At 39.1% G+C, this 115,343-nt stretch carries 112 protein-coding genes and 1 pseudogene; 72 read left to right on the top strand and 41 right to left on the bottom strand.

Going from position 1 to position 115,343, the window contains the following annotated elements:
• Positions 1-235: 235 nt before the first annotated feature.
• Positions 236-1,042 carry a 5'/3'-nucleotidase SurE gene (surE, locus tag PL9214_RS20410; protein WP_072720601.1) on the bottom strand — a complete coding sequence of 269 codons (807 nt, stop codon included), beginning with the start codon at positions 1,040-1,042 and terminating at the stop codon, positions 236-238.
• A gap of 303 nt (positions 1,043-1,345) precedes the next feature.
• On the opposite strand from surE, the gene PL9214_RS20405 reads away from it, so the two are divergent.
• The 3 genes from PL9214_RS20405 to PL9214_RS20395 all read left to right on the top strand — a co-directional run bounded on the left by PL9214_RS20405 (position 1,346) and on the right by PL9214_RS20395 (position 5,674).
• The gene (locus PL9214_RS20405) at positions 1,346-2,002 is read left to right on the top strand and encodes a calcium-binding protein (RefSeq protein ID WP_072720600.1); all 657 of its coding nucleotides are present in this window, start codon (positions 1,346-1,348) and stop codon (positions 2,000-2,002) included.
• Between the two features lie 236 nt (positions 2,003-2,238).
• On the top strand, positions 2,239-4,119 hold the full coding sequence (locus PL9214_RS20400; protein WP_072720599.1) for a calcium-binding protein: 1,881 nt from the start codon (positions 2,239-2,241) through the stop codon (positions 4,117-4,119).
• A 148-nt stretch (positions 4,120-4,267) separates the two neighbouring features.
• Entirely contained in the window at positions 4,268-5,674 is a 1,407-nt protein-coding gene (locus PL9214_RS20395; RefSeq protein ID WP_072720598.1) for a GUN4 domain-containing protein, read from the top strand.
• Between the two features lie 13 nt (positions 5,675-5,687).
• Here the strand turns inward: PL9214_RS20395 and PL9214_RS20390 are convergent, their stop codons facing one another.
• On the bottom strand, positions 5,688-7,154 hold the full coding sequence (locus PL9214_RS20390; protein WP_139295123.1) for a beta-barrel domain-containing protein: 1,467 nt from the start codon (positions 7,152-7,154) through the stop codon (positions 5,688-5,690).
• Positions 7,155-7,210: 56 nt separating this feature from the next.
• Positions 7,211-7,471 carry a hypothetical protein gene (locus PL9214_RS20385; protein ID WP_072720596.1) on the bottom strand — a complete coding sequence of 87 codons (261 nt, stop codon included), beginning with the start codon at positions 7,469-7,471 and terminating at the stop codon, positions 7,211-7,213.
• A 454-nt stretch (positions 7,472-7,925) separates the two neighbouring features.
• Here PL9214_RS20385 and PL9214_RS31465 point away from each other — a divergent pair, with 454 nt between their 5' ends.
• From PL9214_RS31465 to PL9214_RS20370, 8 genes are all read left to right on the top strand, one after another.
• On the top strand, positions 7,926-8,072 hold the full coding sequence (locus PL9214_RS31465; RefSeq protein ID WP_186440424.1) for a hypothetical protein: 147 nt from the start codon (positions 7,926-7,928) through the stop codon (positions 8,070-8,072).
• Between the two features lie 453 nt (positions 8,073-8,525).
• A complete protein-coding gene (locus PL9214_RS31460; RefSeq protein ID WP_186440423.1) occupies positions 8,526-8,678 on the top strand; it encodes a hypothetical protein in 153 nt (50 codons plus the stop codon).
• Between the two features lie 179 nt (positions 8,679-8,857).
• Positions 8,858-9,007 (top strand): hypothetical protein, encoded by a 150-nt coding sequence (locus PL9214_RS31455; protein WP_186440422.1) that lies wholly within the window; start codon positions 8,858-8,860, stop codon positions 9,005-9,007.
• A 122-nt stretch (positions 9,008-9,129) separates the two neighbouring features.
• Positions 9,130-9,303, top strand: coding sequence for a hypothetical protein (locus tag PL9214_RS31450; protein ID WP_186440421.1), 174 nt, complete (start codon positions 9,130-9,132; stop codon positions 9,301-9,303).
• Positions 9,304-9,359: 56 nt separating this feature from the next.
• Entirely contained in the window at positions 9,360-9,524 is a 165-nt protein-coding gene (locus PL9214_RS31445; protein ID WP_186440420.1) for a hypothetical protein, read from the top strand.
• A gap of 16 nt (positions 9,525-9,540) precedes the next feature.
• Positions 9,541-9,705 (top strand): hypothetical protein, encoded by a 165-nt coding sequence (locus tag PL9214_RS31440; RefSeq protein WP_186440419.1) that lies wholly within the window; start codon positions 9,541-9,543, stop codon positions 9,703-9,705.
• 209 nt (positions 9,706-9,914) lie between these two features.
• Positions 9,915-10,040 (top strand): BrnT family toxin, encoded by a 126-nt coding sequence (locus PL9214_RS33095; RefSeq protein WP_083580106.1) that lies wholly within the window; start codon positions 9,915-9,917, stop codon positions 10,038-10,040.
• A gap of 251 nt (positions 10,041-10,291) precedes the next feature.
• The gene (locus PL9214_RS20370; protein ID WP_072720594.1) at positions 10,292-12,442 is read left to right on the top strand and encodes a peptidase domain-containing ABC transporter; all 2,151 of its coding nucleotides are present in this window, start codon (positions 10,292-10,294) and stop codon (positions 12,440-12,442) included.
• A 182-nt stretch (positions 12,443-12,624) separates the two neighbouring features.
• On the opposite strand, the gene tsaD is transcribed toward PL9214_RS20370, so the two are convergent.
• Positions 12,625-13,668, bottom strand: coding sequence for a tRNA (adenosine(37)-N6)-threonylcarbamoyltransferase complex transferase subunit TsaD (gene tsaD, locus PL9214_RS20365; RefSeq protein ID WP_072720593.1), 1,044 nt, complete (start codon positions 13,666-13,668; stop codon positions 12,625-12,627).
• 239 nt (positions 13,669-13,907) lie between these two features.
• On the opposite strand from tsaD, the gene PL9214_RS20360 reads away from it, so the two are divergent.
• The 4 genes from PL9214_RS20360 (at position 13,908) to PL9214_RS20345 (ending at position 17,288) form a co-directional block, all read left to right on the top strand.
• A complete protein-coding gene (locus PL9214_RS20360) occupies positions 13,908-14,399 on the top strand; it encodes a Photosystem I reaction center subunit III (protein WP_072720592.1) in 492 nt (163 codons plus the stop codon).
• A 179-nt stretch (positions 14,400-14,578) separates the two neighbouring features.
• Positions 14,579-14,707 carry a photosystem I reaction center subunit IX gene (gene psaJ / locus PL9214_RS20355; protein ID WP_072720591.1) on the top strand — a complete coding sequence of 43 codons (129 nt, stop codon included), beginning with the start codon at positions 14,579-14,581 and terminating at the stop codon, positions 14,705-14,707.
• A 146-nt stretch (positions 14,708-14,853) separates the two neighbouring features.
• Positions 14,854-15,666, top strand: a complete 813-nt coding sequence (locus tag PL9214_RS20350; protein ID WP_072720590.1) for a carbon-nitrogen hydrolase family protein — start codon at positions 14,854-14,856, stop codon at positions 15,664-15,666.
• A gap of 245 nt (positions 15,667-15,911) precedes the next feature.
• On the top strand, positions 15,912-17,288 hold the full coding sequence (locus PL9214_RS20345) for a cation:proton antiporter (protein WP_072721147.1): 1,377 nt from the start codon (positions 15,912-15,914) through the stop codon (positions 17,286-17,288).
• Between the two features lie 30 nt (positions 17,289-17,318).
• On the opposite strand, the gene PL9214_RS33090 is transcribed toward PL9214_RS20345, so the two are convergent.
• Together PL9214_RS33090 and PL9214_RS20335 are read right to left on the bottom strand one after the other, a co-directional pair.
• Complete coding sequence (locus PL9214_RS33090; protein ID WP_369325856.1) at positions 17,319-17,681, bottom strand: sensor histidine kinase; 363 nt, start codon at positions 17,679-17,681, stop codon at positions 17,319-17,321.
• Between the two features lie 102 nt (positions 17,682-17,783).
• Complete coding sequence (locus PL9214_RS20335) at positions 17,784-19,010, bottom strand: RNA-guided endonuclease InsQ/TnpB family protein (RefSeq protein WP_222425192.1); 1,227 nt, start codon at positions 19,008-19,010, stop codon at positions 17,784-17,786.
• A gap of 35 nt (positions 19,011-19,045) precedes the next feature.
• Between PL9214_RS20335 and tnpA the strand changes: the two genes are divergently transcribed.
• Positions 19,046-19,444: an IS200/IS605 family transposase gene (gene tnpA / locus PL9214_RS20330; RefSeq protein WP_072717176.1), complete on the top strand. Its 399-nt coding sequence runs from the start codon at positions 19,046-19,048 to the stop codon at positions 19,442-19,444.
• Here tnpA and PL9214_RS20325 read toward each other — a convergent pair.
• The 3 genes from PL9214_RS20325 to recF all read right to left on the bottom strand — a co-directional run bounded on the left by PL9214_RS20325 (position 19,425) and on the right by recF (position 26,789).
• Complete coding sequence (locus PL9214_RS20325; protein ID WP_072720589.1) at positions 19,425-20,393, bottom strand: ATP-binding response regulator; 969 nt, start codon at positions 20,391-20,393, stop codon at positions 19,425-19,427. The two genes, tnpA and PL9214_RS20325, sit on opposite strands and share 20 nt — an antisense overlap.
• On the bottom strand, positions 20,390-25,477 hold the full coding sequence (locus tag PL9214_RS20320) for a PAS domain S-box protein (RefSeq protein WP_072720588.1): 5,088 nt from the start codon (positions 25,475-25,477) through the stop codon (positions 20,390-20,392). Before PL9214_RS20320 ends, PL9214_RS20325 begins: the two co-directional genes overlap by 4 nt.
• Positions 25,478-25,631: 154 nt before the next feature.
• Positions 25,632-26,789 (bottom strand): DNA replication/repair protein RecF, encoded by a 1,158-nt coding sequence (gene recF / locus PL9214_RS20315; RefSeq protein WP_072721146.1) that lies wholly within the window; start codon positions 26,787-26,789, stop codon positions 25,632-25,634.
• Positions 26,790-26,984: 195 nt separating this feature from the next.
• Between recF and PL9214_RS20310 the strand changes: the two genes are divergently transcribed.
• The 3 genes from PL9214_RS20310 (at position 26,985) to PL9214_RS33405 (ending at position 29,946) form a co-directional block, all read left to right on the top strand.
• A complete protein-coding gene (locus PL9214_RS20310) occupies positions 26,985-27,641 on the top strand; it encodes a HEAT repeat domain-containing protein (protein WP_072720587.1) in 657 nt (218 codons plus the stop codon).
• Between the two features lie 192 nt (positions 27,642-27,833).
• A complete protein-coding gene (locus tag PL9214_RS20305; RefSeq protein WP_367400277.1) occupies positions 27,834-29,456 on the top strand; it encodes an adenylate/guanylate cyclase domain-containing protein in 1,623 nt (540 codons plus the stop codon).
• Positions 29,457-29,649: 193 nt separating this feature from the next.
• Positions 29,650-29,946 carry a hypothetical protein gene (locus PL9214_RS33405; RefSeq protein ID WP_500690251.1) on the top strand — a complete coding sequence of 99 codons (297 nt, stop codon included), beginning with the start codon at positions 29,650-29,652 and terminating at the stop codon, positions 29,944-29,946.
• Between the two features lie 215 nt (positions 29,947-30,161).
• Here PL9214_RS33405 and PL9214_RS20300 read toward each other — a convergent pair whose 3' ends face one another.
• The gene (locus tag PL9214_RS20300; protein WP_072720585.1) at positions 30,162-31,253 is read right to left on the bottom strand and encodes a calcium/sodium antiporter; all 1,092 of its coding nucleotides are present in this window, start codon (positions 31,251-31,253) and stop codon (positions 30,162-30,164) included.
• 191 nt (positions 31,254-31,444) lie between these two features.
• Between PL9214_RS20300 and PL9214_RS20295 the strand changes: the two genes are divergently transcribed.
• Positions 31,445-31,996 (top strand): DUF1269 domain-containing protein, encoded by a 552-nt coding sequence (locus PL9214_RS20295; RefSeq protein ID WP_072720584.1) that lies wholly within the window; start codon positions 31,445-31,447, stop codon positions 31,994-31,996.
• A 76-nt stretch (positions 31,997-32,072) separates the two neighbouring features.
• Here PL9214_RS20295 and PL9214_RS20290 read toward each other — a convergent pair whose 3' ends face one another.
• On the bottom strand, positions 32,073-32,690 hold the full coding sequence (locus PL9214_RS20290; RefSeq protein WP_072720583.1) for a TVP38/TMEM64 family protein: 618 nt from the start codon (positions 32,688-32,690) through the stop codon (positions 32,073-32,075).
• A 119-nt stretch (positions 32,691-32,809) separates the two neighbouring features.
• On the bottom strand, positions 32,810-33,796 hold the full coding sequence (arsS, locus tag PL9214_RS20285) for an arsenosugar biosynthesis radical SAM (seleno)protein ArsS (RefSeq protein WP_072720582.1): 987 nt from the start codon (positions 33,794-33,796) through the stop codon (positions 32,810-32,812).
• A 198-nt stretch (positions 33,797-33,994) separates the two neighbouring features.
• On the opposite strand from arsS, the gene PL9214_RS20280 reads away from it, so the two are divergent.
• Positions 33,995-35,365, top strand: coding sequence for an ion transporter (locus PL9214_RS20280; RefSeq protein WP_072720581.1), 1,371 nt, complete (start codon positions 33,995-33,997; stop codon positions 35,363-35,365).
• Between the two features lie 20 nt (positions 35,366-35,385).
• Here PL9214_RS20280 and PL9214_RS20275 read toward each other — a convergent pair whose 3' ends face one another.
• A complete protein-coding gene (locus PL9214_RS20275; RefSeq protein ID WP_139295122.1) occupies positions 35,386-35,673 on the bottom strand; it encodes a hypothetical protein in 288 nt (95 codons plus the stop codon).
• 96 nt (positions 35,674-35,769) lie between these two features.
• Here PL9214_RS20275 and dusB point away from each other — a divergent pair, with 96 nt between their 5' ends.
• From dusB to PL9214_RS20255, 4 genes are all read left to right on the top strand, one after another.
• Complete coding sequence (gene dusB, locus PL9214_RS20270) at positions 35,770-36,795, top strand: tRNA dihydrouridine synthase DusB (protein WP_072720579.1); 1,026 nt, start codon at positions 35,770-35,772, stop codon at positions 36,793-36,795.
• Positions 36,796-36,961: 166 nt separating this feature from the next.
• Positions 36,962-37,885 (top strand): ornithine carbamoyltransferase, encoded by a 924-nt coding sequence (argF, locus tag PL9214_RS20265; RefSeq protein WP_072720578.1) that lies wholly within the window; start codon positions 36,962-36,964, stop codon positions 37,883-37,885.
• 205 nt (positions 37,886-38,090) lie between these two features.
• Positions 38,091-38,333 carry an AbrB/MazE/SpoVT family DNA-binding domain-containing protein gene (locus PL9214_RS20260; RefSeq protein WP_072720577.1) on the top strand — a complete coding sequence of 81 codons (243 nt, stop codon included), beginning with the start codon at positions 38,091-38,093 and terminating at the stop codon, positions 38,331-38,333.
• Entirely contained in the window at positions 38,327-38,668 is a 342-nt protein-coding gene (locus tag PL9214_RS20255) for a type II toxin-antitoxin system PemK/MazF family toxin (RefSeq protein ID WP_072720576.1), read from the top strand. The genes PL9214_RS20260 and PL9214_RS20255 overlap by 7 nt, the downstream gene beginning before the upstream one ends.
• Positions 38,669-38,728: 60 nt before the next feature.
• Here the strand turns inward: PL9214_RS20255 and PL9214_RS20250 are convergent, their stop codons facing one another.
• The 3 genes from PL9214_RS20250 to PL9214_RS20240 form a co-directional block, all read right to left on the bottom strand.
• Entirely contained in the window at positions 38,729-40,048 is a 1,320-nt protein-coding gene (locus PL9214_RS20250; RefSeq protein ID WP_072720575.1) for a flotillin family protein, read from the bottom strand.
• A 52-nt stretch (positions 40,049-40,100) separates the two neighbouring features.
• Positions 40,101-41,429: a flotillin family protein gene (locus tag PL9214_RS20245; protein ID WP_072720574.1), complete on the bottom strand. Its 1,329-nt coding sequence runs from the start codon at positions 41,427-41,429 to the stop codon at positions 40,101-40,103.
• Between the two features lie 88 nt (positions 41,430-41,517).
• Complete coding sequence (locus PL9214_RS20240) at positions 41,518-42,126, bottom strand: NfeD family protein (protein ID WP_245824318.1); 609 nt, start codon at positions 42,124-42,126, stop codon at positions 41,518-41,520.
• A 340-nt stretch (positions 42,127-42,466) separates the two neighbouring features.
• On the opposite strand from PL9214_RS20240, the gene PL9214_RS20235 reads away from it, so the two are divergent.
• A complete protein-coding gene (locus tag PL9214_RS20235; RefSeq protein WP_072720572.1) occupies positions 42,467-42,736 on the top strand; it encodes a hypothetical protein in 270 nt (89 codons plus the stop codon).
• A gap of 257 nt (positions 42,737-42,993) precedes the next feature.
• On the opposite strand, the gene PL9214_RS20230 is transcribed toward PL9214_RS20235, so the two are convergent.
• A complete protein-coding gene (locus tag PL9214_RS20230) occupies positions 42,994-43,923 on the bottom strand; it encodes a DHH family phosphoesterase (protein WP_072720571.1) in 930 nt (309 codons plus the stop codon).
• Between the two features lie 67 nt (positions 43,924-43,990).
• Positions 43,991-45,385: a DUF3370 domain-containing protein gene (locus PL9214_RS20225; RefSeq protein WP_072720570.1), complete on the bottom strand. Its 1,395-nt coding sequence runs from the start codon at positions 45,383-45,385 to the stop codon at positions 43,991-43,993.
• Between the two features lie 459 nt (positions 45,386-45,844).
• Between PL9214_RS20225 and PL9214_RS20220 the strand changes: the two genes are divergently transcribed.
• From PL9214_RS20220 to PL9214_RS20210, 3 genes are all read left to right on the top strand, one after another.
• The gene (locus PL9214_RS20220; RefSeq protein WP_072720569.1) at positions 45,845-46,210 is read left to right on the top strand and encodes a hypothetical protein; all 366 of its coding nucleotides are present in this window, start codon (positions 45,845-45,847) and stop codon (positions 46,208-46,210) included.
• A 72-nt stretch (positions 46,211-46,282) separates the two neighbouring features.
• Positions 46,283-46,519 carry a CsbD family protein gene (locus tag PL9214_RS20215; protein ID WP_072720568.1) on the top strand — a complete coding sequence of 79 codons (237 nt, stop codon included), beginning with the start codon at positions 46,283-46,285 and terminating at the stop codon, positions 46,517-46,519.
• Between the two features lie 116 nt (positions 46,520-46,635).
• Positions 46,636-47,223 (top strand): Uma2 family endonuclease, encoded by a 588-nt coding sequence (locus tag PL9214_RS20210; RefSeq protein WP_072720567.1) that lies wholly within the window; start codon positions 46,636-46,638, stop codon positions 47,221-47,223.
• 65 nt (positions 47,224-47,288) lie between these two features.
• Here the strand turns inward: PL9214_RS20210 and PL9214_RS20205 are convergent, their stop codons facing one another.
• A complete protein-coding gene (locus PL9214_RS20205; RefSeq protein WP_439331540.1) occupies positions 47,289-48,089 on the bottom strand; it encodes a calcium-binding protein in 801 nt (266 codons plus the stop codon).
• Between the two features lie 939 nt (positions 48,090-49,028).
• Entirely contained in the window at positions 49,029-50,450 is a 1,422-nt protein-coding gene (gene gnd / locus PL9214_RS20195) for a decarboxylating NADP(+)-dependent phosphogluconate dehydrogenase (RefSeq protein ID WP_072720564.1), read from the bottom strand.
• Positions 50,451-50,597: 147 nt separating this feature from the next.
• Between gnd and PL9214_RS20190 the strand changes: the two genes are divergently transcribed.
• From PL9214_RS20190 to PL9214_RS20175, 4 genes are all read left to right on the top strand, one after another.
• A complete protein-coding gene (locus PL9214_RS20190) occupies positions 50,598-51,818 on the top strand; it encodes an RNA-guided endonuclease TnpB family protein (protein WP_072720563.1) in 1,221 nt (406 codons plus the stop codon).
• Positions 51,819-51,927: 109 nt separating this feature from the next.
• Positions 51,928-52,353, top strand: coding sequence for a hypothetical protein (locus tag PL9214_RS20185; RefSeq protein ID WP_072721144.1), 426 nt, complete (start codon positions 51,928-51,930; stop codon positions 52,351-52,353).
• A gap of 57 nt (positions 52,354-52,410) precedes the next feature.
• Positions 52,411-52,980 (top strand): Uma2 family endonuclease, encoded by a 570-nt coding sequence (locus tag PL9214_RS20180; protein WP_072720562.1) that lies wholly within the window; start codon positions 52,411-52,413, stop codon positions 52,978-52,980.
• Positions 52,981-53,109: 129 nt separating this feature from the next.
• Positions 53,110-54,849, top strand: a complete 1,740-nt coding sequence (locus tag PL9214_RS20175) for a potassium channel family protein (RefSeq protein ID WP_072720561.1) — start codon at positions 53,110-53,112, stop codon at positions 54,847-54,849.
• Positions 54,850-54,912: 63 nt separating this feature from the next.
• Here PL9214_RS20175 and rpsU read toward each other — a convergent pair whose 3' ends face one another.
• The 3 genes from rpsU to lipB all read right to left on the bottom strand — a co-directional run bounded on the left by rpsU (position 54,913) and on the right by lipB (position 56,439).
• The gene (gene rpsU / locus PL9214_RS20170) at positions 54,913-55,128 is read right to left on the bottom strand and encodes a 30S ribosomal protein S21 (RefSeq protein WP_072720560.1); all 216 of its coding nucleotides are present in this window, start codon (positions 55,126-55,128) and stop codon (positions 54,913-54,915) included.
• Between the two features lie 136 nt (positions 55,129-55,264).
• Positions 55,265-55,576, bottom strand: a complete 312-nt coding sequence (gene rbp, locus PL9214_RS20165; RefSeq protein WP_072720559.1) for an RNA-binding regulator — start codon at positions 55,574-55,576, stop codon at positions 55,265-55,267.
• A 188-nt stretch (positions 55,577-55,764) separates the two neighbouring features.
• A complete protein-coding gene (gene lipB / locus PL9214_RS20160; protein ID WP_245824317.1) occupies positions 55,765-56,439 on the bottom strand; it encodes a lipoyl(octanoyl) transferase LipB in 675 nt (224 codons plus the stop codon).
• Between the two features lie 265 nt (positions 56,440-56,704).
• On the opposite strand from lipB, the gene hpf reads away from it, so the two are divergent.
• From hpf to PL9214_RS20140, 4 genes are all read left to right on the top strand, one after another.
• On the top strand, positions 56,705-57,352 hold the full coding sequence (hpf, locus tag PL9214_RS20155) for a ribosome hibernation-promoting factor, HPF/YfiA family (protein WP_072720557.1): 648 nt from the start codon (positions 56,705-56,707) through the stop codon (positions 57,350-57,352).
• 486 nt (positions 57,353-57,838) lie between these two features.
• Positions 57,839-60,481 (top strand): response regulator, encoded by a 2,643-nt coding sequence (locus tag PL9214_RS20150; protein WP_072720556.1) that lies wholly within the window; start codon positions 57,839-57,841, stop codon positions 60,479-60,481.
• The gene (locus PL9214_RS20145; protein ID WP_072720555.1) at positions 60,478-61,521 is read left to right on the top strand and encodes a GGDEF domain-containing response regulator; all 1,044 of its coding nucleotides are present in this window, start codon (positions 60,478-60,480) and stop codon (positions 61,519-61,521) included. Before PL9214_RS20150 ends, PL9214_RS20145 begins: the two co-directional genes overlap by 4 nt.
• A 114-nt stretch (positions 61,522-61,635) precedes the next feature.
• Positions 61,636-63,222, top strand: coding sequence for a mechanosensitive ion channel family protein (locus PL9214_RS20140; protein WP_245824316.1), 1,587 nt, complete (start codon positions 61,636-61,638; stop codon positions 63,220-63,222).
• Here PL9214_RS20140 and PL9214_RS20135 read toward each other — a convergent pair.
• A complete protein-coding gene (locus tag PL9214_RS20135) occupies positions 63,219-63,932 on the bottom strand; it encodes a DUF4079 domain-containing protein (RefSeq protein WP_072720553.1) in 714 nt (237 codons plus the stop codon). The genes PL9214_RS20140 and PL9214_RS20135 overlap by 4 nt on opposite strands.
• Positions 63,933-64,065: 133 nt before the next feature.
• Between PL9214_RS20135 and PL9214_RS20130 the strand changes: the two genes are divergently transcribed.
• The 3 genes from PL9214_RS20130 to PL9214_RS20120 all read left to right on the top strand — a co-directional run bounded on the left by PL9214_RS20130 (position 64,066) and on the right by PL9214_RS20120 (position 67,285).
• Positions 64,066-65,370, top strand: a complete 1,305-nt coding sequence (locus PL9214_RS20130; RefSeq protein WP_245824315.1) for an FAD-binding oxidoreductase — start codon at positions 64,066-64,068, stop codon at positions 65,368-65,370.
• A gap of 32 nt (positions 65,371-65,402) precedes the next feature.
• Positions 65,403-66,803, top strand: a complete 1,401-nt coding sequence (locus tag PL9214_RS20125) for a (Fe-S)-binding protein (RefSeq protein WP_072720551.1) — start codon at positions 65,403-65,405, stop codon at positions 66,801-66,803.
• A gap of 80 nt (positions 66,804-66,883) precedes the next feature.
• Entirely contained in the window at positions 66,884-67,285 is a 402-nt protein-coding gene (locus PL9214_RS20120) for a ribosomal maturation YjgA family protein (RefSeq protein WP_072720550.1), read from the top strand.
• A gap of 26 nt (positions 67,286-67,311) precedes the next feature.
• Here the strand turns inward: PL9214_RS20120 and nfi are convergent, their stop codons facing one another.
• The 4 genes from nfi to PL9214_RS20100 all read right to left on the bottom strand — a co-directional run bounded on the left by nfi (position 67,312) and on the right by PL9214_RS20100 (position 72,294).
• The gene (nfi, locus tag PL9214_RS20115) at positions 67,312-67,974 is read right to left on the bottom strand and encodes a deoxyribonuclease V (protein ID WP_072720549.1); all 663 of its coding nucleotides are present in this window, start codon (positions 67,972-67,974) and stop codon (positions 67,312-67,314) included.
• An 8-nt stretch (positions 67,975-67,982) separates the two neighbouring features.
• A complete protein-coding gene (locus PL9214_RS20110) occupies positions 67,983-68,630 on the bottom strand; it encodes a type I restriction endonuclease subunit R (protein WP_072720548.1) in 648 nt (215 codons plus the stop codon).
• Between the two features lie 106 nt (positions 68,631-68,736).
• Positions 68,737-70,461, bottom strand: a complete 1,725-nt coding sequence (locus tag PL9214_RS20105; protein WP_072720547.1) for a diflavin flavoprotein — start codon at positions 70,459-70,461, stop codon at positions 68,737-68,739.
• 102 nt (positions 70,462-70,563) lie between these two features.
• Positions 70,564-72,294 carry a diflavin flavoprotein gene (locus PL9214_RS20100; protein WP_072720546.1) on the bottom strand — a complete coding sequence of 577 codons (1,731 nt, stop codon included), beginning with the start codon at positions 72,292-72,294 and terminating at the stop codon, positions 70,564-70,566.
• A gap of 395 nt (positions 72,295-72,689) precedes the next feature.
• Here PL9214_RS20100 and crcB point away from each other — a divergent pair, with 395 nt between their 5' ends.
• Together crcB and PL9214_RS20090 are read left to right on the top strand one after the other, a co-directional pair.
• Positions 72,690-73,085: a fluoride efflux transporter CrcB gene (gene crcB / locus PL9214_RS20095; RefSeq protein ID WP_072720545.1), complete on the top strand. Its 396-nt coding sequence runs from the start codon at positions 72,690-72,692 to the stop codon at positions 73,083-73,085.
• 57 nt (positions 73,086-73,142) lie between these two features.
• Positions 73,143-73,589 carry a fluoride efflux transporter FluC gene (locus PL9214_RS20090; RefSeq protein ID WP_072720544.1) on the top strand — a complete coding sequence of 149 codons (447 nt, stop codon included), beginning with the start codon at positions 73,143-73,145 and terminating at the stop codon, positions 73,587-73,589.
• A gap of 52 nt (positions 73,590-73,641) precedes the next feature.
• Here PL9214_RS20090 and PL9214_RS20085 read toward each other — a convergent pair whose 3' ends face one another.
• From PL9214_RS20085 to PL9214_RS20065, 5 genes are all read right to left on the bottom strand, one after another.
• A complete protein-coding gene (locus PL9214_RS20085) occupies positions 73,642-74,115 on the bottom strand; it encodes a hypothetical protein (RefSeq protein ID WP_245824314.1) in 474 nt (157 codons plus the stop codon).
• 125 nt (positions 74,116-74,240) lie between these two features.
• Complete coding sequence (locus PL9214_RS20080; protein WP_072720543.1) at positions 74,241-75,047, bottom strand: phytanoyl-CoA dioxygenase family protein; 807 nt, start codon at positions 75,045-75,047, stop codon at positions 74,241-74,243.
• A gap of 47 nt (positions 75,048-75,094) precedes the next feature.
• Positions 75,095-76,834: a SulP family inorganic anion transporter gene (locus tag PL9214_RS20075; protein WP_245824313.1), complete on the bottom strand. Its 1,740-nt coding sequence runs from the start codon at positions 76,832-76,834 to the stop codon at positions 75,095-75,097.
• A complete protein-coding gene (locus tag PL9214_RS20070) occupies positions 76,827-77,423 on the bottom strand; it encodes a rhodanese-like domain-containing protein (RefSeq protein WP_306341365.1) in 597 nt (198 codons plus the stop codon). The genes PL9214_RS20075 and PL9214_RS20070 overlap by 8 nt, the downstream gene beginning before the upstream one ends.
• 6 nt (positions 77,424-77,429) lie before the next feature.
• Positions 77,430-78,119 (bottom strand): MBL fold metallo-hydrolase, encoded by a 690-nt coding sequence (locus PL9214_RS20065; RefSeq protein ID WP_072720542.1) that lies wholly within the window; start codon positions 78,117-78,119, stop codon positions 77,430-77,432.
• Between the two features lie 445 nt (positions 78,120-78,564).
• Between PL9214_RS20065 and petC the strand changes: the two genes are divergently transcribed.
• The 14 genes from petC to PL9214_RS19995 all read left to right on the top strand — a co-directional run bounded on the left by petC (position 78,565) and on the right by PL9214_RS19995 (position 92,858).
• Complete coding sequence (petC, locus tag PL9214_RS20060; RefSeq protein ID WP_072720541.1) at positions 78,565-79,098, top strand: cytochrome b6-f complex iron-sulfur subunit; 534 nt, start codon at positions 78,565-78,567, stop codon at positions 79,096-79,098.
• Positions 79,099-79,228: 130 nt separating this feature from the next.
• Positions 79,229-79,753, top strand: a complete 525-nt coding sequence (locus PL9214_RS20055; RefSeq protein WP_245824312.1) for a rhodanese-like domain-containing protein — start codon at positions 79,229-79,231, stop codon at positions 79,751-79,753.
• Between the two features lie 74 nt (positions 79,754-79,827).
• Positions 79,828-81,144, top strand: a complete 1,317-nt coding sequence (locus PL9214_RS20050; RefSeq protein WP_072720539.1) for an NAD(P)/FAD-dependent oxidoreductase — start codon at positions 79,828-79,830, stop codon at positions 81,142-81,144.
• Between the two features lie 445 nt (positions 81,145-81,589).
• The gene (locus PL9214_RS20045; protein WP_072720538.1) at positions 81,590-82,291 is read left to right on the top strand and encodes a 4Fe-4S dicluster domain-containing protein; all 702 of its coding nucleotides are present in this window, start codon (positions 81,590-81,592) and stop codon (positions 82,289-82,291) included.
• 15 nt (positions 82,292-82,306) lie between these two features.
• A complete protein-coding gene (locus PL9214_RS20040) occupies positions 82,307-83,149 on the top strand; it encodes a DUF2202 domain-containing protein (RefSeq protein ID WP_072720537.1) in 843 nt (280 codons plus the stop codon).
• An 83-nt stretch (positions 83,150-83,232) separates the two neighbouring features.
• Positions 83,233-84,279 carry a heterodisulfide reductase-related iron-sulfur binding cluster gene (locus PL9214_RS20035; RefSeq protein WP_072720536.1) on the top strand — a complete coding sequence of 349 codons (1,047 nt, stop codon included), beginning with the start codon at positions 83,233-83,235 and terminating at the stop codon, positions 84,277-84,279.
• Positions 84,280-84,394: 115 nt separating this feature from the next.
• Positions 84,395-85,465, top strand: a complete 1,071-nt coding sequence (locus PL9214_RS20030) for an FAD-dependent oxidoreductase (protein WP_072720535.1) — start codon at positions 84,395-84,397, stop codon at positions 85,463-85,465.
• 14 nt (positions 85,466-85,479) lie between these two features.
• Positions 85,480-86,067, top strand: a complete 588-nt coding sequence (locus PL9214_RS20025) for a 4Fe-4S dicluster domain-containing protein (protein ID WP_072720534.1) — start codon at positions 85,480-85,482, stop codon at positions 86,065-86,067.
• Positions 86,064-86,930: a CoB--CoM heterodisulfide reductase iron-sulfur subunit B family protein gene (locus PL9214_RS20020; RefSeq protein WP_072720533.1), complete on the top strand. Its 867-nt coding sequence runs from the start codon at positions 86,064-86,066 to the stop codon at positions 86,928-86,930. The genes PL9214_RS20025 and PL9214_RS20020 overlap by 4 nt, the downstream gene beginning before the upstream one ends.
• Before the next feature lie 56 nt (positions 86,931-86,986).
• Entirely contained in the window at positions 86,987-87,541 is a 555-nt protein-coding gene (locus PL9214_RS20015; RefSeq protein WP_186440418.1) for a ferritin-like domain-containing protein, read from the top strand.
• Positions 87,542-87,692: 151 nt separating this feature from the next.
• Positions 87,693-90,392 carry a cyclic nucleotide-binding domain-containing protein gene (locus tag PL9214_RS20010; RefSeq protein WP_072720532.1) on the top strand — a complete coding sequence of 900 codons (2,700 nt, stop codon included), beginning with the start codon at positions 87,693-87,695 and terminating at the stop codon, positions 90,390-90,392.
• A gap of 250 nt (positions 90,393-90,642) precedes the next feature.
• Positions 90,643-91,089 (top strand): DUF2214 family protein, encoded by a 447-nt coding sequence (locus PL9214_RS20005; protein ID WP_072720531.1) that lies wholly within the window; start codon positions 90,643-90,645, stop codon positions 91,087-91,089.
• 20 nt (positions 91,090-91,109) lie between these two features.
• Positions 91,110-92,099: an NAD(P)/FAD-dependent oxidoreductase gene (locus tag PL9214_RS20000; RefSeq protein WP_072720530.1), complete on the top strand. Its 990-nt coding sequence runs from the start codon at positions 91,110-91,112 to the stop codon at positions 92,097-92,099.
• Between the two features lie 66 nt (positions 92,100-92,165).
• On the top strand, positions 92,166-92,858 hold the full coding sequence (locus PL9214_RS19995) for an aldehyde oxygenase (deformylating) (protein WP_072720529.1): 693 nt from the start codon (positions 92,166-92,168) through the stop codon (positions 92,856-92,858).
• A 104-nt stretch (positions 92,859-92,962) separates the two neighbouring features.
• Here the strand turns inward: PL9214_RS19995 and PL9214_RS19990 are convergent, their stop codons facing one another.
• Positions 92,963-94,435 carry a polysaccharide deacetylase family protein gene (locus tag PL9214_RS19990; protein WP_072720528.1) on the bottom strand — a complete coding sequence of 491 codons (1,473 nt, stop codon included), beginning with the start codon at positions 94,433-94,435 and terminating at the stop codon, positions 92,963-92,965.
• A 169-nt stretch (positions 94,436-94,604) separates the two neighbouring features.
• Between PL9214_RS19990 and PL9214_RS19985 the strand changes: the two genes are divergently transcribed.
• Both PL9214_RS19985 and PL9214_RS19980 read left to right on the top strand, forming a co-directional pair.
• On the top strand, positions 94,605-95,183 hold the full coding sequence (locus PL9214_RS19985; RefSeq protein ID WP_072720527.1) for a Uma2 family endonuclease: 579 nt from the start codon (positions 94,605-94,607) through the stop codon (positions 95,181-95,183).
• A gap of 62 nt (positions 95,184-95,245) precedes the next feature.
• On the top strand, positions 95,246-95,710 hold the full coding sequence (locus PL9214_RS19980; protein ID WP_072721136.1) for a DUF29 domain-containing protein: 465 nt from the start codon (positions 95,246-95,248) through the stop codon (positions 95,708-95,710).
• A gap of 49 nt (positions 95,711-95,759) precedes the next feature.
• Here PL9214_RS19980 and PL9214_RS19975 read toward each other — a convergent pair whose 3' ends face one another.
• Positions 95,760-95,951 (bottom strand): hypothetical protein, encoded by a 192-nt coding sequence (locus PL9214_RS19975; RefSeq protein WP_072720526.1) that lies wholly within the window; start codon positions 95,949-95,951, stop codon positions 95,760-95,762.
• 220 nt (positions 95,952-96,171) lie between these two features.
• Between PL9214_RS19975 and PL9214_RS19970 the strand changes: the two genes are divergently transcribed.
• Positions 96,172-96,525 (top strand): transposase, encoded by a 354-nt coding sequence (locus PL9214_RS19970; RefSeq protein ID WP_245824311.1) that lies wholly within the window; start codon positions 96,172-96,174, stop codon positions 96,523-96,525.
• 36 nt (positions 96,526-96,561) lie between these two features.
• Complete coding sequence (locus PL9214_RS32395; protein WP_193372507.1) at positions 96,562-96,702, top strand: hypothetical protein; 141 nt, start codon at positions 96,562-96,564, stop codon at positions 96,700-96,702.
• Positions 96,703-96,786: 84 nt separating this feature from the next.
• Here PL9214_RS32395 and PL9214_RS19965 read toward each other — a convergent pair.
• Positions 96,787-97,047: pseudogene (locus PL9214_RS19965) on the bottom strand (transposase); the annotation flags it as partial.
• Here PL9214_RS19965 and PL9214_RS19960 point away from each other — a divergent pair.
• The 7 genes from PL9214_RS19960 to ffh all read left to right on the top strand — a co-directional run bounded on the left by PL9214_RS19960 (position 97,036) and on the right by ffh (position 104,901).
• The gene (locus PL9214_RS19960) at positions 97,036-97,209 is read left to right on the top strand and encodes a PIN domain-containing protein (RefSeq protein ID WP_222425260.1); all 174 of its coding nucleotides are present in this window, start codon (positions 97,036-97,038) and stop codon (positions 97,207-97,209) included. The pseudogene PL9214_RS19965 and the gene PL9214_RS19960 overlap by 12 nt on opposite strands.
• A 38-nt stretch (positions 97,210-97,247) precedes the next feature.
• Positions 97,248-97,877, top strand: coding sequence for a Uma2 family endonuclease (locus PL9214_RS19955; protein WP_072720525.1), 630 nt, complete (start codon positions 97,248-97,250; stop codon positions 97,875-97,877).
• Between the two features lie 194 nt (positions 97,878-98,071).
• Positions 98,072-100,108: a magnesium-protoporphyrin IX monomethyl ester anaerobic oxidative cyclase gene (gene bchE / locus PL9214_RS19950; protein ID WP_072720524.1), complete on the top strand. Its 2,037-nt coding sequence runs from the start codon at positions 98,072-98,074 to the stop codon at positions 100,106-100,108.
• A 198-nt stretch (positions 100,109-100,306) separates the two neighbouring features.
• The gene (locus tag PL9214_RS19945; protein WP_072720523.1) at positions 100,307-101,155 is read left to right on the top strand and encodes an acyl-CoA desaturase; all 849 of its coding nucleotides are present in this window, start codon (positions 100,307-100,309) and stop codon (positions 101,153-101,155) included.
• A gap of 111 nt (positions 101,156-101,266) precedes the next feature.
• Positions 101,267-102,448 carry a pentapeptide repeat-containing protein gene (locus PL9214_RS19940; RefSeq protein ID WP_245824310.1) on the top strand — a complete coding sequence of 394 codons (1,182 nt, stop codon included), beginning with the start codon at positions 101,267-101,269 and terminating at the stop codon, positions 102,446-102,448.
• A 92-nt stretch (positions 102,449-102,540) separates the two neighbouring features.
• Positions 102,541-103,332, top strand: a complete 792-nt coding sequence (locus PL9214_RS19935) for a pentapeptide repeat-containing protein (protein WP_072720521.1) — start codon at positions 102,541-102,543, stop codon at positions 103,330-103,332.
• A gap of 129 nt (positions 103,333-103,461) precedes the next feature.
• Positions 103,462-104,901 (top strand): signal recognition particle protein, encoded by a 1,440-nt coding sequence (ffh, locus tag PL9214_RS19930; RefSeq protein ID WP_072720520.1) that lies wholly within the window; start codon positions 103,462-103,464, stop codon positions 104,899-104,901.
• Positions 104,902-105,032: 131 nt separating this feature from the next.
• Here the strand turns inward: ffh and PL9214_RS19925 are convergent, their stop codons facing one another.
• The 3 genes from PL9214_RS19925 to PL9214_RS19915 all read right to left on the bottom strand — a co-directional run bounded on the left by PL9214_RS19925 (position 105,033) and on the right by PL9214_RS19915 (position 110,156).
• A complete protein-coding gene (locus PL9214_RS19925) occupies positions 105,033-105,866 on the bottom strand; it encodes a metallophosphoesterase (protein WP_072720519.1) in 834 nt (277 codons plus the stop codon).
• Between the two features lie 170 nt (positions 105,867-106,036).
• Positions 106,037-109,288 (bottom strand): CHAT domain-containing tetratricopeptide repeat protein, encoded by a 3,252-nt coding sequence (locus PL9214_RS19920; RefSeq protein WP_072720518.1) that lies wholly within the window; start codon positions 109,286-109,288, stop codon positions 106,037-106,039.
• A 25-nt stretch (positions 109,289-109,313) separates the two neighbouring features.
• On the bottom strand, positions 109,314-110,156 hold the full coding sequence (locus PL9214_RS19915; RefSeq protein WP_072720517.1) for a DUF4384 domain-containing protein: 843 nt from the start codon (positions 110,154-110,156) through the stop codon (positions 109,314-109,316).
• Positions 110,157-110,485: 329 nt separating this feature from the next.
• On the opposite strand from PL9214_RS19915, the gene PL9214_RS19910 reads away from it, so the two are divergent.
• Entirely contained in the window at positions 110,486-111,046 is a 561-nt protein-coding gene (locus tag PL9214_RS19910) for a GNAT family N-acetyltransferase (RefSeq protein WP_072720516.1), read from the top strand.
• Positions 111,047-111,114: 68 nt separating this feature from the next.
• Positions 111,115-111,360, top strand: coding sequence for a hypothetical protein (locus PL9214_RS19905; protein ID WP_139295120.1), 246 nt, complete (start codon positions 111,115-111,117; stop codon positions 111,358-111,360).
• Positions 111,361-111,489: 129 nt separating this feature from the next.
• Here PL9214_RS19905 and PL9214_RS19900 read toward each other — a convergent pair whose 3' ends face one another.
• Positions 111,490-112,008: a DinB family protein gene (locus tag PL9214_RS19900; RefSeq protein ID WP_072720514.1), complete on the bottom strand. Its 519-nt coding sequence runs from the start codon at positions 112,006-112,008 to the stop codon at positions 111,490-111,492.
• A 242-nt stretch (positions 112,009-112,250) separates the two neighbouring features.
• Between PL9214_RS19900 and PL9214_RS19895 the strand changes: the two genes are divergently transcribed.
• Positions 112,251-112,469 carry a hypothetical protein gene (locus PL9214_RS19895; RefSeq protein ID WP_072720513.1) on the top strand — a complete coding sequence of 73 codons (219 nt, stop codon included), beginning with the start codon at positions 112,251-112,253 and terminating at the stop codon, positions 112,467-112,469.
• On the opposite strand, the gene PL9214_RS19890 is transcribed toward PL9214_RS19895, so the two are convergent.
• The gene (locus tag PL9214_RS19890; RefSeq protein WP_083580103.1) at positions 112,470-113,018 is read right to left on the bottom strand and encodes a pentapeptide repeat-containing protein; all 549 of its coding nucleotides are present in this window, start codon (positions 113,016-113,018) and stop codon (positions 112,470-112,472) included.
• A 76-nt stretch (positions 113,019-113,094) separates the two neighbouring features.
• On the opposite strand from PL9214_RS19890, the gene bchD reads away from it, so the two are divergent.
• Together bchD and PL9214_RS31435 are read left to right on the top strand one after the other, a co-directional pair.
• The gene (gene bchD, locus PL9214_RS19885; RefSeq protein WP_072721132.1) at positions 113,095-115,068 is read left to right on the top strand and encodes a magnesium chelatase ATPase subunit D; all 1,974 of its coding nucleotides are present in this window, start codon (positions 113,095-113,097) and stop codon (positions 115,066-115,068) included.
• Between the two features lie 74 nt (positions 115,069-115,142).
• Complete coding sequence (locus tag PL9214_RS31435; RefSeq protein WP_186440417.1) at positions 115,143-115,316, top strand: hypothetical protein; 174 nt, start codon at positions 115,143-115,145, stop codon at positions 115,314-115,316.
• Positions 115,317-115,343 lie beyond the last annotated feature (27 nt).

The following is a 115,343-nucleotide window of genomic DNA, read 5'->3' as shown; positions in this document are numbered from 1 at the left end:
AGTGTATCGTTGAGAAACGTTAACATTTGTAGAGAAGAACTTCTCCAGCAAGAGGTTAGCATCGCTCAACCACTTCTGGGTGCTCATTCAGTCTTAGCTTAGATCAAGGATAGATAGGATTGACCTCATCGGGAGTCAGCATCCCCATCTCTATTTTCCCTTCTCAGAAACCAGGAAAATCCTCGAATATTCTAGCTTTTGACTGTGATTTTCTGTCTTCTAGTGCTGCCAATTCTTACCGATTAATCAGTAAGGTCTCTGACCAAATTTGTAATTTTTGTAATTCTGTAACATGGGTAAGATTATATTGCAATGGGGTAATGGTGATGAAACCTTGACGCAAGGCATGAACATCAGTGATAAACTCATCGAATTCAGAGGGTGTATTTAACAGTTCCACATCTTCCATTAATTCTCCGGTAAGCCAATAATAGGTTTTTCCTCTAGGGTCAAGGCGTTTTTCCAAAATATCCACATAACGACGAATCCCTTGACGAGTAATCATCACTCCTTGAATCTCTTGGGATGAAACACCCGGAACATTAACATTAAGTAACATTGGTTCTGGTAAAGGATTTTTTTCTAAAGCTTGAATTAACGTTTGAGCAAATTCAACGGCTCCTTGAAACTCGCGTGAAGTATAACTTCCTAAACTAAAAGCTATACTGGGAATACCCTGAATTAACCCTTCCATCGCTGCCGAAACGGTACCTGAGTAAAGAATATCTGTTGCGACATTAGGCCCATGATTAATTCCCGCTAACACCAAATCGGGAGGGCTCTCTAAAATACCAAATAGTCCCACTTTCACCGAGTCGGCGGGAGTTCCCGAACAAGCCCAAGCGGTCACAGAAGGTGCAAAAATATCCTTGACCTGTTCAACCCGAATCGGATGATGTAACGTTAAACCATGACCTGTTGCCGATCGTTCCTGATCAGGACAAACCACCGTCACTTCATGACCAATTTGGGCTAAACCATTGGCTAAACTACGGATTCCTTGGGCAAAAACCCCATCATCATTACTAATTAACAGTTTCATAAGACTTCAGGAAAAAGGGGAAACAAACATGAGGTTACTCAACAGAGGAAACGCAATTCTAGGGAATTGATTCCTCCGTGAAATCGGGGACTATAACCCAGAGGAATAACTATCTTTTGTATAATTATTATTTTGCATCTCAAACGTTAAACAATAGTTTGGGATAAACGGTAAAATTCTAATTGCTTCATCTCTAAAAGTCAGTTGAACGGATTTCCTATACACCTTGCACCCATCTAGGTTTACATGATTTTATACTAACCTATAGCTAATACAGTTCTCAAGATTGCTTGAGCTTAAAAAATGTCTGTGTTTTTTGTTAATGACAATGGCGCTGCGATTATCAATATTGGGGGATTAAACCCACCGAGTCGGGAATCTGTGACTCAAGGGATTATTGTACCTCCTATCATCGTTAATCCGATTTTGGGAGATGCCTATTTTGACTCGACAACACTGATGATTCCACCTTTAGTAACTTCCAGTGGAGAATTATTATCGGGGACATCGGGTCATGATGTGTTAACGGGAAAAGAGGGAAATGATACTTTGCAAGGATTACAAGGGAATGATCTTCTCCAGAGTCAAGGCGGGAATGATTTTCTATTCGGAGGACAGGGGAATGATAAATTGATAGGTGGCGAAGGGAATGATGTGTTAAGTGGCGACCTAGGACAAGATTTGCTAACGGGAAATTCAGGAAATGATATTTTTATTCTTCCGGTGAGTGCGGCGGTGAACAATATTAATACTGTCGATATTATTACAGATTTTATTGTCGGTGAAGATCAAATTGGTTTAACGGATGGGTTGAGTCAAACTAATATTATTCTCACTTCTACTATTCTCAGTGGAACCCCTGGAACTTTAATTACTGTGGCTCAGTCTAATCAATTGCTGGGATTTATTGCTCATGTATTCCCTGGGGGGTTAACTCATCAATTTATTCAAGTTGATTAGCAGGATAGAATCTATTTTTCAAAATCAGCTGTTTTTTAAACTTGATTCGGGCAACTATTTTCTCCCTAGCTCTGTAATAATCCTCTCGATTTCTTCCCTTTTACTGGTTTTCATTGTTTAAATCTTATCAGACTCATTTTATAATTAAAGTCCTGAATTCGCTTGACAGTTAAGGATATTTTAATTAGGTTTGAGTTAGATTTTGCATTTTCTACAAAAAAAGAGAGTAAAAATAAATGGCTACTTTTCAAGGAACAGATTTAGGCGACGTTCTTCAAATTGGTGCTTTCCCATTGGTTAGCATCACTAAAGATGGTCAAATTCTGAATCCCCTGATTATGGTTCAAGAATCTGATTTAGCCGGAAATGATACCATCTTGTTATTGAATGGGGCTGATAAAGCCGATGGTGGAGCCGGAAATGATACCATTGATGCCGGAGCCGGAGATGATAATCCCATTAATGGTGGAGATGGGAACGATAGTATTACCCTAGGAGATGGAAATGATAACGCCATTGGGGGTTTAGGAGATGATACTATCCTCGGTGGTAAAGGGAACGATATTGCTGATGGTGGAAAAGGAAACGATTATATCGATTTAGGAGAGGGAGATGATAACGCCATTGGTGGTGAAGGAAATGATATTTTTGTTGGCGGTTTAGGTACGAATAATCTTGATGGGGGAGATGGGAATGATACCCTTTCCTATTTAAACGTTACCCCCACTTCTCCGGCGGGAGCGGCTCGAATTACAGCTAATTTAACAACAAAAGGTGAAGTTTTAGATGCTGCTTTTGTTGCCATTGCTACTGATAATATTACTGGGCCGATTGAAAATATTATTGGTGCTCCAGGTATTCCTAATGATTTAACAGGAGCCGGAGGCGATAATATTTTAATTGGGGGGGCTGCCAGTGATAATTTAGTTGGAGCCGGGGGGAAAGATACCCTGCAAGGGGGTTTAGGCGATGATTTCTACACCGTTACAACGACAGGAAATGGCACTCAAATTCAAGATACTGGAGGCAGTGCAGACAGTCTTTTTATTCCGGGTGTCACCCTGTTACTTTCGGGGCCGAGTACAACCGGTTATGGTTTAGAACGACAAGGAAAAAACCTAGCTATTGACTTAAATATTGATGGCAAAATTGATTTGACTCAAGATTTATTAATTGTTGATTTTTATGCCGATACAACAGCAAAAACCGCAGGAATTGGGTTTATTGAAAATGTTGTTAATCTGAAAGGGGAAGATATTCTCAACGCCAATATTCCCAATACTGCACCCCCTCCAACCTCTAATGTTACCTGGACAACACCAACGGCCTCTGTGAGTGATCCTGGGCCAGATGTTCCAGCACCAGGGGGTGGGAATACCGTGTTTGTTGACCAAGGAATTACATCCTATGTGTTTACTAACGCCTCCGATAATGTTTTTGTCCCCGCAACGGCTGCTAACCTTTATATTCAAGCCTTGAATGGAAATGATTTCGTTGTAGGAAGCGCATCAGCCGACAATATTAATGGCAATTTAGGGGCTGATATTATTTTAGCCGGTGGCGGGAATGATGGCGATCGCACTGTAACCATTCCAGCCAATACCATTCGCACAGCCATTCGCGGTGGAAAAGGGTCGGATAACCTCGATGGTCAAGAGGGAGATGACTTACTCAATGGTAACTTGGACAATGACACCGTATTGGGAGGTGTGGGAAATGATATTGTCCGAGGGGGCAAAGGTGCAGACGTCTTAGATGGTGGTGCAGGTACAGATTACTTGATTGGCGATGCAGATCAAGATAAACTCACCGGAGGGGCAGATGCGGATATCTTCGTGTTACCCGGAGCGTCCGTCGCTGCAACCAGCTTAAATCAAGCTGATTTAATCACTGATTTTCTCACGGGAACCGATAAAATTATGTTACCCGCCGGGATAACCTTTGCCCAACTGACATTAACGGCTGTTACCGTACAAGTTGATGGAAGTACAGCACTACCCTCTACAGCCATTCAATCAGGAACCACCTATTATGGATTGGTACAAGGGATAACCCCGGTTCAACTCACCGCAGCTAACTTTATTGCGGATGATCCCAATATTACAGTTTTAGGATAGATATTAGATCACAAACCGGGTTTGTTAATTGCCCTGACTGTTAATAGCTTTTGCTATTGCAGAAACCCGGTTTCTTGAATTTCTTGATACCAGCAAAACCATTGACTGCTAGAATGAAGTCAGGAGCTCCTTATCCCCAGACTTAACTATGAGTCACTGTCTTAATCCCAATTGCTTACAACCTAATCCCAACACTACAATTTTTTGTCAAAAGTGCGGTTCTAAATTAGTGTTACAAGAACGATATTTTGCTTTAAAAATATTAGGACAAGGGAGTTTTGATCTAACGTTTCAAGCATTTGATACAGAAAAACCCTCTCAACCCTATTGTGTAATCAAACAATCTTTTTCGCAAGTTCAAGACCCGAATGCTCAAGAAAAATCTGAGGAACTCTTTAAACAAGAAGCAATTCGATTAAAGCACTTAGGAAAACATCAGCAAATTCCTGAATTATTAGATTATTTTATTCAAGATCATCATCAATATTTAGTTCAAGAATATATTGCCGGACAAAACTTAGCCCAAAACTTAGCGCGACATGGAGCATTTTCAGAAACTAAAATCATGAATTTGTTAGCGCATTTATTACCCCTTGTAGGATTTATTCATAAACATAATTGTATTCATCAAGATATTAAACCGGAAAATATTATTAAAAGACAGGGGGAGCATAAATTATTTTTAGTCGATTTTGGAGTTTCCAAAGCGATTACCCGCACGCCGTTATCAGTAACAGGAACTGTTATCGGTTCTTCAGGATATATCGCCCCAGAACAAGCGTTGGGAAAACCGACTTTTGCCAGTGATTTGTATAGTTTAGGAGTAACTTGTGTTCATTTATTAACCAATGTTGAAGCCTTTGATTTATTTGATGTTTTTAAAGGCAGATGGGTATGGCGAGATTATTTAACAGTTCCCGTCCATGATTCTTTGGGTCAGGTATTAGATAAACTCTTACAACAGGCAACGGATAACCGCTTTCAAACGGCTCAAGACGTCTTAAATCATCTACCCTTAAAAGCCAAACCGATATCACAACCGATATTACAACGGGTAGCAGAACCAGATATAGAATTAAAGTCAGCTAGAGGAATTAATTATTATCATTTAGAACAACTTTTAAAAGCCAAAAATTGGAAAGAAGCTGACGAAGAAACGGCTCATAAAATGTGTGAAGTGATGGGCAGAACAGAGGAAGGATGGTTAGAGGAAGAAGATATTGATAATTTTCCCTGTGAGGATTTACGCACCCTTGATCAACTGTGGTTAAAATATAGCAATGGACGCTTCGGCTTTTCAGTACAAAAGGAGATCTACCAAACTCTGGGAGGAACCCGGAATTATGATAGCAAAATTTGGCAAGCATTTGGTGATCAAGTCGGTTGGCGTGTTTCTGGAAATTGGTTACATTATCAAGATCTTAAATTCGATCTGAGAACTCCAAGGGGACACCTCCCGTTTTTATGGTGGGGTAGATGGTTATGGGGCGTTGGAAGTGGGGGGTGGAGGGGTATCTCTTCTCTGGCATCGAGACTTGTAGATTGTAATCTTTAACGCTGCTATGACTTTATAAATCAGTCAATAACCTCGCTTTGCGTAAAATAAAGGTTAACACGGTTTCATTTTTAGCAATAATATCCGCCTGAATTTCCATACCGGGCTGCAAAGTATTCTTCGGATCATCTTTTAAATAAATTTTATCGGGTTTAATGGTAACTTCATAATAAGGAAGAATAGAATTAGCACCTGTATTTTGGGGAATAATCGCATCAGGAGAAATCTCGATTACTTTTCCGGCTAAAATTCCATAATCTGGGTAAGGATAAGCACTCACCCGCATTTGTGATTTTTGCCCGATTTTAACTTTGCCAATATCCCCTGTAGCAACCTTGGCTTTAATGACTAGAGGAGTATTACTAGGGGCAATTTGGGCTATTTCTTCCCCGACACGAACGGTTTGATTAAGATTCCGCAAATTTAATTTGAGAATTACTCCTGATATCGGTGCAGAAACAATTGTTTTGTTAATTTCTTTTTGCACTTGTAATGACTCTTGCTGATCACTACTTAATTGTTTTTCTAGTTCACTTTGACGCTGTAATAAATTATTTTTTTCTTGACTTAAACGAGCTAAAATAGCTTCTCCTGTCGCTTTTTCCTGAGCTATTTTTTCTTGCGCCATGATCACCAATCCATCACTGGGATTGACCATAGCTAAGGTTGCTTGTAACTTGGCTTTTGCTGATTCTACGGCTTTTAATTGGCGGATAACAGATTGTTTTTGACTTTGTAATAATGCTTGCTTTTCTGCAATTAATTCCTGTTGTTGTTCAACAGCAAATTGAGCTTCTTCTAATCGATTTTTGCCTAAAGCAGATTCTCCAACTTGTTGATAGCGATCGCTTTTTTGTTGAGCTATTTTTAAGGCTGATTCACTGCCGCGTAAAGATGCTTCTGCGGCTTTAAGATCGCTTTTAGATTTTTGCCAGTCTTCTTCTGCCATTTGCAGATTTGCTCTGGCTTCATTGACTTGAGCTTCTACGGTTAAACCCCGTTCTTGATGTTCTTTTTCCATCCGCAAATAATCAGCCTTTGCGCCAGAAATAGCTCGATTCATTTTTTCGGTTTCTGCATCTATTTGTAGATTTAAGTTGTTTAATTGTTCTGAAATTTGTTGTAATTGTTGTAAATTTTGTCGCTCATTTCCTTGAAGTTGAGCTTCACGAGTGTTCAAGCGAGAAGCATCTAGGGTGACTAATGCTTGTCCTTGAGTTACTGTTTGATTTTCTTTAACTTCAATTTTGGTAATAGTCCCCTCGGTGGGTGCTTGTACTAATTTTACCTCTCCATTGGGGCGCACTATTGCGATCGCTTTTACTGTCACGGGTAAGGGGGTAAAAGCGGATATTGTTAAAGCGATCGCGACTGTTCCTACTAAAAATAAACCCCCAAAAATTGTCCAACCACTGACAGGGGGCAAAAATTCATCCTCTTGATGGATGGGAAGATAATCAGGGTTGGGGTTTCTCAGCATAATTACGGATCTTGGTCAATTCTATTATTTTAACCATTTGCATAAGATAAGAATTTTTAGCTTTGCCCATTATTAACCCACTGTTTTAATTCATCTTCATCAATTTCTGAGTTGGCTTCTATTATAGTTATCAATTGGCTAGGATTTTCTAACTGTGGCAATCTTTCCATAGCTAAAGTTTCGGCTGACCAAGTTTGAGAGTTATCTTCTAAAATAATAATTACCTCAACCTTTGCTCCTTGGGGAAATTGGGGAGTTTTAATAGTGATTGTGCCATCAGACTGAACAAAAGTAGTTTGACGAATTGCCTGAGCCATGTTTAGGATTTTTATAGCGAAATAAATAATTATTAGGATCAGTTATAACATATAGTAAACTACTCCATTGGGGCGCACTATTGCGATCGCTTTGACGGTCACGGGTAAGGGAGTAAAGGCAGATATTATTAAAGCGATCGCAACTGTTCCTACTAAAAATTAAGCCCCCAAAAATTGTCCAACCACTGACAGGGGGTAAAAATTCATCAAGATGATGGATGGGAAGATAATCAGGGTTGGGGTTTCTCAGCATAATTACGGATCTTGGTCAATTCTATTATTATCAAGGCTTTCGGACTTTTTTTTGACCCATTTCGCCCTAATATGAAGATTTTGTAATGTATTAATCCTAAAAAAAAGTTTAGTAAATTTACGAATTTACAGGGGGTTTTTAAAGGGTTATGTTGAGATTATACAAAAACCAGTACACTTCTACCTCAATAGAAAAGCACCCATGAAAACCATTAAAAATTCCGCTACCACCAACAAAACCGACAAAACCAGCAAAGATATTCGCAACAATGCTTTATTCACTGATATTACAGCCCAAGAAGAAGTGTTTGTACGCGGTGGAGCAGCCCGCATAGCAGGCGCACAGTAGTCAGACGTTAATAAACTACGATAGCTGACTCTAATCTCAAGCCAATTAACTAAAATTCTACGACACCAAGAGCCAGCTATCAATTCTTCCCCTGTGGAAAAAGCAATTAATAAATTACACCAGCAAAGTTCAACCCACATATAAATAGGAAAGCACCCATGAAAACCATTAAAAATTCCGTTACCACCAACAAAACCCAAAAACCCAGCCCAGATATTCGCAGCAATACTTTATTCNTTACTTTTGGAGAAGCCGTCACAGGAGTGCTAGAGATTCCAAAAGTAGCGATAGAGGGCATTTGGAGATTTTCGGAGATGTCTACTGATATTACAGCACAGGAAGAAGTATTTGTCCGGGGTGGTTTGGATACTGAGGCTGGATCGTGGTATCTTAAAAAAGAAAAAGGAGGCGCTTGTCTGTAGTAACAGAAATTATTAAATCGAGGACAAAATCATGGAAACTAATCACAAAAATTCTCACAACAACACCGAAAAAATCAGCAAAGACATTCACAATAATTCTTTATTCACTGATATCACTGCTGAAGAAGAAGTGTTTGTACGTGGGGGGAAAGTAGGGGTGCCGCCTTTCATGAGGCCGACATAACCTCAATTTCAATTTGGAGTCCCTCCCAAGGAGAGGACACTCCCAGAGTAACACTCACCTCAAATGATGAGTCAGGCCCAGGCATTGTACACCGGAAATGATTTTGATTAAATTGCTTCTCCTCAAAACTCATAAATTGCATCCATAAACATCAGCTAATTTGCCAAGAGGATAAAACCATGAGAACTAATCACAACAATTCTAAAAATAATACCGACAAAACCAGGAAAGATATTCGCAACAATGCTTTATTTACTCAGATAACGGCTGAAGAAGAAGTGTTTGTCCGGGGTGGTAAAATAAAAGTGGTCGCACCACCGGAACGATGATCAAACAATTTTATTAAATGTTAATAAGTAAAGCCATAACTTCCGAAATATTATAGTGAGGTTATGCTTTGCACAATCTTAAATTACATTCCCAAAAATCAACATATAAAGAGGATAAAACCATGAAAGTTAATTATAACAATTCTCAAAAAAACACCGACAAAACCAGCCCAGACATTCGCAACAATGCCTTATTTACTGATATTACAGCCCAAGAAGAAGTGTTTGTACGCGGTGGACGGGGTGAAACGAACTGGTTAAGCAAGATTATCATGGAGTTAGGTATGACATTCTGATAAAGATTAATTTTCCTTTCTGTACTGACAGGAATTATTAAATTGAGGGTAAAACTATGAAAACTAATCACAACAATTCTAAAAAAAACACCGACAAAACCAGCAAAAATATTCGCAACAATGCTTTATTCACTGATATTACAGCCCAAGAAGAAGTGTTTGTCCAGGGTGGACGCTTCCGTGCGCCAGAACTATTATTTAAACCCACTTTCATTAATTAACAAAAAGGTCAAAATCATGAAAGCTACTCAAAACAATTCCGCTACTACCACCAACAAAACCCAAAAACCCAGCCCAGATATTCGCAATAATTCTTTATTTACTGATATGACAGCACAAGAAGAAGTATTTGTACGCGGTGGATGGGGGGGAATGGTAGGTAGACCCAAAATGCCTGGATAATGTAAGTATTGATTAAATGTTGATCATTAAAGTCCTAACTTCCGAGATATTATAGTTTCGGAAGTTTAACTTATTTTTTAGCTATTTATGAAAATAGACGATTCTAACTTCTCCTCCTAAATCCTGAACTCTTACCCCTCACAGATCAATTATTCAGCAAACCCTCAAGAAATTTAGACATAATTCTCACGAATACATATAATATATGTATGCGAGTTGAATGGAATCCTGAAAAAGCTAAAAGCAATTTACAAAAACACGGAGTCAGTTTTTCTGATGCTGAGGCTGTGTTGTTCGATCCTTATGCACTTTCTTTTGAAGATCAATCGGAATGATTATTATTTCTAATACTTCGCCCATTAATTACTTGATTTTATCGGAAAGTTTGTTACAAAGATTGTTAGATAAACATAATTTGTCAAATAGATAATACCCACTCAACCTGCAATAATATAGCACTACGCGCGATGGTTAGGACAGGTGTAAATCCTGAAACCCTTTCACATCTTACTGTTCCCTGTTCCCTGTTCCCTGTTCCCTTTCATCGTAGCGCTATAGAGTTAAACTAATATAACATCTTTAACTTATGCCAAAATATCCTATTGTTTTACAACATAGTGAAGAAGATTGCGGAGCCGCTTGTTTAGCTACCATTGTTAAATATTATCACAAAAATTTTAGTATTAATCGCATTAGAGAAGCCGTAGGTACGGGTCAATTAGGAACAACATTAACAGGTTTAAGAAGGGGTGCAGAAAATTTGGGATTTGATGCGCGTTCCACCAGAGCACAACCGCAAATATTAGATCAGATGAAAAATGCACCTTTACCCGCCATTATTTACTGGAAAGGGTATCATTATGTGGTTTTATATGGACAAAAAGGTAAAAGATATATTATTGCAGATCCCGGTGTGGGGATGCGTTATGTGACCCGTCAAGAATTATCAGAAAGTTGGTCAGGATTTATTACTCTTTTATTACAACCTGATCCGATACGTTTTGCTCAACAACCTGACGATAAAATTGAGGGAATAGGGAGATTTTTTCAGCGTATTGCGCCTTATAAATTTATTATATTTGAAGTTTTATTAATTAATAGTGTTCTCGGTCTTTTAGCCTTAACCTCTCCCTTTCTGATTCAAATCTTAACCGATGATGTATTAATTAGAGGAGAAGAAAAAATCCTAAGAGGATTAGCCATAGCGATTATTATAATGAACTTAGTTAGTAGTGGATTACAAGTGATTCAAGCTAACTTAAGTATGCAATTTTCTAATCGGTTACAATTAGGATTAATTAAAGAATTTGGTCGCAAAATATTAAATTTACCTTTACAATATTATGAAACTCATCGCAGTGGGGAGGTGGTAAGCCGTTTAAAAGATATTCAAGAAATTAATTTCTTTATTTCTCAATCGTTTGTTAGAGTTTTGACTCAATCTTTTACCGCTATTATTTCGTTGAGTTTAATGCTATTTTATAGTTATAAATTAACTTTATTAATCATATTTATCACTTTATTGAGTGCGACATCATCTTTAGTTTTTTTGATGTCTTTAAGAAAAAAAATTAAAGATATTATGGTATTAGAAGGAGAAACTCATGGGGTTTTAATTGAAAGTTTCAAAGGCGCAATTACCTTAAAAACAACGACAGCCGAACCTCAATTCTGGGAAGATTTACAAACTCGTTTTGGCAGATTAGCCAATTTAGAATTTAAAATCGGACAAATTGGCGTAACAAATTTTAATTTCTCTGAGATTATTTCTAGTATTGGAGGGATAGTTTTATTGTGGTTTGGAAGTACCTTAGTTATTAATAAAGAATTAACCATCGGACAACTTTTAGCCTTTAACAGTATGAGTGTTAATTTTACTGTTTTTATTAAAACAGTAGTAGGTTTACTGACTGAACTTGTTAGAATAAGAATTATTATTCAACGAATTTTTTCAGTAATTGATTATCCTTCAGAAATTGATAATGATGTTCAAAAAGAATGGGTAACATTTAAAAATAATGATATAATTTACTGTGAAAATATATTATATCATCATGCAGGAAGATTAGATTTATTTCAAGATTTTAATGTCGATATTAAAGGAGGAAAAGTCACAGCAATTATTGGGGAATCCGGTTGTGGAAAAAGTACCTTGGTAAAACTTCTAGCGGGATTATATGAATTGCAGGGAGGAACAATTAGAGTCGGGGCTTATAATTTACAAAATTTAAGTTTAGAATGTATTAGAAAACAAGTGATTTTAGTGCCCCAAGAAGCTCAGTTTTGGAGTCGGAGTATTATTGAAAATTTTAGAATTGGATCACCTCATGTTACTTTTGAAGAAATTGTGAGAGCGTGTCAATTTGCCCAAGCCGATAATTTTATTGATCAACTTCCTGATAAATATTTTACAATCTTAGGGGAATTTGGGGCTAATTTATCCGGCGGTCAGCGTCAAAGATTAGCAATAGCTAGAGCGATTGTAAATGATCCCCCTATCTTAATTTTAGATGAATCAACATCAGGATTAGATCCGATTAGTGAAGAAAATTTATTAAATGAATTATTAACTTATCGTCAAGGGAAAACCACAATTTTAATTAGTCATCGTCCTAGCGTGAATCGGAGAGCAGATGAGATTATTTATTTAGAAGAAAGTCAATTAAAATTACAAGGAAACTTAAATAAGCTCCTACAACTTGATGGACAACACTTAAATTTTTTAAGATTAAAATAGATTGTAATCATTTAAAACTGATATGAAACAGCCAGAAGTATTATCCCTGTTCCCTGTTCCCTGTTTCCTGTTCCCTTATTGTGTATATTAATATTTTTAAATTGATTTGAGATTTAATTAACTATAAAATTTATTCTCCCCTCGCCTTGCAGGAGAGGGGTTAGGGGATGGGTAAAACAAATTTATTGCTGATATAACTGCATAACTTCCTCTAACGACATTCGGGACTGTGCCCCTAATGTTAAGGGTGAAAGATGACCTTGATTAAGATGGTCTGAAGCCGCACAAGCAATCATCGCGGCGTTATCGGTACAATATTTTAAAGGGGGAAATAAAACCCGCAAATTGTGAAGTTTAGCCGCCTCTTGCAGATAGTTTCTTAACCCACTATTCGCCGCCACACCACCCCCAACTGCAATCGTATCTAATCCAAAATCTACCGCACAAGCGATCGCCCGTTTTGTTAAACTTTTAGCAACAGTCTCTTGAAAACTTGCTGCAATATCGGCAACGGGTAACGGTTGATTGTCCTGTTTTAACGCTTGCACTAACCTTAACACCGCCGTTTTTAATCCGCTAAAACTCGAATGATAGGGATGATAACCCCCATTGGGTAGAGAAATTTTGCCTTCGGGTAATGTAAAGGCTTTGGGGTTGCCTTGGCTGGCTAATTGATCAATAATAGGCCCGCCAGGATATCCTAAATTTAATAACCGGGCAACTTTATCAAAGGCTTCTCCGGCCGCATCATCTACAGTGTGTCCCAAGGTGTGATAAACGCCACAGTCTTTAACGTGAATTAAACTGGTATGACCTCCCGATACTAATAAACATAAAAAGGGCGGTTGGAGAGTGGTTTCGGTTAAATAGCTGGCGTAGATATGTCCTTCGAGGTGATGAATGCCCAGAAAAGGTTTATTCTGTACCAAGGCTAAAGTTTTAGCAGCCGTAATTCCGGTTAATAGAGCCCCTACCAGTCCAGGGGCACAGGTTGCTGCAACGCCATCAATCGCTGACCAGTCTAACCCTGCGGTTTCTAAGGCTTGGTCAAGAACAGAATTAACCATTTCTAAATGATGGCGAGAGGCGACTTCGGGTACAACTCCCCCATAAGGGTGATGAATGGCAATTTGAGATGCCACAACATTACTCAAAACTTTACGATTCTTTACAATTGCGACCCCGGTTTCGTCACAACTTGTTTCAATTGCTAAAACTGTTGCCATTGACTGATAAATTTTATGAAATGATTGGAGCTTCTATTGAGTAGCTTAATCATTACAGATCTTTTTGGGTACAGTGAACAACTGAACCTAATAGTCCCCATTCTTCTGCGTGGGTTTTGACCTCGCTACGAGGGATAACAAACGCTTTGTCCTCCCTACGTCAAGGGGATGTTTTTTACAACCCCCCTGGACTCAAAGGATAAAAAACGTATTGTTTTGTAACAAAAGGAAACACTTCTATGCGTCGATTGTTGGCTGCTATTCTAGCCCTGGGCTTGTGGATGAGCGTTGTTCCCGCAGCTTCAGCTTATAATCTCGTTCCTTGTTCTGAATCTTCGGTGTTTCAGCAACGGGCCAAAACTGCTCTCTCTTCTTCTGCTGACCCTGCACGAGTGAAAGCACGCTTTGAGCGTTATTCACAAGAACTGTGTGGTAAAGAAGACGGCTTACCCCATTTAATCGCTGATGGAAGCCTAGCTCATGCGGGAGACTTCGTAATTCCGAGCATTCTGTTCCTGTATATTGCAGGGTGGATTGGTTGGGTTGGTCGGGCGTATTTACAATATGCTAAAAAGAGCGACAGTCCCACAGAAAAAGAAATTATCATCGATGTTCCTGTGGCCCTGACCTATATGCTCAGTGGCTTCCTGTGGCCTTTAGCAGCGTTGAAAGAATTCACTACAGGTGAAATGTTCGCTAAAGATGACGAAATCACCGTTTCACCTCGCTAATTGCAGAATTCTCATCCAAAGATTGGGGAAAATTTAGGTTAACTTTATTACCTGAAAATTTTCTATCTAATCGATTCATAAACAAGATTTGTTTATGTACCAATACTCTTTGTGAATTCTGCTTTCTTTTAACTGATTAATTCTTTTTCACACGGTTGCAAACTTAGGAGAAAAAACTCATGCAGTATTTCCTGAAATATCTTTCAACAGCCCCTGTTTTAGCCGCCGCTTGGATGGCCGTTACTGCGGGAATTTTAATCGAATTTAATCGCTTTTTCCCCGATTTACTTTTCCACCCTATGCCGTAATTTAACCTTGAGTTAAATGGGGTTTTGGTTGTCGGTTGTCAGTTGTCGGTTGTGAGTTAAGGGTCAACTTTCAACCGTCAACCCTCAACCCTCAACCGTCAACCCTTAAGGATTAACTGTATTTAATTTTCGATATATATTGTTCAATGAAATCCTATCTTGCTGCGGCTATTCAAATGACCAGTACGCCTTGGTTAGATAAAAATCTAGCAGAGGCAGAAGAATTGATTGATTTAGCAGTTCGTCAGGGGGCGGAGTTAGTCAGCTTACCTGAGAATTTTCCCTTTATGGGTGAAGAAGCCGAGAAACTGGCTCAAGCTGAAATCATTGCCCAAAAAACCGAAAAATTTCTCAAAACGATTACCCAACGGTTTCAAATTACGCTTTTAGCTGGGGGTTTTCCAGTTCCCACAACAGATGGCAAAGTCTACAATACGGCGGTGTTGATGGGGTCTAATGGTCAGGAATTAGCGCGTTATCAGAAAGTTCATCTCTTTGATGTTAATTTACCCGATGGCAATACTTATCGCGAATCTAATACGGTGATGGCCGGAAGTGTTTTACCTCCGGTTTATGATTCCCCAGAATTGGGAAATTTAGGATTATCGGTGTGTTATGATGTCCGATTTCCTGAACTTTATCGCCATTTATCCCAAAAGGGAGCAGAAATTTTATTTGTCCCGGCTGCTTTTACCGCCTATACCGGAAAGGATCACTGGGAAATTCTCCTCAAAGCCAGAGCGATCGAAAATACCTGTTATGTGATTGCACCTGCTCAAACTGGGTGTCATTATGGCCGTCGATATACTCATGGTCATGCCATGATTCTTGATCCTTGGGGGGCTGTCCTCGCTGATGGGGGAGATAAACCAGGGGTGGCGATCGCAGAAATTGATCCAGTCCGTCTTGAACAAGTCCGCCGCCAAATGCCCAGCCTCCAACATCGAGTCTTTAGTTAACAGTTATCAGCTATCAGTTATCAGTTATCAGTTATCAGTTATCAGTTATTAGACGGACTCGGACTCCACGATATCACTCCAGGTTTGGCGCGTCTGTACAGAAGTTAATAATTTCCCATCCCTCCCCTCATCCCCTCATCCCCTCATCCCCTTGTCCCCCTGTGTCTGTTTCCGCTAAAGTAATTGGGGTGAGTTAGATGGAGTTAACTGTGGATCTAGTTACAGGGGTTTTCCCGTTGGGTTCTATGTTCTCAAGGTTTGAATTGGGATTTTTCCCAATTTTGGGAACGGCGACGGAAGCTGGCCATCCAGGGGAAGCAGAATCAACAATGGTATTACTGGGGGTTCTGCTGAGTTTAGTGGCGATTTTTGTAGCCAGTAAAGCAGGGGGAGAGTTTGCCAACTGGTTAGGGTTTCCTCCGGTTTTGGGAGAATTGCTGGGAGGGGTAATTATTGGGGTTTCTGCCCTGCATTTAGTGGTTTTTCCAGAAGGGGGAATTGATAGTTCTCGTTCACTGATTATTAGTATTCTGGAAACGACCGCCGGCTTAAGCCCCGATGCAGCAGAAGCAACGTTTAAATCTCAAAGTGAAGTTTTAGAGATTTTATCCGAACTCGGTGTGATTATTCTGTTGTTTGAAATTGGTTTAGAATCCAATATTGAACAACTGCTGGCTGTAGGAATTCAAGCTTTTATTGTGGCTTGTTTGGGGGTTGTTGTTCCCTTTGTTGCAGGAACGGTGGGATTAATTGCCATCTTCCATGTTCCCGTCATTCCGGCAGTATTTGCGGGTGCTGCGTTGACGGCTACCAGTATCGGAATTACCTCTAGGGTTCTATCAGAAATTGGTTGTTTGTCTACCCAAGAAGGTCAAATTATCTTGGGTGCGGCGGTGATTGATGATGTGTTAGGAATTTTGATTTTAGCGGTTGTTGCCAGTTTGGCAAAAACAGGCGAAATTGATATTGCTAATATCATTTATTTGATTATTAGTGCTAGTGTTTTTATTATCGGTGCGATTGTTTTAGGCAAGTTTTTTAATGGAACTTTTGTTGCTCTTGCCTCACAATTTAAAACACGAGGTCGGGTTGTGGTTCCTGCCTTAATTTTAGCGTTTCTTTTAGCCTATATTGGGGGTGCAATTCACTTAGAAGCCATTCTAGGGGCATTTGCCGCCGGGTTAGTGTTAGATGAAACTGAACCAGGTAAGGAGTTAGAAGAGCTAATTAAACCGATTGCCGATGTAATTGTTCCGGTATTTTTTGTAGCGGTTGGGGCAAAAACGGATTTAAGTGTTTTAAACCCGGCTGTTCCTGAAAATCGGGAAGGATTAATTATTGCTGTGTTTTTAATTGTGGTGGCAATTGTTGGCAAAATCTCAGCAGGTTGGGGGGTATTTGGTTTGGATAAACCCAATCGTTTAGGAATTGGCGTTGGGATGATTCCACGAGGAGAAGTGGGATTAGTCTTCGCCGCCGTTGGTTCTGCCAGTGGTGCCTTATCTCCCGCTTTGGATGTGGCGATTATTTTGATGGTTATCCTCACTACATTTTTAGCGCCTCCGTTACTGCGAATTGTGTTTAAAACTGAAACTCCATCTCCGTCTACGGAAACAACTTAAGGGAGTTTGTTAAGGGTTGACGGTTGAGCGTCAACTCTTAACCTCTGAAACAGGTAAAGAAAGGGTAACGATTGTTCCTTGGTTGAGAATGCTTTCCAGAGTTATTGTTCCTTGATGGAGTTTTACAAGGCGTTTAACAACAGTTAATCCTAATCCAGCACCGGGAGTTCCTGAGATAGAATCCGCATTACTGCCACGATAAAAGGCATCAAATACTTGGTCTAGTTCAGATTCAGGAATGCCAATTCCCCGATCTCGAATTTTAAAGATAACTTCAGTGGGTTGATAAATCAGTTCCAGATTAATTGTCCCTCCCTCTGGAGAATAACGAATTGCATTGGTTAGTAAATTAATTAAAATTTGTTTAAGAAAATTGGGATCAGCTTTAAAGATTTCAGGATGATTCCCTTTAATAGATAATTTTATGGGATGGGATTGGTTTTCGAGAGATTTCCAATCTTCTAGGATCTGTTGATTGACACTCCCACCCCTGCGCTACGCTAAAGGGGTGGGATTCTCGTATCTAGTCCAGTCAAGCAGAGACAGTTGAATATACTCTTGTTTGACTGTATTCACCGAGTTCAGGGGTGTGCCAAGCACCCCATCAGTTAAACCGGATGAATCCATTACAGAAGCATCTCTCTGTAGGTCTAACTGACAAGAAAAACCGTCCCATTGAGCTAGGTTTTTCGCAGCATTCAAATCAGAGTTATGGTAGTGACCATTAGGGCAATTGAAATCATGTCGATTTCTTTTACCAATAAAACCACAGGTTGAACAGGATTTGGAAGTGTATGGCGCAGGTCTTTTAATTAATTTCAATCCTTTAAGAGCCAACTTATAATTAAGTTTCTGTTCCAAAGAATAATAAGACCAATTATGTCGAGATTCACCGGAATCAGAACGAGATTTTTGGCTCTGTTTCATTGTGCTTCGACATCCTTCTAAATCCTCAATAACAACATCAGCATTATGGTATTCGGCAAAACGAACAATTCGACGGCTGATTGTATGATTGATTGCATCCATCCATCGTCGTTCTTTTTTGTCCCATTTCTTTAATGCTCGAAACTTTTTAGCTTCTTGAAGTTGTTTTCTTCGTTGTTGAAAATAACGTCTCCGATGCTTAACGCTTTGACCATTAAAGAACTTACCAAAACCCTGTTTAGGTGCAACTACCGCTAAATTATTCTGTCCTCGGTCACATCCTAATCTTTTCTCCGTCTTAACTTCTGGAACATCCTCAGTAATTGACAGATAGGCATACCACTTATTTCGATGTTTAATTAATTTAAAAGAACCCCCTTGAATTGTTCCCTCTAACAATCCGTCTAAAACAGGTTGCCAATGGGGAGATGCAACTTCAATGGGAATTCTTTTTTCACCTTTAAGGGTTGGAAAACTAATTGAATAAGTATTCCCTTTTAGGGTTAACTTCCAGTTTTGGTTGTTAACTTCCACAGGAAGAACTTTATATTGTTTGGTTTTACGACCTGTGGGTGATGTGGTATGTCGGATTACTTGGTTAACAAGGGCAGATTTTAACTCGGACATAATTTTAGCTGTTGTCATTTTACGCCGTTCTTTAATCGGCAATGACAACAGCTTGTTGGCAACCCGTGTGTTTTCTGCCGTCATTTGCTCAAACACCTGAGCTTTACAACGGTTGAGATCCACGAATTTCAATTTAATCGTCCGAGTTATTTTTGTCATGTCATCCATGATAACATAAGGTTGATGAATCGTGTGTATCGACAATGACAGAAAATCAATATAGAAGAAAAAACACATCAGTTAGTCTGATCAACTATCATTTTGTCTTTTGCCCAAAAAGGAGGAAAAGGGTGTTGGTTAACGGAGTGAGCAGAAGATTAGAGGAAATTATCTACCAAAAAGCAAAAGAGCTAGAATGTGATGTCCTAGCTCTGGAGATAATGCCTGATCATGTGCATTTATTTATTAGTTGTCACCCTTTGATTGCTCCACATCAAATTATGTTCAGAATCAAAGGGGCATCATCAAGAATATTAAGAAAAGAATTTCCTCATTTACTTAAACTACCTTCTTTGTGGAGTCGAAGCTATTATTGTGGGACGGCTGGTTCTGTTTCTAGTGAAACTATCAAAAAGTATATTGCTAACCAAAACTCTCACTAGCCTTCACTCCGCCTAAAGGCGGGTATTCTACATCCCACGCTTGAAAGACGTGGGCTTTGAATACGGTTATTGTAAATAAATCTAAATTTAAAATTTGGGGTTCAAAATTAATTAAATTAGATTCGGCTTGTGCCAATACAATTGCACTATTCAAAATCTGTTCAATGCGTTTAACGCTTTCATTGACTCGGTTTAAATGTCGGTCTAAATTTTGAGTTTGTTGTTTTTCAATTTTATATTTAATTAACTCATTAGAAGTCATAATCACCGTTAAAGGAGTCCGAAATTCATGAGAAATCGTCGTAATTAATTGAGATTTCATTTCGCTTAAAGATTGTTCTTTTTTTAAAGAAATTTCTAATTTCTTTTGTAAACTAATTAACTCTTGATTTCTCAGTCTCAGTTCTTGAGTACGTTGTTCAACTTTAGTTTCTAACTCTTGATTTAAGTTTTGGAGTTCAGTTTGGGCGGTAATGCGATCGCTAATTTCCTGTTCGAGTTGTTGATTTTTTTGCTCTAACTGTTCTTTTTGTAATTGCAGTTCTTTTTGCAATCGACTGACTTTAAGTTGGGTGGCAACCCGAACCACAACTTCTTGAACATCAAAGGGTTTCGTAATATAATCTAATCCTCCCACTTCAAACCCCATGAGTTTACTTTCAATATCATCTCTGGCCGTAATAAAAATAATCGGAATATCCCGCGTGCGTTCATCTGCCTTGAGAAAACGACAAGCTTCATACCCGTCTAACTCTGGCATCATCACATCTAATAAAATTAAATCAGGGGGCATCAATTGGGCAGAATTTAAGGCAAATTGCCCATTAGTTGCTTTGCGAACTCGATAACCTTGCTGTAATAAAACTTGAGATAAAACCCGCAAGTTATCAGGCACATCATCAACAATTAAAATATTGGCTAAAGACGGGGTAGCTGAGTTAGATTTCATGAGAGCGCGAGTGTAACCCAATGGAGAATTAATTCAAACTCAAAGTTATTGATTAATTCCGTAAGTGTGTTAATTAAAAACGGTTGAGAATTAGGAATTTGTGTTAGCAAACTGAGAAGCTTTTCAGAATCCCCAATTTGAGTCTCGATAGCAAGCTGATTCAGTAATTCTGGAGGAAGAGTGGTTAAAGCTTCGACAATGACTGCATCCTGGATTTGATGATGTTCAGCTTGGTTTGGCTTCAACTCTTCAACTGTGTACTTTACGCCTAAATGTTTCTTTAGCATCTCCCAAATAGTAGTTTCGGTTAAAGGTTTACCAACGAAATCATCGCAACCTGCATCAATTACTTGTTGGCGTTCCTCTTCAAATACACTAGCAGAAACCGCAATAATTTTGGGAAACGGCTCAAAATCAGGGGGGGTCGATAACAAAATTTGAGCTTTTTTGGCTCTAATTTCTTGAGTAGCCTGATAGCCATTCATACCCGACATTCGCATATCCATCCATATTAGATGGGGGCTGTAGGATTCTACCAGAATCAAAGCCATTTCCCCATTTTCCGCTTCTTCAACATCAAACCCCACGGAACGTAATAATTTCGCTAACCAGTGACGGTTGGCTTCTAAATCATCAACCACTAAAATTCGGTATTCAGGTTGATCGGGTGCGAGTCCAATCACTTGATATTGGGTTTGTGATAACGCCAGGGTTGTAGCGTCAATTTCAGGAAGCTGAATTGTGAATTGAAAGCAAGTTCCTATTCCAACTTGACTCCTGACGGTGATTTTACCACCCAAAAGCTCTACAAATCGACGACTAATCGGCAGTCCCAGCCCGGTTCCTTGTTGAGATTGTCGTCCAGTTGTGGTTTGTACAAAAGCATCAAACATGGTATCTAATTCTTCTAATGCAATCCCATCCCCGGTGTCTTGTACTTCAAACCCAAGTGTGTATTCAGAAGAATTAGAGCAGTTAACAGTCGGGTCTAAAGGCTTAATTCGCAGGGTGACAGAACCCCGATAAGTAAATTTTATCGCATTATCTAATAAGTTGATCAGAACTTGTCGCAATTTGCGTTCATCGGTTTGTATATATCGAGGTAACTGGGGAGATTTCTCAATGATCAGTTGTATTCCTTTAGAGCTAGAACGCAGTTCAAAGGTATTTTTTAAATCTGCTAATAATTGATATAAATCAAATGATGTTATATCGAGGGTAACGTGATTAGCTTCAATTTTAGAAATGGATAAAATATCATTAATTAACTGTAATAAATAAGCTCCATTGCGGTTAATAATTTGTAATTTATCTCGATGATGGGATGCTAAGGTAGAATCCCGCACCATCAGTTGCGTAAACCCTAAAATAGCATTCAAAGGGGTACGAAGTTCATGACTCATATTAGTTAAAAAGTTACTTTTAGCCCGATTAGCGGCTTCCGCTTGTTCTTTGGCTTTTTGAAGCTCGATTTTGGTTTGTTTTTGTTGGCTCATATCTAACACAAAAGCAACACATTGATTTTGTTCTTCTAATAAAGTTGCTCCTAAAATAACCGGAATTCGAGTTCCATCTTTATGGAAATATTCTTTTTCATCGGGGGGTAAAACCTTATCGGTTAAAATTTTCCGAACCCTTTCTTGATCAGCCACTTTACCTTCAGGGGGGGTAATCGTATCCCAGCGTAATTGTCCCTTTTCTAACTCCTCTCGGCTATAGCCAATTATCTGTAAAAAGGCATCATTGGCTTCTAAAATTCTGCCTTCAAAATCAGCAAAAAGAATCCCCACAATATTAGCTTCAATTAAATGCCGCCATTTGGCTTCACTTTGGCGTAGGGCTAATTCTCCTAATTTTTGTTCGGTAATATCTGTTACGGAACCTGCCATACTCACTGGGTTTCCCTGTTCATCTCTAAGGGCTTCTCCCCTAGCTCGTACCCAAATATAATCACCTAATTTGTGCAACAACCGATATTCAATAAAGTAAGGACTATTAAACCGCAGATGATTTTCAATGGCTTGAAATACCAGTTGACGATCATCAGGATGAATAAAATTTCTGAACTGGGTTAAAGTGGGTTGAAATTCATTCGGTTGATACCCCATAATTTCAAAAAGTCGAGGAGAATACCAAATTTGTTCTTGATGGGTATCAAACCAATCCCAAATTCCATCATTTGATCCCTTAATGGCGCGCTCAAATCGTTGTTCACTTTCTTTTAAGGCTTGTTCTGCTTGTACTCGTTGAGTAATATCTTGAAATTGAGCGACAAAATAAAGGGGATGATTCTGACGATCTTGAACTAAACCAATACTGAGTAATCCTGAAACTAAATTTCCCTTTTTATGAATTAATCGTTTTTCTAACGTATAGGTTTTGATTTGACCTTCTAATATTTTTTTGACATAACTTAAATCTCTTTCTAAATTATCAGGATAAGTAATTTCATGAAACGTTAAATTTAAAAGTTCTGCCTCGGAATAGCCTAAAATTTGACAAATTGCATCATTAACTTGTAAAAATCTACAGTTTGTTGAAACAATAAACATTCCAATTGCGGTATTGGTAAATGCACTTCTAAACCGTTCTTCACTTTGACGTAAGGTTTCTTCCGCTTGTTGACGAGCAGTGATATCCTGAATAAAGGATAAAGTAGAGGTTAAATTTCCGCGTTGATCAAAAATACCTGACGAAAACCATTCACAAGTTATAATTTCTCCGGTTTTCGTATAATTGCGGTTTTGCATTTTTAAGGTACTGCTTTGACCGGATACCATTTTCTGAATTCCCTGATAAACCTTTTCTTTATCTTCTTCATGAAACATGGAAAAATCATCATTCGATAAACCGACAACTTCATCTGCTTTCCAGCCAAATATTTGTTCAGCTTGTTTTGACCAGCGTTTAATTTTACTTTGAGAATCCCATTCTATAATCGCTAAAGGTGAGTTTTCAAAATGTTCTTGAATTTGTTGTAAAGCGGATTGTAGCGATCGCTCCGTTTTTTTAATATAAGTGGTATCTATTGTGGTTCCAACAATCCGATAAATCTTAGATTGTAAATCTTTTAAGGGTGTAAGGCTTGTATACCAAAACATTTCTACACCATTTAAAATTACGACTTCTTCATAACAAATAGACGCTCCTGCATCAATACAGTCTTGATAATGTTGGACGACCTTTTCCCAGGAAGGAATCTTTAATTCTTGAGGGGTTTTTCCTAACAATGATTTACGCGAAAAACCTGTTATTCTCTCATGGGCGGGATTAGTTCCTACATAGTAAAACTCTCCATCATCTCCAACTTCTACCACAAAAATAGGTTCCTCTACTCCCTCATAAATACTTCGTAATAATTGTTCTTGATTTTTTAAGGTAATTTCCACTTGTCTTCGGTCTGTAACATCTCTGAGGGTTCCTAATAAGCGAATGACCTCTTTGTGTTGTTGATCAAAAATCGGTTCTCCCTGGATTTCTACATAGCCAATTGAACCATCACAACGCACAATTCGTAATTCTGCTGCGAAAGGTTTCTTCGCCCATAAAGGTTCAAGGATTTCCTGACGATAGATCCAGTGATCCTCAAAATAAATATACTGTAATATTTCATCTCCTTGAGGAGGTTTAACTGTAGGATCAAGACCATAAATTTGATAAACTTCTGGACTCCAAATTGTGGTTTGAGTTTGACAATAAAATTCCCAAATACTCAGTTTTGAAATTTGTTGAGCTTGGCGCAATTTTGCTTCGGTTTTTTTGTGTTTAAGAATTTCTATTTTAAGTTGAAGTAAAGTATTTTGTAATTGAGTATTCATTCCTTTAAAAGATTGAACTAATTCCCCAATTTCATCACTTCTTTCAAAATCTCTGAGGTGTTGAATTTCACCTTCTGCAATCCGTTTAGCCGCTTGATTAACTGCTAAAATGGGTTTAATAATCCAACGACTGGTCAAGCTCCCCACACCAATCGCCAATATAAAAATACCAGTACACAGAAAAAAGGTTTGTTTAAACTGAGCATAAACTTCAGCCATGAAATCGCTTCGAGGAATCACAATAATGGTCAGTAAATCTAAACCATATTGATCGTTTAAGGGAACAACTTGTAAATAATAATGGTTTGATAAACTTCCCCAAGTTGTCGATGGAATGGGAAAATCAAGATTTTGTACAGTTTGAAGTTTTTGTAAATCCCCATAATTTTTAATTAAAAACTTTCCGATATTATTTAAGAGCGAATCTTGGCTGGTGAACAGATTAATTAGTTTTAAATTTTGAGATTTGTGTTGATCAACTTTACCTTGAGAATCTGCTACTAAATTTCCCTGTCTATCAATCAGAATGATTTGTCCCCCATCTCCAACTTGAATCTGGCTCAGAAAATTACTGAGATCAGAAGAGACAATTCCAGCGGACAAGACCCCCAACAATTTCCCTGTTTTGGGTTCATAAATTGGCGTATTGAGATTTAATCCCCAATCTTCTTGATTTCCTAATACAAAAAAGGAACCCCAGCGTGTTTTTTGACTTTTTACGGCATCTTGATACCAAGGACGCAGGGTAACACTAGGTTTCCAAAAGGTTCTTAAAAGTTTAATCGGTTTTCCCGTTTGATCAATCGCATAATCATAAATTAGGGATGAATCTTGGGGACTAGAACGCCAGAGTCGCAGTCCATTAAAATGACTAACGGCTACAAACTGATGCTGTTCATTTCCCACTAATATTGTACTAATCAACTTAAAATTATGTAAATTTAAAAATAGCTGTCTTTCTAACAGATTCAGATTGTTTAAATCTAAGTTTTCAGATTTCCAATAATCGAGTGTCAAATTTGTAATTGTTTCTGTATCTTCTGTTAGGTGTTCAATATGAGCTTTCACACGCTGAGTTATCTCATCCATGAGTTCGCTACTCATTTTCTCAATGGCACGTTGTCCACTTAAAAAGGAGAGATAACCAATAATAGATACCGTTGCTGTAATCTGGATAACAAAGGGAATAATCAAGACAAACCGTAAGGGAATTTTTTTCCAGGTTTGACTGATCCATAGAGAACGGAAGAACTGGGAGAAATCCATGATGGAATTGTTTGATTAGCTCAAACGTAAAAACCAAGGTTGTACTTGTTTCTTTGGGGGAACCCTCAGAAAGCATTGAACCTGATTCCTGGAGTTACCACAATATAGCCGATCCTAATTTGATTATACGTTGAATTTAAAATTTGGCTAGGGTTTAGCTACAGGAGTTTAGCGGGTGAATTTGTCCAGCTTTAACGCTTAAAATTTGAGTGTTCTTTAACCATTGAGTATCAAAAGACCCTAAATGGGTGGTTGTAATTAATGTTTGAAAGCGATCTTGAATGGCTTCTAACAGTTGATTTTGTCGATGTAGATCTAACTCAGCTAAGACATCATCTAATAATAGTAAGGGAGGTTCTCCCACCACCGCTTCAATCAGTTGTAATTCCGCTAATTTTAAAGCTAAAACTAACGTGCGTTGTTGACCCGATGAAGCATAATTGCGGGCAAGGGTTTGATTAATGGTAAAGATCACATCATCTCGATGGGGGCCGACCAAAGAAATGCCTTGTTGTTTTTCTGCGATTAATCGAGTTGCAAGTTTCTCAAAAAAAGCCTGTTGAATTTTTTCCGGGGGTGTGGTTGATAAACTTTGATTCGGTAACTCTAAATTAACATTGGGTTGATAAATAATCTCTAATAATTCTGTATTTCCACTAATCGATTGATGCCAAGCTTTAGCTAAAGGAACTAAACGTTCTAAAACCCGATTCCGCCGTCGTAAAACCCGGGTTCCGGCGATCGCTAACTGCACATCCCAAAGCTTTAATTCTTCTGGTTGAGAATCGGAGATTTCCCCATTCTGTTTAATTTGTTTCAGAAGGGCATTCCGTTGACGTAGGACTTGATTATATTGTTGTAAAATATAAGCATAAATAGGCTCTAACTGCACCAATAACCGATCTAACCAACTGCGTCGATGTTCAGGGCCACCTCGAACTAATTCTAAATCTAAACTAGAAAACTGAACCACATTTAATACACTCAAAAAATCCAAGTGACGACGCAAAGATTGACCATTGAGAGCAACCGTTCGTCCGCCTTGGGAACGCAGGGTAATGGCTAAATCCAAAGTTCCCACGTCCCGTTCCACCGTAGCACTGACTTGTCCAGTGGGTTCAGGATCAAAAATCAAATCCCGATCTCGACTCACCCGATGACTTTTGAGGGTAGAAAGCAATTCCACCGCTTCTAATAAATTCGATTTTCCTTGAGCATTATTTCCTAATAAAATCGTTTTAGGGGCTTCAAATAAAACTTTTTGATCAACATAGTTGCGGAACTGTCGTAGATGTAACAATTTTAAATACATATCGATAGAATTAGGAATTGACACAGAGGTCAGTATATATACGCATTCACTCCTCTTTCTGGAGATAGTTTTGCGGAATTAAAATTTTGCAGTAAAGTAAATAAGTCTATCGGTCATCATTAATAAATCAAACGCCATTAAGACCCTTTTGTTGCAAACACAGACTTTAAATTTTAACGCTTCTGGAGGATTCTGATGCAGATCCAGCAAATCCAAACCTACCTGAATAGCCATGATTTTCAGGAGCGACTCCGGGGACTAACTGAGCTAAACGATCATGAGAGTCAAGTAGCGATTCCTCTATTAATCAGTAAACTCAGTGATCCTGAATTTATTATCCGGTCTTTTGTGGCGATGGGACTGGGACGTCAACAATCCCCCGAATCATTTCAAGCGTTGGTGGAACTCCTCGATCACGATCCCGATCCCAATGTTCGCGCTGAAGCGGCTAACTCCCTCTCCCAATATGGGGAAATGGCCATCCCTTACCTCGTGCGCTGTTTTGGTCAAGATTGTAACTGGCTCGTGCGACGTAGTATTTTAGAACCGTTGATCAGCCGTCGTCACCCCCAAGCGTTGTATGACATCTGTATTTGTGCGTTGAGTGCCCCAGAACAAGTCGCTCAAGAAGCCGCCATTGAAGGATTAGCCGGATTAGCCGGAACAGAGAAACAAACAGAAGCCTTAGAACAGCTTTTAGAATTAGTCGGAACTCCAGTTTGGCGAATTCGCACTCGTGTGGCTTTAGCCTTGAGAAAATTTAATCATCCCCAAGCCCAGGCTGCATTACACTATCTAAAAAAAGATGAAGATCATCGCGTCGTCGGGGCTGCTTTAGAAGGGGCAATCTAAAATTAGAATAAATCGGGTAATTGGAGTTAAATTGTAAACAGACAGTAATGCCAACCGCAGGAATCAACGGTTTATGACTGGGCTGTTCATTTTTGACCTTCTAATAAATGCCTTTAACATCACACAGAGATTTCATTGATTCGCACAATCCCGTCCATGTAACGCTTTTATAGGAATTAGGTTAAGAGGAAAGTGCCGTATATCATTTACAACCCCGATACGACCAGCGCCATGACGTTTAACTTACAGTTCGGTGAGAATACCATCGGACGGGGACGGGATAACACGATTTGTTTGGCAGATGTTAGTTTGTCTCGTCGTCATGCTTGCATTGATGTCCGTGAAGATAAAATCACGATTACCGATATGCAGAGTAGCAATCATACCTTTGTTAATGAGGTGATGATTGAACACTCAAATCTCAAGTCTGGGGATTTAATTCGTTGTGGTCGTGTGGTATTTAAGTTTATGAATGTTTCCCTCACACCCGCCTTAAAAGCCCATGCAGAGAATTCTCAAACCTCAGTGATTCAAGAATTTGCTACCGATGCGAGTTATACGATTATTCAAGATTTATTAGAACCCGCCCCAGCCGGAAGTTCAGTTTTAAATATTCGCCAACAAGATGCCCATTTACGAGTTGTTGATAAGTTAAAAATTTTATTAGAAGTCAGCAAAGAGTTATCTTCTCCCCATGAACTCAATAAACTGCTGGATAAAATTTTAGATCTGTTATTTCAGATTATGAATGTTGATCGGGCTGCAATTTTGCTCGTTAATCCCAAAACGAATAATTTAGAACGAAAAGCGGTTAAATTTCGGGAAGAACCCTTAGCGGATGAACATTTTTATAGTAAAAAAATTACCAATACCGTTCGAGAAACAGGGAAGGCATTGTTAATAGCCGATGCCCAATCGGATGAACGCTTTGAGGGTTCCGAGTCGATTTTGTGTCAAGCGATTCATGCGTCGATGTGTGCGCCCTTACAACTTCGAGAAAGTGTGATTGGGGTGTTGTATGTCGATAATTTATCTTTAACAGATATTTATTCTCCCGAAGATGTAGAGTTTTTAACGGCTTTAGCCAATCAATCAGCGATCGCTATTGATAACGCTGAATTATATAAAAAAATGCAGGAAGAGGCGGTCATTCGTAATAAACTTGAACGATTTTTTCCTCCGGCGGTGAGTCGAAAACTTCGAGAAGAAGGAAAATTAGGGATTGTAGAAAGTGAAGTCACCGCTTTATTTTCTGATATTACTCGCTTTACTGAAATGTCGTCTCGAATGCAGCCTCGACAAGTCATTTCTATGTTAAATGAATATTTTAAAATTATGGTGGAGGAAATTGTTTTTCCCTTTGAAGGAACCTTAGAAAAATATATTGGAGATGCCTTAGTTGCGGTTTGGGGAGCACCTTATTCCCGTCATGATGATGTTGATCGAGCGGTGCGGGCGGCGATTGAAATGCAATGGTCTGTTTATCGGATGAATGAGCAATGGAAACAACGTTATGGTGAACCCATTTATATTCATATTGGACTTAATACCGGACAGGTGGCGGCGGGAAATATTGGCTCTTCTAAACTGATTCAATATACCCATATTGGAGATACCATGAATGTAGCTAGTCGGATTTGTTCCGCCGCTCAAAAAAACGAAATTTTAATTTCTCAATCCACATTTGATCAACTCAAAGATCGCAGTATTCCCTTAGAAAAAATTCCCCCCGTTATTGTTAAAGGCAAAGCTGAACCGTTACAACTGTATCGGATTCACTGGCAAGAAGTTCAATCAACGGTTTTATCGTTTTAAATGGAATCATAGATTGGTGATCAGTTTGACATCCGTTTGCACCCTAATTGACTCATAACAACTCAAAAAAAATAAGCCACCCTGAACAAATTCCTAGTTTTATAGCGCTATATCAGTTATTATTAGCTGACAGTTGACACTTAAATTCAATGAGATTCAAATTGGTAATTTGACGAATTGTAATTGAACACCCATCTCCAAATTTTACCGCAGTCAAATAACAGCAACCTTCAGCCGGATCATTTCCCCAACAAACTTTTTCTTCGATTCTGCCGGACTTGGACAGGCTAATAGTTTAAGTTCTAATGTTACCGATATAAGCCAAGTTCCCACAGCAAATTATCATAGTTTGTGGTTTGGTCTTTCTCCAGTGATTAAACGTAATTTTGAAGATAGTGAAATTTTTTATCAGCCCACTGGCCCTCAATTTACCTTCGCCAATGGCGGTGGAGAAGCAGGGCTGTTTCATTTTCCAGGAAAAACTGTATGACCTCTCCCCCTAACCCCCTCTCCTGCAAGGAGAGGGGGGACTAATTATTACTATTAAATATCAAAAATTATTAATTACTCCCCCTTCCCTAATAGGGAAGGGGGTTGGGGGGTTAGGTCACAGAGGTTTATGGAAGAGAATGAAACAGCCCTGGTCTCTACACCCAGGGGGAATTTTTAGCAAACATTAAGGGATGGAATATAACTATTTTTAGATTAAGAATTTAACCGTTTTCGTTTCGCTTGATAGGTACGGACAGTAGTAACAATTAAGGTTAAGATTGTAATCGGAATGACAAAACTGATCATCACAAAATTAAACCAAGGAAGTTGAGAATGTTGAGAAGAGTCGAGGATTAAATAGGAACTATAAGCAACATAATAAGCGAGAAACAGTATTCCTTCCCAACGAGCAATAGATTTCCCACTATAAAAAATTGGAAAACAGGAAATCGCCACCGCAATCATTACCGGAATATCAAAATTTAAAGCAGCCGTTGCAACTGGAATTCCATCTGGGGAAATAGCGGAAGATAGTCCTAAAACAGCCAAGATATTAAAAATATTACTTCCGACTACATTACCAACCGCAATATCGCGTTCTCCCTTAATACTGGCTACCACAGAACTCGCTAATTCCGGGAGGGAAGTTCCGGCTGCGACAATGGTTAATCCGATGACTAAATCACTCACTCCCAGGGCTTTAGCAATAGTAATTGAGCTTTCAACTAACCAATTAGACCCTTGAATCAGTAACACTAACCCCAGGGCAATTAAGGCAATATTAATCAGCCAATTTTTGGGGCTGTTTTCAATGGAAGTATGAGAGGAATTCTCCGCAGATTCCTCATCTTTTTGTTTCTTGGCTTCGTAAATTAAAAACAAAGTATAGACAATTGCCCCAATAAATAAAATCGTTCCATCGACCGGACTAATAATGCCATCACTGCCAAATATTAAGGTTAAAATAGACACCCCAATCATAATCGGAACATCTAAACGAATCAATTGACTCGCGACCATTAAAGGGGCAATTAAAGCCGAAATTCCTAAAATAATTAAGACATTAAAAATATTACTTCCAACTACATTTCCTAATGCAACATTCGCTTGACCTGCAAAACTCGATTGAATACTGACCGCCATTTCAGGTGAACTGGTTCCATAAGCAACAATGGTAAGTCCCACCAGTAAGGAGGGAATTCTTAACATTGCAGCAATGTTTGAAGCGCCCCGAACTAAGAGTTCTGCACCCACAACCAGCAAGACTAAACCCCCTATCAGCAACAAAATCACGCTCAAGCTCATATCATAAAAATCCTTAACGGTTGGTTAAGATTACGCTTGTTTATTGGCTTTGAAAGCTCAAAATCCCTTTCGTTACTGTATCATGACTTGAATTGATGATGTTGATTGTAGATGTGCTAAAGTAAAGAAGATTAAAATTGTGATCAAAATTGACCCAATTTTTTTTAACAGTTCATCAGGATAAATATACCATGACTTATTCCGAAGAGTTAACCAATTTAGTTGTTGTTGCTTACCCAGAGCAAGAAAAGGCGAAAGAAGTTTTAAAACAACTTAAAGCACTGCAAGAACAAGGGATTATTTCAGTTGTCAATGCTGCGGTGATGGTCAAAAATGAAAAAGGCAAAGTTTCTATTAGTGAAACGGGAGATACGGATGCTAAAGGGGGAGCAATTATTGGTGGAATTACAGCCGGATTAATTGCTTTATTTAACCCCATTGGAGCATTAGGAGTCATTGCTTTAACCGCAGGTGGGGCAGGAGTTGGTGCTTTAATTACTCATTTTATGGATTTAGGATTTCCTCAAGAAGATCTCAAAGAATTGTCGGAATCTTTAACCCCTGGAAGTTCGGCTTTAATTGCGTTAGTTGAACATACTTGGGTTGATCAATTAACGGAAGCGTTAGAACAATATGCAGGAAGATTGTATAAGCGTTCGATTAAAGCAGATATTGCTTCTCAATTAGAAGTAACAGCAAAAACCGTTAATTCTGAAGTGGAATCAACTCCCCCAGAATCTTAATTAATTTAGAGTATAGACACGCCATGTAGAGACGCGCCATGGCGCGTCTCTACCCGATATAAATTGTGTTTTCCATCTATTTGATTTTTTGATTGAGAGCATTTTGAGCAATTTTAGTGATATAAATCGTAACAATAACGGTAGCAATTAAACCAATTCCATATAATAACCATTCTATCGGAGTACGCGATCGCTCTCCCATACCTAACTGAGCTAAACTTCCCACTAACGATCCCACATAAACATATAAAATTGTACCAGGTAACATTCCAATCCAAGACGCTAAAAAGTAATCTTTTAAGGAAACATTGGTTAATCCAAAGGCATAATTGAGTAAATTAAACGGAAAAATAGGAGAAAGACGAGTTAACCCGACAATTTTCCATCCCTCTTCACCGACCGCTTGATCAATTGCTTTAAAGTTTTCATAATTTTCTAGCTTTTTAGCTACCCAATTTCGGGCAAAGTATCGCCCAATTAAAAAGGCAAAAGTAGCCCCAATGACCGAACCAATAGACACATAAATTGAACCCCAAATCACCCCAAAAATAACCCCAGCACCCAAGGTTAGAAGGGAACCGGGAATAAATAATATCGTAGCTAAATTATAGACAATAATAAAAGCAATCGGCCCCCAAAATCCTAAATGCTCAACCCAATCCAAAAGATGAGTTATTAACTGTTGAATACCCATTTTATTTCCCTTTTTTTAATATAATCATCACAATTAAAGCCTAATTATTAACAGCAAAAACTGATAACTGATAACTGATAACTGATAACTGATAACTGATAACTGATAACTGATAACTGTTAAATTAATGCCCCCCCACAACTAGAACCACACCCGGCGGTACACCCATAACAATAGGAAGCGGTTTTTACGGTTTCAATTAAATCTAAATTGTTAGCAGCTAATAAATCACTCACCATTAAAGGTTTTCCAGAAGTTGTGCGGGCGGGAATATTTTCCATTTGGTTAAAATCACAATCATAAATATAACCTTGATAATCAATGGATAACTGATTACGACACATTAAATGGGACACCGTTTCAGGGTTATAGTTATATTCTAAAAATTCTAAATAGGAATCTTCAAGTTTTTTCTGCTGTAAGTAAGATTTCGTGCGTCCGATGGGTAAATTAGTAATGGTTAGTAACTGATTAAAGTCAATATCAAACTGTTGTTTTAGATACTCTTTATAAGCTTGTTCTAGTTTAGACTGTTCCCCAGGAAGAGTAAACTTTTCGGCGGTAGGTAAAGCCGGATTATAAACTAAATCTAAGATTAATTCCGGTGTACGACCATATCCCAAACGGTTTAACCATTGTAGGGCTTGGATGGAATTTTGATAGACTCCCTTTCCTCGCATTTGATCAACATTATTTTCTAAATAGCAAGGTAAAGAAGCGACAATTCTTAATTGATGATTCGCGCAATATTCAGGAATATCCTCATAACCGGGAACAAAATAAATCGTTAAATTTGATCGAACAATCACTTGCTTTCCGGTTGTGCGTGCGGCTTCAACTAAAAGTTTAAATCCATAATTCATTTCCGGTGCCCCTCCGGTTAAATCGACGGTTTGAATTTGGGGAAAGCAATGAATTAATTCAATTAATTGTAAACTAATATCTAGGTTCAATTCTTCACTCCGTTTTGGCCCTGCTTCTACATGACAATGGTTACAAGCGAGGTTACACCGTTTTCCTAAGTTAATTTGTAAAATTGTAATGGGTTGTTTAGTGAGGGGAAAACCCAGTTTTTGAGCAAACGGTGTCAGCGTTGTTTGAATCATGAGTTGAATCAGTGTTGAGTCTATAAATGAACATGAACTGATTTTAGCAGTAGATTCTCGATTTAGGTTTACCTTGACACATCCACAGATAAATTGACACCCACTTTCTTCACTCCAGAGGAAAGGAAGAGATGATAACGCCCAAAAATGGAATTAAATAATATACACTCTTATTTAAGACTTAATCCTTCCATTTGAATGCTATCTTTCTTCTCCCGAATACCGTCTTTTCACCCCGAATCAAGACTCCTGATTATCTGGGAAGCCTTGATTGTTTTAGTAACCCTCTATAACTGCTTTACTATTCCCTTTCGCATAGCGTTTAATGCCACAATTTATAAAAATTGGTTTCTTTTAGATAATTTAGCAGATTTAATTTTAATAATAGATATTTTTTTGCGGTTTCACATTAGTTATACTAAGGAGGGTGAACTGATTAAAGATAAAGCTGAAATTAGTATTCATTATCGAAAAACAGACTTTAAATCCAACTTAATTGCAAGTTTGCCCTTAGATATTTTCGTCTATTTATTTTTACCCCAGGCTTCTCTAATTTTAATGGGTTTATGCCGAATTCCGAGATTATTAAGATTTCCTCAATGTTTTTTGATTTTTAGAAAATGGGATAACAATGTTTATTTTAATTCGGGTGTTGTTCGGATGTTTGAACTATTCATTATTGTTTTTTTGATTGATCATTGGGTCGCTTGTTTATGGTTTTTTATTGGAAATTTAACGGGACAATCAGGAGAGTCTTGGCTTCAAGGTGATAATTTGCATTTAGAAAATACAACAACTCAATATTTATATTCCTTGTATTGGTCAATTACAACATTAACAACTGTAGGCTATGGGGATATTACTCCCCAAAACAATATTGAATTGATATTTACCTTTATGGTGATGTTCTTAGGAGTATCGCTGTATGCCTTTGTAATTGGAAATGTGGTGGCAGTGATTTCTAATTTAGATGCCAGTAAAAATCGATTTCGAGATAAATTGGGTCAAGTTCAAGCTTATATGTGGGAACGAAAAATTCCTCCTTCCTTACAAAAAAATATCTTAGATTATTATCAATATATGTGGGAATATAATCGAGATGTGACGCTGGATTTTTACTTTTTAGATGAACTTCCGCACTCGATTAAAACACGAGTCTATTGTTATCTTTATCAAGAACTATTAGAAAAAGTTCCCATCTTTCAAGACGCAGAACCCTGTTTTATTGAAGATTTAGTGATTAAATTAAAACCCCGAATTCTCCCACCCCATGACTATGTAATTCGAGAAGATCAAATGGGGCATGAAATGTATTTTGTGAAACGAGGACAATTGCAAGCCTTTTCTGAAAAAACGGGAAAAGTCTATAGTTTATTGGTAGCAGGTTCTTTTTTTGGTGAAATAGCTTTACTGTATGATAGTCGCCGGACTGCTTCAGTCAAAACCTTAACATACTGTGAGTTATTTGTTCTCTATAAAGAAGATTTTGATAAAGTCCTCAATAATTACCCTCAATTTTCCGAAAAAGTTAAAAAAATTGCAGACCAACGCCATCAAGTTCGAGAATAATTTTCTCATGTTTTGAGGGTTTATCGACGAATTTGTTGCTCTAATTGCGCTGGATTTGCCGTAATATTAAAGCGTTGCATTAAATACAACACCCCTGCCGCTACAAAGACACCAACCACTAAACCCACCACCGTTAAAAACCAAAAAGAACGTTGAATCGTTTTGAGGGTTTTGGGGTCATATTCCTGAACTTGGAAATCTTGAATTTCTTCGCTAAACTCATCCGATTCAACTTTAGGAAAATGTACATTGTTAGCATTGCCATTTTGTTGAAACGGTTCACGATTATTCGGGGGAAGGTTCATCATAAAATAAACGATGAGTTAAAGGGTTATATCCCAGAAAGGGTGGTTCTATTTTAATATAAAGAGAGTCTGACTTGCTACATTTGTTTCCCTTAAACCATGTCTGTTCTCTCACCTGAATTAAAACAACGTTTATCCACACCCTTAAAAATTGGCACGGTAGAAGTCAATAGTCGGGTGTTACAATCTCCCCTATCCGGTGTCACAGACTTGGTATTTCGGCGTTTAGTTCGTCGTTACGCCCCGGACTCGATGATGTATACCGAAATGGTGCACGCCAGCGAAGTTTGTCATGTTCGGGAACTCCCCAAAATGATGGAAGTTGACCCCAATGAACGCCCAATTAGTATTCAATTATTTGACTGTCGCCCCCATTTTTTAGCCGAAGCCGCGCAAAAAGCCGTTGAAGAAGGCGCTGATACCATTGATATTAATATGGGGTGTCCCGTCAATAAAATTACCAAAAATGGGGGCGGGTCTTCGTTGTTGCGTCAACCGGAAATTGCGGAAACCATTGTCCGGTCAGTGGTTGAGGCGGTGAATGTGCCTGTCACCGTAAAAACTCGGATAGGGTGGAGTGATGAAGAGATCACAATTTTGGATTTTGCCCGTAGAATGCAGGATGCGGGGGCAAAAATGATCACCATTCACGCTCGAACTCGTGCTCAAGGGTATAATGGTCAAGCCAAATGGGACTGGATTCGACAGGTTAAGGAACAGTTAAGCATTCCCGTTATTGCTAATGGCGATATTTTTTCCGTAGACGCCGCGATTCAATGTTTACAAGAAACGGGTGCTGATGGGGTGATGTGTTCGCGAGGAACCCTAGGTTATCCGTTTTTAGTGGGAGAAATTGACTATTTTCTGAAAACAGGAATATTAAAAACCCCGCCTTCAGTAATTGAACGGTTGCAATGTGCAAAAGAACACTTGCAAGCACTCTCGGAGTATAAAGGACAACGGGGAATTTATCAATCTCGAAAACATTTAACCTGGTATGCGAAAGGGTTTCCTGGGGCACAGGAATTACGCAATCATTTGGCCCAAATTGAAACCGTTGCTCAAGGATGGGAATTATTAGATAATGCAATAAATCAGTTATCTCAGAACAGTTTTGTTGCCTAGAAAACTTTAAAATTATAAGAGAACAGGGAACAGCTTAACTAGGAACAGGGAAGAAAGTCGCAAACTTTGATGTCCTAATTGCCTTGAATACTGTTATAAAACAACCCTGGTTTTGTAGAGGTGAGGTATCCTTGCCCCTATTGGACATAATTCGTGAGGAATGATGATGGAAAGTTTAAAAGGACGAGATTTTTTAAGTTTAGCGGATGTTAGTATTGATGAACTTTATTTTTTATTAGATTTAGCGACAAAATTAAAATCCGGCATGGTTAAATTACGTCGCAATAAAGTTTTAGGATTAATGTTTTCTAAAGCTTCAACCCGAACCCGTGTAAGTTTTACCGTAGCCATGTATCAATTAGGGGGTCAAGTCATTGATTTAAACCCGAATGTTACCCAGGTAAGTCGAGGAGAACCCTTAGTGGATACGGCTAGGGTATTAGACCGATATTTAGATATTATGGCAATTCGTACCTTTGAACAAAAGGATTTAGAAACCTTTGCCAATTATGCTGAAATTCCTGTAATTAATGCTTTAACAGATCGAGAACATCCTTGTCAAGTGTTAGCGGATTTAATGACGGTTCAAGAATGTTTTGGAACCTTAGAAGGATTGACCTTAAGTTATTTTGGCGATGGGGCTAATAATATGGCTCATTCGTTATTATTAGGCTGTGCAATGGTAGGCATGAATGTGAGAATTGCTACCCCGGCTAACTATTTACCCGATGCTGATATTGTTGAACAAGCGAAAAGTATTGCTCAAGGAAAAACAGCAGTTATTGTTACCGATGACCCCATTGAAGCGGCAAAAGATGCGAATGTTGTTTATACTGATGTTTGGGCAAGTATGGGACAGGAAGAAGAAGCCAGAGCCCGAATTCCTCTGTTTCAACCTTATCAAGTGAATGCTAAATTAATGGAAAAAACCGCCGAAAATTCCATTGTTTTACATTGTTTACCCGCCCATCGAGATGAAGAAATTACGGATGAAGTAATTGAAGGTTCAAAATCAAAAGTTTGGGATGAAGCAGAAAACCGAATGCACGTTCAAAAAGCATTATTAGCGGTATTGTTAGGAGATGATTAACAGGTTTTATCAAGCATTTCCTCACCCATTTTTCTAACCCTAGGGGGGCGACACTCATAGACTTTTAATCTTAACCCTAGTCATGGGTTGTCACCCACCCTACACCTTCTCACAATTTAAGTATTATTAACTTAATCGTGTTTTTCTCAAATATTTGGTATAGTGTATACATAGTATTTACATAGATTAAAAAGGATTAATAATAATGGTAACTAATGTAGCGAAGTGGGGGAATAGTCTAGCGGTTCGCATCCCTCAAAATATTGCTCAAGCGATTCAAATTTCCGAAGGTTCACAAGTTACTTTTAGTGTAGAAAATGGAACGATTGTGATTAAACCCAGTAATCGTAAACGTTATTCTCTTGAAGAACTTGTGAGCCAAATCACTCCTGAAAATTGCCACACTGAAACAGACACAGGACTCGCCGTGGGGAATGAAGTTTGGTAAATCAATCCTATATTCCTGATAGGGGACATATTGTCAAATTAAATTTTAATCCCACTCAAGGACATGAACAAAAGGGCTTAAGACCCGCTTTCGTTATTTCACCTTACGAATATAATGTTAAGAACTCCTTAGCTTTATTTATGCCAATTACAGCACAGGTAAAAGGCTATCCTTTTGAAGTGAGTCTTCCTTTAGACTTAAAAACTTATGGCGTTATTTTGGTAGACCATATCAAAAGTTTGGATTATAAAGTTCGTTTAATTCAGTTTATTGAAATAGTACCCGAAGATGTAATTCAAGAAGTTCAGGCAAAAATAGAGGTACTCATTTTCTAATATTTTTTGATATTAAAGGAGTAATAATTAATATTACTCCTTACACCCTATTTTAAGCACTTAACTGTCAGAATTAAGAGGTTCTAGGGAATGATTCGAGGCAGATTTTAACGGTTTAGAAACAACCGGAGTAATAACTTGAGGTTGAACACGATTTTGACTGAGAGTTTCAATGGTTTCTGCAACATCAATTCCCGTTGTTTGTTTTAATTCTGCTAAAAACGCCGCTAATTTTGTGGCACTTCCTCCCTGGGTACTATTGACAACGGTAACATTATCTACTTCCACTTCAGGAACCGTTGCTACCATTGTTTTTAATAACACTTCTAATTTTTGATAGAGGAAAATTTCTCTCGCATTTGAACCCGCTAATTTCCAAGATTCTGCTAATCGTTTGGCGGCTTCCGCTTGGGCTTTTCCTGCTTCTAATATTTGAGACGCATTACCTTTCGCTTCCGCCATTGCTCGTTTACATTGGGCTTCGGCAGGTGCAACAACATCCGCTTGTAACTGTTGTTCAACTTGCTTAAGTCGAGCTTGTTGAACTAACACTTCCGCTTGGGTTTTTGCCACTTGGGAAGCCGTTTCTGATTCCGATTCTGCAATGACCGCTTGTCGTTTTGTAATCGCATCTTTCACCCGACGTTCGGCTTCAGCTTTGGCAACTTCAATATCCGTTTCTAACTTTTTCAACGAAGTATTTTTCTGGTTTTCTGCGGTTTGAATAATAGATTCTGCATGGGCTTTGGCTTCGGCGATTCGAGCATCTCGGAATAAATCTGCCCGTTGTTTTCGGCCAATAGAATCTAAATATCCGACATCATCAGAAATATTTTGAATTTGCAGCGTATCTAACACTAATCCTAACTTCTCTAAATCATCTTCTGCTTCTTCTAATAAACTTTTCGCAAAAGCTAATTTATCCCCATTCACCTGTTCTGGCGTTAAACTCGCTAACACCCCCCGCAAATTTCCTTCTAAGGTTTCTTTGGCTAATTGTTCAATTTCCTTGCGACTTTTGCCTAATAACCGTTCAATTGCATTATGAATTGTCGGTTCTTCCCCGGCAATTTTAATATTAGCAACCCCTTCAACGGTTAACGGAATCCCCCCTTTAGAATAGGCATTCGACACTTTTAACTCAATAATCATATTGGTTAAATCCATACGAAAAGCGTGTTCTAATAAGGGAATTCTAATGCTACTCCCGCCTTTAACTAAACGATAGCCAACATCTTGTCCCCCTTCAACGGGACGACGACTTCCGGCAAAAATTAACACTTCACTGGGTTGACAAATATAATAAAGGTTACGAATCACTAAAAATCCCGCCCCAGTTCCTAATCCTAAAACTCCTAATAAAGCAATGATAATTTCCATCTGTAAAATCTCCTAAAGTGTAATTGGGAGGGTTAAAGCCCAACAATAAAGTTTACTTTCCGGCTAATTTAACCCCTAAAGTGTGTTCAACCGTCTCTAAAAATTGTCGGAAAATTTCAGGATAGGCATTGACAACTCCGGCAATAGATTTACCATCCCCACTATCAATGACATTAATATTTTGTAAGTGAACTCGGTTAGGAACTTTGGCTGCTTCAGTGAGGATCATTTCAATTTGTTGTAAATTAAATAATTGTGAAGCATCTGTCCCGGTTTCCTGCCAAACTTGATTTAATAAATCTGTTACCGTTGCCGCAGCTAAGGCATTTTCTGTTAAAGATGCCGCTTCTCCTCTTGCTCTTAATTCCTGGGCTTGGCGTTGAGCTTCCGCAGGTAAAACTTCATCCGATTCTAACCGTAACCGTTCTAATTCTGCTCTTACGGTTTGTAATAATTGTTCAGCTTTTGCTCTGGCTTCTTTGGCTGCTGCGATGGTTCTTTCTTCTTCTGAACGCGCTTGTTGTTCTAATTCCGCTTTAATTTTTCGCAGTTCATTATCTTTCTGTAAAACAACGGTTTGCGCCTGGGTTTTGGCAACTTCTGCTTGTCGCCGACAGTCGGCTTCCGTTTGTTCTGCTTCCGCTAAAGCATTTGATTCGGCAATTTCCGCATCTCGAACAATTAAAGCAATTTGGCGACGACCAATGGAGTTAAAATAATCCACATCATCGGAGACACTTTGAATTTTTAAGGTGTCTAATTGTAGACCTAATTTTGATAAATCCCGTGAAACATCTTCGGCAATGCGTTCAGCAAATTGTAACCGATCTTCGTTTAATTGTTCCGGGGTTAAGGTTCCCACAACACCCCGTAAATTTCCTTCTAAGGTTTCTTTAGCAACCCGTGAAATTTCTGAACGATCTCGCTCTAAAAACCGTTCAATGGCATTCCCCACAATAGCACGATCATTAGAAATTTTAACATTCGCGATCGCTTGAATATTTAAAGGTGTTCCCCCTTTAGAATAAGCATTTTTCACTTCCACACGCACCGGCATCGTCCGTAAATCCATTGTTTTAACAGTTTCTAAAATGGGGATACAAAGGGTGCGTCCGCCAAAAATAACCCGATATCCGACTTCCTGGCCGTCTTTATTGCGACGTTTGCGACCGGATAAAATTAAAATTTCATTAGGTTTACAAATTCGTAGAAAGGTATTCAAAAACCAAATAAAAATTATAACGCCAAAAATTGATAAAGCAATGGGTAAAGCCGTTCCAATACTGGTAGAAGATGTATCAGGTGAATTATCAGGAGTGGGGGCTTGGGCAACTTCTGTAATCCTTGATGAATTTTGAATTTTGGGGATGGAATTTGGCATGATCTTCCCTCTTATTATAAAATTAATCTGAGTCAGATTTAGGGTCTCTAACTTTTTTTACAGTTTCCCGAATCTTAATCCTTAATTTTTAATTAGAATTTAAGAATTCTTCAGGAATTACTAAGACTTTATCATGATGTCTTCCTACAACAAAAACTTTATCTCCTTTTTCAAACTGATGCTCCTCCTCGGTGATGGCAACCACATCAACCATTGATTCTTTTAAATATAATCGGACTTTTCCTTTACAGTTGTGATCAAAGGGAATTTCAACCGTTGCCCATAATCCGATTAAATCTTCCGATAAAATTAAACTATTGGCTTGTTGTTGGTGCAGTCGCCTTAAAATTCCAACCATTACCGTTCCAAAGCTCACCCCAACCCCTAGAGAAATAGCAAAAATGAAGCTAGGGGAAAGCAAAAGATTAAGTTTTGTTAAAAGAAATCCGGTTAAGCCAAAAAAACAGCCCCCAAACGTCCAAAATCTTAAACTGAAAATGGGTAATCGGAAACCCGTTTGACGGTTTTTCGGGTGTTTTTGCGGGGTGAGGGCTTCTGCATCCTGGGGTGGCTTAGACAGTTCTACATCTATCTCAAAATGGGGATCAAAATCAACACCATCGAGTCCAGCAAAGGCAGATAAAATCACAAAACCCCCACCAATTGTCAGACAGAATAGATACAGTGTCAGCATCATGGGGTTTCTAAGTCCAGAAGAACCATTGAATTACTTCTATTGTCGCAAATCTTTGAACCCCTGTAACTGCTTTTGTTAAGAAAGTTTGCGTTTTAATTCTGATAAATTTACAGGTTTTGGTTGAAATTGACTGTTCAATGAATCAAAGTTTTAGTATAATTACTTAATAAATTAACTGTCTCCTATTTTTACCCCTGTACACTTACGGATTGATGGAAGAACAGCGACGGTTAATCTATGACCGGGACAAACCTGTATTTTTTCCTTAGAAAACAGTAAATTCCGCCCTGTTTTCTCTCCATTCCTTATTGAGATGGAGCCTTTAGCGGTTTGTTAACTCATGAACAATGATTTTATCAACGAATACCAAAAACAGTTGGTGAATTGGCAAAAACAACTGTTTGATACTTGGCTGGAAAACCTCAAAACAGCACCCAAGACCTTGAATGCTCAAGAAGCCTATGAAAAAACCTTAAGTTACCAAGAAGAACTGGTACAAACAGGCTTCAAAGTTCAAGAAGTTACGAATCAAGCGGTAATGGAATCTCAAAAACAATTTTGGGATAATTATTTTGAATTTATGAAAAAAACCGCTACTCCGGCGGTGTAATATTTTGTCTAACGACCTTTTAGCAAGCCTCCCAGGCTTGTTTCCTGTTGCCGGATCAATTTTGTATGATCTCACCCCCTAGCCTTCTTCCCTGCCAGGAAAAGGGGGTGATTAATTGTATGAAATTGAGGGCAAATTTAATATTCATAATTCTTCTCCCCTCTCCGTGTAGGAGAAGCTAGGGGAGAAGTGACACAAATTTGTGAGCGAAAATAAAACACCACTGGGAATTCGGGAAGAAGTTAAAAGGAACCCATTTAACCGTCTTGATTAATTTGAGTGATTAATTCCTGTAAAATTTGAGAAGCGTGCTCATTTTCGACTTGGCAAGTTCCGGCATTTTCATGACCGCCTCCGCCATATTTTAACATTAACTCTCCAATATTAGTTTTAGAGGTTTTGTTAAAAATGGATTTACCCACCGCAAACACGGTATTTTGTTGTTTAACGCCCCATAAAACATGAATTGAAATATTACATTCGGGAAATAAAGCATAAATCATAAACCGATTTCCGGCATAAATCACCTCTTCAGGTCGTAAATCTAAAACCACTAAGTTTTGATGCACTGTAGAACAGCGTTTAATTTGATCCTTAAAATTTTCCTCATGTTCAAAATAAATTTCAATCCGTTCTTTTACATCTGGCAGTTGTAAAATATCAGAAATCTGATGATTTTTACAATAATCAATTAACTCCATCATTAGTTGATAATTAGAAATGCGAAAATCCCGAAACCGTCCTAACCCTGTCCGAGCATCCATGAGGAAATTTAATAAAACCCAACCTTCAGGATTTAAGATTTCTTCTTGATTAAATTGGGCAGAATCTCCTTTATCTACTGCCTCCATCATTTCCTCAGAAATAGCCGGAAATTTAGCTTTTCCCCCATAATAATTGTATAAAACCCTAGCCGCAGAAGGGGCATTCGGATCGATAATATAATTACTATTAACCACAGGGTTGCGAATGGTTTCACTTAAATGATGATCAAACGCCAAATGCACCCCTTCAACATAAGGTAAATTTGTTGTAATATCCTGATTTGTAATTTCTATTTTGCCATCCTGCATATCTTTAGGATGCACAAATTTAATTTCATCAATGATATCTAAGTCTTTTAAAAGAACCGCACAGACTAAACCATCGAAATCACTGCGGGTAACAAGTCTATATTTTTCAGTCATTGTTTTTTCCTTGAGATTGAAAATTCAAGATCCTATTATAGTGCTTAATTTTAAAGCTAAATAAGCCTTAATTTACACCGGACTCCCAGGTTTTTACCGTTAAGACTTGGGGAGGTGTAGCGTCGGGGGGATAAATAAACTCCACTCCCACAGAACGAGATCCTCCGGGGGGTAATGTTAACGTAATTAATGATTCCCCTTGCTGTCCTTGACGTTGAACTAAGTGAAAATAACGCTGTTGAGTTTGTCCAAAATCATCGCTGTATGTAAACCGAACTGTTCCTCGGAAAAACACCTGTCCTTGAGGAGGTTCAATAAAGGTTAATCGATTAGAAGCCACATTTTGTTTAAAGGGGGTTTGAATCGATAAACTCACCCGTTGAGATTGGCGGGTAGGGTTATATAACGGTAAGGTCAGGCGATATTGTACGCCATAATTTCCATTGGCACGAGTCGCCGTATCGGGATAACGGGCTAACAACGGCGCACTCTGAATTTGCTGAGTCCCCAAAGTAGCCGTTGAAACCGTACTCAAAGGATAGGAAAAAGCATACCCTGGATAGGGAATCGTTAAAACATTCATCCCCGGACGGTCTACCACTGTCCCTGTCCATTCAGAACCCACCGATACCCCGGCGACACGACCATAAACTTTTTCTCCCTGATACGCATTTTCCCCTAAAGTCGGGATAATATCTCTAGGTTCTGCTAGTCTGCCCGTATTTAAGAAATTTAGCCATTGACCTAATATCGGCATTTGGGGAGAAAAGGAAGAGATGGGAAAACCCGGAATATTCGGAAAAGTTGGAGAACTCCCAGAAGTCGCAAACCGAACTAAATTCGCCAGATGCACCGGGCCATTGCTTTGTAACCGCAGGAACGTTGAACGGGCACTGGCCGTTGGAATCGGTAAACTAAACAACATCTGGGTTTGTTGCGGCGGAATCATGATTTGTTCAGGAAAGGTGCGTTGATGGCGTCCTCGTAAAATATCCCCCGCCAACCGTGACCCCGGCCCAGAAAACACCCGACCTTGAGGGTCTTCCACCATTGGCGGCAATTCCACAAATGGCGCATCCGGTGACGTGACATAACTAATTCCTTGCAAAATATTTAAAGTAACCGGTTGAGAACTGGGATTATAAATTAATACCCCTTGATATAAGGTTTGTTGTTTATTAATCGGACGAGCAATATGATGGGAAAAAAAGTCAAACTGTCCGCTTATGGGAATATTAAGATGGGCATTGGGGAATTTTTTCGCCGTTTGTGGAAAAGTCGATAATAATATTCCTTCTCCTGTGACCACTTCAGGACTATTACTATTAAAAACCGGAATTTCATTCAACTGTCCGGGTAAGGGCCGAATTTCCTGCATTTGGGTAATATATCGTTTCCCAGAGGTTGGGGGTGGAATCGTAATCACTTCAGCCAAATAAAACGCAGGAACAAAAGGAAACATAAACAACTATTTACTCTCTGGTATCGCAAGTTTAACTCTGTTATTAAGATGGCTTTTGAACCGAACATTTGTCAACCCTTCGTAGTAAGCCCTTCAGGGCTTAGGGGATTCATAGGTAAACCCCTAGCTACAAAGTCAACTTACACCCTAAAATAAATTTCAGGTCAAAAGCTAAAGTTATCTCAAGATAACTCAAAAATTAATTCTATTAAATAGCAAAAGATGCCCCACAATTCTTAAAAGGTTTGTTAACGGAATCACCTGCTGCTGTGGCATTAGTTGAAAAATGCAAGGAATTATTACCTACCATTGTAGGTTTCTTTGGGTTGTAGACATAAATCTTTGATTAACATTAAATTTATTGGAATTTCAGCAAGGATGTAATATCCTAAAATTTGTCAAAAGCCATCTATCTCAGGAAATAAACGAATTCCTGCCATCGTTTAATATACAACGACCATGAAAGTTCAGACTTCTGTTTTTGCAGCACTCCTGTCTTTGAGCGTTCTGGCTACTGCCAATGTTGCTAAAGCAGACACCGTAAAAGCTCGCTGTGATGTTTATCCCAAAGGAGAAGATAAAGCCTCATCTTCTGGTCTATGTACCTTTTCTCAGCGTCAAGGCGCCGTTGGCATTCAACTCCAGAATGGCAAACGCTACGACCTGCGCCCGGTAGGAGATGAACCGGGTAACTATGTAGACCAAAATGGTAAATCCGCCTATCGTCAAGCTGGTTTGGACGATAAAGGGCAAATTTATCGGTTAGCGAATGAATCAATTTATATCTATTGGGATACGGCTCCCTACTCAAATTCAAATCGCTAACCTACTATTTTGAACAAGTTTCTGTTTAAATTTTGACAAATCACTTTAGTATCCTTTAAGGAGGAAAAAGCTATGAGTATAGAAGATAAAATCAAAGCGGCGGCTACCGATGTCGAAGGTAAATTAAAAGCTGCGGCGGGTGAGTTGACTGGTGATAACCAACTGAAAGCAGAAGGGGAAGCCAAACAATTACAAGCAGAGGCTATGAATGCAGCAGCCGATCTCAAAGACAAAGCTAAAAACGTTGTTGATGACTTAAAAAATGCAGCTAACAATGCACTCGATAGCGTCAAAAAGAAATTGGATTAGTTAAGAAAATTAGATTATAAATTGATAATCCCCTATTGAGTGCATAGCTTAATGGGGGATTTTGGATCAGTTAATCAGATAGTAGAATAGAATTATCCCCAACCCCGTAAAATCAGATGACTCTCACAACCCAACGCTTTACCCTAGAAGAGTATCTTAACTACGATGACGGCACAGATAGTCTCTATGAATTAGTCAACGGAGAATTAGTTTCTATGGCTTTAGGAACTGGACAACATGGTGAAATTGTCGATTTTATTAATACACAATTTCGCACCGAGATTGCTAGAATAGGACGAGATTGGGTATCTAAACAAATGGCGATCGGTGTTCAATCTCCTCGTGGCGATCGCTGGGATACCGTTCGCATTCCTGATGTTGTAATTATTCCTAAAGAACAGTGGCGGAATTTACAAAACCGCGAGGCTGTTATTCGTTTAAATGAAGCACCCCCGCTTTTAGTGGTAGAAGTTGTTAGCACTTCAACGAAAAGTGTTGACTATCGGGCTAAACGGGCTGAATATTGTGTTTTAAATATTCCTGAATATTGGGTTGTTGATCCATTACAAGCTAAAATTACTGTTTTTACGCTTTCTGAAGGCTGGTATGACGAAGTTGTTTTTACAGAAAGCGATCGCCTCATTTCTCCGACTTTTACTGAACTAAATCTAACGGTTAATCAAATTCTATTCAGTGAAATTTAAGGGCGTAAGCCCTTTAGAGATTTGAGGCGTAAACGCTTTACTACGAATTGTTCCAATCAGCAGAATTAGATTGTAAAGTGACTACCATTTAAACTAGAAGAATTAACGCCGATTAATGTTGCTAATATTTCTCCATTATTGGCTAACTGAATTAAGGTAGAATTATTTTGTGTTGTCAAAGTTAATTGTTCAAAGGTTAATCCTCCAACTAAATTAATTAGATCTTCGTTGATATTAAAGTCAAGAATGATATCGTTTCCAGTGCCAATTGCGATCGTAAATTGGTCATTTCCACTTCCTCCGATTAATGTATCTTCTCCTTGATCTCCACTGAGGAAATCATTACCCATTCCGCCCATTAAACTATCATTGTTTTGACCCCCATAAAGACTATCATTGCCTTCGCATCCTTCTAACGTATCAGATTCTAAATTTCCAAATAATAAATCATTATCCTCATTCCCCCATAAAAAGTCATCATTTTTTCCGCCATAAATTATATCATTACCTAAATTTCCTTGAAGTTGATCGTTACCTTGATTTCCAAATAAAATATCATTTCCTAATCCTCCACTGAGAGAGTCATGATCAGTTTCACCAAATAAGGTGTCATCTCCCTCATCCCCAAATATTAAATCATTTCCACTTCCCCCTAATAAATTATCATTTTCAGTTCCCCCACTCAAATAATCATCCCCGTTATCTCCCCAAAGGTGATCTTCTCCTTCCATTCCAAAGAGAAAATCTGAATCTTCGTTACCATACAGAAAATCTGAACCTGTATCACCATTAATAAAATCGGTTCCCTGACCCCCAAAAATAGTATCATTTCCAATTTTTCCGTCTAAATTATCATTTCCTTCCATCCCCAATAAAATGTCGTCTCCATTTCCTCCATCAATTGCTTCATTCACATCAGTTCCTATCAAATAATCGTTATTTTCGGTTCCATTGAAGTAATTTTGAATAACATTTTTTTGACGACTGGTTTCTACATCCACAGGGGGAAAGGGTTTAGAAGAACAGTCATCTGGTGATGGTGTGGGAGTGGGTACAGGAGTCGGTGATGGTGTTGGAGTCGGTGATGGGGTGGGAGTTGGTGCAGGGGTCGGTGATGGTGTTGGAGTCGGTGATGGTGATGGTGTGGGAGTGNCTCTCAATTTTTGTAAAATCTGCCATCAGTGCCTATACTTCATTATACCTGAAGCCCATCAAGTTATTACTTTTTCATTCCTAAGAAATTAGTCGTATTAATGGAAACACCAGTTGCATATGTTGGCATAAAAGCCGAAAATACTTTAGACTAAGAAATTAGTCGTATTAATGGAAACAGTTTCCGAGAGCGGATAGCTCTGCGGACTGAACTTCTTTAGACTAAGAAATTAGTCGTATTAATGGAAACCGAAACTCTGGGCTATGACCATTTTGGTCGTTACCTCTTTAGACTAAGAAATTAGTCGTATAGCAAGTCTAAATGGATTGTACAATCCTAATCATCAGTATTATTAATCCTCAAAACTGGACAAAAATCCCAGTAGGGGCGAGGCGCGCCTCGCCCCTACGATGAATTGAATTTTAAGACATTTATATAACTGATTTAGACTTGCTATATTAATGGAAACAAATTGACGATTTTTTTATTAGTCATCAACTCAATCAATTAAACTTTGATTTGTCCGGCTACTTACTGCGCCTTGCGTCCTAACCATCTTGGCGGTTGCTATCAATAAATTTCCATACAAAAAGTCCCCCTAAAATAATGGGGGACTTCGGCAAATCTCAACCCAACTTAAAAATAAGTTGAATTAATCCTTTGTCCATTCTGTGTGGAAGAATTCACCTCTGGGTTTATCAATGCGTTCATAGGTATGAGCGCCAAAATAATCCCGTTGAGCTTGGGTTAAATTCAGGGGTAAAGTAGCCCGTCGATAACTATCAAAATAGTCTAAGGACGCACTAAAAGCCGGAACTGGAATTCCAAATTGATTCGCGAGAACTAACACTTCCCGCCAAGCTTCTTGACGATCTAAAATTGTCTGTTTAAATTCCGGTGCTAATAACAAATTCGGTAAGTTGGGATTTTCGCCAAAGGCTGTTTTAATTTTATTCAAAAATCCAGCCCGAATAATACAACCTCCTTTCCAAATTCTCGCCATTTCACCGAGATCTAAATTGTACCCAAACTCCTTAGAAGCAGCGCTTAATAACGCCATTCCTTGAGCATAGGAACAGATTTTAGAACAATACAACGCATCCCGAATTTTATTCACTAAATTGGCAATATCTCCTTGATATTCACCCGTTGGCCCCGGTAATTCCACAGAGGCGGCGACCCGTTCATCTTTATAGGAAGAAATAATCCGACTATTGACCGCAGCGATAATGGTTGGAATAGAAACTCCTAACTCTAACGCACTCATTACCGTCCAACGTCCGGTGCCTTTTTGTCCAGCAGCATCGACAATTAAATCAACTAACGGTAAACCCGTTTCAGGATCAATTTTTTTGAAAATATCCGCCGTAATTTCAATTAAAAAAGAATTGAGTTCGTCGGTGGTATTCCATTCTGCAAAGACTTCATGAAGTTGAGCCGCATTCAACCCCGCTACATTTTTCAGCAAATCATAAGCCTCTGCAATTAACTGCATATCGCCATATTCAATACCGTTATGCACCATTTTAACGTAGTGACCCGCGCCACCTGGCCCAATAAAGGTGACACAGGGGCCATCATCCACCTGGGCGGCAATTTTCGTTAAAATCGGTTCTAATTCTTTATAAGATGCTTCCGTCCCTCCCGGCATTAAACTTGGCCCCCAGAGGGCACCTTCTTCGCCACCACTAACTCCCATCCCCACAAACCCTAAACCTGTGGCTTCTAGTTCCTTTGTGCGGCGTTCAGTGTCTTCATAGAGGGAGTTACCCCCATCAATAATCATGTCATCTTGATCCAGCAACGGTTTAAGCTGATCAATGACTGCATCAACGGGTTTCCCGGCTTTCACCATCACCAAAATGCGGCGCGGACGTTCTAAAGATTGGACAAATTCTTCCAGGGTATAAGCAGCTTTGACGTTTTTTCCCTGAGCCCGTTGCTGCATGAACTCATCGGTTTTAGCACCCGTGCGGTTATAAACTGCGATCGGAAACCCATTGCGCTCGACGTTCAACGCCAGGTTTTCACCCATGACGGCTAGACCAATTACACCAAATTTTTGCAGTGTCATAGATTTCTATTGACTGTAATATTGTGGGTTACTAAGTGCAGTAATCTTCTTACAATAACCGTATTCTACATCCCACGCTTGAAAGACGTGGGATGTAGAATACCCGCCTTTAGGCGGAGTGAAAAACCCTATGTTATCATGATTAACATGAATAAGATAACTCGGACGATTAAATTAAAATTCGTGAATCTCAACCGTTGTAAAGCTCAAATGTTTGAGCAAATGACGGAAGAAAACACACGGATTGCTAATAAGCTGTTGTCATGGCCGATTAAAGAGCGACGTCAGATGACAACAGCTAAAATCATGTCCGAGTTAAAATCTGCCCTGGTGAATCAAGTCATTCGGCATACCACATCACCCACAGGTCGTCAAACCAAACAATATAAAGTTCTTCCGGTAGAAGTTAACAATCAAAACTGGAAATTAAGCCAAAAAGGGAGTACCTATTCAATTAGTTTCCCAACCCTCAAAGGTGAAAAAAGAATCCCCATTGAAGTTGCATCTCCTCATTGGCAACCTGTTTTAGATGGATTGCTAAGGGGAACAATTCAAGGGGGTTCTTTTAAATTAATTAAACATCGAAATAAGTGGTATGCCTATCTGTCAATTACTGAGGATGTTCCAGAAGTTGAGACAGAGAAAAGATTAGGGTGTGACCGAGGACAGAACAATTTAGCGGTAGTTGCACCTCAACAGGGTTTCGGTAAGTTCTTTAAAGGTCACAGCGTTAAACATCGAAGACGCTATTTTCAGCAAAGAAGACAGCAACTTCAAGAAGCTAAGAAATTTCGAGCTTTAAAGAAATGGAACAAAAAAGAGCGTCGATGGATGGATGCAATTAACCATACCATTAGTTGCCGGATTGTTCGTTTTGCTGAATCCCATAATGCTGATGTTGTTATTGAGGATTTAGAAGGATGTCGAAATACGATGAAGCAGAGTAAGAAATCTCGTTCTGATTCCGGTGAATCTCGACATAATTGGTCTTATTATTCTTTGGAACAAAAACTTAATTATAAGTTAGCTCTGAAGGGATTAAAATTAATTAAAAGACCTGCACCTTATACTTCTAAATCTTGTTCAACTTGTGGTGTTATTGGTAAAAGAAATCGACAGGATTTTAATTGCCCTAATGGTCACTACCATAATTCTGATTTGAATGCTTCACGAAACCTATCTCAATGGGACGGTTTCTGTTGTCAGTTAGACCTACAGAGAGATGCTTCTGTAATGGATTCATCCGGTTTAACTGATGGGGTGTTTGGCACACCCCCGAACTCGATGAATACGGTCAAACAAGAAGAGTACATTCAATTGTCTTTGTTTGACTGGGCTAGATACGAGAATCCCACCCTAAGCGCGTAGCGTAGGGGTGGGAGTGTCAACTTAGCGTTGATTTTACTGAGTGTATAATCTAAGTCAGGTTTTTTTAAAGATTCGGTATATAAAATTTTAGTCTTGTTTGATGGAAGCGATGGAAGAACTACAGTATCTCGCAACTTGGGTTAAGGAACAACACGCCCAAGAATATATCCTGACTTGGTTATTAACTCAACCGGGTGTTTGGTGGTCGAATGGGGAAGTTTACCAAGCCATTTTACAAAAATCGGGGAAACGATTAAAAGAATTTGTCAAGAAAAGCAAACAAGGGGATTTATTTCAAGGGATTGCTGATAAAATTGTCAGTGATGAAAGTTGGGATCAAATTGCCGAAAGTTTAGCTCGATTAATGGCAATTTATCAAGAAGAATTAGTAAAATTACAAGATCAAGGACGGTTACAACCCACCTCTCGCTTATCCGTGAAAGCACCTTCGACTCCCTCAAAATCTTGGTCTAATGTGGATGTTCAACAACAACCTTTACCTGATCCTAATACTGATGCGTTAACAGGACTTTAAACGCTTAATTTTTGTTAGAATCAAAGTTAACAAAAAATTCAATAGGAGCTTGTGATCATGTCTCTAATGACGATAAAAGACTTAGAGCAAGTCCAAAAAAGCCTCTCAGAAGCTGGTTTAGATTATCAGTTAGAATTAGTAGAGGGAAAAATTGAGATTATGGGGCCATCAGATATTGTTTCTAGTGAAATTGGAGTGATTTTCAGCCGTTTACTAGGTAACTGGGTTTATCCCCGTCGTTTAGGTCGTGTCTTTGACTCTGCTGGCGGTTTTATTCTTCCTGATACTAATCTTAAAGCCCCTGATGTTGCTTTTGTGCGGGCTTCTCGTCTCAGACAAAGTGTGCGCTATTTTGCTGAATTAGTGCCGGATTTAGTGGTAGAAATTAAATCTCAAAGCGATCGCATTAATCTGATCAAAAAGAAAATCAAGAAATTCTTAGAATTAGGATCACAAGTTGCGATTTTGATCGATCCTGATTTGTTAACGGTTACGGTTTATCGTTCTACAGAAGAACCGATTGTACTGGGAAATGAGGATATTTTAACAATTTCTGAATTGTTTCCAGGTTGGGAATTACCCATTGCTGAATTATGGCCGCCTGTTTTTAGCGAAGATGAAGATTAAAATTGCTTTTCTTGCTTGAGTTCGTGTTGTTAGATACAGTCTGAGAGTGACAATACCGTTAATAATTTCGGGTGATAGCTAAACTTTGAGAACGTTGGCGTGAGATCGTCTTTATGAATGGCAATACCTATGAAACCTCGAATCATCGTTTGTAGCTTAGGTCGCACCGGATATCAGATTTTTAGACTCTTGAAACAACAAGGGGCGATTGTGGTGGGAATGAGCGACCGACCGATTCCCCAAGAAGGGTCTGATGTGATTGTGGGAAATTTACGATCCGCCTCCACTTTATTAGCGGCTGGGGTGAAAACGGCTCATGCTTTAATTTTAGCGGGAAATGATGAAGCGATCAATTTAGCAATTTTAATGCAGGCGCGAATTTTAAATCCTCAAATTCGGATTATTAATCGTTTATTTAATACTAATTTGGGAACCCGCCTGAATCAAACCTTACCCGATCACAGTACGATGAGTGTTTCGGCTTTAGCCGCCCCTGTATTCGCCTTTGCGGCTTTGGGAAATCAAGCCATTGGACAACTGGAATTATTTAATCAAATTTGGCCGATTCATGAAGAGTTAATTGATCAAAATCATCCTTGGTTGGGAAAAAGTTTGAGGGATTTATGGGCTGAACCTAATCGAATGTTAATTTATTATTTACCTTTTAAAGATCAAATTGATTTAGTTTCTGGGGTAATGGCTGATCAACAACTGCAAGTGGGCGATCGCTTAATTGTTGCTCTCAAACCCCAAACTCGTCAAACTCAAAAAGATTTAGGATATCGACTTTTAAAATTCAAACGCGGTCTACAAAAATTTAAACAATATGCCAAGTCTGCTCTGATTGTGAGCTTGATTTTATGTCTGACCATATTAGGTGCGACTTTAACTTATATTTTCGCCGATCCCAGTTATTCTTTTGTAGATTCTCTGTATTTTTCTGTGGGAATGATTACTGGAGCCGGGGGGAATGAACAAGTGGTTGAACATTCCCCGGAGGCGATTAAACTGTTTACCGTTGTGATGATGTTAATCGGGACTGGAGTAGTTGGAATTAGTTATGCGTTATTGAATGATTTTATTTTAGGCACTCGGTTAAAAGATTATGTGAACGCCACACGGGTTCCTGAACGCAATCATTATATTATTTGTGGCTTAGGAGAATTGGGATTAAATATTGCTCAACATTTATATCAACGCGGGTATGAAGTCGTTGTGATTGAACGTGATCCCAACAGTCGATTTATGAGCACCGCCAAAGGGTTAAAAATTCCGGTTTTTGAAGGAGATGCGAGTTTAGCCAATACCCTCAAAAGCGTGAATGTTGAAGCCGCAGAAGCGTTACTGGCTGTTACTAATGATGATACGGGAAACTTAGAAATTGCCTTGAGTGCGAGGGGATTAGCACCGCATTTACGAGTGATTACCCGTACCCATGATTCCCATTTTGCCTTAATGGTTCAACAAGTTTTTGATTTTGAAGCGGTCTTAAATACAACAGAAATTGCGGCTCCAGCCTTTGCGGCGGCGGCATTAGGCGGACGGATTTTAGGAAGTGGAATCACCGCCGATAGTCTTTGGGTGGCGTTAGGAACCTTGATTACTCCCAATCATCCGTTTTCTGGAAAACGAGTCCAAGAGGTAGCCCGAAAAGTAGATTTTGTTCCTTTATATATTGAAACCGCTTATCAAACGATTCACAGTTGGGAACTGTTGAACTTTTTGCTACAACCGGGGGATATTTTATATCTAACCATGCCAGCGAACCACATTGAACACCTATGGCATTCTCTCCCCCCAGAACGAACTTCCTGGGAGGATAATCGTGTCCTCAGCCCAGAACCCAGCATCGGGCCAGGAAAAAACTAAAGCGTCAGGGAGGAAGTCGGGACAGCAAACCAAATCGGCTCACTGTATCGTCCGTTTTTCCCTTTAGGAGTCACTATTTTGAAATTGTTGTCTACGGTTACGAAGGCGACGACGTTCTTTATGGCGAGCTACCTCTTTCCGCTTGCGTTTTTGTCCGGGGGTTTCAAAATGACGATTTTTTTTCAGATCGGCAAAAATGCCAGCTTGTGAAACTTTCCGCTTAAAGCGACGTAGGGCGGACTCTAATTGTTCTGTTTCACCGAGAACGACTTGGCTCATTCCATATTCTCCCACTTGAATAATTGATTGGGTTGGACAAGCTGCCCTAAGGTCACCGACAGCATCGGGACAGGGTTGAAATTCCCTGTCCGGTCAGAAGAAGACTTCAGAGCAGGTTAATCAGAATTAAAACTGTTTACTGACGACCACCGCGATAGTTAGAATTACCGCCGCCGCCCCAGCCTCCTCTGGAGGGTTTGCGTTCTTCACGAGGACGGGCTTTATTCACTTTCAGGACGCGATCCATCCATTCAGCACCATCTAACTCTTCGATGGCTTTGGCTTCTTGAGCATCTGTTTCCATTTCCACGAAGCCGAAACCCCGTTTGCGTTGAGTTTCCCGATCAATGGGAAGCTGAACTTGCTTAACATTACCGTACTCAGCAAAGACTTCTGTGAGATCTTGTTCTGTGACGCTATAGGAAAGATTACCAACGTAAATAGTCATTACTTACCTCTTAAAATCGAGTGGTGTGCAGAGATTGGAATTCGGAGGTAAGCGAGTAGGACTTACACTAAACAGAAAAATTTTTCCTGATTCCAGCATAAACTGGGCTACCGATACCTAATCCAGCTTAAATTATAGCATGATTTTCGACCCTGACCAGTCAACTTGAAGGAATCTGTCAACCTCAACTAAATTATTCCCGTAGGAATCAACTCGACTTGAGGCGGAATCAACTCTACTTCAAAGATCTGAGCAAAGGTTTTAGCAATTTGGGGGCGTATTTTTTCGATTGTAATACCGGGAATAAATTGGGCTAAACTCCCGACGGGTCGATGGGCAATACCACAGGGAACAATCGCTTCAAACCCTTGCATATCAGGGCATACATTCAAGGCAAAACCGTGCATGGTAATCCAGCGACTGACTTTAATGCCAACGGCGGCAACCTTCACTTCCCCGATCCAAACCCCCGTTAAACCGGGAATTCGTTCTCCCGGAAGTTCATAAAATCTTAACACTTGGATTAACACTTCTTCTAACTGCCGTAAATACCAGTGTAAATCGGGGGTATGGCGTTTTAGGTTTAAAATCGGATACCCGACCAACTGCCCTGGACAATGATAGGTGACTTCGCCCCCGCGTTCTACCCGATGCAGTTCAACAGGACTCTTGAGCGGATCAAACTTGAGAAATTGCAGATCAGCCCCCTGCCCCAAAGTATAGACGGGGGGATGTTCCAACAGCATCAACACATCATCAAGAGCCGGGTTGAGCTTTCGGTCTTCAATCAAAGAGTGTTGCCAGTTCCAAGCCACCGTATAGGGAACCGATCCGAAGTAATAAATTTGACAAGGGGGACGCACAGTAACCGTAAAAAAAACCAGTGAACTATAGTATAGATTAACCCATTTCTGCTAATATAATAAGTAAGAATACTTAAAACACAGCTAAGGAGAAAGGAAAACCCCTACAAGAAATTCCGAAAAAAATCAAGCACTTTTTGACAAAACTTAACTTAAAAAAGTCAAGTTTTGTCACAGGATCAAAAAGATTTTAAACGGGTGAAGTTTGGTATCGGGTTAGTGTTAAGGTGAGATTATGCCCATATTATGAGCGGGAGGGAGCTTTATGAAGCTTGTTATCCAGGGTAAAAATTTGGAAGTTACGACTGCAATTCACGAATATGTACATCAAAAGATTACAAAAGCTGTCAGTCATTTTGAACAATTGACGACGGAAGTTGATGTACATTTGTCAGTTGCTCGGAACCCTCGGATAAATCCAAAACAAACCGCAGAAGTGACAATTTATGCCAACGGAACTGTGATTCGCGCTCAGGAAAGTAGTGAAAATCTTTACGCGAGCATTGATCTAGTCGCTGACAAAATTGCTCGCCAACTGCGGAAGTACAAAGAAAGACGCCAGGATAAAACCCACAATCTACCCAAAACGGGTGAAGTGGTTAACGAACATCCAGTTGTTGAAGACTTGGTTGGAAATCGTTCTCCTGAATTGCCCCAAGAGGTGGTTCGCACAAAATATTTTGCGATGCCTCCAATGACGATTAATGAAGCTTTAGAACAGCTTCAATTGATTGATCATGATTTCTATATGTTCCGCAATGCCGAGACTGAAGAAATTAATGTGATCTACAAGCGCTCTCATCACGGTGGTTATGGTGTAATTCAACCCCGCCAAGGAGAAGGAGTCAGCAACGGTAAATCCGTTCAGGGCAATACTGAGGTTTTAAGTTCACCCAAAGCGACTAAAGTTTAGGTGGGTTGGGGGTTTGAGTGACCACCAAACCCCCGATAAACGGTTTAGAGATGAATCTCCAGGGGACATTTAGATCAATCAACAATCTTTTTATTCAATACACTCTGCACTTCACACTTTTTTCCAAAGCTCTTCTTTTAACAACTTTAGCCTTTAGAAGGAAGACAAGAATTCAACGGAGTCGCTACTTTAACGTTGATAGTTAAATCATTAGCGAATCTTCCTCAATAGATGAGTTTGATTAGTAGTCAATTGGGTGTTCAACTGAACTCATCTCTCCAGAGATAGATGACGAATGGAGGGCATTATGAGGTAATCCAAACAAGCTCAAACATTAGGGATCTGATTCAATCCCAATAATTAGCAGGCGACGGTTGATTTCAACTGGGAAGCAATCGCTTCAGCAGCCTATTATGTTAATGAAGGCTCTTGCTCAAACCAAGAAGATCAAAACCGTGCCATATCAAGATGGAAAACATAAACCTTATGTTGAACTATGCAAATATAACCCCGGCTACTCAAATTCTGATTGTCGATGATGTTTTGGAAAATTTAGAATTACTATGCCATTTTCTGACGGAAGTTGGATATGAAGTGATCAGTGCGTTAGACGGAGAATCTGCATTAAAACAGGTGAATCATCATCATCCCGAACTGATTTTATTGGATGTAATGATGCCCGGTTTAACAGGTTATGAAGTTTGCCAACAATTAAAAGCTTCTCCCCAAACCCGTGATATTCCTGTAATTTTTTTGAGTGCTTTAGCAGAAATTAACGATAAAGTTAGGGGGTTTGAAGTTGGAGGAGTAGACTATATTACAAAACCCTTTGAAATTGAAGATGTTATTATTCGTGTTAAAAATCAACTCACCATTGTTCAACAACAAAAACAGTTACAACAACAAAAAACTCAATTAGAACAGGAAATTAAAGAGCGAAGACGAGTAGAATTAGCACTTCAAGATAGTATTAAACGGGAAAAAACCAGCGCTCGTGTCATTCAACGAATGCGACAAACCTTAAACTTAAATACAATTTTTAACGCTACAACCGCAGAATTAAGAAAGGTATTACAGTGTGATCGAGTTGTGATTTATCAGTTTAATCCTGACTGGAGTGGAAAGTTTGTTGCTGAATCTGTAGAATCGGGTTGGATACCCTTAGTCAAAGCCCAAAATTATGATCTAGTGATGAATCAAGCTGCTATTTCCAATTCGGATTGTGTGTTTGAACGCTTAACTGAAATTCCCGAAATTATTGTTCAAGATACTTACTTACAGGAAACCCAAGGGGGAGTTTACAGCCGAGGGGTAAGTTATCGATGTGTTGAGAATATTTATAAAAGCCATTTTAGTCCTTGTTATATTGATTTATTAGAACGATTTCAAGCTAAATCTTATTTAACCGTTGCCATTTTTTGCGGGAATCAATTATGGGGTTTGTTAGCGGCTTATCAAAATACAAATTTTCGCAAATGGGAACAAACAGAAATGCAAATGGTCGTACAAATTGCCAGTCAATTAGGGGTAGCGGTTCATCAAGCTCAACTCTTTTCTAAGATCAAACAGCAAACAGAAGAATTGAAAATTGCCAAACAATCGGCAGAGTCAGCTAATGCAGCTAAAAGTGAATTTTTAGCTAATATGAGCCATGAACTCCGAACTCCGTTGAATGCGATTTTAGGATTTGCCCAAATCTTAAAGAAAGATTTTTCTATGTCCTTAGAACAACGCAAACATATCGAAATTATTAATCGCAGTGGAGAACATTTACTGGATTTAATTAATGATGTTTTAGAACTCTCTAAAATTGAAGCCGGAAAAATAACATTAATGGAAACTCGATTTGATCTGTTAATGCTGCTTCATAATATTAAAGATATGTTGCACTTAAAAGCAGAAAGTAAAGGCTTATTATTTGAACTGGAAATTTCCCCTACGGTTCCTCAATATATTATTGCAGATGAAAGAAAATTACGCCAAGTCTTAGCAAATTTATTAGGAAATGCCATTAAATTTACAGAAAAAGGTCGAGTTCAATTGTGTGTGAGTGCTGAAAAGAAAGCGGGACAGGAACCTTCTATTGAATTACACAATAGTATGGTAAATAGTGATTATCCCGAACTTTGCTCACAGTTCAATTTTTCTACTGTCTTAGAAGGTTTATCCAAAAATCCCAAAATCCAGATTCAATTTAAAATCAAAGATACAGGAGTTGGGATTTCTCCCGAAGAACTTTGTTTATTATTTGAAGCCTTTTCCCAAACTGAAGCGGGTCGTCAATCAGGCCAAGGAACAGGATTAGGCTTACCCATTAGCCGTCATTTTGTCCAGTTAATGGGGGGGGATATTCAAGTAGAGTCTATTCGAGATCAAGGGTCAATTTTTACCTTTGAAATTCAAGCCAAAATCGACACAGAACCCACCATATCATCTCCCCATATCCAGCAACAAATCATTCATCTTGCACCCGATCAAAAGCCGGCTCGTATTTTAATTGTGGACGATGATTCAGATAACCGTTCATTATTAGTAAAAATACTAGGAAAAATTGGTTTTGACGTTCAAGAAGCCTGTGATGGTCAAGAAGCTTTAGCACTTTGGCAAAGTTGGCAACCTGATTTAATTTGTTTAGATATGCAATTACCGATTCTCGATGGTTTTGCTACGGCTCGTCAAATTCGCAGCCAAGAACAGCAAAATGCCATTCCGATTTTAGCGATTACTGCCTCTGTTTTTGAACAAGATCGACACTCTATTTCCGTAGCGGGATGTAATGATTGGATTAGTAAACCTTTTAAAGAAGAAGTTTTGTTAGAGAAAATTCGCGAACATTTAGGAGTAGAATATTTGTATCAAGAACCTTATTCAAATTGTATATTGCCTACAATGACAACATCTTCAGTAAGTTATACCTTGAAAACTCAATTGGCGATGTTACCCCCTGCATTCATTCAAGAATTACACTATGCAGCTACTCAATGTAGCGATGATTTAGTTTTAAAATTAATTGATCAAATCCCCGGAGATTTTTTGGATTTGACCCAAGTGATTAAAGAATGGGTGCTAAATTTTAGATTTGATCTAATTATTGATTTAACTCATCCGATTCAATCCCCTAAGCAATGAATAACGATCAAAATTCTTTAAATTCCTGTGAAATATTAATTATTGATGATTATCCTGATAATTTGCGAGTTTTAGCAGCAATTTTATCGGAACAAGGTTATCGAGTTAGAAAAGCAATTAATGGTAAAATTGCCTTGGCAACTATTGAAACTCAAATCCCAGATTTAATCTTATTAGATATTCAACTTCCTGATATTAATGGTTATGAACTGTGTCGTCAAATTAAAGCGCATCCCAAAACCGATAGTATTCCGATTTTAATGATTAGTGTTCATGATCAACCTGAAGATATTGTCAGAGCTTTTTCAGAAGGAGCAGTAGACTATATCAAAAAACCGTTTCAACCCGAAGAAGTCATTGTTCGAGTTAAAACTCAACTGATGATTAGACATCTTCATCACCAATTAAAATCCCAAAATCAGACTCTCTTTGAAAAAAATTATCAATTAAAATTAGAAGTTGAACAACGGATGCAAATGGAGGATGCTTTAAAAGAAGCGAATTCTAAATTACAAAAATTAGCTTTTATTGACAGCTTAACCGGCTTAGGAAATCGTCGTTATTTTGATGATCAGTTGCCTCGTTCTTGGCGACAAATGGCTAGAAACAAACAATTTATTTCCTTAATTTTGTGTGATTTAGACTATTTTAAAACTTATAATGATACCTATGGTCATCCGGCTGGAGATCTGTGTCTGAAACAAGTTGCTCATGCCATTAATCGTGCGGTTAAACGTCCTGGGGATGCTGTTTTCCGTTATGGGGGTGAAGAATTTGTTATTATACTGCCTGAGACTCCCCTAGACGGTGCGATACAAGTTACTAAAAATATACAGCTTGAAGTGGAACAACTTCATCTTCTGCACACTAATTTTTCTATTTATCGACAAATCACCTTGAGTTTTGGAATTTCGGGTCAATATCCTAATCCAAACACATCACCCACGGGTTTAGTCATTCAAGCTGATCAAGCACTTTATGAAGCTAAGAGCAAGGGACGTAACACTTATGTTGTTTATTCTTTCCCAAGTCATGTTTAATCTATTGTAGATTATTAACCTATTTTAATGATAAAATTGTTTAAAACCCTTAAAATCATGTTAAGAAATAAGTTCAGCAAAATAATTTTGCTTGTGTTGATCTGCCTGATTTATATGTTCGGGTTTCCAGCTTCAGCACAGGAACAATTTCAACCCTTATTTCAATCTAATATTGCTGGCGTAACTTTAGACGGACGAGCCATTTTTAAAGTCAGTGGAGCCGAAAATTTGACTGCTCAAGAACGAGCAGAAATGATTAGTACCAAATTACAACAAGCGGCAATATCAACAGAACCCATAGAAGTTAAAGTTAAACCCATCAATGAACAACCCACCCTTTGGCTGAATAATTCCTATTTACTGACGGTAACTCAAGAAGATACACAAAAGCAAAATCTTCCTGAAGATCAAGCTCAAATCTGGCGTTCTGAAATTCAAGAAGCGGTTAAGGAAGCAAGGAAAGAACGCAGTCTTGATTTCTTTAAAAAAACAACCTTTAAAAGTATTTTAGTGCTGTTCTTGGGAGGCTTAGTTCATTGGGGATTAGGTTGGTTTTGGCATCATTCTCTCCACCGATTTTTTCAATTATTTATTAAGTCAACTCCTGAATCCTCTCCATCAGGAAATAAGCCCCAAAATTTAGAGTTATTTTTAAGTTTAACTCTAGCAGGTACAAGATTAGGATTATGGACAGCTATTATTCTCTATCTGACTAATCAATTTCCCTTTACCCGACTTTTAAGTTATCGATTAACGGGAACCTTAATTTCAACCTTAACTTCTAAACTGATTACCATTAATAAAGCGTCCTATTCTATTCCTGACTTATTAATTTTAGTGAGTTTAGTGTGGGGATTAATCGTTTTTGCTAAAGTCATCACCGACCTTTTACAATCTCGTGTTTTAAATGCCACCCGCATTAGTCGAGGTGCTCAAGAAGTCGTTGCAGTGATTTTTCGATATGGGTTTATTTCCCTGGGAACCATTGTTTTATTACAAGTTTGGGGGTTAGATTTAAGTTCTTTAACGATTTTAGCTAGTGCATTAGGGATTGGAATTGGGTTTGGATTTCAAGATATTGCTAAAAATTTTGGGAGTGGTTTAGTTTTGTTATTTGAACGTCCCATTCAAGTCGGAGATTTTGTTGAAGTGGGGGATTATATGGGTACGGTCGAACGAATTGGTGCTCGCAGTACGGTGATTAAAACTTTAGATCAAGTCTCTATTATTGTCCCAAATTCTCGTTTTTTAGAATCAGAACTGATTAATTGGCATCATGACAATCCTATTTCCGGTTTACGCTTATCTGTGGGGGTTGCCTATAAGTCGAGTGTAGAGATTGTCAAAGATTTATTATTATCAGCAGCAAAAGCGAATTCTGAAGTTTTATCTCTTCCCTCTCCTCAAGTTTTATTTAAAGGTTTTGGAGACAATTCACTCAATTTTGAATTAAGAGTTTGGATCTCTAAACCTAGCCGTCAGTTTATAATTAAAAGTGATCTTTATTTTCAAATAGAATCCCTTTTTAGACAATATAAGATCGAGATTCCCTTTCCTCAACGAGATGTCAATATTCGGGGAAGTGTTCCCTTAGAATTATCTCCTGAATTGCAAGCCCTAATCCGACAAATCGCCGAAAATAAAACAAATGGATACCCCCAAAAGTTAGAGGGTTTTGGGGGGCAAAATTCTAATCCTTAACTTTTAGGCGGTTGAGGACAAGTTCTCTGATTCCAATCACATTGATAGAGATGTTGTTGTTGCCAACTCAGGGGAATTTCTAATAAATCTCTCGTTCCCGTCATGCCTTGACCTAAAAATAATAATAAAGCGATACAATTGAGAACGGTATGGGTTATTCTCCAGCGATTCGATTTATAAATATCGGGTACAATCGCTAAGGAAAAAATCATTAATAAAGCTGCTGCTACCCCATAATAATAATGAGAAAATTGCCACTCGTATCCTCGTCTAAAAACCCCATCTTGGCATCCTATCACGACAATTCCCATGCCTGTTAAGGTGGCAAAAATTCCTCGCCATAGGGGTTGATTTGGTTTAGCTCGATACAGTAAAATTAGAGAAACAAGCGTGAATATAAACATTAAAACAATAAAAATAGCTTGAGGCATTTTTTCCGGCGATAAATTATTAAAAACACCTTTAAAATAAATAGAATAAGCTAAAGCAATCAAGGTAATTGCCACCACTGAACCAGTTAACCACCGACCGATTTTTAAATGTTCTTGTCCGACAATAGCCGCAATTTTACTTTTATTCTCTTGATCAGAATAGTAGAGACGACGTTGACGGGTTTGCCATGCCATATAGACAGAAATGCCAATCAGGGGAAACACAAAACCCACCGCCAATACAGGATGGATTAATGCGATAATATCCTTAAATTCCATAACTTTCTCCTCAAAATAATGACTGCTGACTGCTTAAAGTTTATTTTTCCTGATCGGTTCCCGATTCTCTATTCGCTGCTAGAATAGTTATAACTTAATTTTTGCTCAAATCAATCTATTGTTTTGAATCAACGTGATTTCTACCACCGACCTTAAAAACCGACAGGAATTCGAGAAAATCGTAGGGGAAGCTAATGTCCAACCTTGGGACGAAATCGAACCCCTGCGACAACAACAGATGATACAATCCTTCGCACCCGAAACAACTCTTCAAGGGATTATTTATCCTCAAACTCAAGATGAATTATCTCAAGTCATTGCCTATAGTCATCAAGAGAAATTGAGCATTTTGCCCTGTGGTTCTTGTAGTAAAATTAATTGGGGAGGATTGATTAAATCCGTTGATTTTGCCGTTAGTACAGAACGAATGAATCAACTGATTGAACACGCCGTTGGAGATTTAACAGTTACAGTAGAAGCGGGAATGAAATTTTCCCAATTAAAAGCTATTTTAGATCAGAAAAACCAATTTTTAGGATTCGATCCCACCTATCCAGAACGAGCAACAATCGGGGGAATTATTGCCACAGGTGATACTGGTTCTCTACGACAACGTTATCGTAGTATCCGCGATATGATATTGGGGATTTCTATTGTTCGTTATGATGGAAAAATCGCTAAAGCGGGAGGTCGAGTTGTTAAAAATGTAGCCGGTTATGACTTAATGAAATTATTCACAAGCTCCTATGGAACCCTGGGAATAATTAGCCAAATTACCCTACGAGTTTATCCCCAAGCGGAATCTTCAGGAACCGTTATTTTAACCGGAGAACCGGAAGCAATTACACAAGTCAACCAAACCTTATTATCTTCGGCTTTAACTCCCGTTGCTGTGGATTTAATCTCTACTAATCTTTCAAAAGTATTAGGATTGGGAGATCATATTGGTTTAGTTGTTCAGTTTCAAAGTATTCCTGAAAGTGTACAACAACAAAGTCAACGATTAATGGAATTGGGAGAAAAATTAGGGTTAAAAGCGATATATTTTGACGTTGATGAGGGGAATTTATGGCAACAATTAAAACAGCAAATTTGGCAATCTGAATCTAACACTTCTATTCTTTGTAAAATTGGTATTACCCCCACCTCTGCGGTTAAAACCTTGATGCAATGTCAAACCCTAGGCGTTATTCATGCTGGAGTTGGTTTAGGAGTTTTACAGTTTGAAAGCGTTTCTTCAGAAACTCTGTTAAACTTAAGAAAATGGTGCGAATCTCAAGGCGGTTTTTTATCTATTTTAAAAGCACCCCTAGAGTTAAAACAACAGTTAGAAGTTTGGGGATATTCAGGAAATGCGTTAAATTTAATGCGCCAAATCAAAAAACAATTTGATCCTCAAAATCAGTTTAGCCCTAATCGCTTTGTCGGTGGAATTTAATTGATCTATAATCATAGGAGAATTTTGTTAAAATGTCAACCTCTGACTTTGTTGCTGAATCTCAATTAATTCCGGCAAAAGACAGTAATTTTTTAGGACAAAACCCCCATTTAACCTCGGATGAAATTCCAGGGTTTGACTCAATTAATCCTCCTAATCCCAATTTTATTAGTACCTGCGTTCACTGTGGATTTTGTTTATCGACTTGTCCCAGTTATCGAGTGTTAGGAACAGAAATGGACTCTCCTAGGGGACGAATTTATTTAATGGATGCGATTTCCAAAAATGATGCGTCTTTAGGAGAAACAACCGCCCAACATTTTGATAGTTGTTTAGGCTGTTTAGCCTGCGTTACGACTTGTCCATCTGGGGTTAAATATGATCAATTAATTACCGCCACTCGTCCCCAAGTTGAACGAAATGTACCTCGCAGTTTACCAGACCGTTTAATTCGCGCCTTAATCTTTAATTTATTTCCCTATCCCAACCGTTTAAGAGCGTTTTTAATTCCGCTTTTCATCTATCAAAAATTAGGAGTACAAAAAATTGTGAGAACAACGGGTTTATTACCCAAAATTTCTCCCCGTTTAGCCGCAATGGAATCCATTTTACCCGAAATTACTGCTGAGGCGTTTCGAGAGGATTTCCCGGTCATTATTCCCGCCCAAGGGGAAAAACGTTATCGAGTCGGGGTAATTTTAGGCTGTGTTCAACGGTTATTTTTTAATCCGGTTAATGAAGCAACGGTGAGAGTTTTAACGGCCAATGGGTGTGAAGTCGTAATTCCGAGAAATCAAGGGTGTTGTGGGGCGTTACCCGAACATCAAGGACAAACCGAACAATCTCATACGTTAATTAAACAAATGATTGATCGATTTTCGGGAACAAATGTGGATGCTATTATTATTAATGCGGCGGGATGTGGTCATACTTTAAAAGAATATGGACATATCTTGAAAGATGATCCTCAATATCGAGAACAAGCGGAAGAATTTGCAAAAAAAGTGAAGGATGTACAAGAATTTTTAGCCGAAATTGGTTTAACAAAAACCCTGTATCCCTTAACAGAAACCGGAGAATTAACCTTAGTTTATCAAGATGCTTGTCATTTATTACATGGACAAAAAATTAGTTCCCAACCTCGTCAACTTTTGCAACAAATTCCAGGGGTAAACTTACGAGAACCCCTCGATGCGGCTTTATGCTGTGGAAGTGCGGGAGTTTATAATTTATTACAACCGGAAGTCGCTGAAGAATTAGGACAACAAAAAGTGGAAAATTTAACCAATACGGGGGCGGAATTAATTGCTTCTGCAAATCCGGGTTGTTCGTTACAAATTAAAAAGCATTTACAATTACAAGGAAAGGATATTCCGTTAATGCACCCAATGGAATTACTGGATTATTCCATTCGAGGCGTTAAAATTAAATAGTTTTTTCTAAAGTTCGTTGTTGTGCTTTAACCTAAAAATCAAGTGCTAAAGCACAACAAAAATATCCAGCTTTTTGAACCATGAAACTCAAGCAATATCAACAAATTATTTTAATCAGTTTAATTGCTTTAATTCCCATTGGATTAGCCAGTAAATTTTATAAGGGGCCGTTTGATTTATGGCTGAATAATTCTGTAGGTGGGGTATTTTATGAAATATTTTGGGTGCTTTTAGTTGTTTTTATTAATCCTATTTTATCCCCTGGATGGGTTGCATTTTGGGTTTTTATTGTAACTTCTATTTTAGAATTTGCTCAACTCTGGAAACCGCCTTTCTTAGAAGTAATTCGTGCAACCTTATTAGGTCGGTTATTACTGGGAACAACATTTTCCTGGTGGGATTTTCCCTATTATGTTATTGGTTGTGGATTGGCTTGGTTAGGGTTAAAATATCTTAAATCTTCTTTAAAATCAATAGATTAAATGAGCGACTGGGTGTATAATAAAAATTAAGTATGGGAAGCTAATTTATCCGCCCATCGGGTGGTTTCAGGTAAACGATATTTAGTCAGACAGTTTAAGACATAATCAATAGACGTTTCTAAACTAATCCGATGACCTGGGGAAATATAAAGGGGTCTAACATTAGTTCTCGAACGTAGCACTGCACCAATGATTTCTCCTTTGTTTTTTAACGGTGTCCAACTGCCTTTTTCAGCCGGGAGATCGTCATGTTTTCCAATTAATAGCGATTTAGCCGCGCCAATGGTCGGTTGATCAATTAATACCCCTAAATGACAGGCTAATCCAAATCGTCTAGGGTGGGCAATTCCTTGACCATCACAGATAATTAAATTAGGGGTTATTGTTAATTTTTCTAAAACATCTAAAATTACAGGAACTTCTCGAAATGATAAAAATCCAGGAATATAAGGAAAGGTGGTTGGACGTTGGGCGATCGCAGTTTCTTGTAATGTTAAATCAGGAAAACTTAAGACCGCTACTGCTGCTTGAGAAATGGTATAATCTTCTTTAAATCCTACATCAACCCCAGCCACATATTTAACAGTTTTTAATTCATCTGTTGTCCGAACTAAGGATTTAAGTTGGTTTTGAATTACCATCGCCTCTTCAACCGTTGTCGGCCATGTTTCCCGGCGTTGAATGTTCATGGTTTTTTCTAATTTTGGTTTGACTGAATTGCAATTTGTCCCAAACCCTTGAGAATTTGCAACACCTCATAGAGTTGGTTGCGGCGGGGAAGGAGAGAAAATATATTAGATAATTCATATTGGGGAAATTCTTGGATTTGGAGTTTAACAAAGATAAAATTTCCACCATTGGTTACCATTCCAAAAACAGGCTTTTCCGGTGTAGGATTCCCTAACATATAAGCTAAGGTTTGTGGTAAAGCCAGTTCTAAAGAAAAACTTGTTTCTTTGGATTCTATCACCACAACCCAAAGTGTTTCTAGCAAAATCAGTGCATCTATCCTCCCTCGATAAATAATATCATTACTATCTACTGTAATTTGCACAGTTGTTTTCGTTTTAAAGCGAAAAGGGGCATCAAAAAAACCAGCCAAATTCAGCAGTGGAGATAACACAATTAATTTAATCGTTTCTTCTCCAAGTTGATTGTCTGAGAGTTGATAAAAGTATTTTTGCTGAATAGCATCAAGAACTTGTTGTTCCTGTTGTGTTAGTTCGTTGTCAGAGTTTAACCATTCCGTGAAAAATTGATCATCAGTGCTGCGCTGAAGATTGAATTGAGTTTGCAGTTGACTAAAGGTTTTGAGAGTACGCTCAATTGGAAAAGTTTGGGTCATACCTAATTATAGGGAATAGGTAATGGCTAATGGATGTTTTTTAAGCCAGCAAACAAGCATCTTGCCTGTTTTGCTGGCTAGTAATTGGCAAAAGTTTGAGTTTTGATTAATACTGCGATCCGGTTTTACGATAATGAACAGCCGTAACCCCTTCTGGATGCAATAAATGACCATTATTAACTGTGGCATAAATCACCCAATGATCACCACATTCCATCCGATTTTTAACCTCACATTCCAGATAAGCTAAGGCATCTTTTAAGATCAAACAACCATTCGATGCTGCTTCTGTTTCTAACCCAACAAATCGATCTTCTCCCGGTTCATATCGCTTCAGAAAATGTTTTCGCAGTTGTTTCCCTTCCTGCAAAATATTCAGAACAAACGGATCCCCAATATGGGTTAAAGGTTCCAAAGCCCGATCCTTCGCCACAGCAACGGTAAACCCCGGAGGGTTAAAGGTGGCTTGGGATACCCAGGACGCTAACATAGCGCTGCACACCTCGCCTCGACGACCGGAGACGACACACAACGAACCCACGATACGCCCTATGGCTTGGGCGGTGCGATCAGCCCCCGATGAAGTCGCAGTGGGGCGAAAAGCCCGCCGTTTTTGCGTGCGTTTGAGGGTTTGAGCAAAGTCAACCGCCGCTTCTTTGCAAGTGTGTAACGTAACATCCGTTGGAGCAAATTTCACCCGAATGGGTTCAAAACCAAATTTATACCCTGCATCTTTCAAGCGACCTTCTAACAAATCAATCGCTTCCCCACTCCATCCATACGACCCAAAAACACCCGCTAATTTATTTGTAGAAGCGGTATTTAAAATCACCCCTAAAGCCGTTTGAACTTGTGTCGGCGCATGACCGCCTAATGTGGGTGAACCAATAATAAACCCATCACATTTTTCTAACGCTTCTTGAATTTCTGAAGATTTGGCGTATTCACAATTAATTAATTCTACAGCCACATCAGATTTGGTTAAACCTTTAGCGATCGCTTGGGCAACAGTAGCCGTATTTCCATAGGCTGAAGCATAGATTAATGCCACATTTAATTCATTAGATTTTTGTTTTTCACTCCATTGTTGATATAAATTGGTCAGTTCAGTCATGCCATATTTCACTAACGGCCCATGACCTGTTGCATAGAATTTAATTGCAGGTAAGTCTTTAATTTTATCGAGAGTAGAAAGCACTTGTTTAGCTTGGGCGGCATGAAGACAGTCATAATAAAACCGTCGATCATCGCTATACACTGACCACCCTTCATCAAACACTTGATCGCCGCAAACGTGCGCCCCAAATAGTTTATCAGAAAATAAAATTTCCGTAGCCGGATCATAGGTTAAAATTTCATCAGGCCAGCGAGGAGTCGGGGTTAAAATAAACTGTAATTGATGACCTTGACCTAAATCTAAAGTTTCTTCCCCCTTGATGGTTAAAATCTTTAAGTTTTCATCTTCAAAATATTCCCGTAAGGCTAACGCAGCAGGATTAGAGCAAACGAATGTTGCCTGGGGTGATAATGTTAATAAAGCCTTTAATGTTGCCCCCCGATTGGCATTAAAGTGACCCAAAATAATATAATTCAACTGTTCTAAATTTAAGCGACTTTGTAACGCTTCAATATAATTTTGGGTAAAGGATTCTCCAGGAGGATCAATAATTGCAGTTTGCTCGGCTTCAATAATATAACTATTCGCCGTTGTTCCCCGTTGCAGAGAATATTCCACTTCAAATTTTAATCGATCCCAAGTGCGCGATCGCACAACTTTTGTATCATTCCCAATTAAAAAAACTTGAACATCACGCGGTTTTTGATTAGACATAATTCTGGATTAAAAAATTTTTTTGATCTTTCCTCAGTGTTAAAGATCCCCCTGAATCAGGGAAACTTTGAGATTCCGGGGTTAGGGGGGATCTAATCAGGATTAATAATGATTACCGACTTTGCGATGGTGAACCGCAGGTAACACTTCAGGATCACTGACCCGTCCGTTATCAACGGTGGCATAAACAATCCAGTGATCACTTAACTCCATCCGACTTTGGACTTGGCATTCTAAATAGGCTAAAGCATCCGTTAAAATGGGACTGCCATTGTTAGCAGTTTGGGTATTAACGCCTTCAAATCGATCGGCACCCGGAGCAAATCGTTTTAAGAAGTGTCGCATTAATTTTTGATAATTATTTTCGGCTAAAACATTGAGCACAAATTGATCATCGACTTGCATTAACGCTTCAATTGCCCGATCTTTTGCCACTGCAATGGTTAATCCTAACGGTTGAAAACTCGCTTGAGTCACCCAAGAGGCTAACATCGCACTGCTCACTTCTCCTTTTTGAGCCGTAATAATATACAACCCACCGCTTAAGCGTCCCAGGGCTTTATCTAAGTTTGTATCCAGGGATTTCATCTGCTTCACGGTTTTATCCCGACTCAACCATTGCCCGATATCCGTTCCCGCTTCATCACAGGTTTGATAGGTGGTATCGTGGGGCGTTTCAGTAATCCGAATTGAAGGAAAAGATTGTTTTAATCCGGCATCATTGAGTTTAACTTGCAACGGATATAATGATAAATCATTGCCACCTCCCGACTCATATAAACCGTAAGCTTGCTTATTATGAGCCGATGCAATAATGGTATTAATGGCTTCTTCTGCCAGTTCAGAATTGACACCCGAAACAGGTGGCATTCCAATCACAAATCCCGCAGAACTCATCACTAATTCGCGCACTTCTGGGGGTTCAGCCGTGCGTAAATCCATCATTTCTACCGCTACACCTGTTTTGGTAATCCCGTGAGCAATGGCTTGGGAAAGGCGATCGCTATACCCATAATCGGAGAAATAAAACACCGCGACGCTAGTTTCTGATTTGGTTTGTTCCTGGCTCCATTTCCAATAACGTCCGGTTAATTCTTTTAAATTATGCCGTAATAAAGGGCCGTGTCCGGTGGCAATGGTGGTAATTTCTCCTAACGGTTCCATGCGTTTCATGGCACTAATCACCGAACGTGCATTCGGAGCCATTAAACACTCATAATAAAAGCGAAAATCCGGTTCAATGTCAGCTAAACTTTCATCGTAGGTGTGATCAGAACAATAGTGCATTCCAAACGCATCACAGGTAAATAACGTTTGGGTTTTCCGATCATAACTAAAAATGGTATCCGGCCAATGCAAATTCGGGGCGGAAACAAATTCTAAAACATGATCATTCCCTAAGTCTAAAGTATCGCCATTTTTGACTAATTTACTTTTAAAGGGCGTATGGGTTAAATTTTCTAAAAATTGAATCGCCACTTTCGCCCCCACAACGGTAGCATTAGGCGCGAGTTCTAGGACATCTTTAACTAAGCCACTATGATCGGGTTCAGTATGACTAATAATTAAATAGTCAATATCAGCAGGATTAATTAATCCCTTCAGCGTATCTAAATACAGTTGGCGAAACTTAGCGTGGGATGTATCAACGAGGGCTAGTTTTTCCCCGCGAATGATAAAGGAATTATAGGTTGTACCATTTTGCAGACCAAATTCTATGTCAAATCTTTCCCGATCCCAATCTAGGGAACGAATTGCCGTGGTATCAGCAGCAATGTCTTTAACTTCAATGGTTAAACGATTTTGTTTTACACGGTCAGTGAGGGCTACCATTCATGACCTCCCTAGATAATTGATGATGACTTTTTAACTTGTTCTCTATTGTTGCATGGATTAATCGTAAAGATTTATTAAAAAACCTATAACTCCGTTAAGCTTTGCAAAAGTAAAGGTGGTGTCCCTTGACCGTTAGCTGTTCCCTGAATCCCTAATTTACAGAACTTTAACAATAATTGTAAATTTTTTACACAATCTTTAAATAGGGGGGTTGACCCCCCACCCTAAAAACGTTATATTATGCTATGTAGATGCACCCTGATGGTAGGGAGAGTTGCCAAAGCGACTCTCTCTTTTTTATTGTCTGTTGTTTGTTGAGGGTTGTAGGGAGTGATAGTACATTAGTATTATTAGAAAACCGACTGCCATCAAGCAAAGGATCAATTCTAATCATGTCAGACCTCACTAACGTTTTAGCGATCGCAGCAGGAGCAGTACCAGGGGCACTATCTCGGTATCAACTGACCGAATGGACAAAAGCTAAATTCGGAACAAAATTTCCCTATGGAACATTTATTATTAATTTAACGGGATGTTTAGCTGTAGGTTTCTTTTTTACAATTTCCAAAGGAATTACAGGCTATCCCAAAGAATTAGATTTACTCATTAGAACTGGATTTTTAGGGTCTTACACCACATTTTCAACCTACGGGTTTGATACTTTAAGTCTCTGGCGGAATAAACAAACCGTTGCGACTGCTTTTTATTGGGCTGGGAGTGCAATTGTGGGTTTGATAGCGGTGATGATAGGCGTTGCGATCGCTAATATTATTGTACCTTCTTCATAAACAAAAGTTGAGATTGATCTCGTATGAACTGAACACAACTAATTTTAGGGAAAAAACATGGAGTTTTTGAAAGGACGTTATGCTATATCTGTGGCAATTGGGGCTATTTTTGGTGCATTAAGTCGTTTCTATTTAACTGAAGCCACCCAAGCAATTTTTGGAAAAAATTTTGGCTTTTACAGTACATTTTTGATTAATGTGACCGGTTGTTTATTGATTGCTTATATTTTGACTCTAGCGATTGAGAATATTCGACAGATCACACCTGAACTGCGACTGATGACGACAACCGGTTTCTGCGGTGCTTATACAACCTTTTCTACCTACGGTTTAGAAGCCAATGGTTTCTTAGCCCGGGGAGAGACCCAAACGATGTTCCTTTATTTTTTTGGGAGTGCCGTCGTCGGGATGATTTGTGTCCAAATCGGTGTTTTATTGGCAAGGGCAGGTCTTCCAAAACTTAAAGGGGAGGGGATTGGTCGTCGGGTTAACAAGACTAAGTAAGCTTATAATCCGAGTGAATCAAGGAGTTGATCGTTTTTCATTCATTAATCTATTAAAAATATTGAATGATTAAAGGTTTTTCCGGCACAAATCGGGAGGCAAAAGGTTCTTTTTTTCCTAATCCTTTGAAGTTAGAAATATTGACCGGAATTTCTAAGGGTCTGAGATCGGTGACTTCCCAAAAAATCGCTGCATCTAAGGCATCATTTGCTGCCGTTGCTGGACGATATTTCATGCCTTGGGGATGGCGACCACGCCTCGAATCACTATGACCAATATATAATCCTTGCCAAGTTACTTTAGGAATAAAAGAGCGATTTTCTTGTTCAGAGGCATAAATTAACACCTTCACAGGGCGTTCATTACGATCTAGGTCAATTTTGCGAAACACTTCAAATTCACGACTTCCAAAGGCTACTTTTCCCTCCTGTTCACAGACCTCCTGAGCAGAAATCAAATGAATTTCAGGTACAGGAGCCAGGAGCGAAAAATTACGGGTCGGCATTTTTACGGTAGAATCGTGCATAAGAATCCTGATCAAGAGAGCATCATTTAATTATCTCATCTTTAGGGAACAAAGAACAAGGAGCAAGAAACCGCAAGGATCAGGGATAATTCTTTGCGGTTGATAATCAAGAAAGAAAACACTCATTAATTTGGATTTAAAGCTGAAAGAATATTAATTAAACCCTTAAATAAATTTTGAGATTCGGGAGTTAATTCTTGTAGAATATTAGGTTGTAAAAAACAAGTTGGAGGAGGTGAACACCAATCAGCTAGAGTTCCATAGATGATATCAAAGGTTCGACGAGGTACATCCGCAATATAATTTCCGCGATGAATACCCCAGGCATCAAAAAATACTGCATCTCCTGAATTGAGATGAATTCGAGTCGCATTCGGCATCGCTGGAGAATTCGGCTTTTTACCGTTTAAACCTTTACGAATCTCTCGTTCTTGAGGTGTGTCCCAACGCTGGTGAGAACCCGGAATATATTCTAAATTACTATCGGGAATCAAGGCAATATGGACATGAATCCCAATGCTTTGCTTCATTCTCACTTTTTCGGTGTCTTCATCGGGAGCATCAAACTGTTGATCTCGATGCCAATCTCCTGCACGGGTATGGTTAGCTGGATTGAAAAAATATTGGGTATTATAAAATAATAAATCTTCATCTACAATTTGATTTAAAATGTCTAAAATTTTGGGATTTGCGATCGCATTTAATAAGACCGGAAGTTCTTCAGGATGATGAATAAAATAACGAGGTTCGGTTAAAAAAGCTAAATTGGTAAAATTGGCAGCTTGTTCAGGTGTGGATGACTCCTGCAACCAGTCTTGAAAAATGCGATCACAAATCCTTTGCAGTTTCCTCACCTCGGAAGCCTCTAATAGTTGAGGAATAACGATGAAACCTTGTTCATTCCATTGGTTTCTGAAAGAATTTTGATTCATAACTCATGGGTAAGCGAAGGTTAATTCTAATGATAAGACATATAACTTTAAACGGAAACTCGTTGAGATAATTCTTTCATGGCTTGGTCTGTGCTTAAGAAAATGTGATCGCGTCCTAATTTATCCACAAACCCAACTTTTTCTAATTGATCAAAAACCGGGCCTTTGACTTCAGATAAATAAAACTCAATGCCCATTCCCCTTAAATCATCAATCAAACGTTGAAGGGTTTCTAAAGCACTGCCATCAATTAAGTTAATCCCACTGCAAACTAAGAGTAAATATTCAACTTCTTTTTGTTCTGTTACCAGCTTTAATAAATAGTTTTCTAAATATTTAGTATTCACAAAATATAAACTTTCATCCACGCGCACCGCTAAAATATGAGGGCAAGTTGCCACCGAATGACGTAGAATATTGCGAAAATGTTCTGTATTTCCCACCCGTCCCACAATCGCAATATGGGGTTTACTGGTTCGAGCTAAATGTAAAACTAAAGAAATTAATACCCCAATAATAATACCTTCTTGTGCGCTGGTGAACAGAACTGCAACAAACGTACCGCACCAGGTAATTGCATCCAGTTTATTATATTGCCATAACCGTTTTAGAGTCGAAAAATCAAGGAGATTGCCAACGGCAACTAAAATAATCGCGGCTAAACTGGTTTGGGGTAAGTAATAAAATAAAGGTGTTAAAATCAAAACCGTTAACATCAAAAATACGGCAGTAATGACTGATGCTAACCCGGTATTGGCTCCGGCGGAATAGTTGACAACGGAACGACTTAATCCCCCCGTTATTGGATAGCCTCCCGTGAATGAGGCGGTAATATTTGAGGCTCCCAAGGCAATTAATTCTTGATTGGCTTCAACTGTTTTGCGTTGTTTACTGGCTAAAAATTGCCCCACTGAAAACGCTTCCATAAAGCCAACAAAACTAATGGCTAAGGCGGAGGTTCCTAATAATTGCAGATGGTTTAGATCTAAATTAGGGAAAGTCAAAGGCGGAAACCCTTTAGGAATTTCTCCCACCACTTTCACCCCAAATAATTGATCTAAATGGAGTAACCCGACTAAGATTGAACTTGCGATCACCACCATTAACGGCCCACTTTTGGTGAGGGGAATAATAATTGATTCCTGAACTCCTTTGGATTTGAGATATTGTCCTAAACCTCGATTAAAATAGAGTAATAAGACTAAACTGATTATTCCTAATGTCAACGTTATGCCATTGAGATGAGGACTTTCCTGAAAAATAGCAGTAACGGTACTTAAAAACGATTCAGTTTGAGGAATTTTGATTCCCAATAGATGTTTAACTTGGCTAAATCCAATTAGAATGGCTGCGGCACTAATAAAACCAGAAATCACCGCTTGGCTGAGGAAATTGGCAACAAATCCTAACCGAAAAATTCCGATTAAAAGTTCAATGATTCCGACTAATAAAGCTAAGGTTAAGGCATATCCCCAATATTCTGGCGTGTTTTCTTTGGCGATCGCACTCACAGCCGTTGCGACCATTAAAGAATCGACCGCAACCGGAGCCACCGACAGCATGGAAGCGGTTCCTAAACAGGCATAAACAATCTGAGGAAAAATGCTGGCATAGAGCCCGACTTCTGGGGGTAAACCTGCCAGCATTGCATAAGCCATTCCCTGGGGAATTAACAAACTTGCAACAATAATTCCGGCGGTTAAATCTCCGGTTAAATCTGTTTTTTTGTAATTTAATCCCCAGTTTAAAATCGGAAAATATTGTTGCATTGATGTTAACTTAAACACGCTGATTATAAGGTAATTTTGCTAATAATTGTGCCATCATGCAAGTATTGGTAATTCCGGCAAAGAGTAATCCAGCCCCGACAAACCCACTTAAAAATAAAAAATTGGGAGAAACAAATACACCTAATAAGGTTCCGATTAACACCAATGAACCCGCAATTATTTGTACCTGTCGCATCATGCTAATAGGTGCATTTTTATTAACAAGGGTGGGATATCCTACTTGTTTCCAACTGTTTAATCCCCCTTGTAGGTGCATGACCTGTTTAAACCCAAAGGCAAACAATTTTTGAGCCGCTTGGCTACTGCGGTTGCTGGTTTGGCAGTAAAAAACAAAGGGTTTTGAGCCGTTAATCGGTAATTGATTCGGATCAAATGTAGATAAGGGCATGGAAATTGACCCGGAAATATGTTCTCCTGCATATTCAGACGGTTCTCGAACATCAATCAGAGTAATTTCATCTTGTTCCAGCCATTGTTTTAAGGTTGTCGCATCAATTGATTGTAATTGGTCAGTAATAAAGTTAGCCATATTTTGAGTCGGGTAATTGCATTGGTAATCATTAATTTTATCAGGTTTGCAGACCATCTTGCTTTAAACTTGATTTCCACACAGTTGATTCGCCGGAACTGCTTCAGCAATTTTTTTCGGGTTAGGTAGATTTAAGTTATTCATCATCTCAATAAAGCTGTTTCGATCTTTGCCAACAAACCGAGGATTAAATTGTTTTTCTTCTCCAATGGTAGAAACCGTTCGTCCTTGATAATCATGACCCGGATAAACGGCGGTTTGATCGGGCAGAGTAAATAATTTTTGAGTAATATGATCGTAGAGTAATCCCGCATTTCCACTTTGAAAATCGGTACGTCCACAGCCTCGAATTAATAAGGAATCTCCAGTTAATAACCACTCCCCATTCACTAAATACGCCATGTGGCTATCGGTATGTCCCAAGGTTGCGATCGCTTGAATTTTAACCTTTCCAATCTCTAAAATTTCTCCATCTTTAATAAAGCGATCGGCACAATTAACAATGGCGTTTTCGGGAACAATTCCTGAACATCCGGTGCGTTCTCTAAGTTTTCCAGTTCCGGTAATATGATCCGCATGAACATGGGTTTCTAAACAATACCGCAAGGTCAATCCTAATTGTTCCAATAGGGTGATATCTCGTTCTACTTGCTCTAACACAGGATCAACTAAAATCGCCTCTTGAGTTGTTTCGTCCGCAATTAGATAAGTATAGGTACTGGTTTCTGGATCGAACAGTTGGCGAAAGAGCATGGTTTTTCACTCCTTGGGGGGAAAACAGCAACAAAACTATCCTACCATATAGTTTTATAGAAAGATAGATTTATAAAAAAATTTTCAATTACCTTGACAACCATATAACTAAATGACAATATTAAAATACCTGCATATTTATCCTCTAACTCTAGGACTTACCCAATGGGCTGATGCAAAAGCCAGGTTTCTGGAGCAAAAATCAAGTTTCCATCCTGAAAAATAGCCAGAAACCTGATTTCTTGGGTACTGTGTGTAAGTCCTAACTTTTATTCCTTGCAGGTTTCAGCACTTATAAACGCCGAGGCGATCAACAGTGCCAACTTTGGCATTGAAGTGATCCACGTCTGAACTGTCGGTTTTGATTCCTTCTAACCGCGTCTTTTTAATCTCCGGCTTCTTCAGATTTAAACGAGAAGTCGGTTTTTCTCCTAACTGAACTTTAATGGAAAATAGCCTACCTCTGGAAAGTCCTTCTTTGTCCCGTCGTCAACTCCTGAATTTTTTAACAGGTGCAGTTGTTGCGACCACTGCGGGAGCCGTTCTTTATCCTGTAGTTGAATATGTTCTTCCTCCGGCAGAAAGTGGAGAAGATGGGGCAATTTTGGCAAAAGATATCTTAGGAAATCCCATTCCTGCTAGCCAAATTTTAGCCGAGGCCCCTGGAACTCGTGCTTTAGTTGCGGGTTTAGCAGGAGATCCAACCTATTTGATTGTTGAAGAAAATAGCTGTTTAAATTCGATGGGAATTGTCAATAATTGTACCCATTTAGGGTGTACGTTTCCTTGGAATTCTGTTGATCAACAATTTCAATGTCCTTGTCATGGTTCCCGTTATAGTGCCGATGGTTCAGTTTTACGAGGGCCAGCACCTTTACCGTTAAAATTAGTTCATGTTGCGGTTAGAAATAACCAAATTTGGATTTCTCCCTGGACAGAATTAGATCCCCGAACTCAAGCTCAACCTTGGTGGGTTTAACAACAGCAATAGAAATCGGATTGGTAAAAAAAATTGGGTTATCAACCCGGTTTCTAGTGCCATTCTAACAATAATAACCATCGGATTACATCATTTTTATTTCTAGGCTTTGAGATTTAGCTGTTACAGAATGGATATGTTTATGTTTGGAAATCTCGGTAAAATCAGGCAAAAATTATTATTATTATTTTTGCTGATTGGGTTGCTCCTTTCTCCTGTCTTACTGTTTAAGCCTGTACCTGCCTTAGCCAGTTCTTTTGATTTAGGAGAGCCGGTTAATGCACCGGAAAATTTGAACCCAGTGATCACTCATTTTTTGGAAGAAATTCCTCCCCGATATTATGCAATCATGAAGATTCAGGATCTTCAAAATCTGATACAACAAGGTGATCTGGTTTTAATTGATGTTCGAGAACCTTCTGAATATGCTTTCGGTCATATTCCAACTGCCATCAACATTCCTTTAAGATCCTTAACTCAAAATATCGATCAAATTCCTCAAGATCGTCCTGTGGTTTTGTATTGTACAACAGGTTATCGGACGGCAATGGGAGTGATGGCATTAGAACTTTTAGGCTATCAGAATGTTCGAGGATTTCCTCCTAGTATTCAAGGTTGGAAAGCAGCCGGACAACTTTTAGAAACAGTCTTGTAATTCCTGATGCAATTAACAGCATTTATGGATTGATTTTCACTAACAACAACTCTTCTTACACAACAACACTCAATATGGTTATATCTACAATCAAACCCGTCGAAATTTCCGATAAAGTGACACTTCCAACGGTTACTAAAACCTTAAATTATCAAATCGTGATTATCGGAGCAGGGGCAGCCGGAATTACAACCGCATCTCTACTTTTTAATCAGAATCATTTTCTCGATATTGCTATTATTGATCCTTCCGATAAACACTATTATCAACCGGGTTGGACATTAACGGGAGGGGGTGTCTTCCAGATTGAAGATACCGTTAGAAATCAACGAGATGTTATTCCTCAAGATGCCACTTGGATTAAAGATAAAGTCATTCACTTAGACCCAGATCACAATCAAGTTTTAACTCAAGCGGGTTTCCTGGTTCGATATGATTATTTAATTGTTTGTCCGGGTATTCAAATTGATTGGCATCTGATTTCAGGACTCAAAGAAGCGTTAGGAAAAGAGGGTGTCACCACAAATTATTCTCCTCGGTATGCACCCTATACTTGGGAATTGATTCGTAATTTTAAAGGTGGAAATGCTTTATTTACCTTTCCGAATACTCCGATTAAATGTGGGGGTGCACCTCAAAAAGTCATGTACATGGCCGATGACACTTTCCGTCTAAAATGGGGAGTTCGTCAACGAACCAACGTGATGTTTTTTTCCCCCGGAAATCGGATGTTTTCTGTTCCTGAATATTCTCATCTGTTAGAAAATGTTATTAAAGAACGAGAGATTAATGTTCAGTTCCGACATAATTTAAAAGCGATTATCGCTGAAACAAAAACAGCACTTTTCGATATTTTGGATAACAATGGCAATGTAATTGATCAAGTGAGTTATCCCTATGATATGATTCACGTTGCTCCGCCCCAAAGTGCACCGGACTTTATTAAACATAGTCCTTTAGCTGTTCCGAATAATCCCTATGGTTGGGTTGATATCGATGCTTATACCTTGCAACATAAGCGATATCCGAATGTTTTTAGTTTAGGTGATGCTTCATCTTTACCCACTTCTAAAACCGCCGCCGCTATTCGCAAACAAGCACCGGTTGTTGCTAAAAATTTACTCGCTTTGATGGCTTCAAAACCGTTAATCAGTCAATATGATGGTTATACTTGTTGTCCCTTAATTACCGGGTATGATCGGACTATTATGGCAGAATTTAATGGTTATAATACCACAGTTATATCCAGTTTCCCCCTCAATCCGGTTAAAGAACGGGCAATTATGTGGACAATGAAAGTTACCGCTTTACCCTGGATTTATTGGAATCGAATGCTTACGGGAGATCGATTTGAGGGAGAGTACATTAAATTTATGCAGTGGAAAAAATAACCTCCTAGGGTGCGTAAGCTTAAGCTTACGCACCATTTTTTATTCAAAACTTTATAAAAAATATCGCTACTAATTAGTTATTTTTTAATGACAATTTGTGGCTCAATATTCTATTGATTATGGGAAATAAAAATAAAAAATTTTAACTTTTTGGATTGACAGAATGACAATATCATAATAAAATAAATTAGGTTTAAAAAACCAAATCAGTTGTTGCAGATTAATCTGATTCGTCTTAAGAAGTGTTCTATTCCTAAAATCAGGCGGTAGGAGCAGATTGATCTAACTTTTTGCTATGCCATTGCTCATAGATCAATCGACTCCTACCTTTTTCCACTTCTGAATTAAGTACATTTACTGATTGACATTTTGTATATTTTATATAACCATATAATAATATAAATATTTAATCAGTTAATAAAAATTGCATCGGAGGGTTTGGCTGATGGGCCAGCTAGTTAACGAACTTAAACGAGATATTCAATACCAACACGGGATGAATGCCTGCCTGAACTGTGGCATCTGTACTGCGGTTTGTCCAGCCGCCGAAGTTTATGACTACTCTCCGAGAGAAGTGATGAACATTTGCCATCTGGAAGATGAAGACTCCCTCATAGAGTTACTTAAATCTGATAAAATCTGGTTTTGCGGACAATGTTTCTCCTGTAAACCCCGATGTCCCAGAGGTAACAGCACCGCCCAAGTGATTCTGGCTTTGCGTCGGCTTTCAGTTCGTTATGGTTACTTTGCAGAGTCCGAAAAAGGCAGACAACAATTATTTGCTAAACGAGTCTTTGGGGAAAATCTGCTTAAACGAGGTTATACCTTAGTGGCAGAAAATATCACCCCGGCCCACTTTCCTGAACTCGGAGAAAACTGGGAATACTATTACGAACACATGGCGGAAATGCGAGAGTGGTGGGATGTTCCCATGAACTTAGAAAATAGTGCAGGTTCCCACCGCATGATACCCGAAAAAGACATGGATGAATTGCGGGCAATTTATCAAGCAACTGGGGCGCTTGAGTTAATGGATGCTGTTGAAAAAGGCATGGAAAAGAAACTCGGTAGTAAAGAAGAAGTTGAAAAATATTGGGAAAATTGGGTAGAAACGGCTGATAGCAGAAACTACGAGATGGGAGAATAAATCAGGAGAAAAATTATGCAGACAGTTAATAATTTTAGTAGCGTCAATAGCAGTCTGGATGCCTCCGAAACGGAAGGACTCCTCTATATGCGCGAAGAAGAAAAACTGGCGCATGATGTCTACGTCACCCTGTATGAACAGTGGGGATTGTCTATTTTTAACAACATCGCCAATAGCGAAGATCGTCATGATAATCAGATAGAAACCCTGCTTAATAACTATCAAATTGAAGATCCAGTTGGTGATAATCTGATCGGTGTTTTTGTCAATCCAGATTTACAACAATTGTACAATAATCTGATAGCCCAAGGCAGTGAATCCCTAACGGCAGCCTTACAGGTAGGAGTGTTGATTGAGGAGACTGATATTGCAGATTTACAAGAGCGAATTGCCCAAACAGATAACGCTGATATTCAAAAGGTATATGAACAACTTTTGAAGGGATCAAATAATCATCTGAGTGCATTTACTTCAAACTTGACTGGCGAAACTGTTAATACTAACTCCTCTAATACCTCTAATAATTTAACGAATCAGATTCAGGAAACAATAATAGATGACCCTCTAACTGGAGGTGGAAGCAATCAAAGCTTCGTTAGCAATGGTGGGGGTAACTCAGCTTATGCAGCAAATTTTGTCTTGGGTTCGTCAAGTCAAATTAACAGCACTGGGTTATCAGCAGTTGAGCAGAGTTATCTGAATATTGATAATAGTTTTACTGCCCGAAACCAGCCCTTTGCTTCATCTAATATAGGAGGGATCAGTAACTTATCTACAAACGACTTGCCGATGGGCTTTTCTCTGACTCAAAACCCGATGGCTGCTCTTACTATAATGCAGACAATAGCCAGAATATGAGAGCGGTAATTTGCCCGGTTAATTCCTAAATTAGCATCCATCAAAGATTAAAAATTGACATCAATAAAAAAGGAAAAAACACAATGAAAGTAGCTAGACAAAATTTAGCTTGGGAAAAACATCAAAAGCACGTTCCAACCGTTGATGAACCCGGTGGGAATGTATGGGGATGTTTCCGCAGTTGTTTTCTGCAAAGTGCTGCCCCCTATACAGAAGGAATTGCCTATAAAATCTTAAAAAATGACTTAGGAATTGATTTACGCGAAGCAGCTGGACATACTTCTTGTGGGGCAATTGGCTATCACGGAGATGTGACTAATCTGGAAACCCAAATGGTGGTTGCGGCTCGTAATTTTTCCGTTGCCCATGATGAATTAGGAGTCGATAATCTCTTCTCATTTTGTGTGACTTCTTTCGCGAATTACACTGAAATGATTCAACTTTGGGAAGAAGAACCAGAGTTACGAGAATATACAGAAAAAATGTTAAAAGAAACCACAGGGCGTGAGTTTTGGGTTCCTCATGTTTCTGGGGGTAGACCGTCTGTAGTTCATGCGTCTGATGTGTTTTTTGCCAATCGCCATAAATTAGCAGAAAAAGCTAAATATAGTTTAAAAGGAATAAAAGCGGTTGATCATATTGGCTGCCACTATGGCAAAATCTTTCCGGGTGAGTGCATGGGGGGATCTGAATTTCCCCAAGTTTTAGTCGGGTTATTAGAAGCATTTGGCGCGGAAATTGTTGATTATCCAGAAAGAAGACATTGCTGCGGCATGGGTTTTCGTCAATGTGCATTTCCTGAAAATCGAGACTATACCGCTAGTAGCGTTTATAAAAAGATGAAAAGTCTCAAAGAAACCCATCCCGATTGTAATTTAATTTTAACCAATTGTCCGGGGTGTACGGTGTTTTTAGATGCGGAGCAAGGAACGATTAAAGAAGTCTTGGAAGAAGAATTTAATGTTAGTATTCTCGACTATGCTCAACTGACGGGTTTGATGTTAGGATACGATCCTTTTAAAGATTGTGGATTAAATGCCAAAGTTGTTCCTATTGAACCCTTATTAGATAAAATTGGCATTTCTTACGACAAATCTAAAACCTTTGAAGAACGGAGAAGACCGTTTTAATCAGTTATCAGTTATCAGTTATCAGTTATCAGTTATCAGTTATCAGTTATCAGTTATTGAAATTGTAAATCATCATACCTATTGAATTTTATTTCCTAAAAAAAAGGGAGGAAACATGAACAAACCTGTGGTGATTATTGGTGGTGGCCCTGCGGGATTGGCAGCGGCTGGAAAACTTCAAGACTTTGGTTATGAGGTGGTTTTAATTGAAAAACAAGCTGAAATTGGCGGACATTTAAACAAGTGGTATAAAGTGTTTCCTGACTTTACGGACGCTTCAGAAATTACGGCTAATCTGAAAGCAGGTTTAGGAAAAACTCGAATTTTAACTAATACAACCGTAACTGAAATTCAAGGGTCTGCCCCCAACTTTCAACTCACAACATCAACGGGAGAAAATCTTGAAGCAGCAGCAATTTTAGTTTCAACCGGATATAAGCATTTTGATGCCAGATTGAAGGAAGAATACGGTTATGGAATTTATGATAATTGCATCACTTCAGTTGAACTCGATCTGATGCTAAAAGACCAGAATATTAAAACCCGGTCGGGACAAGTTCCGAAAAAAATAGCCATGATTCATTGCGTTGGTTCTCGTGATGAAAAGGTGAATAATAATTACTGTTCTCGCGTTTGTTGTACAAATACGATTAAACTGGCGATTGAAATTAAAGAACAACATCCCGATTGTGACGTTTACTGCCTTTATATGGATATACGGGTGTTTGGTCGCGGTTATGAGGAACTTTACCGCACCTCTCAAGAACAATATGGGGTGCAATTTTTACGGGGTCGGTTGTCAGAAGCGAGTGAGAAAAAGGATGGCAATTTATTACTGCGCTTAGAAGATACCTTAACGGCAAAACCGATGCGATTAAGCGTTGATTTGTTAGTGTTAATGGTGGGAATGGAAGGCAACCCAGAGTTAGCAGAAATAGCGAATTTAAAATTAGGATGTGATCGCTTTTATGCCACCGCCCATCAACAATATTCTAATAATATGTCAACCCGTGAAGGTATTTTTCTAGCGGGGGCAGCAACAGGGCCAAAAGCCATTATGGAATCAATTACCGATGGTCGCTCGGCTGCCGCAGAAATTGCCAGTTTTGTTGCTCGTTATTCACAAAATTTAGCAACTCATTTGAATGGGCAATTCATAACAGAAATAGCAACATCTCTCAAATAAAAGAGGAAAAAATTATGGCAACAAAAGCGAAAAAATTTGTCTTTGGGTTGAAAGCTGATCGCCAACTCGATGGCGATAAAATGAACTCCGATTTTGTTAAAAAAGTGGTTGCTGAAGGGGGAAAAGGGGCTGTGATCGCGGCTTGTATGCAGTGTGGGACTTGTAGCGGTGGCTGTACCAATATTGATCAGATGGATATGTCCCCTCGAACTCTCATTTTAATGACACAACGAGGGGAATGGGAGAAGGTACTTAAAAGTAACGCTTTGTGGATGTGTAGTTCTTGTTATATTTGTACCTCCCGATGTCCCCGTGGGGTGCGTCCTTCTGATGTGATTGAAGCGGTAAAAGCGATCGCCATTCGCGAAGGAATTGAGAACAATTCAACTCGTTTTAATCAAATTTTTGTTGAGTTAGTGCAGAAACGAGGCATTCTGTTTGAACCAGAATTAATGCAGAAATATGGCGGTTTACAAGCCATGATCGATCAAGCAGAATTGGGCATTAAATTAACCCTTAAAGGAAAAATGTCACCGTTTCCTGCAAAAATCAAAGACCCTAAAACCTTTAGTGAAGCATTAGAAGAGGCAAAACAATCATGAAATATTCTTACTACCCTGGATGCAGTCTCCATACCACTGCTAGAGAGTTTGATATCTCCACAAAAGTTGTTATGGAGGAATTAGGAATTGAACTCAAAGAACTGCAAGATTGGTCTTGTTGTGGGGGTTCTGTTGCTGCTGGAGTTTCTCACGATGTTGGGATGGCAATGGCTGCGAGAAATGTGGTATTAGCGCAAAAAGAAAATCTGGATTTATTAACATCTTGTTCAGGATGCTATAATAAATCTGCACGGGCAGCCAAAGCCTTAGAAGATGCCGCCGAAAAAGATAGAATTTCAGTGATTTTATCGAAAATGGGATTATCAATTTCGGACTACAATATCCGTGTTAGAAATGTGGTGGATGTGTTAGCCAATGATATTGATATTACGCCCCATATTAAAAAGCCGTTAACCGGGTTAAAAGTGGTTTGTTATTATGGCTGTTTGTTAACTCGACCTGCGGATATTACGGGCTGGGATTCTCCGATTGTTCCGATGTCAATGGATAAACTTTCAGCAATTTGTGGGGCAGAAGTCATTGATTTTTCCTTAAAGACAAAATGTTGTGGTGGCCCGATTTTAGTTTCTCAACAGGATATCGCCTTTGACCTAACTAAACAACTCTTAGATGAGGCAAAATTTCAGGGCGCGGATTGTATTGTTTTAGCTTGTCCCTTGTGCGATACGAACTTAGAACTACGTCAAGGAGAAATTGAGAAAAAATACAATATTTCTTACAATTTACCAATTTTATATATCACCGAAATTATCGGATTAGCATTAGGAATAAAACCCGGAAAATTGGGCATGAATAAGCATATTGTTTCCCCTCAACCTGTTTTAGCTAAATTGGGATTGTGAACTTGAGGGTTGACTGATTACTGATGCGCGGGCGGGCTGACCCCGCCCCTACGGTTATGAACAACTACAAACCGATCAAAAACAATCTTGGCACAGCTTTTCAGGGGTTAATAGCAGGAATCATTATCACTAGCAATAGCATAATTTTTCCCGGCTTTTTCCCTTTAAAAGCACTTTCTAAAACTGCTTTAGATTCTAAAACCCAACAAGCTATGATTGACTCGATTAATGATGAATATCGCGCCAGAGCTTTGTATAATGCGGTTATCCAAAAATTGGGTTCAGTTCGTCCATTTAGCAATATTGTTCAATCGGAAAATAATCATGTCAATCTTTGGGTCAACTTATTTGCTCACTATGGAATGCCTGTTCCCAATGATACATTTTCTGGTCATATTTCCGTACCTGATACCTTAAAAGAAGCTTGTCAAATGGGAGTAGAAACCGAAATTGATAACGTAAAAATGTATGATAATTTTTTAAGTTTTGTTACCCAGCCCGATTTAAAAGCCGCCTTTACTCAACTGCGTCAAATTTCTCAGGAAAGGCATTTACCCGCCTTTGAACGCTGTCAAACTCAACCGAATAGAGGTCAAGGACACTTTTTTTAAGGGTGAAAGAACCTAAATTCTTGAGTTTAAAGTTGACGCTATCCTGAGAAATTGTACGATCAGCTACTTCAAATCTGAAAAATATTCGAGTATGATCAATTCTCAAAAGCCAGTATTTTCAAATCTTGCTTGCTGAATTGAGGGAAATTTGATGAACTCTATAATCGAGTTAACAAGCATCTTCCCCTTGCCACAACCCATCGATTACGATCCAACAGTTGCTTCCGATGAAGGGAAAAGAGCAGAAGATATGGGTTGGCTAGGGAGTCAACCTATCTGGGAAAGCCTGCCAGAAAGCGCGATGCAAGCAATTTCCCAATTGTTTTATCGCTTCCAAGTCGAAGCAGGAAGTCTGATTTATCGAGAAGGACAAACTCCCATCGGGCTATATCTGCTCAAGCTGGGAAAGGTGGAAATCTTTCAACAATCGCCCATTGGTAAATTGTCGATCCGCGATCGCCACCCTGGAGATTTATTTGGCTATACACTGGTGGCGAGTTCCGATGAAGGAACGTACCATAGTAGTGCGATCGCCCTGACAGCCAGTGAAATCCTGTTTTTACCCCAAAACCAGTTTTTGGAATTGGTGATAGACTATCCTGCTATTCAACAAGCGATCTATTCCCTGTTGATGCGAGACTTAGATGATCTTGCCAGCCGCATTGCTTGGGAAGAAGAACGCATTCGAGGCTTGCAACCCTACATCCAAGATATTCCCACCGGGGAAATGATTCTGGGTCATAGCAAAGCTACCCAAAAACTCGCTCAAAAAATCGATCAAGCCGCATCTACGTTAACGCCTGTGGTGTTTCAAGCCCAACCGGGTAGCGGAAAAACCTTTTTAGCGGGATTGATCCACCTGCGTTCTCAATTAGCTGACCGACCCTTTGCTGAATTAGATTGTGCCGAACTTCCCCATACCGCAGATGGTAGACTCAATACCGATGTCTTATTTGGCAGAACGGGAAATCAACCGGGTATTCTGGAATTATTAGAACAGGGAACCTTATTACTCGATAACGTTCAGGTTTTAAGTGAAGGCGATCGCACTCGATTAATTCACTATTTGAAAACAGGATTAATTATCCCCAATCATGGCATATTAAACCACCATCAATTATCTCACGAACCACCTCAACCCGTTCAATCTTGGGTGCGTTTAATTTTTGCCTCTGCCAACAAACTCATTTTTCCCGATATTGAAATTATTTCAATTAAACTATTAACTTTACCCCAACGGAAAGCCGATATTCCCGAATTTGCCGAATACTTTCTGAATCAATTTTGTCGGGAACAAAATCGCCCTCTTCTGCAATTGGATCGGGCAGATTTGCGCCGTTTGATGAGTTACGAATATCCCGGCAATTTAGCAGAATTAGCCGAAATATTGCACCGTGCCGTGATGATGACCCCCATCGGACAATCGGTGATTCCAGAACAAGCTTTGTGGTCAGTAGAATCTAGGAAAAATGCCTTTCGGATTGATTTGCTCACCCATGTTCCAGGGTTGCGGAAATTGTTGTTGAGTCATTGGTATCCCGAAGGGATCTGGATCTTGATGATGGCAATTTTCATCCCCGTTACAATTTTAGGTTTTATCGGTTCCCAATCACGAGATAACAGCATTACCCTCAACTTATTTTGGGCTTGGTGGTGGCCTGGTTATCTATTTTTATTCGCCTTTGTGGGGCGAGTTTGGTGTGCTATCTGCCCGTTTATGATTGTGGGTGAATGGATGCGCCAACTTTCCCTGTGGTTATTTCCCCGTCAGCAACTCACCTGGAATACCTCATGGCTCAATCGTTGGGGTGCGTGGATATTATTTGCCGGGTTTGTAATCATTTACCTGTGGGAAAAACTGTGGGATTTGCCCCATCATGCCTATCTTTCTGCTTGGTTATTATTAACAATTACGGCTGGGGCTGTGATTTGTAGTTTAATTTATGAACGTCGGTTATGGTGTCGCTATCTCTGTCCTATTGGTGGCATGAATGGGATGTTTGCCAAACTGTCGATAACGGAATTGCGCTCAACTCAGCAAGTTTGTGGGAGTCAGTGTAATACCTTTGGCTGTTATAAAGGCAGTACGGAAACTCCACTTAACTTTATTGATGCCTTACCCAACGAAGGACAAGCGAGTAAAGGTTGTCCGCTTTACTCCCATCCCGCCCAATTGCAAGATAACCGTGATTGTATGCTTTGTATGGATTGTTTGAAAGCTTGTCCCAATCGCTCAGGACAGTTAAATTTACGCTTTCCTGCATCGGATTTATTAGATGATCATCAAGGTTTTTGGGCAGAAGTAGCCCTGTTATTACTATTATTTGGGGGTGTGTTTATGCACCATTCCCAGACTATTTTAGGTTGGTGGGGATGGGAAAATTTACCTGTCGATGCCGATCATTTTCTAAGCAGTTTACCCATCACTTTAGCATTACTCAGTATACCTGCTATTTTAACATTAGGAACTCATGCGATCGCTCGCTTTTTTGATCCTGAACAACCCAGTTATTTAACGATTATTTACGCCTATCTCCCGTTTGTTTTGGCTGCCAATTTAGCCCACTACGTTCCTTCTTTTATTACCGAAGCCGGACAAATTCTCCCCGTATTAGCTCGTTCTTTAGGATATAGTGGGGCAGGATTACCCACTCTAACTTGGAGTTTAGATGTGGCTCAATTTCTGCAAGGGGTAACACTACTTTCCGCATTAGTTTTTAGCCCTTATCCTCTGCTACGAATTACCAAACAAAGCGACGAAGCAACCGGGATACAAAGACTAATCAGTAACCTGCCTCATTTATTATTCATGGCTGGATTAACTGTTTTATTATTCAAGTTAATGATTTAAAAGGGAAGCATGGGATGAGTTTAGCATTAAGAAATCTCCTGATTTTAGCTGGATTTAGTAGAGACGCGCCATACCGCGTAGTGCTATAAACCTTGTTTTTGGGCTGGATTTGAAGCACGATAAGTATAATTACTGATTGAAAATCTTTTGCAATCAGTTATACTACTAAATGACAATATAATCATAAATATTGAAAAAACGCCGAAAACCTTTTTAATCCTCAGTCATCAGACAAACTCTTTACAGAACTATGTGGGCAAGTTCAATTACAGCTTATTTCCATTACTTAGGTTTTATGTTAGCGTTTGCGGCTCTCACAGTAGAGAGTTTTAACTTAAAAAAAGAAATGACCCTAAATGAAGCCAAAAAAGTTGCTTTTGCGGATCTGGTTTATGGGATAGCAGCCACCTTAATTGTAATTACAGGAGTCTTAAGAGTTTTATACTTTGGAAAAGGAACAGATTATTACCTCAATAATCCATTTTTTTACGCAAAAATGGGGATATTTATCCTCGTTAGTTTATTATCATTGTATCCTACATTTACCTTTATTTTATGGTTTAAAAATCTACAAAATGGTAAAGCTCCTTGCTTAGAATCTTCCAAACTGAATCGACTGTCCTGGTTAATCAAAGGAGAATTAATCTGTTTTACATTCTTGCCTTTATTTGCAGCAATTATGGCTCGAATTAGTTAATCAATCAACGGAGAAAAATTATGCAGCTTTCCAAAAATAATTTACAGGATAAACAAAACCCAATTTATGATGTTATAGTGATTGGTGGCGGTGCTGGTGGACTTTCGGCAGGAATTTATTTAAAACGTTATCGCCTTTCTAGTTTAATGATTGATAAAGGCAAAGCTCGGTCATTTTGGATGCAGGAATTACATAATTATTTGGGTTTACCTCCCGATACACCCGGACGAGTTTTATTACAACGGGGAAAAGAACATTATGCTAGTTTAGATGGGGATTTTCTCAACGGTTTTGTTGAAGAAGTCATCGATGAAGGACAAACCTTTGCCATTAAAGTCAAAGTCGGTCGTCAAAATAGTATTGAAGCGGTGTTTCGTTCAAAATACTTAATTGCTGCAAGCGGAATTATCGACTATTTACCTCCCTTAGATGATATGCGAAACGTTTACGAATATGCGGGTTATAACCTGCACGTTTGTATGGTCTGTGATGGGTATGAAATGATTGATAAAAAATGTGGTTTTTTTGCTGGGAGTGAAGTCGCAATTGAAGAAATGGTATTTAATTTAAGTTGGTTTACTCCTTATATTACTATTTTTACCCATGGAGTATTTACCATCAGTGAACCTCTGAGAAATAAATTAAAAGAATATGGTTATCCAATCATAGAAACCCCCATTCATCAATTTGTCGGAAAAAATCATAAAATGACCGGAGTTGAGTTAACCGATGGAAGCTTAATTGAGTTAGAAACTGGATTAATTTCGATGGGATCTCGCTATCATAATACCTATCTTAAAGATATTAATCTGGAACTACAAGGAAATAATTTACTCACTGATAAAATGTGTCGAACTTCTCACCCTAGAATTTTTGCAATTGGGGATTTAAAAGTGGGGTTAAATCAAGTTATAATAGCAGCAGGAGATGGAGCATTAGCTGCTACAGCAATTTGGCGAGAAATTCGTCGGACTACCGGAGCAAGACCTTGGCTAGAAAACCTAGCCTAATAATGCTATTCAAAACAGATTAACTGATGATTTAAACCCAGTATACTATCAGGAGGCTAATTTAAAATGTCTGAATCCTTATCCACTCAAAAGTTAGATTATAATAGCGATACTTACCGTGATAGTTTCAGCCGAATTAACGGAATTGTGATTGAAGGAGAACAGGAAGCCTATGATAATTTTATCAGTTTGGCTGAACTTTTGCCCGAATTTTCCAAAGAATTAATGAAGTTAGGTAAAATGGAACAGGGTCATCGTAAAAGTTTTGAAGCCTGTGGTAAAAACTTGAATGTTATTCCTGATTTAGAAATGGCAAAGTATTTTTTTGCTGATTTGCGCCAATTATTTCAAACAGCAGCAACTACCTCAAAAATTGCAACTTGTTTGTTAATTCAATCCTTAGTCATTGAATCCTTTGCGATCGCAGCTTATCATAACTATATTCCCGTTGCCGATAATTTTGCTCGAAAAATTACTCAATCTGTCGTTAAAGATGAATACCACCATCTTAACTTTGGAATTCTTTGGCTCAAACAACACTTTCAAGAGATCAAAGCCGAACTAGAAACCGCAAATCGTCAAATTTTACCCATCATCTTGCGAATGCTCAATCAAGTTGAATCTGATGTTAAAGTGCTCGGAATGAACAAACTCGAACTCATCGAAGAATTTATGGTTCATTATGGAGAATCTCTCCATCAAATCGGCTTTAAAACCACCGAAATTTTACGACTTTCTAGCCAAGCGTTAACCGCTTAAAAAATACGATACTGTAAGGTGCGTAAGGTTTCTTTTTACGCACCACTTCCATCAATTTTATTCTTCAAAAGAGCCATAAAAAGAATAGGAACAAAGAACAGGATTTAATTCTTTTTTCCTTTATCTAATTTAGGAAAACCCCCCTTCTGATAAATAGCAATTTGTTCAGGAGTTTGTAAATCCATAAAATCCGCTAACACACTATAGGTAACACATTGAACTTCTGGTTTCCCACAAACCTCCTCCGCAAAGCGAAATAGCGCTTTCCAGTAAGCACCTTGATTCCAATCGGAAAAATGATGACCGATATGCACAGGTGCACGGTTTCCTAAATAGTTACTTTGGAAATATTTTAAATAGGTTTGAAACATATCTTCTTCATAACGTTTGGCATTACTAGAGTTAGGTTTTCCCTTAGAATGGGCATAGTAAAAGTTATAATCCATTGATAAAACATTTTTGCGAGTCATCGCTGTTGTAAGAGAAGCCAAGGGGAAATTCCAAACCCCATTTTCAAGTTTTGGCCAATAATTCGCGGCGGCGACTCGGCTAGTATCATAACGAAATCTTCTTTTTTTCAAGGTTTTATATAAACCCGGACTCTGACCCAACTCAGGAGCACGAAATCCTTGAATTGCACTGACATCAAATGCCAAAGACCCTTTTAAATTGTTGATTTTGTAAGCATTAAAAATAAATTGATTAAAATAGTCAAATTCTCGCGTCCAGTCCGCCTCACTCCAGCGACTCCCATCAAAATGACCCACCGCATGGGAGCCAATTTCATGACCTTCTTGGTAGGCTTTGTTCAACTGTTCCAGGCGCAGATTAATCTCTTCGGGAGTGCCACCCCAACCAATGGCAGACCGTCCCCGACCTTTTCCCCCAGGAGGGGTATAGAGATTGCGTTTCTCATTATTTACAAAGTAAACCCCGCTAATAAAATAGGTAAAGTGAGCCTGAATATTCTTTTTTGCCATAGTTTGAGTGAAATTGCGAGATTTTTTCCACGCATCCAGGGAGCGAGAACCATCAAAAGCCAGTAGAACAAACTGAGGGGGACGACCGACCGGGGTAATCAGTTTTTTATCCTGCATCTTTTTATACAACAAGCGGGCATTCTGGCGAGTTGACACACAAGTGCTGCTATCGTTAGCTTGGTTACAGGTTGGGATAAGCTCTTTAGGAAAAAGCCCTAACGCTTCATTTCCATCAACGCAGTAGCCCAGAATTTGATTGAAGCGACTCCCATCAGGACAACGTTTTTGTCCATAGGCTTTGAGGAACAAGGCTTCCGGCCATTGTTGGGTATTACAAACACTCCCCCCATTCAAGCCTTGACATTTTTGTACCATGCGCTGGGTAAACGGCCCAAAAGCATTTTCACCGTTAGAATAGAAGTAACCTCCTAACCCATTAACAGGTTTTTCTTCGATGGGTTGCGGTGGTTTTGGTGTTGGGGAGACGGCAACGTTAAGGGTTTTAGTCGGTGGAAAAAGCGAGGTGGAATTGGCACAACCCCACAATATTAAGGACGAAGTAATATAAATAAAGCGTTGATACAACCCTTTCAACATTTTTAACACTCTTCAATACAATTTCAAACTTTAATCATATTATTTCTTGAACCTTCGGAGTCAACTTTTCAAATCGTAGAGGCGTTCACACTCCACCACAAAATGTTATAATCAATGCAAATCATTAATTCTAATAACATTACCTCAGAATCACTTATTTTTTAAAACCATGGTAGCAAATCAACAGCAAAATTACATTTCTCTCGAAGATTATCTAGCAGGGGAAGAAACCAGCCCTATCAAACACGAATATATTGACGGGCAAGTTTATGCAATGGCAGGGGCCAGTGATGCTCATGTTACCATTTGCTTAAACTTAGCTTCAGCCTTAAGAAATCATGTTCGAGGACGGGGTTGTCGTGTCTATATGTCCGATATGAAAGCCCAAATTGATACAGCTAATATTTATTACTATCCTGATATTTTAGTGACTTGTGATCCGAGAGATCGAGAATTAACAAATTATAAAAAATATCCTTGTTTAATTGTTGAAGTTTTATCCCCAAAAACAGAAGCCTTTGACAGAGGTGATAAATTTGCCGACTATCAACAATTAGAAACGTTACAAGAATATATTTTAATTAACCAAAAACGTCAGCGTGTTGAATGCTTACGTCGAAATCCTGAAGGTCTTTGGGTCTTACAATTCTACCACCCAGGGAGTGAAATTCATTTAAAAAGTATTGATTTTCGCACTCCTATTGACGCTTTATATGAAGATGTCACCTTTGAAGATAATCGTGATTAATAATATTAATCTCAATGAAATCTGTTAGACTGATGTACATAATAGAAAAGGAGGAAAACTCAATGACAACGATTCAATCAATGGCAATAAAGTCCCTTTATGAACAGGATTTTTATGAGTGGCTACAAACCAATATAAACTTATTAAGAGAGAGAAATTTTGCCGATATAGATTTAGAAAATATCCTAGAGGAACTGGAAAGTATGGGGAGAAGTGAGAAAAATGCTTTAAAAAGTAATCTGAGAATACTTCTGATGCACTTACTCAAGTATAAATATCAGCCGGAAAAACGAACAAATAGTTGGGTGTACACCATTATAGAACATCGAATACGCCTCGGAGATACTTTCACAACCAGTCCGAGTTTATATCGTTTTTTTGAAGAGATTTTTAATGAATCTTATCAAAATGCTAGGAAACTAGCCGCAGGTGAAACAGGTTTATCGATTAATGAATTTCCCCCAGAGTCTCCCTTTACGGTAGAAGAAGTTCTTAATACTGATTTTTTACCGTCTGACAAGAATTGACAAAAAAATGAGCAGTAGGGACACAATATATTGTATCCCTATTTTCCGCCTACGCTAAACCCTGAGATACAAAACCCGCCCAATATTGGGGACTGACAAAGGGTAATGGTTCCCGACAAAGTAAGTCTAATCGTAATCGTTGAATTTTAACCATTTCTGTTTGATTTTCGCCCCAGTTTTGCTGCTCAAAATAAGCCTCTAATTGTTGTTTATAGTTAGCATATAATTGATCTCCTGTCAAATTACGCAGCTTAAATTGGGCTTGACGAATCGCTTCTGAACGGCTTTCCCCTCGTTTCCTGGTTCCACCAGGGAATGCCCACAGGAGGCTCTGCCTCCGATAACAGCAGGCGGAGCCTGCAAAAAGGCATTGCTAGGTGGAACCTAGCAACGAGGGGGACGAGGGGTAGTATAATCATCAATGCAGTCAACCCTAAAAACCAAAGTAAAATTAAATCGAGATGGGACGTAGCCGCTATAAAGTATTAGAAGATAGACCCCATTTTGTGACTTGCACAACCGTTAACTGGATTCCCATTTTCAGCCATCCAGAATTTGCTCAAATTATCCTTAATTCCTTAAAGTTTTTACACGACCAACAGCGCTTAATTTTACACAGCTACGTTTTAATGGAGAACCATCTACATTTAATTGGAACTGCTGAAAACTTATCCAAAGAAATCAGAACCTTTAAATCCTTTACCGCTCGTTCTATTATTGATCAACTCAAGCAAAATCAAAGTCATCATCTATTAACTCAACTTAAAGCCGCTAAACTCCCCCATAAAACTGATCAAGACTATCAACTTTGGTAAGAAGGCTTTCATCCTCAAGCTATCCTCACAGAAGAAATGTTATGGCAAAAATTAGACTATATTCATAACAATCCAGTTAAACGTGGTTATATTGACGATCCCCTCCATTGGCGATATTCCAGTTATCGAAACTATCAAGATTTACCCGGATTAATTCCCATCGAAATCATTTCATAAACCCCTCCACCCTCTGGTTCCCTGGTTCTACCAGGGAATGCCTACCGGAGGCTCTGCCTCCAATAAGCTGCTACGCAGCTTGATTTAACAAACAGCATTTCCTTTGTTTTTAATTTTACGATGCCAATTAATAATAAGCTCTCCTTCATTTAATAATTTATGTAACAAGTCTTCTAGCTGCTCAACTGATTCAAATAGTCGATGAGCTATATATTCTTTGGCTGAATGCCAAACCAGTTCAATTAAATTAAAGTCAGGGCTGTAAGGAGGTAAAAACTCTAACCTAATATTGGGCATTTCTGCTTCTATTTTTTTTAAAATTTCTTTCTTTTTATGAAAACTAGCAATGATTTTACTCATGCGATCGCAAGTACATCTTTACCAGAAACTTTCCATAAAGATCCAGCAGATAGAATTTTAGTAGCGATCGCTAAACGATATGGTATTCCCTTAGTAACTTATGATAGCAAAATTTTGAGCTATCCCCTTGTACAGACTATCTGGTAGTTAAGATAAAAAAGGGAAATCTAATAGAGGAATATATTATGCAACTACTCGAAACTAACACAACCCAAAAACGCACTTACACCCCGGAAGAATACCTCACCCTAGAGGAAACCGCAGAATATAAAAGCGAATATCACGATGGAGAAATTATACCGATGACGGGTGGCACCACCAACCACAACCAAATTGCAGGAAACTTTTACAAAAAATTCCCTTTGACCATCAAAGAACAAAAATATCGGCTATTTATCGGCGACGTTCGCCTCTGGATACCCGCCACCCGACGCTATGTTTATCCTGATGTGATGGTAATTCAGGGAAAGCCTACTTACCAAGGAAAAAATACCACCACTGTCACTAACCCCACCATTATCGTTGAGGTTTTATCAAAATCAACAGAAGGTTACGATAAAACTGATAAATTTCGCTTTTATCGCTCTATTCCTACATTCCAAGAATATATTTTAATTGACCAAAATGCTTATTATTTGGAACACTATTCAAAAACGGGAGAAAAACAATGGAGATTTACCGAATATGACTCAGATCAGGATATTATCTCTCTGAGTTCCGTTGAATTCCAATTTACTTTAAGCGAACTTTATGAACAAGTAGATTTTTCGGAAATTGAAGAGACGGAAATTGAAGAGACGGAACTTGAAGCATAACTTGAATCATCCAGGAACAATATCAGGGTTATCCTACCCCCGATATAGTAAGCCCTTCAGGGCTTTGAGCCGTCAACCCGTCACTACGAAGTGTTAAATTATGATAACGTTGCTCATTTGATTCCTATATAGTCATATAATCTCCATGAGTTCGCAAATCTGAAGAGAAACTGAGGGTTTCAGGAGGAAAGCAAATGCGGATCATGTTGATTCAACCGAATTATCACTCTGGCGGGGCTGAAATTGCCGGAAATTGGCCTGCGAGTTGGGCTCCTTATGTGGGGGGTGCGTTGAAAACCGCAGGGTTTACCGACATCGAATTTGTCGATGCGATGAGTAACTTTATTGAGGATGACGAATTAGCGAAAATTTTGCAAGATCGTCAACCGGATGTGGTCTTAGCAACGGCCATTACTCCGATGATTTATAAGTCTCAAAGTACCCTGAAATTAGTTAAACAAATTTGCCCGAATGCGAAGGCAATTATGGGCGGTGTTCACCCCACTTATATGTATCGGGAAGTGTTGAGTGAAGCGCCTTGGGTGGATTATATTATTCGGGGAGAAGGGGAAGAAATTACGGTTAATTTATTAAGAGCGATCGCTAATGGTACTGATAAAATAGACCGTCAAACTATCTTAGGAATTGCTTTTTTAGATGAAGGCAGAGTGGTGGCAACTCCAGCCCATCCTCCGATTAAAGATTTAAACACTTTAACCCCAGATTGGAGTTTATTAGATTGGGATAAATATATTTATACTCCTCTCAATACGAGAGTTGCGGTTCCCAATTATTCCAGAGGTTGTCCCTTCCGGTGTCGGTTTTGTTGTCAATGGAAATTCTGGCGCAAATATCGCTCTCGGTCGCCGAAACATTTTGTGGATGAAATTGAAACCTTAGTAAAAGAGCATAATATTGGATTTTTCATTTTAGCTGATGAAGAACCGACGATCAATAAATCAAGATTTATGGCATTATGCAATGAATTAATTGATCGCAATTTAGGGGTACATTGGGGAATTAATACGCGCGTTACGGATATTCTCAGAGATGAAAAAGAACTCCCGTTATATCGCAAAGCGGGATTAGTTCATGTGTCATTAGGAACGGAAGCTGCTGCTCAATTAAACTTGAATTTATTCCGTAAAGAAACGACCATTGCGGATAATAAAAAAGCCGTTCAATTGTTGCGAGAAAATGGGATTTTGGCGGAAGTTCAGTTTATTATGGGATTACCCAATGAAACCCCAGAAACCATTGAAGAATCCTATCGCATGGCGCGAGATTGGAAAGCAGATATGACCAACTGGAATATGTATACTCCTTGGCCGTTTTCTGAACTGTTCCAAGATTTAGCAGATAAAGTGGAAATTCGGGATTATTCCCATTATAATTTCGTCACTCCGATTATTAAACCCGATAATATGACGCGGGAAGATGTTCTTAAAGGAGTGCTGCGGAATTATGCCCGATTTTATTCTTGGAAGTTTCTGGAATATTGGTTTGAAAAAGATCCGTTTAAACGCCGTTATTTACTCGGTTGTCTGTGGGCATTTGTGAAAACAACCCTTAATAAACGATTCTATAATTTAAGCCGGGTGAAACAAAAAGGATTGCATACCGAGGTTGAATTTGGCTTTGATGAATCTAAGATTTTAAGTGCTGAACAAATGGCACAATTTAAACAGCATACTCCCGCAGATATAGACTCTATCGGTACAATTTCAGCCTGTGGTGCGCCCAATGATTTATCTGAATGTGACAGCTATACGAAAATTCAACAAAAACATGATATAATTCAGGTAGCTGTAATTGAAGATGAAGAGGAAACCCGTCTGAACCTACGGAAAAATTTGCGATCGCAACCCGGAATAGAAGTCGCTAGTGAAGCCACAAATGCTGAAACAGGCTTGGTTTTACTCGAATCGATTGATGTTGATGTTGCGGTGGTTGATAGCACTCTACCGGATATGAATTTGGTCAAGTTTATTCGCATGGCGCGAAAAGCTCAAGGAAATTCCTATGTAATTCCCTCCAAAATTTTAGTTTTGGTAACGCCTGACCAAGAATCAATTCTATCAGAGGCGTTAGAAGCAGGAGCAAATGGCTTTTGTTTGAAAGATGCACCCATTCAAAAACTCGCCAATGCGGTGCAAACACTTTATCATCAAGGGAGTTATCAAGACCCAGCCATTACCCCTTTGATGTTAACTCCCACAACCCCAGGATAAATTTTGGTTTTAACTCAAACAAAGGCAACTGACTCCACTCATCAACATCCTGCCATTCAGGAGCAACATAAAGGGGGATATTTAATCTAAAAATTTTGTTAGGGAGGGGAAGATTTCCAAAATTTTCTGTTATCTTAAAATCTACCGAGATTCACCCCCATTGATTGATAAAACATTTATTTGGTTGAGGAGATTTTCATGACGTCTCAAGTCGCAACTTCACCTGAAAATGAACCGAAGTTAAACGGTTTAACAGTTGCGTTTTTCAGCGTAATTCATGCGTTAGCTTTATTCGCACCTTGGTGTTTTTCTTGGTCAGCTTTAGGAATCACAATATTTCTACACTGGTTTTTTGGCAGTATTGGTATTTGTTTAGGCTACCATCGTTTATTAAGCCATCGCAGTTTTAAAGTTCCCCAATGGTTAGAATATGCGATTACTTTAATTGGGGTTTGTGCATTACAAGGAGGCCCGATTTTTTGGGTCGCCGGACACCGTTTGCATCATGCTTATACGGAAGATGAAGATAAAGATCCTTACTCCGCCCGTCGAGGATTTTGGTGGAGTCATATGTTATGGATTTTCTACCCTCGTCAAACCTTTTTTGATGCTGACCATTACAAACGATTTGCCCCTGATTTAACGCGAGATCCGTTTTATTGTTGGTTAGATCGTTATCATCTGTTACTGCAAATTCCCATTGCTGTGCTACTTTACAGCATTGGCGGTTGGTCATGGTTGGTTTATGGCGTATTTTTACGGGCTGTGCTGTTATGGCATAGCACCTGGTTTATTAACTCCGTGACCCATATGTGGGGATACCGTACCTTTGACACCGATGATAATTCTCGTAACCTTTGGTGGGCGGCAATTTTCACATACGGAGAAGGATGGCATAATAACCATCACGCCTATCCTAATGTGGCGAAAGCGGGTTGGAAATGGTGGGAAATTGATATGACTTGGTGGTCAATTTGGGTATTAAAAACCGTTGGTTTAGCTCAAAAAGTAATTTTACCTCCAACTCAACGGGCGACGGAAACTTAAATTAACCGTGAGTCCCTTTGGGGATAGGGGGCGAGAAAACCTCGCCCCTACAAATCGTTTCAAAGGGGCAAATTTGGCTTAATCTGGATTAGAGAATCTATTCAGTCCCCTATGCCAATGTTAGAGCAAGCCAACGAATTATTTAAACAGGGAATTTCCTACTACCAAACAGGTCAATATCAAGCGGCTTTGTCCTGTTGGCAAGAAGCCCTCCAATCTTATCGAAACCTACAGGAGCATAAACGGGAAGGGGCAGCCTGGGGTAATTTAGGCGCTGTTCATGAGGCTTTATTAAGCCCAGAATTTGCCATTAATTGCTATCAACAACATTTAGCCATCTCCCGTGAAATTGATGACCCCAAAGGCGAACTGAATGCTTTAGTTAATCTCACTAATATTTATTATAATTTAAAAGAATATTCCAACGCCCTAGATTACCAAAATCAACGGTTAGCACTCGCCCGTCAATTATTAGATCCCTATACAGAAGAACAGGCATTTTCAGGATTAGGAAAAATTTATCTAGCTCAAGAACAATGGGAACAAGCCATTGACGCTTATCAACATCAATTAATCCTCGCCCAAGCTCATCAAAATTATCCCAGTCAAGGCAGTGCTTTTAATCATTTAAAATTAATCCATGAACAGTTAGAACAATGGGATCAAGTTCAAGCCTATTCTCAACAACATCAGGCTATCTTTAGACCCTTTTTAACTGAAAATCCCGGAAATATTTTACATCAAGCCGAAGCAATTGGCTTAGATCCCTTAATCGATTTTGCCGGAATAGATTTAAGCCATCTTGATTTTAGTTATGCTGATTTACGAGAAGCAAACCTCGAACAAACCAACCTCAGTTATGCCAATTTAACGTTAGCAGATTTGAGTGGAGCTAATTTAAAAGCCGCTAATTTAAACCATGCTATTTTGACCAATTCTAATTTACGGGATGCAGATTTAAGCAATGCTAATTTAATTGAAGCTGATTTACGCACCAAAATGCCAAGGGCGAATTTAAGTTATGCTAATTTAACCAAAGCCGACTTCATGAGTGCCTATTTACCCCATGCTAATTTAAGTTATGCCAATCTCACCGACACCAATTTTCAATATGCTGAGTTAACGGGGGTCAACTTCCAAGGGGCTAACTTAACCGGAGCTAATTTTAGTCGCGCCGAGATGAAAGATGCAAACGTAGAAAACGTTAATTTTACCCACGCTTTGGGAATTTCCGGCAGAATTAAATTGGAGTTAGTCAAACGAGGGGCAATTTTTGAGGAAAATGAAGATTAGGTTGGTGGAAATCTATGAATATCCAGGTTTACCCTGTAATTTTCAATTATAACCATTGACTTATATCAATAAACCTAACAATCAAAATTCCTATGACTGGTGTAGAAGGACTTTGGCCCCATAATCTCAGCCCAAATCGCTTGGCGGTATTAGAACGCAAACTTGTCCTGTGGTTACAGGAACAACCCCTACCCGCCGATATTCACGAAATGGCACTCCACTATAATAGCCATGAAGATTTGCAATTATTAACCCAAAAAGCAGCGGCTCAAGGCTGTCATTTTGCGGATTTGCAAACAACTGTTCAAGGGGTTATATCAGCAAAAACCGATAACTTTTTAGACTTAGCAGAAATTGCGGGTTTAAATCCCTTAGAAGATTTTGCTGACGCGAAACTATTAGGAGCTAATTTAAGGGGATTAACGTTAAGTGGTGCAAAACTAACAAATGCTTATTTACGCGGAGCCGATTTAAGCGATATTGATTTAACCTGTTCTGATTTAAGAAATGCAAATTTAGGAGGAGCCGATTTAAGCGGAGCATTATTAAGTGATGCGGATTTAACAGGAGCAGATTTGCATCGGGTTAGTTTAGCTTTAGCGAATTTAAGTGGCTCGAATTTAACGAATGTTAATTTAGAAGAAGCCAATTTAAGTAACTGCAATTTAAGCGATGCTAATTTAAGCGGAGCTTGTTTAAAAAATGCCGATTTATATCAAGCAGGATTAGCTTTAACAAATTTAGTCAACGTGGATTTTACGGGTGCTAATGTTAAAGAAGCTCGACTCTGGCATGATTCGGGAATTTCCGACGAAGTGAAAGCAGATTTAATCCATCGGGGTGCAATTTTTGATGAAAAGATAGAAAATATAAAACGAGATTAACTCAATTTTTCTCCGCTACAATTGTAAGGGCGAGGTTACCTCGCCCCTAAACAGGGATTATCGAACAATAAAAGCCCTTTCAATATTATTATAGAGGGTGAAGTTAATCTGATCCCTAAACTAATTGCTATGTTTGATGCCCTAAGTGAACGCTTTGAATCCGCCTGGAAAAAACTCCGAGGTCAGGATAAAATTAGTGAGTCTAATATTCAAGATGCCTTAAAAGAAGTCCGTCGCGCTCTTCTGGAAGCGGATGTTAACCTGCAAGTGGTTAAAGAGTTTGTCGCGGAAGTTGGCGAAAAAGCCCAGGGGGCGCAGGTCGTGTCCGGTGTGCGACCGGGGGAACAGTTTGTTAAGATTGTCCATGATGAATTAGTCAATGTGATGGGGGAAAGTAACGTTCCCCTTGCCCAAGCGGACACGGCTCCAACAATTATTTTAATGGCGGGGTTACAAGGAACAGGAAAAACCACCGCAACAGCTAAATTAGCTCTGCATTTAAGAAAAGAAAATCGCACCGCTTTGTTAGTTGCAACGGACATTTATCGACCTGCCGCGATTAATCAATTAATCACATTAGGAAAACAAATTAACGTTCCTGTGTTTGAAATGGGAACCGATACAGACCCGGTAGAAATTGCCCGTCAAGGGGTAGAATATGCCCGAAATCACGATATTGATACCGTTATTATTGACACCGCCGGACGTCTGCAAATCGACCAAGATATGATGGCGGAATTAGCGCAAATTAAAGAAACCATTGAACCCCATGAAACCTTGTTAGTGGTTGATGCCATGACAGGTCAAGAAGCCGCTAATTTAACCCGTACTTTTAATGACCAAGTGGGGATAACCGGGGCTATTTTAACCAAAATGGATGGGGATAGTCGTGGTGGGGCGGCGCTGTCAATTCGTCGGGTATCTGGTGCTCCGATTAAATTTGTGGGGGTTGGTGAAAAAGTCGAAGCTCTACAACCGTTTTATCCTGACCGAGTTGCTTCTCGAATTTTAGGCATGGGCGATATTTTAACGTTAGTTGAAAAAGCCCAAGAGGAATTTGACTTGGCAGATGCTGAGAAAATGCAGGAAAAAATTGTTACGGCAAAATTCGATTTTACCGACTTCCTGCGTCAAACTAGAATGATGAAAAATATGGGGTCTTTGGGGGGATTAATTAAGTTAATTCCGGGGATGAATAAGATTTCCCAAGACCAATTAGACCAGGGAGAAGCGCAACTCAAACGTTCAGAAGCGATGATTAATTCCATGACCGTTGATGAACGCAAAAACCCCGATTTATTAGCCAGTTCTCCCTCCCGTCGCAAACGCATTGCTAAAGGGTCTGGAATGCAAGAAAAAGATGTGATGAAGTTAGTGAGTGACTTCCAGAAAATGCGGGTGATGATGCAACAAATGAGTCAAGGAATGATGCCCGGAATGGGTATGCCTGGAATGGGTATGCCGGGGATGGGTATGCCCGGAATGGGTGGCATGAGAGGGGGTTATCCAGGTGCTCCTAAAGCTAAGAAAAAGAAAGAGAAAAAGAAAAAAGGTTTCGGACAACTTTAACCCTTCCCCTCGTTCCAAGGTTCTACCTTGGGAATGCCAACCGGAGGCTCTGCCTCCGATTCTTTTTAGGGGATTAAATAATCTATTAAAATAGCCAGTATTTAGGGTTCATTCTTATACAATCTAATTCATTAAGGTTGAGGCTTTAATGTAATCACAGTCACTTCTGGCGGACAATTCCAACGTCCCGGTAAATAGGTTCCTAAACCTCGATTTACATAGAGATAATTCTCTCCAACTTGATGTAATCCTGATGCCCAATTCCAATGTTTATAAACTGATTTACAATGAGAAATAAAAGGAATCCACCGCCGTAAAGGTTTAGGAATACGGCGACGAATGGGAGGTAAGAAAGAGGGTAATACTCCTAATTTGGGTAATACAATTTGACCGCCGTGAGTATGACCCGATAGTTGTAAATCAACTCGCCATTGCTTTAAAATTTCGGCAGTATCGGGGTTATGACTTAAAATAATTCTAGGGATGGTTTCATCTAAGGTATTCATTATCGGTTGAGGTTGGAATTGTTTAGATTTTAAATCTCCTAACCCAACTAAGGCAAGTTCTGAATCGAAAGGATAAACAACTTGATTACAAAGTACCTGGATTCCAATTTGATTTAAAGCTTCAGTAACGATTGTTTTAGAATGATGATAATAATGATCATGGTTGCCTAAAACGGCATAAATTCCTGATTTACTCGATAATTGTTTGAGGTAAGTTGTCAGTTGAGTAATCGGTTGAGGATCATGGGTGACATAATCCCCCGTTAATACAATTAAATCAGGTTTTGCTGCATTGGTAACAGCGATCGCTTCTTTTAACAATTGTTTAGATAATCGCAACCCATCATAATGAAAATCTGACATCTGTACGATTCTAATCCCCTTTAATTGAGGCGGTAGATTAGCAATAGCAACCGTTAATCGTTCTACCTTTAATTTTCCTGTTAACAGTGGATACATTGAGTTAACCTTAAATGTTTAATTTCAGTGTAGCGCACCTTCAAAAGTAGCTAAAAATTAGGCAAAATCAATATTTAATAATATGAAATCTTTAAATGTTTGCTACGCATCCATATTGTGTAGAGACGTGCCATGGCACGTCTCTACGTGGGATTTACGGATCATCTGTATCATCTATTTAGAGGGAAGGCTATTCCAGCAGGAAACGGATTTGTGTCTCCTTGGCAAACCCAAGCTGCCCAAAAATAAGGATGATTTAAAACTTGAGTATTAGGATTATTATTGATATAATCAGGACTCCAATTCAATTCTGTTTTGAGTTCTTCTAAAATCTCTTGACCTAAAGGAAATTGTTGTAATTCTTGAATAGTCACAGAACGAATATAATTTTGAGCCGTTGTTAACGCTTCATACCGACCATCACCGGATTTTAATAAATCTAAGAATTGATTCATTAATAATATACTGGCTTTCGTGGGAACTGACCATAAACTCATCACTAAAGTTTTACAACCTGCCACTGCAAACGCTCGACGTAATCCAAATACTCCCTCACCAATTTTAACATCTCCTAACCCACTTTCACAAGCAATTAATATGGTTAATTCATTTTGCCATAAATCCAAAACTGCCACATCTTGGGCGAATAAAAACCCTTTTCCGGCTTCGGGGGGTAAATCTCCTCCTAATTTCCAAGTATTAGCCCCTGCTAAGGCTAAACCTGAACGCATTAGGGAGTTATCAATAGAAGTAGAAGAAAAGCGATCGCGATTCCTTAAACCTTGAATTTGTTCCCCCCTAACTCCACTTAATAAAGGGGGAATAGATGAATTTTTAGTTTCGGAATTATCGATAATTTTTTGAACGATAGGAATAAAGTTCTGTAACCAAGTTGCTGTATTGATATCGCCCTGTTTTTCAAAAATATCAATAACAGTTTCCATGCAATTGATTAAGGTTTGATTTAATAAATTCGGCTGATTCTGTAAAATCTCCTCTTCCTTGCCAGTGGGAGATTGCAATAATAATGCAATTAAGTTAAAATAAGGATTATCCCCAGAATTAAAATAACCGTGAGTGGCAATTAACAAAATACTTGGACAATTTAAACGACTGAACAACGATTCTAAAGCTTCTTGTTGCAAATAAGGTTTAACGCCTAATTTTTTCGCTACAATTTTCGCTAATATTCCCGTTTGTGAAGGCGGATCAAAATATTCCCCACCCCAGCGTTTAATCACATCATTCGTAGTCAGCCCTTCAGGGCTTTTCTGAGGGCTTAAGCTCTCACTACTAGATAAATTAAAGTCAGGATCAGCCACAATCAAAGGAGAAGAAGCAGGACGTTCTGTTTGAACCATCCTCCGCAGAATATCTCGCCCTGCACTTAAATAACTAATTTGATACTGATCCATTAATAACCGTTTTCCACTATTGTCTAACGGTATAATTCCAAAGGGAACTAGACTTAATTCTGCATCGGGAGCGATAATTAAATGGGAATATTCGGCTAAATTCACCTGTTCTAAAATAGGATTATAAATCGCCTCTCGTAATTTTATCCCCGCTTCTTGATAAGGTTTCTGTTGAGGAGGTTTTGCTTTTCGGCGTATTCCTAACTCTTTTAATCTCAGATCAGAAATTGTTTCTCGAAATACCTTAATTAACCGATCAATGGGTTCTGCCTCTCCTAATAAAATCATCTGCACTGCATCGGGTTGTTGAGCAGGTAAAACAAACGCCAAATATTGGGCAGGTTGCCATTGATCTGCTTTAAAATCATAGACATTAAACCGCACAAACTCCACTAAAGCAGAACCTTCGGGTAATGCTAATGCCACTGCCCGTCTGTCGGTTTCTTGGTCTTGGAGTTGAATTTCTGGAACTTGGGAAGCGAGTTGTTTTTCAATTTGTTCACATTCTTTTTGTAATTCTGCAACTAATTGTTGATGTTCACGGTGACGAAGACGATACTGTTCTTGGGGTTCTTGGGGTTGGATAAAAGGCGGATCAAACATTAGATGGGTTAGCTTTTCTCGTAAGGATCGTAACCGTTGAAATTCCGGTTGCAGGTGGGAATACCGTTCACTATAAATGGCAAAATTAAACGCAGCTAAGGCAGTGGCGGTGATACATTTACGTTGAAGAACAACATCTAAAGCGATTTTTGCAGCTTCGGGAGAGTCGGAAAAATAAATTGAAATTAAGGAAAGGAAACGATCAAAATTTTCTCTAATATTATCAATATAGATGAGGCGCTCACGTTCTGAACTATAAGCAAAATTTGCACGCAAGAGGCGATCATCCATTGCGATCGCTTGCTGCATTAATTCTAAAGCTTCCGTTGGACGATAGGTTTTAATTAATAATATTGCTAAATTAATTAAACTGGTAACAACATCAGGGTGATCACCTGGAAAGAGCCGTTGCTGCATTGCTAAAGCTTGCTGAAACAAAGGTTCAGCTTGACTCAGCCTACCTTGATACTGATAGAGTTCTGCTAAATTATTCAGGCTTTTGGCAAGATCGGGATGATTGCCTGGAAAGAGCCGTTGCTGCATTGCTAAAGCTTGCTGAAACAAAGGTTCAGCTTTACTTAGCTTGCCTTGGGAGTGGTAGAGAGATGCTAAATTACTTAGGCTGGTGGCAATATTGGGATGATCGCCTGGAAAGAGCCGTTGCTGCATTGCTAAAGCTTGCTGAAACAAAGGTTCAGCTTCACTTAGCTTGCCTTGGGAGTGGTAGAGAGATGCTAAATTACTTAGGCTGGTGGCAATATTGGGATGATCGCCTGGAAATAGTCGTTTTTGCATCTCTAAAGCTTGCTGAAACAGAGGTTCAGCTTCATTTAGCTTGCCTTGGGAGTGGTAGAGAGATGCTAAATTACTTAGGCTTTGTGCAATATCTGGGTGATCCCTTTGAAAAAGTCGTTGTCTCATCGCTAAAGCTTTCTGGTATAAAGGTTCAGCCTCATTGAGCCTGCCTTGACTTTGATAGAGATGAGCTAAATTATTTAAGCTGGTCGCCACATATGGGTGATCGCCTTCAAACAATTGTTGTTGCATTGCTAAAGCTTGCAGGTATAGAGGTTCAGCCTCATTGAGCCTACCTTGACTTTGATAGAGATGAGCTAAATTATTTAAGCTGGTCGCCACATCTGGATGATCGCCTTTAAACAGCCTTAATCTTATTTCTAAAGCCTGCTGATAAAGGGATTCAGCTTCACTGTAATGTCCTTGTAACTCATAGAGAACGGCTAAATTATTTAAGCAATTAGCTATGTGAGTATTATCCAGAATTTGCATAGCTAATTGCAAGGCTTGTTTAGCTAGAGTTATAGCTTTAGTAAACAAGCCCTGTTGATAGAGTTCAAGAATTTGGTTGTTTAACTGATCAATTATTTCCTTGATGTTCTTAGACATGATTTGCCAAATTTGGCTCAGTTGCTCATTCTGCTGTCACTAAGTATTTTGTGTACAGAACTTCAGCTTTAGAATTTCGATCTATGTATTCCAAAAGAGCCTTAATCTGGTTTTGATTTAATTCCAAAGCTTCCTGCTGACTGATTTCCAACCAATCCAAAGGCGGTTTTTTAGGACTAATGACGGCTACCATTTGCTCTTGACCAAGTTCTGTTGCTGTAAAGGTTGGATAAGGGGAAGGAGGATATTGAGGTAAGGTAATCTCTCCTGCATCAAAACAAAATTCTGGAGCATATTCAGAAGGACATAAACAACAAACGGCTCCCGATGGTTCTCTTTCTAATAAAATCAAGTAACCTTTTTGATCGAGATTAACCTTAAAAAGAATATCGCTATTTAAGGGGACGGTATCGAGATAGTGATGTGCCTGTCGAGGTCGCATTCCTAGCGTTGATAGATTTGCTGTTACTAATACTGGCCCCATTTTTCTTGTAACAATCGCTTTTGCTGTAAGTCGTTGCCACAGTTGATCAACCTCAGACAACTGTTTTGGCTCAAGCAGACTGCCATCAATATTGCGAGTGGCTTTATCCGATAATTGCTCCCAAAGTTCATCAAGAGTTGAGGATCGACTTGATTCAAGCTCACCTGTATCAACTACATCTTCCCAGTTCAGTCCTAATTCTTGGCAAAGATTAATAAAAGTGTCTTGTTGAATCGGTTTTCCCATCCAAAACCTTTTGAGAGTAGCTACCGATGTCTCAGCAGCTTTCCGCCAATCCTCACTGGTTTTTGTCCAGCCTTTTTTTCTTCTGGCTTGGTCAACCATCTCTAACCGAGATGCCGCAAGTTTTAATGTTACCGCCATATTGAACCTCCTTTAAGTTAATCGTGTGCTAGTGAACCTTTTCTGAACCATATTTGAATCAAAGTAGCTAAAACTGAACTTGATATAACTTATAAGTCTTTACATTTTGTAAAAAATGAACCTTGACTGAACCAAAACTGGACTATATAATTGGTGCTAATCCCAGAAAAGCCTAGCTACAAAATATGATCCATATCTTTGTAGCCCATCTTCAGTGTACCACAAAGATTGGCTTTTGGTTCAAAAAGTGAACCAGAACTGAACCTTTGCCAAGTTACTGAGAGGGGCATCAAGCCAATTTGGGGATACCGCTATAGAGGATCAATATCATGCTGTTAAGAAAAGCCCCTGAAAAGTTACAGTTAGAGTCCTTTACCTTGGTAACGTGCTGCGATCAACGGTTTTTAAATGCTGCTTCTCAACGGTTGCAAGATCTAAAGCTCATGAGATGGGTTTTAGCAGGCGCACTGTCTCCCGAACAGGCACAAAACGAGTTGCATCTGTGGAAGAATCAGTTCCAAAACTACGGCTATGGTAACTATTTTGTTACTGATAAACAGGAACAATCGTTGTTAGGCTTTGTGAAAATTTATGATGGCCCGCGATCGCCTTTTACACAACTTGGATACCTGGTTGATACTCCCTATCAAGGTCATGGGCTAGGTACGAAATTTGCAGAAGCCGCCCTTGATATTGCTTTCAATATCTTAAATAAACCTCAACTGGCTGCCTATGCACGAGTCCAAAACCACCCGTCACGGCGAATTTTAGAAAAAGTGGGTTTTCGCTGCGACAACGATAATTTGTTGATTGATAATCGGGACTATTGCCAATATAGCTTAACCCAAGAACGCTATTTCCAAATGTTAGCTATTCGTCAAGCGTCTTAAGTGAACCATTGGGGGATATTTCAACCTATCCCCCTTTTTTAATCATTAATTTAGAGGAGAAAAAAATTATGCCTTGCAATTTTAACAATAATTATCCCTGTAGTGCTTCCCCCTGTTCTCAAAATAGAACTTGCCCCTATTCCTATCCTTGCCCTCAACAAGATTATCGCTATAATCAAGATTGGGGTAATCTATTCTGGTTAGTTCTAAGTTTAGTGTTAATGGTTTGGACAGTTAATGCAATTGTAGAAGTGCGTTATTCTGGATCAAAATCTGATTCTGAATTACAACTTCAGTATGTCAAAGATCGTTAAAAATTAAAGTTTTATTTTGAAAAAATCGTTACATTCTGATAGTGGGAGCGTCCTCGCTCCCTAAAATATACAATGGATTTTTGCTACGTTCTCGCTCCCTATATATAGTTTCAATGCAAACGCAGCTTATCATATCTTATTTTTCGGTTCAGGTCTAAGAATACGGTGCAAATCTAAACTCGGAGGTTGAACAATGGTTTGACTTAACATATCGTGAATTTGTCCGCGATGGTGGGTTTGATGGTTAAAGAAGTGCATGATTAAGATATCGATGGGATCATCATGAATATTTCCAGCATTATTTCGATAACGAATGGTTTGATCAAATCGAGTTTCATCGAAGTGTTGAAAAAATGTTTCGATTTTAGCGTCTTCTTGTTGACGAGCTTGCCATAATTGATCAAAGTTTTCATACAGAATAGCATCCAACCCCGTTGAGGCAATTTCACCCCCCGAAAATCGAGTCATCCAGATGCGATCGCCCACCAAAATATGATTTAATGTATTATGAATACTTTTAAAAAAAGCAGGTCGCATTTGTTGACGTTCAGCATCGGTTAATTCTGCACAAGCTGAATATAACCGTTGATTGGCTAAGGTATTATAACAAGCTAAACGTTGAAAATGACTAATTAAAGGATGAACCATACAATCCAGAATTTTAACGTTAAAGGAAGAAAAAAATATTGTTTACAACTGTAATTATACCGTGATCACCATCACATTTCCTAGACCACAAGATCACCTTTTCCTTACCCTGCTATCACTACATTCTAGTTATCTCAGTCACAAATTCTACTCGTAGAAATCACTTTAAAGCTTTTGTAAAATCACGCCTGATTTGTAAAAAATCGGTAAAGATTAGGGTGTTGAGTTTAGCTTAAATTCCCATGGTTCCGAAAGTTCAACTTTTACAATCTGCTCTCAGCGATTTATTTGCCCAAGTGAATACGACAGGTCAGTTAACCCTCGCTGATCGTTATGGATTAATGGCAGCCATTTTAGATGAATCTCTTTCAGAGGAAGAGAGGCGCTGCATTGATCGATTACTCAGAGCAGTTTCTCGCGGAAGAATCAAAATTGTTGATGATCTTTCTAGTTTACAATAATTAACATTCCCCTTTTTGTCCATCGGGCATTGTCGCCCCGCAAAAATTAGTTCCTTGTAATTTAGCATTATTGAGGTTAGCATTTAATAAATTTGCATTATTAAATTGAGCTTCTTCTAAAAACGCTTGATAAAGATCAGACCACGATAAATCAGCACCCTTTAAATTTGCCTTTCTTAAGGTTGTGCTCTGGAATTTTGTATCCCTTAAATCCGCCCCCGATAAATCCGCTTCAATTAAATTTGCTGAACTTAAATCTGCCCCTTTTAAATTCGCGCCTCTCAGGTTGGCTTTTTGTAAATTAGCTCCCAATAAATCAGCCCCTTCTAACTTCGCTTCTGCTAAATTTGCTGAACTCAAATCGCATTGTTGACATTCATTGGTACTAATTAATCGTTCCACATCACTTTTTCGTTCTGCTAAAACCGGAACACCAACCCCTAAAATAATTAAACCCGCAACCATCATCAAAATGAATTGAGGCTTTTGAATTTGCCCTAAAGAAGAATTTTGAGAGCATTGAAAAACGATAAAATTCCGAAGTTTCATGATTTTTGAGGAAAAACGATTAACAAAAGTACCCTTTTTTGCTATTCTAAGACATTGTTCTGTCATTTCTAAAGCTATGTCTGCGCCCGTTAGCGCCCCTACGATCACCTCCTTCCCCTTAACTGCGGTCATCGGACAAGATGCCATTAAACTCGCGTTGTTACTGGCGGCGGTTGACCCTGGTTTGGGTGGTGTGGTCATTGCTGGCAGACGGGGAACCGCTAAATCCGTTATGGCGAGGGCGTTACACGCTTTATTGCCGCCGATAGAAGTTGTTAAAGGCGCAATTGCCAACGCTGAACCCGTTGACGAAAGCCAACCCACTGAAATTGTCCCCGCAGCCTTTGTGCAGATTCCCTTAGGCATTACCGAAGATCGATTAGTGGGTTCGGTGGATTTAGAACAGTCGGTGAAACAAGGACAAACAGTGTTTCAACCCGGACTTTTAGCCACAGCAAACCGAGGGGTTTTATATGTGGATGAAATCAATTTGTTAGATGATAATATTGCTAATTTATTATTAACGGTTCTCACAGAAGGACGAAATTTAATTGAACGGGAAGGGATTAGTTTTGAACATCCTTGTAAACCGTTATTTATCGCGACATTTAACCCGGAAGAAGGGCCGTTACGAGATCATTTATTAGATAGAATTGCGATCGCTTTATCCGCCGATGGAGTTCTCAGTTTAGATGAACGGGTGCAAGCGGTGGATCAAGTCATGGATTATGCGCGATCGCCCCAGGATTTCTTAACTCAATATAACCAAGAATTAGATGATCTTAAAACCCAGATTATTTTAGCCAGAGAATGGTTAAAAGATGTGGTGATTACCCCTGATCAAATCTTATATTTAGTTCAAGAAGCGGTGCGGGGAGGAGTCCAAGGTCATCGAGCAGAACTATTTGCGGTGCGGGTGGCTAAAGCTTCGGCTGCTTTAGAAGGACGGACAACGGTAAATGCCGACGATTTACGCCGAGCCGTCGAACTTGTGATTGTTCCCCGTGCTAAAATTGTGCCACCTCCTGAACAACAACAACAGCAACCTCCACCACCTCCACCGCCTCAAGATCAATCTCCCGAAGACCAAGAGGAGGAAGAAGAAGACGACGAAGACCAACCCGACCCCCCGGAAGAAGAGGAGGCGACGATCCCTGAAGAATTTATTTTCGACCCGGAAGGGGTGATCCTCGATGATAGCGTCTTGTATTTTACTCAAATGGCGAACCGTCAAGGGAAATCTGGCAGCCGCAGCGTGATTTTTTCCGATGACAGGGGGAGATACATTAAACCCGTGTTACCCAAGGGGAAAGTCCAAAGAATTGCCGTTGACGCGACATTACGGGCGGCGGCTCCCTATCAAAAATCTCGACGGTTGCGGGAACCAGGGCGAAAAGTCGTTGTCGAACAAGGGGATATTCGCGCGAAACGGTTAGCGCGCAAGTCCGGGGCGTTAGTGGTGTTTGTCGTGGATGCGTCGGGTTCAATGGCGCTTAACCGGATGCAGTCGGCAAAAGGAGCCGTGTTACAACTGTTAACGGAAGCCTACCAAAGTCGGGATCAGGTGTCATTAATTCCCTTCCGAGGAGAACAGGCGGAGGTATTGTTACCCCCCACTCGTTCTATTGCTGCGGCACGGAAACGGCTAGAACGCTTACCCTGTGGGGGTGGATCGCCTTTAGCTCATGGGTTAACCCAGGCGGTGAGAGTCGGGGTGAATGCGAAACAGTCGGGGGATATTGGTCAGGTGGTGATTGTGGCCATTACCGACGGACGGGGGAATATTCCCTTATCTCGGTCTTTGGGAGAACCCCAAATTGAGGGAGAAAAACCGGATATTAAGAAAGAACTATTAGAAATTGCGGGAAAAATTCGCGGGTTAGGAATTCAATTGTTAGTGATTGATACCGAAAGTAAATTCATTTCTACCGGGTTCGCCAAGGAGTTAGCAAAAACAGCAGGAGGGAAATATTATCACCTTCCAAAAGCGACGGATCAAGCGATCGCAGCCATGACCCAAAATGCCTTAAGAGATGCGATCGGTTCTTAAACCCTCGTTCCCCGTGTCTCGCGGGGAATGCTTGTTTGAGGCTCTGCCTCTCCATAATATAAAGGACTTCTATTATGAGCTTATTTGATCGCCTTAATAGTGAGAATTTTTTCAACTTAGACCTTGCTAAAATGCAAAAAGATTTAGTGGAAATGCGTCAAGCAGTTGCTGAAACCATTGCTATTCTAAAACGAACTGAACTATCCCTCTTCTGTCACTCTCCGAAATCAACAAGTAATAAAAAGTAGAGTTATCCATTGGGAAAATAAGATTGA

Source organism: Planktothrix tepida PCC 9214 (genome assembly GCF_900009145.1).
Taxonomy (GTDB): Bacteria; Cyanobacteriota; Cyanobacteriia; order Cyanobacteriales; family Microcoleaceae; genus Planktothrix; species Planktothrix tepida.
Note: the sequence above shows the minus strand (reverse complement) of the source record. Positions and strands in the feature narration are given on the sequence as shown.

Bases quoted from the DNA above. Each gene is read 5' to 3' on its own strand.
- surE (WP_072720601.1), bottom strand. From the start codon at position 1,042: ATGAAACTGTTAATTAGTAATGATGATGGGGTTTTTGCCCAAGGAATC.
- PL9214_RS20405 (WP_072720600.1), top strand. From the start codon at position 1,346: ATGTCTGTGTTTTTTGTTAATGACAATGGCGCTGCGATTATCAATATT.
- PL9214_RS20400 (WP_072720599.1), top strand. From the start codon at position 2,239: ATGGCTACTTTTCAAGGAACAGATTTAGGCGACGTTCTTCAAATTGGT.
- PL9214_RS20395 (WP_072720598.1), top strand. From the start codon at position 4,268: ATGAGTCACTGTCTTAATCCCAATTGCTTACAACCTAATCCCAACACT.
- PL9214_RS20390 (WP_139295123.1), bottom strand. From the start codon at position 7,154: ATGCTGAGAAACCCCAACCCTGATTATCTTCCCATCCATCAAGAGGAT.
- PL9214_RS20385 (WP_072720596.1), bottom strand. From the start codon at position 7,471: ATGGCTCAGGCAATTCGTCAAACTACTTTTGTTCAGTCTGATGGCACA.
- PL9214_RS31465 (WP_186440424.1), top strand. From the start codon at position 7,926: ATGAAAACCATTAAAAATTCCGCTACCACCAACAAAACCGACAAAACC.
- PL9214_RS31460 (WP_186440423.1), top strand. From the start codon at position 8,526: ATGGAAACTAATCACAAAAATTCTCACAACAACACCGAAAAAATCAGC.
- PL9214_RS31455 (WP_186440422.1), top strand. From the start codon at position 8,858: ATGAGAACTAATCACAACAATTCTAAAAATAATACCGACAAAACCAGG.
- PL9214_RS31450 (WP_186440421.1), top strand. From the start codon at position 9,130: ATGAAAGTTAATTATAACAATTCTCAAAAAAACACCGACAAAACCAGC.
- PL9214_RS31445 (WP_186440420.1), top strand. From the start codon at position 9,360: ATGAAAACTAATCACAACAATTCTAAAAAAAACACCGACAAAACCAGC.
- PL9214_RS31440 (WP_186440419.1), top strand. From the start codon at position 9,541: ATGAAAGCTACTCAAAACAATTCCGCTACTACCACCAACAAAACCCAA.
- PL9214_RS33095 (WP_083580106.1), top strand. From the start codon at position 9,915: ATGCGAGTTGAATGGAATCCTGAAAAAGCTAAAAGCAATTTACAAAAA.
- PL9214_RS20370 (WP_072720594.1), top strand. From the start codon at position 10,292: ATGCCAAAATATCCTATTGTTTTACAACATAGTGAAGAAGATTGCGGA.
- tsaD (WP_072720593.1), bottom strand. From the start codon at position 13,668: ATGGCAACAGTTTTAGCAATTGAAACAAGTTGTGACGAAACCGGGGTC.
- PL9214_RS20360 (WP_072720592.1), top strand. From the start codon at position 13,908: ATGCGTCGATTGTTGGCTGCTATTCTAGCCCTGGGCTTGTGGATGAGC.
- psaJ (WP_072720591.1), top strand. From the start codon at position 14,579: ATGCAGTATTTCCTGAAATATCTTTCAACAGCCCCTGTTTTAGCCGCC.
- PL9214_RS20350 (WP_072720590.1), top strand. From the start codon at position 14,854: ATGAAATCCTATCTTGCTGCGGCTATTCAAATGACCAGTACGCCTTGG.
- PL9214_RS20345 (WP_072721147.1), top strand. From the start codon at position 15,912: ATGTTCTCAAGGTTTGAATTGGGATTTTTCCCAATTTTGGGAACGGCG.
- PL9214_RS20335 (WP_222425192.1), bottom strand. From the start codon at position 19,010: ATGGATGACATGACAAAAATAACTCGGACGATTAAATTGAAATTCGTG.
- tnpA (WP_072717176.1), top strand. From the start codon at position 19,046: ATGACAGAAAATCAATATAGAAGAAAAAACACATCAGTTAGTCTGATC.
- PL9214_RS20325 (WP_072720589.1), bottom strand. From the start codon at position 20,393: ATGAAATCTAACTCAGCTACCCCGTCTTTAGCCAATATTTTAATTGTT.
- PL9214_RS20320 (WP_072720588.1), bottom strand. From the start codon at position 25,477: ATGGATTTCTCCCAGTTCTTCCGTTCTCTATGGATCAGTCAAACCTGG.
- recF (WP_072721146.1), bottom strand. From the start codon at position 26,789: ATGTATTTAAAATTGTTACATCTACGACAGTTCCGCAACTATGTTGAT.
- PL9214_RS20310 (WP_072720587.1), top strand. From the start codon at position 26,985: ATGCAGATCCAGCAAATCCAAACCTACCTGAATAGCCATGATTTTCAG.
- PL9214_RS20300 (WP_072720585.1), bottom strand. From the start codon at position 31,253: ATGAGCTTGAGCGTGATTTTGTTGCTGATAGGGGGTTTAGTCTTGCTG.
- PL9214_RS20295 (WP_072720584.1), top strand. From the start codon at position 31,445: ATGACTTATTCCGAAGAGTTAACCAATTTAGTTGTTGTTGCTTACCCA.
- PL9214_RS20290 (WP_072720583.1), bottom strand. From the start codon at position 32,690: ATGGGTATTCAACAGTTAATAACTCATCTTTTGGATTGGGTTGAGCAT.
- arsS (WP_072720582.1), bottom strand. From the start codon at position 33,796: ATGATTCAAACAACGCTGACACCGTTTGCTCAAAAACTGGGTTTTCCC.
- PL9214_RS20280 (WP_072720581.1), top strand. From the start codon at position 33,995: ATGCTATCTTTCTTCTCCCGAATACCGTCTTTTCACCCCGAATCAAGA.
- PL9214_RS20275 (WP_139295122.1), bottom strand. From the start codon at position 35,673: ATGATGAACCTTCCCCCGAATAATCGTGAACCGTTTCAACAAAATGGC.
- dusB (WP_072720579.1), top strand. From the start codon at position 35,770: ATGTCTGTTCTCTCACCTGAATTAAAACAACGTTTATCCACACCCTTA.
- argF (WP_072720578.1), top strand. From the start codon at position 36,962: ATGGAAAGTTTAAAAGGACGAGATTTTTTAAGTTTAGCGGATGTTAGT.
- PL9214_RS20260 (WP_072720577.1), top strand. From the start codon at position 38,091: ATGGTAACTAATGTAGCGAAGTGGGGGAATAGTCTAGCGGTTCGCATC.
- PL9214_RS20250 (WP_072720575.1), bottom strand. From the start codon at position 40,048: ATGGAAATTATCATTGCTTTATTAGGAGTTTTAGGATTAGGAACTGGG.
- PL9214_RS20245 (WP_072720574.1), bottom strand. From the start codon at position 41,429: ATGCCAAATTCCATCCCCAAAATTCAAAATTCATCAAGGATTACAGAA.
- PL9214_RS20240 (WP_245824318.1), bottom strand. From the start codon at position 42,126: ATGATGCTGACACTGTATCTATTCTGTCTGACAATTGGTGGGGGTTTT.
- PL9214_RS20235 (WP_072720572.1), top strand. From the start codon at position 42,467: ATGAACAATGATTTTATCAACGAATACCAAAAACAGTTGGTGAATTGG.
- PL9214_RS20230 (WP_072720571.1), bottom strand. From the start codon at position 43,923: ATGACTGAAAAATATAGACTTGTTACCCGCAGTGATTTCGATGGTTTA.
- PL9214_RS20225 (WP_072720570.1), bottom strand. From the start codon at position 45,385: ATGTTTCCTTTTGTTCCTGCGTTTTATTTGGCTGAAGTGATTACGATT.
- PL9214_RS20220 (WP_072720569.1), top strand. From the start codon at position 45,845: ATGAAAGTTCAGACTTCTGTTTTTGCAGCACTCCTGTCTTTGAGCGTT.
- PL9214_RS20215 (WP_072720568.1), top strand. From the start codon at position 46,283: ATGAGTATAGAAGATAAAATCAAAGCGGCGGCTACCGATGTCGAAGGT.
- PL9214_RS20210 (WP_072720567.1), top strand. From the start codon at position 46,636: ATGACTCTCACAACCCAACGCTTTACCCTAGAAGAGTATCTTAACTAC.
- PL9214_RS20205 (WP_439331540.1), bottom strand. From the start codon at position 48,089: ATGGAAGGAAATGATAATTTAGACGGAAAAATTGGAAATGATACTATT.
- gnd (WP_072720564.1), bottom strand. From the start codon at position 50,450: ATGACACTGCAAAAATTTGGTGTAATTGGTCTAGCCGTCATGGGTGAA.
- PL9214_RS20190 (WP_072720563.1), top strand. From the start codon at position 50,598: ATGAATAAGATAACTCGGACGATTAAATTAAAATTCGTGAATCTCAAC.
- PL9214_RS20185 (WP_072721144.1), top strand. From the start codon at position 51,928: ATGGAAGAACTACAGTATCTCGCAACTTGGGTTAAGGAACAACACGCC.
- PL9214_RS20180 (WP_072720562.1), top strand. From the start codon at position 52,411: ATGTCTCTAATGACGATAAAAGACTTAGAGCAAGTCCAAAAAAGCCTC.
- PL9214_RS20175 (WP_072720561.1), top strand. From the start codon at position 53,110: ATGAAACCTCGAATCATCGTTTGTAGCTTAGGTCGCACCGGATATCAG.
- rpsU (WP_072720560.1), bottom strand. From the start codon at position 55,128: ATGAGCCAAGTCGTTCTCGGTGAAACAGAACAATTAGAGTCCGCCCTA.
- rbp (WP_072720559.1), bottom strand. From the start codon at position 55,576: ATGACTATTTACGTTGGTAATCTTTCCTATAGCGTCACAGAACAAGAT.
- hpf (WP_072720557.1), top strand. From the start codon at position 56,705: ATGAAGCTTGTTATCCAGGGTAAAAATTTGGAAGTTACGACTGCAATT.
- PL9214_RS20150 (WP_072720556.1), top strand. From the start codon at position 57,839: ATGTTGAACTATGCAAATATAACCCCGGCTACTCAAATTCTGATTGTC.
- PL9214_RS20145 (WP_072720555.1), top strand. From the start codon at position 60,478: ATGAATAACGATCAAAATTCTTTAAATTCCTGTGAAATATTAATTATT.
- PL9214_RS20140 (WP_245824316.1), top strand. From the start codon at position 61,636: ATGTTCGGGTTTCCAGCTTCAGCACAGGAACAATTTCAACCCTTATTT.
- PL9214_RS20135 (WP_072720553.1), bottom strand. From the start codon at position 63,932: ATGGAATTTAAGGATATTATCGCATTAATCCATCCTGTATTGGCGGTG.
- PL9214_RS20125 (WP_072720551.1), top strand. From the start codon at position 65,403: ATGTCAACCTCTGACTTTGTTGCTGAATCTCAATTAATTCCGGCAAAA.
- PL9214_RS20120 (WP_072720550.1), top strand. From the start codon at position 66,884: ATGAAACTCAAGCAATATCAACAAATTATTTTAATCAGTTTAATTGCT.
- nfi (WP_072720549.1), bottom strand. From the start codon at position 67,974: ATGAACATTCAACGCCGGGAAACATGGCCGACAACGGTTGAAGAGGCG.
- PL9214_RS20110 (WP_072720548.1), bottom strand. From the start codon at position 68,630: ATGACCCAAACTTTTCCAATTGAGCGTACTCTCAAAACCTTTAGTCAA.
- PL9214_RS20105 (WP_072720547.1), bottom strand. From the start codon at position 70,461: ATGTCTAATCAAAAACCGCGTGATGTTCAAGTTTTTTTAATTGGGAAT.
- PL9214_RS20100 (WP_072720546.1), bottom strand. From the start codon at position 72,294: ATGGTAGCCCTCACTGACCGTGTAAAACAAAATCGTTTAACCATTGAA.
- crcB (WP_072720545.1), top strand. From the start codon at position 72,690: ATGTCAGACCTCACTAACGTTTTAGCGATCGCAGCAGGAGCAGTACCA.
- PL9214_RS20090 (WP_072720544.1), top strand. From the start codon at position 73,143: ATGGAGTTTTTGAAAGGACGTTATGCTATATCTGTGGCAATTGGGGCT.
- PL9214_RS20085 (WP_245824314.1), bottom strand. From the start codon at position 74,115: ATGCACGATTCTACCGTAAAAATGCCGACCCGTAATTTTTCGCTCCTG.
- PL9214_RS20080 (WP_072720543.1), bottom strand. From the start codon at position 75,047: ATGAATCAAAATTCTTTCAGAAACCAATGGAATGAACAAGGTTTCATC.
- PL9214_RS20070 (WP_306341365.1), bottom strand. From the start codon at position 77,423: ATGGTCTGCAAACCTGATAAAATTAATGATTACCAATGCAATTACCCG.
- PL9214_RS20065 (WP_072720542.1), bottom strand. From the start codon at position 78,119: ATGCTCTTTCGCCAACTGTTCGATCCAGAAACCAGTACCTATACTTAT.
- petC (WP_072720541.1), top strand. From the start codon at position 78,565: ATGGAAAATAGCCTACCTCTGGAAAGTCCTTCTTTGTCCCGTCGTCAA.
- PL9214_RS20055 (WP_245824312.1), top strand. From the start codon at position 79,229: ATGGATATGTTTATGTTTGGAAATCTCGGTAAAATCAGGCAAAAATTA.
- PL9214_RS20050 (WP_072720539.1), top strand. From the start codon at position 79,828: ATGGTTATATCTACAATCAAACCCGTCGAAATTTCCGATAAAGTGACA.
- PL9214_RS20045 (WP_072720538.1), top strand. From the start codon at position 81,590: ATGGGCCAGCTAGTTAACGAACTTAAACGAGATATTCAATACCAACAC.
- PL9214_RS20040 (WP_072720537.1), top strand. From the start codon at position 82,307: ATGCAGACAGTTAATAATTTTAGTAGCGTCAATAGCAGTCTGGATGCC.
- PL9214_RS20035 (WP_072720536.1), top strand. From the start codon at position 83,233: ATGAAAGTAGCTAGACAAAATTTAGCTTGGGAAAAACATCAAAAGCAC.
- PL9214_RS20030 (WP_072720535.1), top strand. From the start codon at position 84,395: ATGAACAAACCTGTGGTGATTATTGGTGGTGGCCCTGCGGGATTGGCA.
- PL9214_RS20025 (WP_072720534.1), top strand. From the start codon at position 85,480: ATGGCAACAAAAGCGAAAAAATTTGTCTTTGGGTTGAAAGCTGATCGC.
- PL9214_RS20020 (WP_072720533.1), top strand. From the start codon at position 86,064: ATGAAATATTCTTACTACCCTGGATGCAGTCTCCATACCACTGCTAGA.
- PL9214_RS20015 (WP_186440418.1), top strand. From the start codon at position 86,987: ATGAACAACTACAAACCGATCAAAAACAATCTTGGCACAGCTTTTCAG.
- PL9214_RS20010 (WP_072720532.1), top strand. From the start codon at position 87,693: ATGAACTCTATAATCGAGTTAACAAGCATCTTCCCCTTGCCACAACCC.
- PL9214_RS20005 (WP_072720531.1), top strand. From the start codon at position 90,643: ATGTGGGCAAGTTCAATTACAGCTTATTTCCATTACTTAGGTTTTATG.
- PL9214_RS20000 (WP_072720530.1), top strand. From the start codon at position 91,110: ATGCAGCTTTCCAAAAATAATTTACAGGATAAACAAAACCCAATTTAT.
- PL9214_RS19995 (WP_072720529.1), top strand. From the start codon at position 92,166: ATGTCTGAATCCTTATCCACTCAAAAGTTAGATTATAATAGCGATACT.
- PL9214_RS19990 (WP_072720528.1), bottom strand. From the start codon at position 94,435: ATGTTGAAAGGGTTGTATCAACGCTTTATTTATATTACTTCGTCCTTA.
- PL9214_RS19985 (WP_072720527.1), top strand. From the start codon at position 94,605: ATGGTAGCAAATCAACAGCAAAATTACATTTCTCTCGAAGATTATCTA.
- PL9214_RS19980 (WP_072721136.1), top strand. From the start codon at position 95,246: ATGACAACGATTCAATCAATGGCAATAAAGTCCCTTTATGAACAGGAT.
- PL9214_RS19970 (WP_245824311.1), top strand. From the start codon at position 96,172: ATGGGACGTAGCCGCTATAAAGTATTAGAAGATAGACCCCATTTTGTG.
- PL9214_RS32395 (WP_193372507.1), top strand. From the start codon at position 96,562: ATGTTATGGCAAAAATTAGACTATATTCATAACAATCCAGTTAAACGT.
- PL9214_RS19960 (WP_222425260.1), top strand. From the start codon at position 97,036: ATGAAAACTAGCAATGATTTTACTCATGCGATCGCAAGTACATCTTTA.
- PL9214_RS19955 (WP_072720525.1), top strand. From the start codon at position 97,248: ATGCAACTACTCGAAACTAACACAACCCAAAAACGCACTTACACCCCG.
- bchE (WP_072720524.1), top strand. From the start codon at position 98,072: ATGCGGATCATGTTGATTCAACCGAATTATCACTCTGGCGGGGCTGAA.
- PL9214_RS19945 (WP_072720523.1), top strand. From the start codon at position 100,307: ATGACGTCTCAAGTCGCAACTTCACCTGAAAATGAACCGAAGTTAAAC.
- PL9214_RS19940 (WP_245824310.1), top strand. From the start codon at position 101,267: ATGCCAATGTTAGAGCAAGCCAACGAATTATTTAAACAGGGAATTTCC.
- PL9214_RS19935 (WP_072720521.1), top strand. From the start codon at position 102,541: ATGACTGGTGTAGAAGGACTTTGGCCCCATAATCTCAGCCCAAATCGC.
- ffh (WP_072720520.1), top strand. From the start codon at position 103,462: ATGTTTGATGCCCTAAGTGAACGCTTTGAATCCGCCTGGAAAAAACTC.
- PL9214_RS19925 (WP_072720519.1), bottom strand. From the start codon at position 105,866: ATGTATCCACTGTTAACAGGAAAATTAAAGGTAGAACGATTAACGGTT.
- PL9214_RS19920 (WP_072720518.1), bottom strand. From the start codon at position 109,288: ATGTCTAAGAACATCAAGGAAATAATTGATCAGTTAAACAACCAAATT.
- PL9214_RS19915 (WP_072720517.1), bottom strand. From the start codon at position 110,156: ATGGCGGTAACATTAAAACTTGCGGCATCTCGGTTAGAGATGGTTGAC.
- PL9214_RS19910 (WP_072720516.1), top strand. From the start codon at position 110,486: ATGCTGTTAAGAAAAGCCCCTGAAAAGTTACAGTTAGAGTCCTTTACC.
- PL9214_RS19905 (WP_139295120.1), top strand. From the start codon at position 111,115: ATGCCTTGCAATTTTAACAATAATTATCCCTGTAGTGCTTCCCCCTGT.
- PL9214_RS19900 (WP_072720514.1), bottom strand. From the start codon at position 112,008: ATGGTTCATCCTTTAATTAGTCATTTTCAACGTTTAGCTTGTTATAAT.
- PL9214_RS19895 (WP_072720513.1), top strand. From the start codon at position 112,251: ATGGTTCCGAAAGTTCAACTTTTACAATCTGCTCTCAGCGATTTATTT.
- PL9214_RS19890 (WP_083580103.1), bottom strand. From the start codon at position 113,018: ATGAAACTTCGGAATTTTATCGTTTTTCAATGCTCTCAAAATTCTTCT.
- bchD (WP_072721132.1), top strand. From the start codon at position 113,095: ATGTCTGCGCCCGTTAGCGCCCCTACGATCACCTCCTTCCCCTTAACT.
- PL9214_RS31435 (WP_186440417.1), top strand. From the start codon at position 115,143: ATGAGCTTATTTGATCGCCTTAATAGTGAGAATTTTTTCAACTTAGAC.